At 65.2% G+C, this 109,054-nt stretch carries 110 protein-coding genes (1 of these 110 only partly in view); 55 read left to right on the top strand and 55 right to left on the bottom strand.

The genetic code is table 11. The features are described from left to right. Positions 1-160, bottom strand: the beginning of a protein-coding gene (bfrB, locus tag ACQ5BL_RS00735; protein ID WP_207885206.1) for a bacterioferritin BfrB. The gene continues 317 nt to the left of window position 1, outside the view; 160 of the gene's 477 nt are visible here — the first part of the coding sequence; its start codon is at positions 158-160; the stop codon falls past the left edge of the window. A gap of 220 nt (positions 161-380) precedes the next feature. Further along, positions 381-596: a bacterioferritin-associated ferredoxin gene (locus tag ACQ5BL_RS00740; protein ID WP_243806141.1), complete on the bottom strand. Its 216-nt coding sequence runs from the start codon at positions 594-596 to the stop codon at positions 381-383. A gap of 280 nt (positions 597-876) precedes the next feature. On the opposite strand from ACQ5BL_RS00740, the gene ACQ5BL_RS00745 reads away from it, so the two are divergent. Next, positions 877-1,479 carry a peroxiredoxin gene (locus tag ACQ5BL_RS00745; protein WP_243805960.1) on the top strand — a complete coding sequence of 201 codons (603 nt, stop codon included), beginning with the start codon at positions 877-879 and terminating at the stop codon, positions 1,477-1,479. 374 nt (positions 1,480-1,853) lie between these two features. Here the strand turns inward: ACQ5BL_RS00745 and rnt are convergent, their stop codons facing one another. Beyond that, positions 1,854-2,534 carry a ribonuclease T gene (gene rnt, locus ACQ5BL_RS00750; RefSeq protein ID WP_207885203.1) on the bottom strand — a complete coding sequence of 227 codons (681 nt, stop codon included), beginning with the start codon at positions 2,532-2,534 and terminating at the stop codon, positions 1,854-1,856. After that, positions 2,531-3,577 (bottom strand): dihydroorotase, encoded by a 1,047-nt coding sequence (gene pyrC, locus ACQ5BL_RS00755; RefSeq protein WP_430292761.1) that lies wholly within the window; start codon positions 3,575-3,577, stop codon positions 2,531-2,533. Before pyrC ends, rnt begins: the two co-directional genes overlap by 4 nt. A 139-nt stretch (positions 3,578-3,716) precedes the next feature. Between pyrC and ACQ5BL_RS00760 the strand changes: the two genes are divergently transcribed. The 4 genes from ACQ5BL_RS00760 (at position 3,717) to ppnN (ending at position 8,273) form a co-directional block, all read left to right on the top strand. Continuing rightward, positions 3,717-4,748: a flagellar protein MotY gene (locus ACQ5BL_RS00760; protein WP_243805955.1), complete on the top strand. Its 1,032-nt coding sequence runs from the start codon at positions 3,717-3,719 to the stop codon at positions 4,746-4,748. Positions 4,749-4,881: 133 nt separating this feature from the next. Next, positions 4,882-6,099, top strand: a complete 1,218-nt coding sequence (locus ACQ5BL_RS00765) for an argininosuccinate synthase (RefSeq protein ID WP_243806139.1) — start codon at positions 4,882-4,884, stop codon at positions 6,097-6,099. Between the two features lie 94 nt (positions 6,100-6,193). Beyond that, a complete protein-coding gene (gloA, locus tag ACQ5BL_RS00770; RefSeq protein ID WP_207885200.1) occupies positions 6,194-6,586 on the top strand; it encodes a lactoylglutathione lyase in 393 nt (130 codons plus the stop codon). A gap of 295 nt (positions 6,587-6,881) precedes the next feature. Beyond that, positions 6,882-8,273: a nucleotide 5'-monophosphate nucleosidase PpnN gene (gene ppnN / locus ACQ5BL_RS00775; RefSeq protein WP_207885199.1), complete on the top strand. Its 1,392-nt coding sequence runs from the start codon at positions 6,882-6,884 to the stop codon at positions 8,271-8,273. Between the two features lie 116 nt (positions 8,274-8,389). Here the strand turns inward: ppnN and ACQ5BL_RS00780 are convergent, their stop codons facing one another. From ACQ5BL_RS00780 to ACQ5BL_RS00825, 10 genes are all read right to left on the bottom strand, one after another. Continuing rightward, entirely contained in the window at positions 8,390-8,572 is a 183-nt protein-coding gene (locus ACQ5BL_RS00780; RefSeq protein WP_207885198.1) for a PA3496 family putative envelope integrity protein, read from the bottom strand. A 107-nt stretch (positions 8,573-8,679) separates the two neighbouring features. Further along, positions 8,680-9,318, bottom strand: coding sequence for an endonuclease III (nth, locus tag ACQ5BL_RS00785; protein ID WP_243805954.1), 639 nt, complete (start codon positions 9,316-9,318; stop codon positions 8,680-8,682). Then, positions 9,315-10,031, bottom strand: a complete 717-nt coding sequence (locus tag ACQ5BL_RS00790; RefSeq protein ID WP_243805952.1) for an electron transport complex subunit E — start codon at positions 10,029-10,031, stop codon at positions 9,315-9,317. Before ACQ5BL_RS00790 ends, nth begins: the two co-directional genes overlap by 4 nt. Continuing rightward, on the bottom strand, positions 10,024-10,668 hold the full coding sequence (gene rsxG / locus ACQ5BL_RS00795; RefSeq protein ID WP_243805949.1) for an electron transport complex subunit RsxG: 645 nt from the start codon (positions 10,666-10,668) through the stop codon (positions 10,024-10,026). The genes ACQ5BL_RS00790 and rsxG overlap by 8 nt, the downstream gene beginning before the upstream one ends. Then, positions 10,668-11,705, bottom strand: coding sequence for an RnfABCDGE type electron transport complex subunit D (locus tag ACQ5BL_RS00800; RefSeq protein ID WP_243805947.1), 1,038 nt, complete (start codon positions 11,703-11,705; stop codon positions 10,668-10,670). The genes rsxG and ACQ5BL_RS00800 overlap by 1 nt, the downstream gene beginning before the upstream one ends. Then, on the bottom strand, positions 11,702-14,017 hold the full coding sequence (gene rsxC, locus ACQ5BL_RS00805; protein WP_243805944.1) for an electron transport complex subunit RsxC: 2,316 nt from the start codon (positions 14,015-14,017) through the stop codon (positions 11,702-11,704). Before rsxC ends, ACQ5BL_RS00800 begins: the two co-directional genes overlap by 4 nt. Beyond that, positions 14,014-14,580: an electron transport complex subunit RsxB gene (gene rsxB / locus ACQ5BL_RS00810; RefSeq protein ID WP_243805943.1), complete on the bottom strand. Its 567-nt coding sequence runs from the start codon at positions 14,578-14,580 to the stop codon at positions 14,014-14,016. Before rsxB ends, rsxC begins: the two co-directional genes overlap by 4 nt. Beyond that, positions 14,577-15,161, bottom strand: a complete 585-nt coding sequence (gene rsxA, locus ACQ5BL_RS00815; protein WP_430292762.1) for an electron transport complex subunit RsxA — start codon at positions 15,159-15,161, stop codon at positions 14,577-14,579. The genes rsxB and rsxA overlap by 4 nt, the downstream gene beginning before the upstream one ends. Positions 15,162-15,204: 43 nt before the next feature. Continuing rightward, on the bottom strand, positions 15,205-15,516 hold the full coding sequence (locus ACQ5BL_RS00820; protein ID WP_243805939.1) for a CcdB family protein: 312 nt from the start codon (positions 15,514-15,516) through the stop codon (positions 15,205-15,207). Continuing rightward, positions 15,516-15,761: a type II toxin-antitoxin system CcdA family antitoxin gene (locus tag ACQ5BL_RS00825; protein ID WP_207885189.1), complete on the bottom strand. Its 246-nt coding sequence runs from the start codon at positions 15,759-15,761 to the stop codon at positions 15,516-15,518. Before ACQ5BL_RS00825 ends, ACQ5BL_RS00820 begins: the two co-directional genes overlap by 1 nt. Positions 15,762-15,909: 148 nt before the next feature. On the opposite strand from ACQ5BL_RS00825, the gene ACQ5BL_RS00830 reads away from it, so the two are divergent. Continuing rightward, positions 15,910-16,428, top strand: coding sequence for a hypothetical protein (locus ACQ5BL_RS00830; RefSeq protein ID WP_243805937.1), 519 nt, complete (start codon positions 15,910-15,912; stop codon positions 16,426-16,428). A 90-nt stretch (positions 16,429-16,518) separates the two neighbouring features. Here ACQ5BL_RS00830 and metG read toward each other — a convergent pair whose 3' ends face one another. After that, on the bottom strand, positions 16,519-18,552 hold the full coding sequence (gene metG / locus ACQ5BL_RS00835; RefSeq protein ID WP_243805935.1) for a methionine--tRNA ligase: 2,034 nt from the start codon (positions 18,550-18,552) through the stop codon (positions 16,519-16,521). 185 nt (positions 18,553-18,737) lie between these two features. Here metG and apbC point away from each other — a divergent pair, with 185 nt between their 5' ends. Together apbC and dcd are read left to right on the top strand one after the other, a co-directional pair. Beyond that, positions 18,738-19,832: an iron-sulfur cluster carrier protein ApbC gene (gene apbC / locus ACQ5BL_RS00840; protein WP_243805933.1), complete on the top strand. Its 1,095-nt coding sequence runs from the start codon at positions 18,738-18,740 to the stop codon at positions 19,830-19,832. A gap of 110 nt (positions 19,833-19,942) precedes the next feature. Continuing rightward, positions 19,943-20,509, top strand: coding sequence for a dCTP deaminase (dcd, locus tag ACQ5BL_RS00845; RefSeq protein WP_207885185.1), 567 nt, complete (start codon positions 19,943-19,945; stop codon positions 20,507-20,509). A gap of 243 nt (positions 20,510-20,752) precedes the next feature. Here the strand turns inward: dcd and ACQ5BL_RS00850 are convergent, their stop codons facing one another. From ACQ5BL_RS00850 to ACQ5BL_RS00880, 7 genes are all read right to left on the bottom strand, one after another. After that, positions 20,753-21,517: an ABC transporter ATP-binding protein gene (locus ACQ5BL_RS00850; protein WP_207885184.1), complete on the bottom strand. Its 765-nt coding sequence runs from the start codon at positions 21,515-21,517 to the stop codon at positions 20,753-20,755. 48 nt (positions 21,518-21,565) lie between these two features. Next, positions 21,566-22,279 carry an ABC transporter permease gene (locus ACQ5BL_RS00855; RefSeq protein WP_243805931.1) on the bottom strand — a complete coding sequence of 238 codons (714 nt, stop codon included), beginning with the start codon at positions 22,277-22,279 and terminating at the stop codon, positions 21,566-21,568. Further along, positions 22,276-22,989 (bottom strand): ABC transporter permease, encoded by a 714-nt coding sequence (locus tag ACQ5BL_RS00860; protein ID WP_243805929.1) that lies wholly within the window; start codon positions 22,987-22,989, stop codon positions 22,276-22,278. Before ACQ5BL_RS00860 ends, ACQ5BL_RS00855 begins: the two co-directional genes overlap by 4 nt. Before the next feature lie 79 nt (positions 22,990-23,068). Further along, the gene (locus tag ACQ5BL_RS00865) at positions 23,069-23,848 is read right to left on the bottom strand and encodes an ABC transporter substrate-binding protein (RefSeq protein WP_207885181.1); all 780 of its coding nucleotides are present in this window, start codon (positions 23,846-23,848) and stop codon (positions 23,069-23,071) included. A gap of 335 nt (positions 23,849-24,183) precedes the next feature. Further along, positions 24,184-26,724, bottom strand: coding sequence for a penicillin acylase family protein (locus tag ACQ5BL_RS00870; RefSeq protein ID WP_243805926.1), 2,541 nt, complete (start codon positions 26,722-26,724; stop codon positions 24,184-24,186). Between the two features lie 168 nt (positions 26,725-26,892). Next, positions 26,893-27,093 carry an SEC-C metal-binding domain-containing protein gene (locus ACQ5BL_RS00875; RefSeq protein WP_207885179.1) on the bottom strand — a complete coding sequence of 67 codons (201 nt, stop codon included), beginning with the start codon at positions 27,091-27,093 and terminating at the stop codon, positions 26,893-26,895. A gap of 8 nt (positions 27,094-27,101) precedes the next feature. Beyond that, the gene (locus ACQ5BL_RS00880) at positions 27,102-27,587 is read right to left on the bottom strand and encodes an LEA type 2 family protein (RefSeq protein ID WP_207885178.1); all 486 of its coding nucleotides are present in this window, start codon (positions 27,585-27,587) and stop codon (positions 27,102-27,104) included. Between the two features lie 123 nt (positions 27,588-27,710). Between ACQ5BL_RS00880 and ACQ5BL_RS00885 the strand changes: the two genes are divergently transcribed. Further along, positions 27,711-28,259 (top strand): hypothetical protein, encoded by a 549-nt coding sequence (locus ACQ5BL_RS00885; RefSeq protein ID WP_243805924.1) that lies wholly within the window; start codon positions 27,711-27,713, stop codon positions 28,257-28,259. Here the strand turns inward: ACQ5BL_RS00885 and ACQ5BL_RS00890 are convergent, their stop codons facing one another. The 5 genes from ACQ5BL_RS00890 to ACQ5BL_RS00910 all read right to left on the bottom strand — a co-directional run bounded on the left by ACQ5BL_RS00890 (position 28,260) and on the right by ACQ5BL_RS00910 (position 33,124). Next, positions 28,260-28,886, bottom strand: coding sequence for a trimeric intracellular cation channel family protein (locus ACQ5BL_RS00890; RefSeq protein WP_152221280.1), 627 nt, complete (start codon positions 28,884-28,886; stop codon positions 28,260-28,262). A gap of 166 nt (positions 28,887-29,052) precedes the next feature. Beyond that, a complete protein-coding gene (locus ACQ5BL_RS00895) occupies positions 29,053-29,526 on the bottom strand; it encodes a YchJ family protein (RefSeq protein ID WP_243805922.1) in 474 nt (157 codons plus the stop codon). A 353-nt stretch (positions 29,527-29,879) separates the two neighbouring features. Next, entirely contained in the window at positions 29,880-30,341 is a 462-nt protein-coding gene (locus tag ACQ5BL_RS00900) for an Lrp/AsnC family transcriptional regulator (protein WP_207885175.1), read from the bottom strand. 179 nt (positions 30,342-30,520) lie between these two features. Next, positions 30,521-32,017, bottom strand: coding sequence for an amino acid permease (locus tag ACQ5BL_RS00905; protein WP_243805920.1), 1,497 nt, complete (start codon positions 32,015-32,017; stop codon positions 30,521-30,523). A 618-nt stretch (positions 32,018-32,635) separates the two neighbouring features. Continuing rightward, positions 32,636-33,124, bottom strand: coding sequence for a DUF6231 family protein (locus ACQ5BL_RS00910; protein ID WP_207885173.1), 489 nt, complete (start codon positions 33,122-33,124; stop codon positions 32,636-32,638). A 141-nt stretch (positions 33,125-33,265) separates the two neighbouring features. On the opposite strand from ACQ5BL_RS00910, the gene ACQ5BL_RS00915 reads away from it, so the two are divergent. The 3 genes from ACQ5BL_RS00915 (at position 33,266) to ACQ5BL_RS00925 (ending at position 35,063) form a co-directional block, all read left to right on the top strand. After that, on the top strand, positions 33,266-33,898 hold the full coding sequence (locus ACQ5BL_RS00915; protein WP_207885172.1) for an OmpA family protein: 633 nt from the start codon (positions 33,266-33,268) through the stop codon (positions 33,896-33,898). 120 nt (positions 33,899-34,018) lie between these two features. Next, positions 34,019-34,306 carry a DUF1145 domain-containing protein gene (locus tag ACQ5BL_RS00920; RefSeq protein WP_243805918.1) on the top strand — a complete coding sequence of 96 codons (288 nt, stop codon included), beginning with the start codon at positions 34,019-34,021 and terminating at the stop codon, positions 34,304-34,306. Then, positions 34,299-35,063, top strand: a complete 765-nt coding sequence (locus tag ACQ5BL_RS00925) for a collagen-like protein (protein WP_243805917.1) — start codon at positions 34,299-34,301, stop codon at positions 35,061-35,063. The genes ACQ5BL_RS00920 and ACQ5BL_RS00925 overlap by 8 nt, the downstream gene beginning before the upstream one ends. 68 nt (positions 35,064-35,131) lie before the next feature. On the opposite strand, the gene ACQ5BL_RS00930 is transcribed toward ACQ5BL_RS00925, so the two are convergent. Beyond that, a complete protein-coding gene (locus ACQ5BL_RS00930; RefSeq protein ID WP_243805914.1) occupies positions 35,132-35,596 on the bottom strand; it encodes a CopD family protein in 465 nt (154 codons plus the stop codon). Positions 35,597-35,718: 122 nt separating this feature from the next. On the opposite strand from ACQ5BL_RS00930, the gene dinG reads away from it, so the two are divergent. The 6 genes from dinG (at position 35,719) to ACQ5BL_RS00960 (ending at position 44,558) form a co-directional block, all read left to right on the top strand. Beyond that, positions 35,719-37,863: an ATP-dependent DNA helicase DinG gene (dinG, locus tag ACQ5BL_RS00935; RefSeq protein WP_243805912.1), complete on the top strand. Its 2,145-nt coding sequence runs from the start codon at positions 35,719-35,721 to the stop codon at positions 37,861-37,863. 82 nt (positions 37,864-37,945) lie between these two features. Next, positions 37,946-40,222 carry a beta-galactosidase gene (locus ACQ5BL_RS00940; protein ID WP_243805910.1) on the top strand — a complete coding sequence of 759 codons (2,277 nt, stop codon included), beginning with the start codon at positions 37,946-37,948 and terminating at the stop codon, positions 40,220-40,222. 111 nt (positions 40,223-40,333) lie between these two features. After that, positions 40,334-41,479, top strand: coding sequence for a serine hydrolase domain-containing protein (locus ACQ5BL_RS00945; RefSeq protein ID WP_243805908.1), 1,146 nt, complete (start codon positions 40,334-40,336; stop codon positions 41,477-41,479). Between the two features lie 229 nt (positions 41,480-41,708). Continuing rightward, positions 41,709-42,479 (top strand): OmpA family protein, encoded by a 771-nt coding sequence (locus ACQ5BL_RS00950; RefSeq protein WP_243805906.1) that lies wholly within the window; start codon positions 41,709-41,711, stop codon positions 42,477-42,479. A 108-nt stretch (positions 42,480-42,587) separates the two neighbouring features. Beyond that, the gene (gene pdxH / locus ACQ5BL_RS00955) at positions 42,588-43,235 is read left to right on the top strand and encodes a pyridoxamine 5'-phosphate oxidase (protein ID WP_207885165.1); all 648 of its coding nucleotides are present in this window, start codon (positions 42,588-42,590) and stop codon (positions 43,233-43,235) included. A 183-nt stretch (positions 43,236-43,418) separates the two neighbouring features. Continuing rightward, positions 43,419-44,558: a glycerate kinase gene (locus tag ACQ5BL_RS00960; RefSeq protein WP_243805904.1), complete on the top strand. Its 1,140-nt coding sequence runs from the start codon at positions 43,419-43,421 to the stop codon at positions 44,556-44,558. Here ACQ5BL_RS00960 and ACQ5BL_RS00965 read toward each other — a convergent pair. After that, the gene (locus ACQ5BL_RS00965; protein ID WP_207885163.1) at positions 44,543-44,779 is read right to left on the bottom strand and encodes a hypothetical protein; all 237 of its coding nucleotides are present in this window, start codon (positions 44,777-44,779) and stop codon (positions 44,543-44,545) included. The two genes, ACQ5BL_RS00960 and ACQ5BL_RS00965, sit on opposite strands and share 16 nt — an antisense overlap. Positions 44,780-44,973: 194 nt before the next feature. Between ACQ5BL_RS00965 and ACQ5BL_RS00970 the strand changes: the two genes are divergently transcribed. The 10 genes from ACQ5BL_RS00970 to ACQ5BL_RS01015 all read left to right on the top strand — a co-directional run bounded on the left by ACQ5BL_RS00970 (position 44,974) and on the right by ACQ5BL_RS01015 (position 54,725). Beyond that, positions 44,974-45,438 (top strand): glycine zipper 2TM domain-containing protein, encoded by a 465-nt coding sequence (locus tag ACQ5BL_RS00970; protein WP_207885162.1) that lies wholly within the window; start codon positions 44,974-44,976, stop codon positions 45,436-45,438. 256 nt (positions 45,439-45,694) lie between these two features. Next, positions 45,695-48,511 (top strand): monovalent cation/H+ antiporter subunit A, encoded by a 2,817-nt coding sequence (locus ACQ5BL_RS00975; RefSeq protein ID WP_243805902.1) that lies wholly within the window; start codon positions 45,695-45,697, stop codon positions 48,509-48,511. After that, entirely contained in the window at positions 48,511-48,843 is a 333-nt protein-coding gene (locus tag ACQ5BL_RS00980; RefSeq protein ID WP_243805900.1) for a Na+/H+ antiporter subunit C, read from the top strand. Before ACQ5BL_RS00975 ends, ACQ5BL_RS00980 begins: the two co-directional genes overlap by 1 nt. After that, entirely contained in the window at positions 48,840-50,336 is a 1,497-nt protein-coding gene (locus ACQ5BL_RS00985) for a monovalent cation/H+ antiporter subunit D (protein ID WP_243805898.1), read from the top strand. Before ACQ5BL_RS00980 ends, ACQ5BL_RS00985 begins: the two co-directional genes overlap by 4 nt. Next, the gene (locus ACQ5BL_RS00990) at positions 50,333-50,833 is read left to right on the top strand and encodes a Na+/H+ antiporter subunit E (protein WP_243805896.1); all 501 of its coding nucleotides are present in this window, start codon (positions 50,333-50,335) and stop codon (positions 50,831-50,833) included. The genes ACQ5BL_RS00985 and ACQ5BL_RS00990 overlap by 4 nt, the downstream gene beginning before the upstream one ends. Beyond that, positions 50,818-51,087 (top strand): K+/H+ antiporter subunit F, encoded by a 270-nt coding sequence (locus ACQ5BL_RS00995; protein WP_243805895.1) that lies wholly within the window; start codon positions 50,818-50,820, stop codon positions 51,085-51,087. Before ACQ5BL_RS00990 ends, ACQ5BL_RS00995 begins: the two co-directional genes overlap by 16 nt. Continuing rightward, on the top strand, positions 51,084-51,413 hold the full coding sequence (locus ACQ5BL_RS01000) for a Na+/H+ antiporter subunit G (protein WP_243805894.1): 330 nt from the start codon (positions 51,084-51,086) through the stop codon (positions 51,411-51,413). The genes ACQ5BL_RS00995 and ACQ5BL_RS01000 overlap by 4 nt, the downstream gene beginning before the upstream one ends. A 584-nt stretch (positions 51,414-51,997) precedes the next feature. Then, positions 51,998-52,903, top strand: coding sequence for a DMT family transporter (locus ACQ5BL_RS01005; RefSeq protein ID WP_243805893.1), 906 nt, complete (start codon positions 51,998-52,000; stop codon positions 52,901-52,903). 27 nt (positions 52,904-52,930) lie between these two features. Then, positions 52,931-54,031 (top strand): PLP-dependent cysteine synthase family protein, encoded by a 1,101-nt coding sequence (locus tag ACQ5BL_RS01010; RefSeq protein ID WP_243805891.1) that lies wholly within the window; start codon positions 52,931-52,933, stop codon positions 54,029-54,031. Positions 54,032-54,035: 4 nt separating this feature from the next. Continuing rightward, a complete protein-coding gene (locus tag ACQ5BL_RS01015; RefSeq protein WP_243805889.1) occupies positions 54,036-54,725 on the top strand; it encodes an aspartate/glutamate racemase family protein in 690 nt (229 codons plus the stop codon). Between the two features lie 128 nt (positions 54,726-54,853). On the opposite strand, the gene ACQ5BL_RS01020 is transcribed toward ACQ5BL_RS01015, so the two are convergent. Next, on the bottom strand, positions 54,854-55,522 hold the full coding sequence (locus ACQ5BL_RS01020; RefSeq protein WP_207885152.1) for a COG3650 family protein: 669 nt from the start codon (positions 55,520-55,522) through the stop codon (positions 54,854-54,856). An 86-nt stretch (positions 55,523-55,608) separates the two neighbouring features. Here ACQ5BL_RS01020 and ACQ5BL_RS01025 point away from each other — a divergent pair, with 86 nt between their 5' ends. Further along, positions 55,609-56,007 carry a DUF488 domain-containing protein gene (locus ACQ5BL_RS01025; protein ID WP_243805887.1) on the top strand — a complete coding sequence of 133 codons (399 nt, stop codon included), beginning with the start codon at positions 55,609-55,611 and terminating at the stop codon, positions 56,005-56,007. Positions 56,008-56,133: 126 nt separating this feature from the next. Here ACQ5BL_RS01025 and ACQ5BL_RS01030 read toward each other — a convergent pair whose 3' ends face one another. Next, positions 56,134-56,733, bottom strand: a complete 600-nt coding sequence (locus ACQ5BL_RS01030) for a short chain dehydrogenase (RefSeq protein WP_243805885.1) — start codon at positions 56,731-56,733, stop codon at positions 56,134-56,136. 92 nt (positions 56,734-56,825) lie between these two features. Between ACQ5BL_RS01030 and ACQ5BL_RS01035 the strand changes: the two genes are divergently transcribed. The 3 genes from ACQ5BL_RS01035 (at position 56,826) to ACQ5BL_RS01045 (ending at position 58,821) form a co-directional block, all read left to right on the top strand. Further along, a complete protein-coding gene (locus ACQ5BL_RS01035; RefSeq protein WP_243805881.1) occupies positions 56,826-57,755 on the top strand; it encodes a LysR family transcriptional regulator in 930 nt (309 codons plus the stop codon). Positions 57,756-57,880: 125 nt separating this feature from the next. Further along, positions 57,881-58,348, top strand: coding sequence for a glycine zipper 2TM domain-containing protein (locus tag ACQ5BL_RS01040; RefSeq protein WP_243805879.1), 468 nt, complete (start codon positions 57,881-57,883; stop codon positions 58,346-58,348). 14 nt (positions 58,349-58,362) lie between these two features. Then, the gene (locus ACQ5BL_RS01045; RefSeq protein ID WP_243805877.1) at positions 58,363-58,821 is read left to right on the top strand and encodes a sn-glycerol-3-phosphate transporter; all 459 of its coding nucleotides are present in this window, start codon (positions 58,363-58,365) and stop codon (positions 58,819-58,821) included. 80 nt (positions 58,822-58,901) lie between these two features. On the opposite strand, the gene ACQ5BL_RS01050 is transcribed toward ACQ5BL_RS01045, so the two are convergent. The 3 genes from ACQ5BL_RS01050 to ACQ5BL_RS01060 all read right to left on the bottom strand — a co-directional run bounded on the left by ACQ5BL_RS01050 (position 58,902) and on the right by ACQ5BL_RS01060 (position 62,430). Beyond that, the gene (locus ACQ5BL_RS01050; protein WP_243805875.1) at positions 58,902-60,224 is read right to left on the bottom strand and encodes an aspartate aminotransferase family protein; all 1,323 of its coding nucleotides are present in this window, start codon (positions 60,222-60,224) and stop codon (positions 58,902-58,904) included. Then, complete coding sequence (locus tag ACQ5BL_RS01055; RefSeq protein ID WP_243805873.1) at positions 60,221-61,303, bottom strand: phosphotransferase; 1,083 nt, start codon at positions 61,301-61,303, stop codon at positions 60,221-60,223. Before ACQ5BL_RS01055 ends, ACQ5BL_RS01050 begins: the two co-directional genes overlap by 4 nt. A 95-nt stretch (positions 61,304-61,398) precedes the next feature. Beyond that, positions 61,399-62,430 (bottom strand): ABC transporter substrate-binding protein, encoded by a 1,032-nt coding sequence (locus tag ACQ5BL_RS01060; RefSeq protein WP_243805871.1) that lies wholly within the window; start codon positions 62,428-62,430, stop codon positions 61,399-61,401. Between the two features lie 301 nt (positions 62,431-62,731). On the opposite strand from ACQ5BL_RS01060, the gene ACQ5BL_RS01065 reads away from it, so the two are divergent. Beyond that, positions 62,732-63,466 carry an SDR family NAD(P)-dependent oxidoreductase gene (locus ACQ5BL_RS01065; RefSeq protein ID WP_243805869.1) on the top strand — a complete coding sequence of 245 codons (735 nt, stop codon included), beginning with the start codon at positions 62,732-62,734 and terminating at the stop codon, positions 63,464-63,466. An 86-nt stretch (positions 63,467-63,552) separates the two neighbouring features. Next, positions 63,553-64,227 (top strand): GntR family transcriptional regulator, encoded by a 675-nt coding sequence (locus ACQ5BL_RS01070; RefSeq protein WP_243805867.1) that lies wholly within the window; start codon positions 63,553-63,555, stop codon positions 64,225-64,227. A gap of 141 nt (positions 64,228-64,368) precedes the next feature. On the opposite strand, the gene ACQ5BL_RS01075 is transcribed toward ACQ5BL_RS01070, so the two are convergent. The 5 genes from ACQ5BL_RS01075 to ACQ5BL_RS01095 form a co-directional block, all read right to left on the bottom strand. Further along, positions 64,369-65,070 (bottom strand): ATP-binding cassette domain-containing protein, encoded by a 702-nt coding sequence (locus ACQ5BL_RS01075; protein WP_243805865.1) that lies wholly within the window; start codon positions 65,068-65,070, stop codon positions 64,369-64,371. A gap of 3 nt (positions 65,071-65,073) precedes the next feature. After that, positions 65,074-65,841 carry a high-affinity branched-chain amino acid ABC transporter ATP-binding protein LivG gene (gene livG / locus ACQ5BL_RS01080; protein ID WP_207885140.1) on the bottom strand — a complete coding sequence of 256 codons (768 nt, stop codon included), beginning with the start codon at positions 65,839-65,841 and terminating at the stop codon, positions 65,074-65,076. After that, positions 65,838-67,094, bottom strand: a complete 1,257-nt coding sequence (locus tag ACQ5BL_RS01085) for a high-affinity branched-chain amino acid ABC transporter permease LivM (protein WP_207885139.1) — start codon at positions 67,092-67,094, stop codon at positions 65,838-65,840. Before ACQ5BL_RS01085 ends, livG begins: the two co-directional genes overlap by 4 nt. Further along, complete coding sequence (livH, locus tag ACQ5BL_RS01090) at positions 67,091-68,014, bottom strand: high-affinity branched-chain amino acid ABC transporter permease LivH (protein ID WP_207885138.1); 924 nt, start codon at positions 68,012-68,014, stop codon at positions 67,091-67,093. The genes ACQ5BL_RS01085 and livH overlap by 4 nt, the downstream gene beginning before the upstream one ends. Before the next feature lie 116 nt (positions 68,015-68,130). Beyond that, positions 68,131-69,252 (bottom strand): branched-chain amino acid ABC transporter substrate-binding protein, encoded by a 1,122-nt coding sequence (locus ACQ5BL_RS01095; RefSeq protein WP_207885137.1) that lies wholly within the window; start codon positions 69,250-69,252, stop codon positions 68,131-68,133. 307 nt (positions 69,253-69,559) lie between these two features. On the opposite strand from ACQ5BL_RS01095, the gene ACQ5BL_RS01100 reads away from it, so the two are divergent. Both ACQ5BL_RS01100 and ACQ5BL_RS01105 read left to right on the top strand, forming a co-directional pair. Beyond that, the gene (locus ACQ5BL_RS01100; protein ID WP_243805863.1) at positions 69,560-69,877 is read left to right on the top strand and encodes a DUF2288 domain-containing protein; all 318 of its coding nucleotides are present in this window, start codon (positions 69,560-69,562) and stop codon (positions 69,875-69,877) included. 66 nt (positions 69,878-69,943) lie between these two features. Continuing rightward, positions 69,944-70,315, top strand: coding sequence for a DUF5064 family protein (locus ACQ5BL_RS01105; RefSeq protein ID WP_207885135.1), 372 nt, complete (start codon positions 69,944-69,946; stop codon positions 70,313-70,315). Positions 70,316-70,479: 164 nt separating this feature from the next. On the opposite strand, the gene phnE is transcribed toward ACQ5BL_RS01105, so the two are convergent. From phnE to ACQ5BL_RS01125, 4 genes are read right to left on the bottom strand one after another with little or no spacing between them, the layout of a single operon-like run. Next, positions 70,480-71,250 carry a phosphonate ABC transporter, permease protein PhnE gene (gene phnE, locus ACQ5BL_RS01110; protein ID WP_243805861.1) on the bottom strand — a complete coding sequence of 257 codons (771 nt, stop codon included), beginning with the start codon at positions 71,248-71,250 and terminating at the stop codon, positions 70,480-70,482. Further along, the gene (locus ACQ5BL_RS01115) at positions 71,247-72,089 is read right to left on the bottom strand and encodes a PhnE/PtxC family ABC transporter permease (RefSeq protein WP_243805859.1); all 843 of its coding nucleotides are present in this window, start codon (positions 72,087-72,089) and stop codon (positions 71,247-71,249) included. Before ACQ5BL_RS01115 ends, phnE begins: the two co-directional genes overlap by 4 nt. Next, the gene (locus ACQ5BL_RS01120) at positions 72,083-72,889 is read right to left on the bottom strand and encodes a phosphonate ABC transporter ATP-binding protein (RefSeq protein ID WP_243805857.1); all 807 of its coding nucleotides are present in this window, start codon (positions 72,887-72,889) and stop codon (positions 72,083-72,085) included. The genes ACQ5BL_RS01115 and ACQ5BL_RS01120 overlap by 7 nt, the downstream gene beginning before the upstream one ends. Beyond that, the gene (locus tag ACQ5BL_RS01125; protein ID WP_243805855.1) at positions 72,886-73,743 is read right to left on the bottom strand and encodes a putative selenate ABC transporter substrate-binding protein; all 858 of its coding nucleotides are present in this window, start codon (positions 73,741-73,743) and stop codon (positions 72,886-72,888) included. The genes ACQ5BL_RS01120 and ACQ5BL_RS01125 overlap by 4 nt, the downstream gene beginning before the upstream one ends. 301 nt (positions 73,744-74,044) lie before the next feature. On the opposite strand from ACQ5BL_RS01125, the gene ACQ5BL_RS01130 reads away from it, so the two are divergent. Together ACQ5BL_RS01130 and ACQ5BL_RS01135 are read left to right on the top strand one after the other, a co-directional pair. Then, positions 74,045-74,941, top strand: a complete 897-nt coding sequence (locus ACQ5BL_RS01130) for an NAD(P)-dependent oxidoreductase (RefSeq protein ID WP_243805853.1) — start codon at positions 74,045-74,047, stop codon at positions 74,939-74,941. Next, on the top strand, positions 74,938-75,726 hold the full coding sequence (locus ACQ5BL_RS01135; RefSeq protein WP_243805851.1) for a hydroxypyruvate isomerase family protein: 789 nt from the start codon (positions 74,938-74,940) through the stop codon (positions 75,724-75,726). Before ACQ5BL_RS01130 ends, ACQ5BL_RS01135 begins: the two co-directional genes overlap by 4 nt. Here the strand turns inward: ACQ5BL_RS01135 and ACQ5BL_RS01140 are convergent. Next, complete coding sequence (locus tag ACQ5BL_RS01140) at positions 75,709-77,871, bottom strand: putative bifunctional diguanylate cyclase/phosphodiesterase (protein ID WP_243805849.1); 2,163 nt, start codon at positions 77,869-77,871, stop codon at positions 75,709-75,711. The two genes, ACQ5BL_RS01135 and ACQ5BL_RS01140, sit on opposite strands and share 18 nt — an antisense overlap. 297 nt (positions 77,872-78,168) lie before the next feature. Between ACQ5BL_RS01140 and ACQ5BL_RS01145 the strand changes: the two genes are divergently transcribed. Continuing rightward, positions 78,169-79,827 carry a phosphoethanolamine transferase gene (locus tag ACQ5BL_RS01145; RefSeq protein ID WP_207885127.1) on the top strand — a complete coding sequence of 553 codons (1,659 nt, stop codon included), beginning with the start codon at positions 78,169-78,171 and terminating at the stop codon, positions 79,825-79,827. Between the two features lie 69 nt (positions 79,828-79,896). Here the strand turns inward: ACQ5BL_RS01145 and ACQ5BL_RS01150 are convergent, their stop codons facing one another. Both ACQ5BL_RS01150 and rapA read right to left on the bottom strand, forming a co-directional pair. After that, entirely contained in the window at positions 79,897-80,349 is a 453-nt protein-coding gene (locus tag ACQ5BL_RS01150; protein WP_243805846.1) for a universal stress protein, read from the bottom strand. Positions 80,350-80,669: 320 nt separating this feature from the next. Continuing rightward, a complete protein-coding gene (gene rapA, locus ACQ5BL_RS01155; protein ID WP_243805844.1) occupies positions 80,670-83,528 on the bottom strand; it encodes an RNA polymerase-associated protein RapA in 2,859 nt (952 codons plus the stop codon). Positions 83,529-83,750: 222 nt separating this feature from the next. On the opposite strand from rapA, the gene ACQ5BL_RS01160 reads away from it, so the two are divergent. From ACQ5BL_RS01160 to ACQ5BL_RS01190, 7 genes are all read left to right on the top strand, one after another. Continuing rightward, positions 83,751-84,053 carry an aspartate-semialdehyde dehydrogenase gene (locus tag ACQ5BL_RS01160; RefSeq protein ID WP_243805842.1) on the top strand — a complete coding sequence of 101 codons (303 nt, stop codon included), beginning with the start codon at positions 83,751-83,753 and terminating at the stop codon, positions 84,051-84,053. 50 nt (positions 84,054-84,103) lie between these two features. Beyond that, positions 84,104-84,703 carry an alpha-ketoglutarate-dependent dioxygenase AlkB family protein gene (locus ACQ5BL_RS01165; RefSeq protein WP_243805840.1) on the top strand — a complete coding sequence of 200 codons (600 nt, stop codon included), beginning with the start codon at positions 84,104-84,106 and terminating at the stop codon, positions 84,701-84,703. Then, positions 84,700-84,861 (top strand): hypothetical protein, encoded by a 162-nt coding sequence (locus ACQ5BL_RS01170; protein WP_207885122.1) that lies wholly within the window; start codon positions 84,700-84,702, stop codon positions 84,859-84,861. Before ACQ5BL_RS01165 ends, ACQ5BL_RS01170 begins: the two co-directional genes overlap by 4 nt. A gap of 216 nt (positions 84,862-85,077) precedes the next feature. Then, on the top strand, positions 85,078-85,188 hold the full coding sequence (ccoM, locus tag ACQ5BL_RS01175; protein ID WP_279381559.1) for a cytochrome c oxidase subunit CcoM: 111 nt from the start codon (positions 85,078-85,080) through the stop codon (positions 85,186-85,188). 182 nt (positions 85,189-85,370) lie between these two features. Then, positions 85,371-87,359: an FUSC family protein gene (locus ACQ5BL_RS01180; protein ID WP_243805838.1), complete on the top strand. Its 1,989-nt coding sequence runs from the start codon at positions 85,371-85,373 to the stop codon at positions 87,357-87,359. Next, positions 87,346-87,555: a DUF1656 domain-containing protein gene (locus ACQ5BL_RS01185; protein WP_207885120.1), complete on the top strand. Its 210-nt coding sequence runs from the start codon at positions 87,346-87,348 to the stop codon at positions 87,553-87,555. Before ACQ5BL_RS01180 ends, ACQ5BL_RS01185 begins: the two co-directional genes overlap by 14 nt. Before the next feature lie 13 nt (positions 87,556-87,568). Next, positions 87,569-88,423 carry an efflux RND transporter periplasmic adaptor subunit gene (locus ACQ5BL_RS01190; protein ID WP_207885119.1) on the top strand — a complete coding sequence of 285 codons (855 nt, stop codon included), beginning with the start codon at positions 87,569-87,571 and terminating at the stop codon, positions 88,421-88,423. Here the strand turns inward: ACQ5BL_RS01190 and ACQ5BL_RS01195 are convergent. The 3 genes from ACQ5BL_RS01195 to ACQ5BL_RS01205 all read right to left on the bottom strand — a co-directional run bounded on the left by ACQ5BL_RS01195 (position 88,407) and on the right by ACQ5BL_RS01205 (position 91,144). Further along, positions 88,407-89,582, bottom strand: coding sequence for an MFS transporter (locus ACQ5BL_RS01195; RefSeq protein ID WP_243805836.1), 1,176 nt, complete (start codon positions 89,580-89,582; stop codon positions 88,407-88,409). The two genes, ACQ5BL_RS01190 and ACQ5BL_RS01195, sit on opposite strands and share 17 nt — an antisense overlap. A gap of 141 nt (positions 89,583-89,723) precedes the next feature. Continuing rightward, complete coding sequence (locus ACQ5BL_RS01200) at positions 89,724-90,194, bottom strand: MaoC family dehydratase (protein WP_243805834.1); 471 nt, start codon at positions 90,192-90,194, stop codon at positions 89,724-89,726. Further along, positions 90,191-91,144: an alpha/beta hydrolase gene (locus ACQ5BL_RS01205; RefSeq protein WP_243805833.1), complete on the bottom strand. Its 954-nt coding sequence runs from the start codon at positions 91,142-91,144 to the stop codon at positions 90,191-90,193. Before ACQ5BL_RS01205 ends, ACQ5BL_RS01200 begins: the two co-directional genes overlap by 4 nt. 336 nt (positions 91,145-91,480) lie before the next feature. Between ACQ5BL_RS01205 and fadD2 the strand changes: the two genes are divergently transcribed. Beyond that, positions 91,481-93,169 carry a long-chain-fatty-acid--CoA ligase FadD2 gene (fadD2, locus tag ACQ5BL_RS01210; RefSeq protein ID WP_207885115.1) on the top strand — a complete coding sequence of 563 codons (1,689 nt, stop codon included), beginning with the start codon at positions 91,481-91,483 and terminating at the stop codon, positions 93,167-93,169. A gap of 75 nt (positions 93,170-93,244) precedes the next feature. On the opposite strand, the gene ACQ5BL_RS01215 is transcribed toward fadD2, so the two are convergent. Further along, positions 93,245-93,481 carry a YdcH family protein gene (locus tag ACQ5BL_RS01215; protein ID WP_207885114.1) on the bottom strand — a complete coding sequence of 79 codons (237 nt, stop codon included), beginning with the start codon at positions 93,479-93,481 and terminating at the stop codon, positions 93,245-93,247. A 458-nt stretch (positions 93,482-93,939) separates the two neighbouring features. On the opposite strand from ACQ5BL_RS01215, the gene fadD1 reads away from it, so the two are divergent. Together fadD1 and hrpA are read left to right on the top strand one after the other, a co-directional pair. Then, complete coding sequence (gene fadD1, locus ACQ5BL_RS01220; RefSeq protein WP_243805831.1) at positions 93,940-95,625, top strand: long-chain-fatty-acid--CoA ligase FadD1; 1,686 nt, start codon at positions 93,940-93,942, stop codon at positions 95,623-95,625. A gap of 196 nt (positions 95,626-95,821) precedes the next feature. Next, complete coding sequence (hrpA, locus tag ACQ5BL_RS01225; RefSeq protein WP_243805829.1) at positions 95,822-99,838, top strand: ATP-dependent RNA helicase HrpA; 4,017 nt, start codon at positions 95,822-95,824, stop codon at positions 99,836-99,838. 105 nt (positions 99,839-99,943) lie between these two features. Here the strand turns inward: hrpA and ACQ5BL_RS01230 are convergent, their stop codons facing one another. Then, entirely contained in the window at positions 99,944-100,648 is a 705-nt protein-coding gene (locus ACQ5BL_RS01230; protein ID WP_243805827.1) for a glutathione binding-like protein, read from the bottom strand. 124 nt (positions 100,649-100,772) lie between these two features. Here ACQ5BL_RS01230 and ACQ5BL_RS01235 point away from each other — a divergent pair, with 124 nt between their 5' ends. Next, positions 100,773-101,210 (top strand): HIT family protein, encoded by a 438-nt coding sequence (locus ACQ5BL_RS01235; RefSeq protein WP_243805825.1) that lies wholly within the window; start codon positions 100,773-100,775, stop codon positions 101,208-101,210. 21 nt (positions 101,211-101,231) lie between these two features. On the opposite strand, the gene ACQ5BL_RS01240 is transcribed toward ACQ5BL_RS01235, so the two are convergent. Next, positions 101,232-101,651: a 3-isopropylmalate dehydratase gene (locus tag ACQ5BL_RS01240; protein WP_243805823.1), complete on the bottom strand. Its 420-nt coding sequence runs from the start codon at positions 101,649-101,651 to the stop codon at positions 101,232-101,234. A gap of 169 nt (positions 101,652-101,820) precedes the next feature. Between ACQ5BL_RS01240 and ACQ5BL_RS01245 the strand changes: the two genes are divergently transcribed. Next, complete coding sequence (locus ACQ5BL_RS01245; RefSeq protein WP_207885108.1) at positions 101,821-102,885, top strand: GGDEF domain-containing protein; 1,065 nt, start codon at positions 101,821-101,823, stop codon at positions 102,883-102,885. A 5-nt stretch (positions 102,886-102,890) separates the two neighbouring features. On the opposite strand, the gene ACQ5BL_RS01250 is transcribed toward ACQ5BL_RS01245, so the two are convergent. Then, on the bottom strand, positions 102,891-103,403 hold the full coding sequence (locus tag ACQ5BL_RS01250) for an ankyrin repeat domain-containing protein (protein WP_243805820.1): 513 nt from the start codon (positions 103,401-103,403) through the stop codon (positions 102,891-102,893). Between the two features lie 399 nt (positions 103,404-103,802). Between ACQ5BL_RS01250 and ACQ5BL_RS01255 the strand changes: the two genes are divergently transcribed. Genes ACQ5BL_RS01255 through ACQ5BL_RS01265 form a run of 3 tightly spaced genes read left to right on the top strand, consistent with a single transcriptional unit; the run spans position 103,803 to position 105,768 of the window. Continuing rightward, entirely contained in the window at positions 103,803-104,924 is a 1,122-nt protein-coding gene (locus ACQ5BL_RS01255; RefSeq protein WP_243805819.1) for a beta-ketoacyl-ACP synthase III, read from the top strand. Next, the gene (locus tag ACQ5BL_RS01260) at positions 104,921-105,535 is read left to right on the top strand and encodes an RNA polymerase sigma factor (protein ID WP_243806137.1); all 615 of its coding nucleotides are present in this window, start codon (positions 104,921-104,923) and stop codon (positions 105,533-105,535) included. Before ACQ5BL_RS01255 ends, ACQ5BL_RS01260 begins: the two co-directional genes overlap by 4 nt. Then, positions 105,529-105,768 carry a zf-HC2 domain-containing protein gene (locus ACQ5BL_RS01265; protein WP_207885105.1) on the top strand — a complete coding sequence of 80 codons (240 nt, stop codon included), beginning with the start codon at positions 105,529-105,531 and terminating at the stop codon, positions 105,766-105,768. Before ACQ5BL_RS01260 ends, ACQ5BL_RS01265 begins: the two co-directional genes overlap by 7 nt. A gap of 91 nt (positions 105,769-105,859) precedes the next feature. On the opposite strand, the gene ACQ5BL_RS01270 is transcribed toward ACQ5BL_RS01265, so the two are convergent. Then, complete coding sequence (locus tag ACQ5BL_RS01270; RefSeq protein WP_243805817.1) at positions 105,860-106,774, bottom strand: VTT domain-containing protein; 915 nt, start codon at positions 106,772-106,774, stop codon at positions 105,860-105,862. A gap of 298 nt (positions 106,775-107,072) precedes the next feature. Here ACQ5BL_RS01270 and ACQ5BL_RS01275 point away from each other — a divergent pair, with 298 nt between their 5' ends. Further along, positions 107,073-108,389, top strand: coding sequence for an OprO/OprP family phosphate-selective porin (locus tag ACQ5BL_RS01275; RefSeq protein ID WP_207885103.1), 1,317 nt, complete (start codon positions 107,073-107,075; stop codon positions 108,387-108,389). A 195-nt stretch (positions 108,390-108,584) separates the two neighbouring features. Here ACQ5BL_RS01275 and ACQ5BL_RS01280 read toward each other — a convergent pair whose 3' ends face one another. Then, positions 108,585-109,049, bottom strand: coding sequence for a GNAT family N-acetyltransferase (locus ACQ5BL_RS01280; protein ID WP_207885102.1), 465 nt, complete (start codon positions 109,047-109,049; stop codon positions 108,585-108,587). Positions 109,050-109,054 lie beyond the last annotated feature (5 nt).

Below are 109,054 nucleotides of genomic sequence, written 5' to 3' on the forward strand. Positions count from 1 at the left end.
GTTTCATCTCATCGATGGACTCGTGGTACTCGTGCGCGCCGAGGCGCTTCAGGCCCCAGTCGTTCCACATGCGCGAGTGCAGGAAATATTGGTTGATGGCGATCAGCTCGTTACCGAGGACCTTGTTCAAGTGCTGGATGACTTTCTTGTCGCCTTTCATGCCGGGCTCCTGCCGTGTGAGTGGAAGAGAGTGAAAGTGTGGTCCTCTTATAACCGACTGTCAAACATAAGTGCTTGAATTTGCTATAAAAAGGAATATGAATGCGAATGTTTTCATTCCGCAATTCGGCGTTAAGACGCTGAAATTCAGGCATAAAAAAACCGGGCATGGCCCGGTTTTCCTTCGGAATCTCTGCTGAGTTGAGCGTAGGTCGCGTCGATCAGCCTGCCGCGTAGGCGAGGGAGTAGTTCATCGACTGCGCGCTCTGCAGTTCGCCCAAAGTCTCGCGAACGACCTGTTTGGCGAGGCAGGCGCACTTGCCGCACTGGGTGCCGACACCGGTGCTTTCACGCACTTCGCGGTAATTGCAGCAGCCTTCGTAGATCGCTTCGCGGATGTGGGTATCGGTGACACCTTGGCAGAGGCAGACGTACATGGTTGCACTACGCATCGCTATGGGGTTGTTGAAGGCGATACTAATCTTAATGAGAATGATTGTCAAAGTTTGCTGGGCAGGCATTTCCATGACCGGATAAATGGTCATTTCCTTCAATGGGTTAGCCTTGCCGGGCGGTGGGGGAAAGCGCTGGGCGGGCCGGAAAGGCGCGGTGTATCATGACCGGCCCACTGGAGTGGAAAAGCCCGCTGGTCCGGCGTTTCGAGCCGGGGCAGGGCGTCTTGCACTCCCTCATGTCCTCACCACCAGGAGATATGGAATGAGCGTACTCGTAGGTAAGAAAGCTCCCGACTTCAACGTAGCGGCCGTCCTCGGCACCGGCGAGATCGTCGACAGCTTCGTGCTGTCCGAAGCCATCAAGGGCAAGTACGGCCTGGTGTTCTTCTACCCGCTGGACTTCACCTTCGTCTGCCCGTCCGAGCTGATCGCCCTGGACCACCGCATCCCCGATTTCCAGGCGCGCAACGTCGAAGTGATCGGCGTGTCCATCGACTCCCACTTCACCCACAACGCCTGGCGTAACACCCCGGTGGACAAGGGTGGCATCGGCCCGGTCAAGTACACCCTGGCCGCCGACATCACCCACGAAATCGCCAAGGCCTATGACGTCGAGTCCGCCGACGGTGTCGCGTTCCGTGGTGCCTTCCTGATCGACCAGAACGGCGTGGTGCGCTCGCAGATCGTCAACGACCTGCCGCTGGGCCGCAACATGGACGAGCTGCTGCGTCTGGTCGATGCCCTGCAGTTCACCGAAGAGCACGGCGAAGTCTGCCCGGCCAACTGGAAGAAGGGTGACAAGGGCATGACCGCCTCGCCCGAAGGCGTTGCCGCCTACCTGGCCGAGAATGCCAGCAAGCTGTAAGGCTGCTTGCGCATGAAAGAGCCCCGCTTTGGCGGGGCTTTTTTATGCGCGCGTGGGGCTGTCCTTCGTAGGAGCGGACTCTGTCCGCGATGATCCCCGTCGCGAGGCAGATCGCGGACGAAGTCCTACATTGTTTTTGGATCCCCGCGTTCGCGGGGAAGACGATTGCGGAGCACGGTGCATGACATCGCCACTCCCGCGAACGCGGGAGCCTAGAAGACAGTTGCTCCTACATTGTCTTCTGGGGCCCCGCGATGATTGGGACGACGGTTCGCGAGCAAGCTCGCTCCTACAAGGTAACGTGCGAGTTCGGTGCAAGGTGGTAAGAAAAAGCCCCGCAAGTGCGGGGCTTTTTCATGGGGCGGAGACGACGATCAGTCCTCGTCGTCCATCCAGCCGCCGAATTCCTTCCAGCGGTTGACGATGCCGCAGAACAGCTCGGCGGTCTTCTCGGTGTCGTAGCGCGCCGAGTGCGCCTCGCGGTTGTCGAACTCGATGCCGGCGGTCTGGCAGGCCTTGGCCAGTACGGTCTGGCCGTAGGCGAGGCCGGCGAGGGTGGCGGTGTCGAAGCTGGAGAAGGGATGGAACGGGTTGCGCTTCATGCCGGTGCGGTTCACCGCGGCATTGAGGAAGCCCAGGTCGAAGCTGCTGTTGTGGCCGACCAGGATCGCCCGCTTGCAGCCGTTGGACTTAAGCGACTTGCGCACGCCGCGGAAGATCTCGGTCAGCGCCTGTTCTTCCGGCACGGCCATGCGCAGCGGATGGTCCAGCTTGATGCCGGTGAACTCCAGGGCGGCCTGCTCGATGTTGGCGCCTTCGAAGGGCTCCACACGGAAGAAGTAGGTGTGTTCCGGGAACAGGTACCCGCTCTCGTCCATGCCGATGGTGACGGCGGCGATTTCCAGCAGGGCATCGGTGCCAGCGTTGAAGCCGCCGGTCTCGACGTCCACGACCACCGGCAGGTAGCCACGGAAGCGGCGCGCCATCGGCTGGCGCGGGCCGGGTGGGAAGGAACCGTCGAGTTCTTCTTCGAAGATTTCGTTCTCGTCACTCATGCCTGGGTCTCCAGCAGGCGCCAGCGCAGTTTCTCGCCGGCACGCAGCGGGACCACTTCGAAATCGCCGAACGGCAGCGCTGTCGGGGCTTCCCATTCGTCACGGACCAGGGTGATGCGGTCGCTGTTGCGCGGCAGGCCGTAGAAGTCAGGGCCATGGAAGCTGGCGAAGGCTTCCAGCTTGTCCAGCGCGTTGCGCTGCTCGAAGGCCTCGGCGTACATCTCGATGGCCGCATAGGCGGTGTAGCAGCCGGCGCAGCCGCAGGCGGCTTCCTTGGCGTGGCGCGCGTGGGGAGCCGAGTCGGTGCCGAGGAAGAACTTCGGGTCGCCGCTGGTGGCCGCATCCAGCAGGGCTTCCTGGTGGGTGTTGCGCTTGAGGATCGGCAGGCAATAGAAGTGCGGGCGAATGCCGCCAACCAGCATGTGGTTGCGGTTGTACAGCAGGTGATGCGCGGTGATGGTGGCGCCGACGTTGGCCGGTGCGGCCTTGACGAAAGCAGCGGCATCGCCGGTGGTGATGTGTTCGAGGACCACTTTCAGCGTCGGGAAACGCTCGACCACGCGGGTCAGGTGCTCGTCGATGAAACGCTTCTCGCGGTCGAACACGTCGACTTCGGAACGGGTCACCTCGCCATGGACCAGCAGCGGCAGGCCGACTTCGGCCATGGCTTCGAGCACGTGGAAGATGTTGTCGACGCTGGTCACGCCGGAATCGGAATTGGTGGTGGCGCCGGCCGGGTACAGCTTGGCGGCATGCACATAGCCCGAGGCCTTGGCCGCGCGTACGTCTTCGACGCTGGTGCGGTCGGTGAGGTAGAGCACCATCAGCGGCTCGAAGCGGCTGCCGGCCGGACGAGCGGCCAGGATGCGCTGGCGGTAGGCGTCGGCTTCGACGGCGTTGCGCACCGGCGGAACCAGGTTCGGCATGATGATGGCGCGGCCGAAGGTACGGGCGGCGTCGCCGACGGTTTGCGCGAGCGCGGCGCCGTCGCGCAGGTGGATGTGCCAGTCGTCGGGGCGCAGGAGTGTCAGGCGGTCGGACATGCGGATTCCAGGAAGGCGGTTGCAGCGGAAAGAGTGGGGAAATGCTACCGGAAAAGGCCGTCGGCGGCACTCGCTATCAAGTTTTGCCGTGGCCGACCGATAGATTCGGAGACCCGAATCCGATTGTGTGGAACGCACCGTGCGCCAGCCATCTCTTCTCCTGCTCGTCCTTTGCGCGAGCCTTCCGGCCTGGGGGCTGACCTTCCAGTCGCGCCTGGAAAGCGCCCAATGGACGGTGGCGGGCGACCAGTTCGAGTGCCGGCTGACGCAGAGCGTGGCGGGTTTCGGCCAGGGCGAATTCGTCTGGCGCGCCGGCGAGCAGCCGACCTTCCGTCTCAGGCAGCAGCAGGATTGGCTCGGGCGTGGCTCGGCAACGCTGCTGGCGGCGGCGCCACCGTGGCGGCCGGGGCAGGGCGACGTGAACCTGGGATCGGTGCCGGTTGGCGACGGCGACGTGCCTTTCAACAGCAGCCAGCAACAGGCTGGGCGCTTGCTCGGTGGCCTGCTGGAAGGCCGCACACCGGAAGTGCGGCACCGCACCCGGGACGGCGAGCGTTTGCTGGTGCGCCTGCTGCCGACACGTTTCGCGGCCGGCTACGCACAGTTCCAGGACTGTTCGGCGAAGATGCTGCCGGTCAATTTCGACCAGGTGCGGCAGAGCCAGATCGGTTTCCCCAATGGTACCGAACTCGATGCGCTGGGCCGCGCCAAGCTGGACATCATCCTGCAGTACATGAAGGCCGATCCGAGCGTGAACCGCATCGAGCTCGACGGTCACTCCGACAACAGCGGCAACCGCCTGGTCAACCGCGATACCTCGCGTCGTCGCGCTGTCGCGGTGATGGAGTACCTCAAGGCCAATGGCGTGCCGGAGTCAGAGATCACCGTGCGCTTCTATGGCGAGCGCTATCCGCTGGTGAAGAACAACTCCGAGGCCAACCGCGCGCGCAATCGCCGGGTGACGGTGAACCTGTCCCGCGAGGCGGTGGTCGAGGAAGCGCCGGCCGAAGCCCCGGCGGCGCCACCCGTCTCGGCTCCAGGCGAGCCGGCGCCCAGCGCCAGCGCCAGCGCTCCGGCGAACGCGGCCGCGCCCGCGCCCGCAGCCCCCGTGGCGCCTGCCGCCAAGGCTGCCACTCCGCCCTCGGCACCTACGGCGGCGCCCAAGGGCTGAGCCTGCGGCAGCGAGTCGCACCGACGATAGATTTTGTCGCTTTGTCATCTAAAGCTGTCGCGCCTCTGTAAATTATGCTGGGCGGGCAGTAGAATCGATCCCTTTCGTGACAACCCCCGTGGAGTTGAGTGGCATGGCGGACGTGAAGAAGGTAGTCCTGGCGTATTCCGGTGGCCTGGATACCTCCGTAATTCTGAAGTGGCTGCAGGATACCTATAACTGTGAAGTGGTGACCTTCACCGCTGACCTGGGTCAGGGCGAGGAGGTCGAGCCGGCCCGCGCCAAGGCCAAGCAGCTGGGCGTGAAAGAGGTCTTCATCGAGGACCTGCGCGAAGAGTTCGTCCGTGACTTCGTCTACCCGATGTTCCGTGCCAACACCATCTACGAAGGCGAGTACCTGCTGGGTACTTCCATCGCGCGTCCGCTGATCGCCAAGCGCCTGATCGAGATCGCCAACGCCACTGGCGCTGACGCCATCTCCCACGGCGCCACCGGCAAGGGCAACGACCAGGTTCGCTTCGAGCTGGGCGCCTACGCGCTCAAGCCGGGCGTGAAGGTGATCGCTCCCTGGCGCGAGTGGGACCTGCTGTCCCGCGAGAAGCTGATGGACTACGCCGAAGCCCACAACATCCCGATCGAGCGCCACGGCAAGAAGAAGTCGCCGTACTCCATGGATGCCAACCTGCTGCACATCTCCTATGAAGGCGGCGTGCTGGAAGACACCTGGACCGAGCACGAAGAAGACATGTGGAAGTGGACCGTCTCCCCGGAGAAGGCCCCTGACGCCCCGACCTACATCGAGCTGACCTACCGCAAGGGCGACATCGTCGCCATCGACGGCAAGGACATGACTCCGGCCCAGGTGCTGACCGAGCTGAACCGCATCGGCGGCGCCAACGGCATCGGCCGTCTGGACATCGTCGAGAACCGCTACGTCGGCATGAAGTCCCGCGGCTGCTACGAGACCCCCGGCGGCACCATCATGCTCAAGGCGCACCGCGCCATCGAGTCGATCACCCTGGACCGCGAAGTCGCTCACCTGAAGGACGAGCTGATGCCGCGCTACGCCAAGCTGATCTACACCGGCTACTGGTGGAGCCCGGAGCGCGAGATGCTCCAGCAGATGATCGATGCCTCCCAGGAGTACGTGAACGGCGTCGTGCGCCTGAAGCTGTACAAGGGCAACGTCATCGTGGTTGGCCGCAAGTCCGACGACTCGCTGTTCGATGCCAACATCGCGACCTTCGAGGAAGACGGCGGTGCCTACAACCAGGCCGATGCCGCTGGCTTCATCAAGCTCAACGCGCTGCGCATGCGCATCGCCGCGAACAAGGGCCGCAAGCTGTTCTGATAAGCTGGTGACCCCGTGACAAGCAAACCCCGGCCACGAGCCGGGGTTTGCGTTTATAGGCCCCGCATCCGGGGCGCCTGATGAGGAAGAATCGATGAGACTGCTGCATACCATGCTGCGCGTCGGCGACCTGGACAAATCCATCGCCTTCTACACCGAAGTCCTGGGCATGACCCTGCTGCGCCGCAAGGATTATCCGGACGGCCAGTTCACCCTGGCGTTCGTGGGTTACGGCAACGAAGACGACAACAGCGTCATCGAGCTGACCTACAACTGGGGCGTCGACCAGTACGAGCTGGGCACCGGCTATGGCCACATCGCCCTGGAAGTGGCCGATGTCTACAAGGCCTGCGAGGACATCCGCTCCCGCGGCGGCAAGATCACCCGCGAGCCGGGCCCGATGAAGCACGGCACCAGCATCCTGGCCTTCGTCGAGGACCCGGACGGCTACAAGATCGAGCTGCTCTCGCCGCAGCGCAAGGACTGAGCCTCCGCTTCGCGCGAGATGTCTCTGGGAAACCCCGCCTGCCCGGCGGGGTTTTTCTTTGCCGGTTGTCATCAGAAAGACACCGGAGCGGTCATACTCAAGGTGCATCGACGTCGGATGCGTCGATTGCGGAAGCAGTTTCCGCCATTTGCTTGTCAGAGACAGAGGAGCATCGCGCACGGGCCGGAGAATCCCCGCTGCGCTCCCTCCGATAATGACGACCGATGGACGGCCGCACCGATTTTTCCGGGTGCCCGGCGCTCTGCGTCCGGCAGCCTAAGTCAAGGAATACAGCATGTCCCCAAGACCGGTAAACAATGCTTCGGTCAGCCCCAAGGGCAGCCTCGAAACCCTCTCCCAACGTGAAGTGCACCAGCTCAGCGAAGCAGGCACGGGCAGCAGCTACAAACTCTTCCGCCAGTGTGCCCTGGCCATCCTCAACACCGGCACGCAGATCGACAACGCCAAGCACATCCTCGACGCCTACCGCGACTTCGAGTTGGAAATCCACCAGCAGGAGCGTGGCGTGCGCCTGGAACTGTTCAACGCGCCGGCCGACGCCTTCGTCGATGGCGAGATGATCGCCAGCACCCGCGAGATGCTGTTCAGCGCCCTGCGCGACATCGTCTACACCCAGAACGAACTGAACAGCCAGCGTTTCGACCTGGACAGCTCGGCGGGCATCACCGACTACGTCTTCCACCTGCTGCGCAATGCCCGCGCGCTGCATGCCGGGGTGGAGCCGAAGATCGTCGTGTGCTGGGGCGGCCACTCCATCAGCACCAATGAATACAAGTACACCAAGAAGGTCGGCCACGAACTGGGCCTGCGCAGTCTGGACGTCTGCACCGGCTGCGGCCCGGGCGTGATGAAGGGCCCGATGAAGGGCGCCACCATCGGCCACGCCAAGCAGCGCAACACCAAGGGCCGCTACCTGGGGCTGACCGAGCCGGGGATCATCGCCGCCGAGGCGCCAAACCCCATCGTCAACGAACTGGTGATCCTGCCGGATATCGAAAAGCGCCTGGAGGCCTTCGTCCGCGTCGGCCACGGCATCATCGTGTTCCCCGGCGGCGTCGGTACCGCGGAGGAGTTCCTCTACCTGCTGGGCATCCTGATGCACCCGGACAACCAGGACATGCCGTTCCCGGTGGTGCTCACCGGTCCGCGCAGCGCGGCGGCCTACATCGAGCAGTTGCATGCCTTCGTCGGCGCCACCCTGGGTGAAGCGGCGCAGCAGCGCTACAAGATCGTCATCGACGATCCGGTAGAGGTCGCGCGGGAAATGAGCGAGGGGCTGCGGCAGGTCAAGCAGTTCCGCCGCGAGCGCAACGATGCCTACCACTTCAACTGGCTGCTGAAGATCGAGGAAGGCTTCCAGCGGCCGTTCGAGCCGACCCACGAGAACATGGCGAGCCTGGACCTCAGCCGCGAGGTGCCGCCCCATGAGCTGGCGGCGAACCTGCGCCGGGCCTTCTCCGGCATCGTCGCCGGCAACGTGAAGGACAAGGGCATCCGCATGATCGAGGAGTTCGGTCCGTACGAGATCCACGGCGACGCGGCCATCATGGAGCCGCTGGATGCGCTGCTGCAGGCCTTCGTCGAGCAGCACCGGATGAAGCTGCCGGGTGGCGCGGCGTATGAGCCGTGCTATCGGGTGGTGCAGCGCGAGGGTGTCGCGGTGTGATCCTGTAGGAGCGGGCCATGCCCGCGATCGCGCGCATGGCGCGCTCCTACGCAACCAACAAAAAGCCCCGCCAGGATGCGGGGCTTTTTCATGCGGGTATTACATTCAGGAGCAGGCTACAGGTCGAAATCGTAGTCGGACAGCTGACGCTGCAGGCGACGCTCTTCGAGGTAGTTGTCGATGATGCGGCGCTTGGTCAGGTTGGTCTTGGCGACCTCTGCCGCGGCTTCGGCGCCATCATCGCTGTCGTCTGTGCTGACATCGTCCTCGAGTTCGAGGTCTTCTTTGTCGTTTGCCATTCGGTGCACTCCACAACACGGGGTGTGTTGGCGCCCCTTATATCGACAAAGGACCGGACCGTAAAAAAGATTTTTTCAATCAGACTGAAGGAATTTTCCCATAACGCTCAATCGTCCGAAGTCTTGTGCTTGTACTCGCACAGGTCTTCGATCCGGCAACTGCCGCACTGTGGCTTGCGCGCCTTGCAGACGTAGCGCCCGTGCAGGATCAGCCAGTGGTGGGCATCGAGCAGGTACTCCTTGGGTACGAACTTCAGCAGCTTCCTCTCGACCTCCAGCACATTCTTGCCCGGCGCTATCCCCGTACGGTTGGCGACGCGGAAGATGTGCGTGTCCACGGCCATCGCCGGCTGTCGGAATGCCGTGTTGAGCACCACGTTGGCGGTCTTGCGGCCCACGCCCGGCAGGGCTTCGAGGTCCTCGCGGTTCTCCGGAACCTGGCCGCCGTGTTTCTCGATGAGGATACGGCAGGTCTCGATGGTGTTCTTCGCCTTGCTGTTGTACAGGCCGATGGTCTTGATGTACTCCGACAGGCCTTCCACGCCGAGGGCATAGATCGCCTCCGGGGTATTGGCCACCGGGTAGAGCTTGGCGGTGGCCTTGTTCACTCCCACGTCGGTGGCCTGGGCGGAGAGCAGTACCGCGATCAGGAGCTCGAAAGGCGTGCTGTAGGCCAGTTCGGTTTCGGGGTTGGGATTGTCTTCTTTGAGTCGGCGGAAAATCTCCGCGCGCTTGGCGGCATTCATTCAATCACTCCGGTCACGCGGACACGTTGGCGCTCGGTCGCGGGTACGTCGCCCGCCTGCGCCTTGGCACGTTCCGCCAGGCTTTCATCGATACGGTTCTTGAGGGCGATCAGCAGGCCCAGCACCAGGAAGGCACCCGGCGGCAGGATGGCCAGTAGGAAGCCCGGGTAGTCGGCGAACAGCTGGATTTTCCAGCTTGCCGCCGCCGGGCCGAACAGCAGGTTCATGCCGGCCAGCAGGGTGCCGTGGCCGAGCAGTTCGCGGACTGTGCCCACCACCAGCAGCACCAGGGCGAATCCAGTGCCCATCATCAGCCCGTCGAAGGCCGAGCGCGCCACACTGTGGCGCGAGGCGAAGGCTTCGGCGCGGCCGAGGATCACGCAGTTGGTGGTAATCAGCGGGATGAAGATGCCGAGGATCTGGTACAGCTCGTAGGTCCAGGCCTGCATCAGCAGTTCGATGCAGGTGGTCAGCGCGGCGATGATCAGGACGAAGGCCGGCAGGCGCACGGCTTCGGTGACCGAGCCACGGATCAGCGCCACCGCCGCGTTGGAGCAGGCCAGGACGAAGATGGTCGCAAGGCCGAGGCCGAGGGCGTTGACCATGGAGTTGCTGGTGCCCAGCAGCGGGCACAGGCCGAGCAGCTGCACCAGCCCCGGGTTGTTCTTCCACAGGCCCTGCAGGGCCAGCTCGCGGTAGCCGGGATCACTCATGACTGTCTCCTGCGGCCGGTTGCGCGGCGGGGGCGAGCAGCTCGGCCTTGTGCGCGTCGAAGTATTGCAGCGCCTTGTGCGTGGCCTTCACCACCGCGCGCGGGGTGACGGTGGCGCCGGCGAACTGGTCGAACTGGCCGCCATCCTTCTTCACCTTCCAGCCGGCTTCGGCCGGATCGGTCAGCGAGTGGCCGTCGAAGCCGTGCAGCCAGTCGCTCTTGCCCAACTCGATCTTGTCGCCCAGGCCTGGGGTTTCCTTGTGCGCCACGACGCGCACGCCAAGCAGCCGGCCTTCGGCGGTGACGCCCACCAGCAGTTGGATCGAGCCGCTGTAGCCGTCCGGTGCGGTGGCCTGGAGGATCACCGCGGTGGCCTGGCCCTGACGGCGGGCGACGAAGGCCGGCGCCGGCTCGTTGCGGCCGAGCAGCTTGGGATCGAAGGCTTCGACCTGGCTGTCCAGCGGGTGGTTGTCGTAACTGCCTGCCGGCAGCAGCTCCAGCAGGGCGCGGCCGCGCGCCTCGCGCTGGGCGTTGTCGATACGCTGCGCGGTGAACTGGTGGACCAGCGCCACCACGCCCACCGTGACCACGGCGAACAGGCCGAGCACCAGGGCGTTCTTCAGCATCGAGCGGGTCATCAGTCACCCACCTTGAAGCCGCGCTCGGGCTTCTTGTGCCCGTAGGTGCGCGGGCGGGTGTAGTAGTCGATGGTCGGCGCGGCGAGGTTCATCAGCAGCACGGCGAAGGCCACGCCGTCCGGGTAGCCGCCCCAGGCGCGGATCACGTAGGTGAGCACGCCGACGCCGATGCCGAACACCAGGCGGCCACGGTTGCTGGTGGCGCCGGACACCGGGTCGGTGACGATGAAGAAGGCGCCGAGCATGGTCGCGCCGCTGAACAGGTGCAGCAGCGGCGAGCCATGGGAGTCGGAGCCCGAGCCGTTCCAGAACAGCAGGCCCATGACGAACAGCGCGCCGAGCATGCCCACCGGCGCGTGCCAGGTGAACAGCTTGCGCCAGAGCAGGAACAGCCCGCCGGCCAGGAACGCCAGGTTGACCAGCTCGACGCCGCGCCCGCCGATGTGGCCGAAGGCGCTGGATTGTGTCGTCAGTTCGTCCATGGTCAGGCTGTTGTTGTTGCGTACCACGTCCAGCACGGTGGCGCCGACCCAGGCGTCCGGCGCCTGGCTGGCAAGGCCGAAGATATGCCGCAACCCTTCGCCGAATCCCGGTGCGCTGTCCGGCGCCGGCCACTGGCTCATCTGCAGCGGGAAGGACACCAGCACCACCACGTAGCCGACCATCGCCGGGTTGAACGGGTTCTGCCCCAGCCCGCCATACAGGTGCTTGCCGAACACCAGGGCGAACACCGTGGCGATCAGGCTCAGCCACCAGGGCGCATAGGGTGGCAGGGCGAGGGCGAGCAACACGGCGGTGACCAGGGCACTGCCGTCGCGGAGGAAGAACTCGATCGGGCGCTTGCGCAGCCGGAGCATCGCCGCCTCGGTGGCCAGCGCGATCAGGCTGCACCAGAGCAGGTTGAACAGCGTGCCGACGCCGTACAGGCCGATCAGCACCAGGGCGCCGGGGGCGCAGGCGGCCAGCAGAGTCAGCATGACCTTCTGCGTGCGGTTGCTGCCGGTGGCGTGGGGCGAGGTGATTCGGGGCAGCTTCATCGGGGTTCCTCACCGCTGGCATCGGCCACGGCGCGTTCGGCCGCTAGCAGACGGGCGCGGGCGGTGGTCAGGGCATCGTCGCCGGCGCCTTCGCGTTCGAGTTTCTTCAGGTCGGCGCGGGCGTAGGCCAGTTCGGTCTTGGCGGCGCGCAGGGCAGGGCTGACCGGGCGCTTGTCGGTACGTACCAGTTCCGGCGGCGCCTTGCCGCTGGCGTCTTCCGCAGCATGCAGGGCCTGTTCGGCGGCGGCCAGTGTCTGGCGCACCGAGGCCAGTTCCTCGTCCGAGGCGCCGTCGCGCTCGGCATTACGCAGGGCATCGCGCTGGGCCACGTAATGCTGCTTGGCGTGGCGCAAGGCGAGTACGCCGTCAGTGGGCTCGCTGGCTTGCGGGGCCGGTGCGGCGGCGGATTGCAGCCCGCTCAGGCGTTGCTCGATGCGCTCGACGTCCTCGCGCAGGGCGGCGAGGGTGGCGCGCTGTTCGTCCGTGGGCGACTCGCCGAAGGCCTTCTCGGATTTCTTCAGCTGGGCACGGGCCATGGCAGCGTCGATCTTGGCTTTCTTCAGCGCGGCTTCGTTATCGACTGCTGCCGGAGCGGGGGCCGGTGCGGCACTTGCTTCAGCGGCAGCCAGTGCTGCCTTGGCCTGCTCGGCGGCGCTGCGCAGTTCGGTGACCTGGGCGCGCAGTTGTTCGGTGTCGTGGGCAGCCAGTTGCTTCTCGGCCTTCTTCAGCGCGACCTGGGCCATGCTCGCCTCGATCTTCAGCCGCTTGAGCTGGTCCGGCGCATTGCCCACGGCCTTCTCGGATTTCACCCGCTCGATGATCGATTGCGCGGCGGGGGCGGGCGGCTCGGGACTGGCCTCATCTTCCTGTACGCGCGCGGCGCGCTCCTGGCGGGCCAGGCGTTCGGCGGCGCGCTGTTCTTCCTCGCGGCGCAGGCGGTCCTGGCGCTGTTCGAAGCGCAGGCGCGATTGTTCGGCCTTCAGCTGGCGTTGCTGCAGCTCACGGATATCGGCCTTGGCCGCGCGGTAGTACTGCACCAGCGGGATGCTCGACGGACAGACGTAGGCGCAGGCGCCGCACTCGATGCAGTCGAACAGGTTATGCGCCTGCAACTGCTCGTGCTCCGCGCCGAGGGCGAAGTAGTGCAGCTGCTGCGGCAGCAGGCTGGCAGGGCAGACCTGCGCGCAGTCGCCGCAACGGATGCAGGGCATGGCCGGCGGTGCGGGCGGCAGTTCCTCGCTGCTGGCGGCCAGCAGGCAGTTGCCGGTCTTGATCAGCGGCACGTCCAGCGACGGCAGGCTGACGCCCATCAGCGGCCCGCCGAGGATCAGGCGGTCCAGCTTCGATCGGTCGAGGCCGGCGAAATCCAGCAGCTCGCCCACCGGCGTGCCGAGCAGCGCCTCGACGTTGCACGGTCGCGCCAGGGCCGCGCCGGTCAGCGTGGTGATGCGCGAGATCAGCGGCCGTCCGCGCAGCACGGCATTGGCCACGGCCACGGCGGTGCCGACGTTCACGCAGAGCATGCCGATATCCGCCGGCAGCCCGCCGGCGGGCACTTCGCGGCCGGTGAGAATCTGGATCAGCTGGCGCTCGCCGCCGGAAGGGTACTTGGTCGGGATTGCCCGTAGCGTGATGGTCCGTTCGCCAATCGCGGCCTGCACGGCAGCTAGCGCCTCGGGTTTGTTGTCCTCGATGCCGATCAGCACCTGCTCCGGCTGCAGGATGTGCAGGAGGATGTCGATGCCCTGCACCAGCTCCGCTGCGCGTTCGCGCATCAGCAGGTCGTCGGCGCTGATGTAGGGCTCGCACTCGGCGCCGTTGATGACCAGGGTGTGCAGGTCATCCTGCGGGCGCGTGGCCAGCTTGGCAGCGGTGGGGAAGCCGGCGCCGCCGAGCCCGGCAATGCCGGCGTGGCGGATGCGTTCCAGCAGTTCGACCGCGGAGCGGGACGCATAGTCGGAACAGGCATCGAGTGTTGCCCATTCCTCCTGGCCGTCGCTGTCGATGACGATGGCTGGCGCCGTCAGCCCGGAGGCGTGGGGGTAGGGTTGTTCACCCAGCGCCACCACGGTGCCGGACGTCGGCGCGTGCAGCGCGGCGCTGATGGCGCTGCCCGGCTCGGCGATGCGTTGCCCCTTGAGCACCCGCTGGCCGACTTCGACGCAAGGCAGGGCGGGCTCGCCGATGTGTTGCTGCAACGGCAGCACCAGCCGGCGCGGCAGCGGCGGCTGCTGGATCGGCGTTGCCGTGGACTGCTGCTTGTTCTCCGGCGGATGGATGCCGCCGGGGAAGCTCCAGACCTGCGCCGTCATGCCGCCCGCTCCCGGTCGCTGGCGATCAGCCGGGTGTCCGGCAGCGGCCATTTCCAGTCGCTGACGCGCACCGGCAGCTCGCGCATCTCGATGCAGTCCACCGGGCAGGGTTCCAGGCACAGGTCGCAGCCGGTGCATTCGTCGACGATCACCGTGTGCATCAGCTTGGCCGCGCCGACGATGGCGTCCACCGGGCAGGCGCGGATGCACTTGGTGCAGCCGATGCACTCGGCCTCGCGGATGTAGGCCACGCGCGGCGGGGTTTCCGCAGCGGCGTCCAGCGGTTGCGGCTCGATGTCCAGCAGGTCGGCGAGGGCGGCGATGGTGGCGGCGCCGCCGGGCGGACACTTGTTGATCGCGTCGCCATCGGCGATGGCCTGGGCGTAGGGTTTGCAGCCGGCGTAGCCGCACTGGCCGCACTGGGTCTGTGGCAGCAGGGCATTGATCTGTTCGGCCACCGGGTCGCCTTCCACCTGCAGGCGCACGGCGGCATAGCCCAGCAGCGCCCCGCTGGCGAGGCAGAGCAGGGCGACGACGGCAACGGCGAGCAGCACCGCGCTCATGGCTTGAGCAATCCGGTGAAGCCCATGAAGGCCAGGGACATCAGCCCGGCGGTGATCATGCCGATGGCGGCGCCCTGGAACGGCTTGGGCACATCGGCGATGGCGATGCGCTCGCGCAGGGCGGCGAACAGCACCAGCACCAGGGAGAAGCCGAGCCCCGCGCCGAAGCCTTGGAAGGTGGATTGCAGGAAGCCGTATTCGGGCTTGTTGGCGTTGAGCAGCGCGACGCCCAGGACGATGCAGTTGGTGGTGATCAGCGGCAGGAAGATGCCCAGCACGCGGTACAGCAGCGGACTGCTCTTCTTCACCAGCAACTCGGTGAACTGCACCACCACGGCGATCACCAGAATGAAGCCGATGGTGCGCAGGAATTCCAGGTCCAGCGGCTGCAGCACGTAGCGTTGCAGGATGTAGCTGCACACCGAGGCGAGGGTAAGGACGAAGGTGGTGGCCAGGGACAGTCCGATGGCGGTCTCGATCTTGCGCGACACGCCCATGAAGGGGCACAGGCCGAGGAACTGCACCAGCACGAAGTTGTTGACCAGGATGGCGCTGACCAGGATCAGGGCGAGTTCGGTCATGACAAGGCTCCGGTGGTCCGGCGTAGGCGGCGGTGGTTCATGCTCAGATTCCGCTGATCAGCAGGTCGATGGCGGCGATGATGTCTTTGCTGTGGTGTGCCAGGCTGCCCACCGGCTCGCCCAGTTCGCGGCGGGCAATGCCGGCCATCTGCGGGGTGAGCAGCAGGAGCGTCTCATCGCCGACCGTGACTTCCGGCATCAGCCGGTTGATGCCGGCCAGCCCTTTGCCACGGCTCAGCGGGATCACCATGCGCGTATTCAGCGAGGTCAGCAGGTCGCTCTGCACGTCCAGCAGCAGCGGAATCTCCGCCTGGGTGCGCGGGTTGGCATTGCGGTACAGGTCGAACTGCTTCATCAGAAGCTCCGCAGGCCATCGCTGAACACGCCGGCTTCCTCGACATGTTGATTGTAGGCTTCGATCGCCGCGCGGTTCTGTTCCAGCCAGCGTTGGCTCAGGCGTTCCTTGACCACATCGGCCAGTGCTTCCTCCAGCACCGCCGAGAGGTTCACGTCCAGCTCGCGGGCCTGTTTCAGCAGGTCGCTGTTGAGGCTCAGGTTGGTGGCTTTCTTCGGTGCTTGAGGATCGTAGGTCGTGTGCATGGGCACCTCCACGGCGGATGCGCATAGATTATGCGCATGGGGTTGGAGGAGCAATCGCCATGCTCCGCAAACCGGTTGCGGTGCCGGGGCCGGCGGGAGGAATATCTGCGGTTGCCGAATCCTGTTGGTGCCTCTTACGGAAGTCCGCATGCCCAGACGCTTCATCGCCCTCTGCCTGTTGCTCTCCAGCGGCCTCGTTGCGGCCGCTCCCTTCACCACCTCCGACCTGGTCAGTTGGCCACGCATGAGCGTCGCCGACTTCGCCTGCCAACTGGAGCAGCGCACCGGCCACGTCGATGCGCAATTCAGCTGCGCGACCAGCAAGACGCTGAGCAACTGGGGCGACGCCTGCCATGACACGGACCTCAGCTACGCCGGCCCGCAGTTGCCCGAAGCGCTGGTGCGCCAGCTCAATCCGAGCATCGCGGCGGTGGATCTGGACTGGGAGTACGGTCGCCTGCAATCGGTCAACGTCACCTTCGACAGGATCATGACCGCGGATGAGGTGGCCGATATCTTCCCGGAGGTGAACCTGGAGGAACCCACCTCGCGGGAAAACCTGAGCAACGCTTCGCTGCAGGACTGTGCCGAGGACAGCTCCTGCCTCTATCTGGAAGGCTTCGAGCACATGGGCGGCGGAGACGGGGACTGCGAAGACGCCCAGTAGGCCATGCCGGCGGCGTTGAGCCGCCCCCTGTGATGCTGTCGCAGATGAAAACGCCGGCAATTTGCCGGCGTTTTCATGGAGGCTCTGGCGTTACTTGACGCGCTGGCCCGGCTTGGCGCCGCTGTCGGGGCTGAGCAGGTAGATCTCTTCACCGCCGGGGCCTGCGGCCAGGACCATGCCTTCGGAGATGCCGAACTTCATCTTGCGCGGGGCCAGGTTGGCCACGTACAGGGTCAGGCGGCCTTCGAGCTTGCTCGGGTCCGGGTAGGCGCTCTTGATGCCGGAGAACACGTTGCGTTTCTCGTCGCCGATGTCCAGGGACAGGCGCAGCAGCTTGTCGGCTCCCTCGACGAATTCGCACTTCTCGATCAGCGCGATGCGCAGGTCGACGGCGGCGAACGCGTCGAAGTTGATCTCCGCGGCCAGCGGGTCCTTGGTCAGTTCGCCATTGCCCTTGGGCTGGTTGGCGGCGGCGAGGTCTTCCTTGGAGGCTTCGATCATGGCTTCGATTTTCGCGGGCTCGATACGGGTCATCAGCGGGTTGAACGGGTTCAGCGGGTGGTTGGCCAGCAGTTGCTCGTGGTCGGCCCACTTCAGCGGGGCGACGTTGAGGAAGGCTTCGGCGGCTTCGGCCAGCTTCGGCAGCACGGGCTTCAGGAAGATCACCAGCTGGCGGAACAGGTTCACGCCCAGGGCGCAAATGGCCTGCACTTCGTCCTGCTTGCCTTCCTGCTTGTTCAGCGACCAGGGCGCCTTGTCGGCGATCCAGGCGTTGGCCTGGTCGGCCAGGGCCATGATTTCGCGCATGGCGCGGCCGAAGTCGCGGGCTTCATAGGCGGCGGCGATGCTCGGCGCGGCGCTGCGGAAGGCTTCGACCAGCTCCGGTGCCGGGTTGGCGTCCACCAGCAGGCCGTTGTTGCCCTTGTGGATGAAGCCGGCGCAACGGCTGGCGATGTTGACCACCTTGCCGACCAGGTCGGAGTTGACCTTCTGCACGAAGTCTTCGAGGTTCAGGTCGAGGTCGTCCACGCCGCGGCCCAGCTTGGAGGCGTAGTAGTAGCGCAGGTATTCCGGGTCCAGGTGGTCCAGGTAGGTGCGCGCCTTGACGAAGGTGCCGCGCGACTTGGACATCTTCTGGCCGTTGACGGTCAGGTAGCCGTGCACGTTCACCGCGGTCGGCTTGCGGTAGCCGGCGCCTTCGAGCATGGCGGGCCAGAACAGCGCGTGGAAGTTGACGATGTCCTTGCCGATGAAGTGGTACAGCTCGGCGTCGGAGCCCTGCTGCCAGTAGGCGTCGAAGTCCAGTTCCGGGCGACGTGCGCAGAGGTTCTTGAAGCTGGCCATGTAGCCGATCGGCGCGTCCAGCCAGACGTAGAAGTACTTGCCCGGTGCGTCGGGAATCTCGAAGCCGAAGTAGGGCGCATCGCGGGAGATGTCCCACTCCTGCAGGCCGGAATCCAGCCATTCGGCGATCTTGTTGGCCACCGAGTCCTGCAGGGTGCCGCTGCGGGTCCATTCCTGCAGCATGGCCTGGAAGTCAGGCAGCTTGAAGAAGTAGTGCAGCGATTCCTTGAGCACCGGGGTGGCGCCGGAGATGGCCGACTTCGGGTCTTTCAGCTCGGTGGGCGAGTAGGTCGCGCCGCAGGCTTCGCAGTTGTCGCCGTACTGGTCGGCGGTGCCGCACTTCGGGCAGGTGCCCTTGATGAAGCGGTCGGCCAGGAACATCTGCTTTTCCGGGTCGAAGTACTGGGTCACCGGGCGGGTGGCGATGTGGCCGGCTTCGCGCAGCTTGACGTAGATGGCCGAGGACAGCTCGCGGTTCTCTTCCGAGTGGGTCGAGTGGTAGTTGTCGAAGTCCACCAGGAACTCGGCGAAGTCGGCCATGTGCTCGGCGCGCACGCCGTCGATCAGCTGCTCGGAGGTGATGCCTTCGCGCTCGGCGCGCAGCATGATCGCCGAGCCGTGGGCGTCGTCCGCGCACACGTACACCGCCTGGTTGCCACGCATCTTCTGGAAGCGCACCCAGATGTCGGTCTGGATGTACTCCAGCATGTGACCCAGGTGGATCGAGCCGTTGGCGTAGGGCAGGGCGCTGGTGACGAGAATCTTGCGGGCTTCGGACATGATGATCGGCCGTGACGGAAAAACGAGGGAAGTCGGCAACTATATAGGGACGTGGCTGATTTTTCACCCGTGTGCCGCCTGGGAGTAAGCCCGAGGCGTTCATGCGACCGATGATCGCGAGCAAGGGCGCCACGAGAGGCGTAATATGCCCGCCTATTCTGCTCAGTCTTTCATCGGGAGTACCCATGAGCTCCGTTACCCGTGCCACGGTGGAGAGCGTTCTCCGCCAGATCAACGACCCCCACACCGGCCAGAACCTGCTGGACGCCGGCTACCTGCGCGAGCTGGACATCCAGGGCGGGCGCATCGCGCTGACCCTGGAGCTGGGCTACGCGGCGGGCCTGTTCAAGAACGGCCTGGCGCAGACCGTGCAACTGGCCCTGGAAGCCCTGGACGGCGTCGATTCCGCACAGGTGAAGGTGGAAACCCACATCGCCGCGCACAAGGCCCAGGCCCAGGTACCGGGCATGAGCAACGTGAAGAACATCATCGCCGTGGCCTCCGGCAAGGGCGGCGTGGGCAAGTCCACCACCGCCGCCAACCTCGCGCTGGCGCTGGCCCGCGAAGGCGCCAAGGTCGGCATCCTCGACGCCGACATCTATGGCCCGAGCCAGGGCATCATGTTCGGCATTCCCGAGGGCACCCGGCCGAAGATCCGCGACCAGAAGTGGTTCATTCCGCTGGAATCCCACGGTGTGGAAGTCATGTCCATGGCCTTCCTCACCGACGACAACACTCCGGTGGTCTGGCGCGGCCCGATGGTTTCCGGCGCGCTGATCCAGCTGATCACCCAGACTGCCTGGAACGACCTGGACTACCTGGTCATCGACATGCCGCCGGGTACCGGCGACATCCAGCTGACCCTGGCGCAGAAGGTGCCGGTGGCCGGTTCGGTAATCGTCACCACGCCGCAGGACCTGGCCCTGCTCGACGCGAAGAAGGGCGTGGAGATGTTCCGCAAGGTCAACATCCCGGTGCTGGGCGTGGTCGAGAACATGGCCGTGCACATCTGCTCCAACTGCGGCCATGCCGAGCACCTGTTCGGCGAAGGCGGCGGCGAGAAGCTGGCGGCGCAGTATGGCGTCGAGTTGCTGGCGTCGCTGCCGCTGTCCATGGCCATCCGCATGCAGGCCGACGGTGGCAAGCCCACGGTGATCGCCGATCCGGAAAGCCAACTGGCGATGATCTACCAGGAAATGGCCCGCTGCGTCGGCGCCCGCATCGCCCTGAGCGAGAAGGCCGCGCCGGACATGCCGAGCATCTCGATCAGCGACGACTGACCGGCGTTTTCGGGAGCGACACCCCACCGCCCGGCGCGCCCCTTTGCCGGGCGGCGCGCCTGCCGGTAAGATTCGCGTTTCTTTTTTTCAGCAGCTACGGGACGCCCGCCATGAGCATCAAATCGGACAAGTGGATTCGCCGCATGGCTCTGGAGCACGGCATGATCGAGCCGTTCGTCGAGCGCCAGATCCGTGGTGCCGACGACAGCCGGGTCATCTCCTATGGTGTCTCCAGCTACGGCTACGACGTGCGCTGCGCCGCCGAATTCAAGGTGTTCACCAACATCCACTCGGCCGTGGTCGATCCGAAGAACTTCGACGAGAAGAGCTTCGTGGACATCAACAGCGACGTCTGCATCATCCCGCCGAACTCCTTCGCCCTGGCCCGCACCGTCGAGTACTTCCGCATCCCGCGCGACGTGCTGACCATCTGCCTGGGCAAGAGCACCTACGCGCGCTGCGGCATCATCGTCAACGTGACCCCGCTGGAACCCGAGTGGGAAGGCCACGTGACCCTGGAATTCTCCAACACCACCAACCTGCCGGCGAAGATCTACGCCCACGAAGGCGTGGCGCAGATGCTGTTCCTGCAGTCGGACGAGGCGTGCGAAGTGTCGTACAAGGACCGTGGCGGCAAGTACCAGGGCCAGATGGGCGTGACCCTGCCGAAGGCCTGATCTTTCCGCTATGAACGAAAAACCGGGCATTGGCCCGGTTTTTTATTGCCGGTCGAAACCGCAGGAGTTGGACCGGCAGGCGCAAGCTCGTACTGCTCCGCTGTGATGGGTATCGCTTCGCTCCACGCCATCCTACGGACCTGAGCATTTGTAGGAGCGAGCTTGCTCGCGAACGGCTTCGCAGCGGGCCTTGTTCGCGAGCAAGCTCGCTCCTACGAAAAGCCGCCCAGCGGAAGAGGGTGGTTATTTCAGGTTGCCACTGAGGAACTGCCGCAGCCGCTCGCTCTTCGGCTTGCCCAGCACTTCCTGCGGCGGGCCCTGTTCCTCGACGCGGCCCTGGTGGAGGAACAGCACCTGGCTGGATACCTCGCGGGCGAAGGCCATCTCGTGAGTCACCAGGATCATGGTGCGGCCTTCTTCGGCCAACGCCTTGATGACCTTGAGCACCTCGCCGACCAGTTCCGGGTCGAGCGCCGAGGTGGGCTCGTCGAACAGCATGATTTCCGGCTCCATCGCCAGCGCGCGGGCGATGGCCACGCGCTGCTGCTGGCCGCCGGAGAGGAAGGCCGGGTACTTGTCGATGACCTGCGCCGGCAGGCCGACCTTGCTCAGGTAGCTGCGGGCGCGGTCCTCGGCTTCCGCACGCTCCACGCCCAGCACTCGGCGCGGCGCCAGGGTGACGTTCTCCAGCACGGTCATGTGGCTCCACAGGTTGAAGTGCTGGAACACCATCGCCAGGCGCGTGCGGATGCGCTGCAGTTGCGCCGGGTCGGCCACGCGCATGCCGCCGGGACCCGGCAGCATCTTCACTTCCTCGCCGTCGAGGATCATCCGGCCCTCGTCGGGCTGTTCGAGGAAGTTGATGCAGCGCAGGAAGGTGCTTTTGCCCGAGCCGCTGGCGCCGATCATGCTCACCACGTCGCCGGTCCTGGTCTCCAGGGATACGCCCTTGAGCACCTCGTTGTCGCCGTAGCGCTTGTGCAGGGACTCGATCTTCAGTGTGGTCATGCGGGCCTCAGGAATGCATTACGGGAGTGGCGTAGGGCAGGGTGCGATTCAGCCATGGCTGGGGCCGAGGAAGGCCAGCCAGCGTCGCTCGGCCAGGCGGAACAGCCCGACCAGGGTGAAGGAGGTCACCAGGTAGAGCATCGCGGCGATGCCGAAGGACTGGAAGGACAGGAAGGTCGCGGCGTTGGCGTCGCGGGCGATCTTCATCAGGTCCGGCACGGTGGCGGTGAAGGCCACGGTGGTGGAGTGCAGCATGAGGATCACTTCGTTGCTGTAGTACGGCAGCGCGCGGCGCAGCGCCGAGGGCATGATCACGTAGCGGTACAGTCGCCAGCCGCTCAGGCCGTAAGCGTGCGCGGCCTCGACTTCGCCGTGGGCGATGTTGCGGATGGCGCCGGCGAAGATCTCCGTGGTGTAGGCGCAGGTGTTCAGGGCGAAGGCCAGCAGGGTGCAGTTCAGGCCGTTGCGGAAGAAGGCGTCGAGTATCGGTTGCTCGCGGACCGCCGCCAGGCTGTAGATGCCGGTGTAGCAGACCAGCAACTGGATATACAGCGGCGTGCCGCGGAATATGTAGGTGTAGAACTGCACCGGCCAGCGCACCAGCGGCTTGCGTGAGACGCGGGCGATGGACAGGGGAATGGCGAAGGTGAAGCCGAACGCGATGGAGACCACCAGCAGCCAGAGCGTCATGGCCAGGCCGGTGATGTGGTAGCCGTCGGTCCAGAGGAAGGCTTTTCCGTACTGCTGCAGCAATTCGATCATCGCAGGGCCTCGCGCACGCCGATGGCATAACGGCGCTCAAGGGCGTTGAGCACGAAGTTGGAGAGGGTGGTGAAGACCAGGTAGATCAGTGCGGCCACGATCAGGAAGAAGAACAGCCGGTAGCTGCTCTTGCCGGCATCCTGCGCGGCGCGGACCACGTCGGACAGGCCGATGATGGAGACCAGCGCGGTGGACTTGATCAGCACCATCCAGTTGTTGCCCAGCCCCGGCAGGGCGAAGCGCATCAGCTGCGGGAAGAGCACGAAACGGAAGCGCTGCGCCCGGCTCAGGCCATAGGCGCTGGCCGCTTCCAGCTGGCCGCGCGGCACCGCGAGGATGGCGCCACGGAAGGTTTCGGTGAAGTAGGCGCCGTAGATGAAGCCGAGGGTGATCACCCCGGCGCTGAACGGGTCGATCTCGATGTATTCCCATTCCATGTAGTCGGTGAGGTCGGCCAGCCAGGTCTGCAGGCTGTAGAAGATCAGCAGCATCAGCACCAGGTCGGGGACGCCGCGGATCAGCGTGGTGTAGAGGGTCGCCGGGAAACGCAGGAGTCTGGAGCCGGAGAGCTTGGCGCTGGCGCCGATCAGGCCGAGCAGGACGGACAGCAGCAGTGAGCAGATCGACAACTTGATGGTCATCCAGGTGCCGTCCAGCAGGATGGCCCCGTAGCCCTTGAGGCTGATGCTTTCGAGGAATGCCTGGAGCATGCGCTGAGCGCTCCCGTGATGCCGCCGCTGCCGTGACGGGCCCGCCCCGGTCGGCGGGGGCGGGCGCGCTCAGGGCCGATCAGTCGTTGTAGATGTCGAGGTCGCCGAAGTATTTCTTCTGCAACTTGTCGTAGGTGCCGTCGGCGTGGATGGCCTTGATGCCCTTGTTGAGCATCTCGCGCAGTTCGTTGTTGCCCTTGCGCACGCCGATGGCGATGTCCGCCGGCATCAGCGGGTCATGCACCGGCTTGCTGATCTCGAAGCCCTTGCCCTGGTCGGTCTTGAGGAAGCCCTGCTCGGCCTGCAGCAGGTCCTGCAGCGAGGCGTCCAGGCGGCCGGACACCAGGTCGGAGTAGACCTGATCCTGGTTCTGGTAGCTCTGCACGTTGACCCCGGCCGGCTCCAGCTTGGTCTTGGCGAAGGTTTCCTGGATGGTGCCCTGCTCGACGCCCACGGTCTTGCCCTTGAGCGAGTCGGCGGTGGCTTCGAGCCCCGAACCTTTCTTGCTGATCATCGCCGAAGGGCCGGTGAAAAGTTTCTCGGTGAAGTCGATTTCCTTCTTGCGCGCTTCGGTGACGGTCATCGAGGAGATCACGCCGTCGAACTTGCGTGCTTTCAGGCCCGGAATCATCCCGTCGAAGTCGTTGGGCATCCACACGCACTTGACTTTCAGGTGCTCGCAGATGGCGTTGCCCAGGTCGATGTCGAAGCCGACCAGGCTACCGTCCGGGGCCTTGGACTCGAAGGGGGCATAGGAAGGGTCGGTGGCGAAGCGGATTTCTTTCCACTCCTTGGCTTGCAGGGCGCCGGCGCTGGCCATCAGGACCAGGGCGGAGAGTGTCAACCAGGCTTTTTTCATCGAAGGGAATCCTTAGAGGTTGGTCAAGCAGGTGGAAATAACGGGAACACCTGTGCAACAGCGCAAGGACAGCAATTTTCGAACCAGGCACGGAGCGGCGGACGCCAGCGACAGGAAAAGGATGACGGACGCGGTCCTGCAAAAGGTATAGCAGCGGCAACTCCGGCGTGCGCACCCGGTTGGGGCGCGGGAGTGAGGCGTCGGGTAACGGGATGGTGCGCGGCAGAAAAAAGAAAGGCACCCGAAGGTGCCTGAAAATGATCATGGAGTAAGTCGACTGTTCTGATTCCGGGGCGGGACACAAGTTCCCGTCCCCGGAGAAATTTCTCAGTCGATCACTTGCCCGGCACCAGCGTCAGGCGCTTCGTGCCGTAGACCTTGTCCAGGTTCTGCGACTGGAAGGGGAAGCTCATGTAGTTGCCCTTCAACCAGGCATCGATGCCGTCGGCATAGTGGGGGCTGGCCGGGTTGCCGGACTGGCCGCTGCTGTTGACACCCATCATCGGCTCGCTCTGGCCGAAGTCGACGACGATGCGCATGGCCGGGATCAGCCAGGTGTCGAAGTCCTGGCCCCAGTGGTAGGCCGAGACGTTCAGCGTGGTGTGGTCGCCGCCGGCCGGGTAGGGGCCGCGGTCCAGGTAGCCCTTGATCGCGCCGAGGCTGGCGCGCTCGCTGGCGCTCAGGTTGGGCGCCATCTTGGTGCTGTCGCTGACCCACTCGTAGGTGTGCAGCTTGCCCCACTGCCAGGCGCGGCGGTCACTGCCCAGCTTCTGCTCGCAGAAGGCGGTGGCGGCGGCCAGGCTGCGGGCGAGGATTGCCGGCTTGTCTTCCTTCTGCGGAGTGCGGGTGTCATCCCAGAACGGACTGTCGTCGCGCCCCAGCAGGTGGTCGGCCTGGGCCGAGTAGGAGAGGTTGGCGTTCTCCACGAAGGCTTTCCAGGACGGGCTGTCTTCCGGGCCGAGTTCGTCGAGGAATATCTGCCTGGTGCTTTCCTGCAGGAAGGCTTCGTACAGCGCAGCGTCGCCCGAGGTGGCCGAGAGCTTGCCGTCGAACGCCATGATCCGGTCCAGCGCTTCGCGGGCGCGGGCGCGCTGGTCGGCGGGCAGGGCGTCGATGGCTTTCTTCAGCGGCTGCGTCATGCCAGGTGCGTCGAGCATGGATTGCAGCTTGCCGGCGAAGGGCGTGGTCTGGTCGTACTGCATGGCGATCATGCTGCGGTAATCGTGACTCTTGCTGGCGCCGGCCAGTTGCGCGATGCGCTCGTAACGCTCCGGGTAGTACCAGGAGCTGGACAGCTGCGCGCCGTAGCCGGGCTGCACGGTGCGATGGTTGGCGGTGCCCAGCCAGCCCTGCGACGGGTCCTGGTCGGACGGATGCAGGATCGGGTCGGCGTAGCCGTCCCAGTCGTAGCGGCCGTCCCAGCCGGGGGAGGGCAGCAGGCCGCGGCCTTCCTTGCGGTTGGGGAAGCGCCCGGTGACCTGCCAGCCGATGTGCTTCTCATCGGCGAACAGGATGTTCAGCGCCATCGCACGGACGTCGCGGGTGGCGTCGAACGCCTGCTCGACGCTCTTGGCGCGGGACAGGTCGAAGAAGGCGTCGAGGGTGCGGTCGGTCTCGCCCTGGATGCTCTGGTAGGCGATGCCGTAGCCGCTGGTCAGCGGCAGCGGCTGCAGGTCGTGCTTGCGCTCGCCCAGCGCGCTGTTGAGCAGCGGGCCGTGGCGGGTCTCGTAGATGACTTCGCGGACCGGGCTCTGGCCCTTGATGAAGAAGGTCTCGTTGCGCTCGACCGCCGGCTTCCACTGGCCATCGGCGAGGTAGTAGAGCTTGCTGCCCTGGCGCTTCACCTGTTCCAGGAACAGGTCCTGGTTGTCGCCCATGACCATGGTCATGCCCCAGGCCAGCTTGCCGTTGAAGCCGGCCACCACGCCCGGCACGCCGGCAATGGAAACGCCGGCGGCGCTGAATTTCGGCGAACGGATCTGCACGTAGTTCCACACCGAGGGCATGGACAGCGGCAGGTGGGTGTCGTTGGCCAGGAGGCTCTTGCCGCTGCGGCTGCGCTGCGGGGCGATGGCCCAGTTGTTGGAGGCGGCGACGCCCATCATCTGCAGCGCGGCGACCTGGCCGGCGGCGCGGTCCAGCGCGTCGAGGCCGGCGATCTTCCCTTCCAGGCGCAGGCCCTTGAGCTTGTCTGCCTCGTCGAAGGGCAGCGCCTCGTCCGGGTAGATCGGCGTCAGCCAGGGCAGCTTGTCGGCGCCGACTTTCTGCGCGATGACCAGGGAGGCGATCTCTTCCTGCAGGTTCACCGCCAGGCCGAAGTTCAGCAGGCTGAAGACCAGCGCGGAGTCTTCCGGCTTCCAGTACTCGGGGTGGTAGCCGGACTCGGCCAGGTCCATCGGCAGCTTGTCGCGGTAGCGGAACAGGTAGGCGTTGACGCCGCGCGCGTAGGTCTCGAAGAAGTGCTTGAGGCGCGGCGAGGAGCCGGAATAGAGGGCGTCAGCGGCCTTCTTCAGGTTCACCGTGCGCATGAAGCGGTCGGTCTCCAGCGCGCCGGGGCCGACCATTTCCGACAGGCGCCCCTGGGCCATCAGGCGCAGGCCGACCATCTGGCTGATACGGTCGCTGGCGTGCACGTAGCCCAGGGTGAACAGCGCATCGTGGAAGCTGCTGCTCTCGATCAGCGGCATTCCCAGGCTGTTGCGGCGGATCGACACGTTGTCCGCCAGGCCCTTGATCGGCTGCACGCCGGAGGTCGGTGTCAGGCTGTCGGCATAGTGGTCGTTCAGCCAGCTCTGGCAGCCGGCGAGGCTGACGGCGGCGCTGAGGGTGGCGGCAAGGCCGAAGCTGGGAAGCCGGCGGAAGGCTCGCGGGGCCATGAAGGTGTGCTCCTGCACAAGGGATCGCGGGAAAGGCGCTACGTTAGTGAGCCGGGAAGAGCCGCGCAAGCCACGCACGGCGGGATTTTCGGCCATCGGCAAAGACGTGGGGCGGACAGCAGAAGGCCCGCGCTGGGCGGGCCTTCTACGGGGTGCTCGGCGTCGTTGTCAGGCGCCGTGGCACTTCTTGAACTTGTTGCCGCTGCCGCAGGGGCAAGGGTCGTTGCGACCGACATCCTTGAGCGGGTTGCGCACCGGCTCGTGGCTGTGGTTGCAGTGCGGGCCGTGCACGTGGCCGTGGTCATGGTGGTGGTCATGATCATGGTCGTGGTTGCAGTTCGGACCGTGTACGTGGGGTTCCTGGCTCATGGTGACGCTCACTCGGGGATGAAATCGCCGGGAATTATCTCGCCATTGCGGGCGATGTGCACGCTCTGGCCGAACAGCAGGCCGGTTTTCACTTCACCGGTGAGGCTGTAGTGGATCGGCTTGTCGGGATTTTCCAGCAGCTTGACGATGTACTTCATGTGCCGCCAGAGGTTGGTGGTCACCGGTACCTCGAAGGTTTCGTGGCCATTGGCGGGGACTGTGAACCAATTATTCGACTCGCCTTCGGCCAGGTCGACATCATTGAGCTTGACCTTGTAGGCCAGGCCGCGGACTGGAAGGCTGAAGTCGTTCGGATTGTCGATGCGGAAGTGCAGGACGAATTCCTGCTCCAGCAAGCGGGCCTTGACGACGTCGACCTTCTGCAGCTTCACGTCGGGTTGCTGGAAATCGCCCGCGATCCAACTGCAACCTGACACGAGGCTGAACAGCCAGAACAGGCTGAGAATTCTTATCATTTGCGCCTGATAATTCATGTCTATCCCCTAAGGCGCCCCCAGTGTACCAAGCACCTGCTCGGCTGCAAGTTGTTGTTACGTTAAAAAAAGCTGCACCATACTGGTCGAATGTAACCGGCGGGTTAACACAGGAGAGTGACGATGAGCCGCTATGAGATCGCCTTTTCGGGCCGGACCGTACCGGGCGCCCAGCTCGACAGCGTGAAGGCCAACCTGGCCAGGCTGTTCCAGGCCGATGCGCAGCGTATCGAACTGCTGTTCTCCGGCCGGCGCATGGTGATCAAGAACAACCTGGATGAGGCGGCGGCAGAGAAGTACCGCAGCGTGATCGAGCGTGCCGGCGCCATCGTCGAGGTGGTGGACATGGATGCGCCGATCGAGGAGATCGAGCTGGCGCCGCCGCCGGCCGCCGATCCCGAACAAGCCCAGGCCGGCGCGACGGCGGCTCCGGGGCGCCTGCAGGTTGCGCCACGTGACGGCTACATGGCCGCCTTCGCCGATGTCGAGGCGCTGGACTTCGGCCTCGCGCCGGTGGGCGCCGATCTGCAGGACGACAAGCCCGACGCCCAGGCGCCGAGCGTGGACCTCAGCCAGTTCAGCCTGGCGCCGGTCGGCAGCGACATGGGTCAGGCCAAGGCCGCGCCCGCAGGCCCGGCGCCGGACACCAGCCACCTGAAGCTGGCGGACTGATCAGTCGCCCTGCTGCGGGTCGTCCTTGTAGACGAACTTGGGCATTTCCCAGCGGAAACGGATCGCCAGCATGCGGAACAGGAAGCCGGCGAACAGGGTGATCAGCATGGCCTGCTCCTTGGGCAGGTCGATCTGCAGGCAGATCAGGTAGCACCAGGCGCTGGCGAAGGAGACGCTGGCGTACAGCTCGCGGCGGAAGATCAGCGGCACGTCGTTGCAGAAGATGTCCCGCAGGATGCCGCCGAAGACCCCGGTGATAACCCCGCTGACCGCGGCGATCAGCAGGCTGTGGCCCATCTCCAGGCTGACCTGGCAGCCGATCAGGGTGAAGGCCACCAGGCCCACGGCGTCCAGCGCCAGGAACAGCGAGCGCAGGTGGCGCATCAGCGGAGCGATGAACACGGTGACCAGCGCAGCGGCGGCGGTGAGCGCCAGGTATTCCGGATGGCGCACCCAGGTCAGCGGGTAGTGGCCCAGCAGCATGTCGCGCACCGAGCCGCCACCCAGGGCGGTGACGCAGGCCACCAGCACCACGCCGAACAGGTCCATGCTGCGGCGGCCGGCGGACAATGCGCCGGTCATGGCTTCGGCGGTGATGGCGATGATGTAGAGAACGGTGAGCAGCATGGCGAGGTCCGACTGGGGGAATCGGTGCGGCGAAGGACCGCCGCCCCGAAAAAGGCGCGGATTCTAGCCGAGACGCCTGCCGGCCCCAAGTGGGGCGCCTTCACACCTTAGTCGGGTCCGGAGCCTTGGGCGCACAACCACGAATGGCCAGTCGTCCCTGGCCTCGTCACTCTATCCAGGGGCCGCAGCACTTTTTCAGCTTGCCGCCGGCGCCGCAGGGGCAGGGATCGTTGCGCCCCAGCTTCATCGGCACGGTCGGATCGAGGAAGTACCAGCGGCCTTCGCGCTGGACGAACCCCGAGCATTCGCGGTGGCTGTGTTCGCCGTTGCTGTCGTGCCAGCGGGCGACGAAGGTGACCCGCGCATGTTCCGGCTGGCCACCGAGCACCTCGTGGCTCTCCACCTCCAGGCCCAGCCAGGTGCTGCCCAGGCTCCAGGCGCGGATGGCGTCCAGGTCCAGGCCCTGCTGCTGGGCGGGCAGGGTGGTGTCCTGCAGGTAGTCCACCAGGCCCAGCGCATAGGCGCTGTAGCGCGAACGCATCAGGGCTTCGGCGGTAGGCGCCGCTGTGCCTGCATGGAAGCGTCCGCAGCACTCGGGCAGCGGACGGCCGCTGCCGCAGGGGCAGGTCGGTTCGGTCATGGTCACCGCCAGTACTTTCCGAAGTTTTCCGGTTTGGCCCAGAACCGGGACGTAGGTGGCTGCAGGCCAAGCGTAGCGGGCTTCATGGCGGTCCTCAAAGTGTTCTGGTGACACGAAGGTTACACCATTGGTGACGGTTCGCGAGGAGCTCGAGGGACCCGTAGGGCCGTGCGAGGGAACTCAGCCCGTGTGAGCTTTCGAAATCGCTTTGGCGATCTTCGCGATGGGAGCGCTGTAACCAGAAGTGTCGATGGAACTGGTCTGCGAGGCATGACCGGAAGAATATGGCCAGAAGCAGTTTTATTGGTAAGGAGGCGGTTTTGTAAAGCTATTTACAATTCCGAAGAAACAGATCAAAGAGGATGCCCGCGATCAATTTTACTGCTGAGGATAATGGACGTGGTGGTCTTTGCAACGCCTTCTAGACTTCCAATCTGATCTAAAATTTTATCAAGGCACTCAGGCGAGTTTGAACGTAACCAGGCAACGTAGTCGAACTCGCCGCTAACAGCACACAGTTGTTCTACCTCTGACATTGCACTTAGTCGCTTTACGACATCCTTCCCTGATCGTGAGTGGACGGTGATCCCGACGTAAGCTTGCAAACCACCATCAAGCAGCTGCTGTCCCAGGCGAACTCCATATCCAGTGATGATTTTGGCACTTTCAAGCTTGGATAGTCGCGAGTTCACAGTTGTGCGGGCGATGCCTAGAGTTCGGGCAAGGACAGCCACGGTTTCACGGGCGTTTATCTTCAGGGCTGCAATGAGTTGAAGGTCAATCTCATCAAGGGTGGCCGGACGCAATTCGGACATGGGCGGTCAGTCTCATGTTTGAAAATACACAGGTATGTATTGTTTTTGCCGGTTACGTTTGATTGTTGAATGTATGAAAATATTAGTGTGCTGCGCCGCGGATGTTGAAATACTGTCTGGGCGCTGCGTGATCACGTAACACAACGCCCAGATTTTCGTCAGTATTAGCGCTTGGCAATCTAGCGATGGCTTAGCTGTAGATGTGCTTGTAAAGGTAGGGGTTCGTCTACCCGATTTCCTTCTACATCCATTTCATTATAATTTACCAGTCGAGTGCCGTGCTTGATTCGATAACCAAGCCAGACTGCAAGGAATAGTGGCAGACTAATATAGGTGGCTACGAGACCGCTCCAGTCGATATGCTCACCGATGAATGCGCTATAGTTCTGGCCAAGAACAATTATCATGCAGAGGCTAAAGGCAAACAGCGGGCCAAATGGGAAGAGAGTGGCTCGATAAGGCAGTTCTTCCAAACGTCCTCCTTGAGCAAGGAAGCCTTTTCGAAAGCGATAATGAGAGACGGCAATCCCCAGCCATGCAATGAATCCGCACATGCCCGAAGTGTTGAGTAGTGCATTGTATATGAATTTATCGCCAAATACGGACGTCAGGAAGCAAAGTGCGCCGATCAATGTGGTTGCATAAAGTGCATTGCGTGGCACCCCATTGCGCGAGATTTTAGCGAAAATCTTGGGCGCTTTACCCTGCTCGGCAAGACTATGGAGCATGCGGGTAGATGCATACATTCCTGAGTTACCTGCCGAGAGAATGGCGGTTAGGATGACGGCGTTCATTAGCGCAGCCGCTGATGCAAAACCGGCACGTTCGAAAAGCAAGGTGAATGGGGAGACGCTAATGTCCGTCGTTTCGTTGCGTAATAGACTTGGATCAGTGTATGGAATCAGTGCTCCAATCACGAAGATTGCAAGAATATAGAATAGCGTGATGCGCCAGAATACTTGGCGAACAGCAATAGGTACGTTTTTACTGGGATTTTGGGATTCTGCTGCCGCAACGCCTACGATTTCCGTGCCTTGAAACGAGAAGCCGGCAATCATTACAACTCCAACCAGGGCTTGGAAGCCGCCTGCGAACGGTGCGTCGCCAGTTGTGAAGTTTTTAAATCCAGGTGATTCTATTCCGTGCATCAATCCAAAAATAGTGGCTAATCCTATAATGATGAATACGATTACCACCAGGACTTTAATTAGTGCGAACCAGAATTCGCTTTCACCAAAGCAGCGTACTGATACGAAATTCAGCAAGAATATTATTGCCAGGAAAGCGCCGCTCCAATAAATTCCAGGAGTGTCTGGGAACCAGAACTTCATAACTAGCTGGGCGGCTACAAGTTCCGCGGCGATGGTCACGGCCCAGTTGAACCAATAGTTCCAGCCTAGTGCAAATCCGAAGCCGCTCTCAACAAATTTACTTCCGTAAGTGCTGAATGAGCCGGCGACAGGCATGTACGCGGCCATTTCGCCAAGACTGGTCATCAGGAAGTAAACCATTACCCCGATCAATGCGTACGCCAGGAGGGTTCCCCCGGGACCCGAACTGGCAATAGAAGCACCTGTTGCTACAAATAGCCCCGTGCCAATTGAGCCACCTATGGCGATCATATTCAGGTGGCGTGTTGATAGTGTTCGTTTCAGGGTGTTTTTTGGCTTGCTCATTTTCCCGTCTCCTGCTTCAGGTAGTCAGGATCGGGTTTTGGTTGAATACTTGAATTTGGTGTGGTCATTATTAAAAGTCATTATTGGATTTATTATAATTCCGCCTGCGCCGGGAGGGCGGCGGGTGCATGTAAGGCAATGAGCTATTAGGCGACCGCTGGCATGGAGTACGCCATCAAATTGGGCTCACCTAATGAATTCTAAAATTGGTAGGGTTCATAAAGAAGACGCAATATGCAGCGTTTTGATGCGATTTTCGTCATTTTGATGATGGTGTTGATCATAATGACGAGGCTCCCCTGGTCGCATAGCCATCTCCAAGCCCCACAATGAGGCCCATCACGAGGTGCCATGAGCAGTCCGTGTTACTCCGAAGATGACCTTGGAGAACGGCACTGCGGTCGGCCTATTAGTGGAGCGGAGGGAGAGCGTGAAGCTACGCGAGGAGCGGCCCGAGGGCGGCCCTCAGGTAGTAGATTCCTGAGCGGCGGAAGTGCCAGACCGACAGTCTTTGCCGGAGCTAGTGACAGTGTTGGCTACAGGCAGGTGACGCCTGGCCCTGTTCGGGCATGGCGTTGAGGTCGGTCAATGTGAGGTCAGCCCTTGATGTTCATGGGTTTACCACCAGTACTTCCCGAAATTCTCTGGGTTGGCCCAGAACTTGGCGTTGAGCCAGTCCGGTACCTGCTTGTATTCGTGCAGATCGTAGGTGAACAGGGTGAGCACCTGCGAATCGCGTTGGAAGCGTTCGCTGGCCTGCATGGCCAGCGCATAGAAATCGGTGTCCTGCGCCTGCGCAGCGTCGAGGTCGACCAGCACGGCGACCTTGCTGCTGTTGAGATTGCGGATACCCCCCACCAGTTGCTGCGCCTCGCGCCGCGGCAGGTGTTCCAGGCAGTCGGCGAGCAGCGCCAGGTCGTAGCGGTGCGCGGCGATGTCCGCCGGCAGGCTGCCGGCGGGAGCGTGAAACAGTTCGCAATCCGGATGCGCCGCGCAGAATGCATCCACCGCGGGAATCTGGCTGGCGCCCACCAGCAGCAGGCGCTGCGGTGCATAGCGGTCGAGCAGGGCGGCAAGGGCTTGTTGCGGTGTGCGTGTCGAAATCATGGGGTTTCGTCGAAGGCGAGGATGAATGGGCGAAGACTAGCGTGTGACACCCTCGTGGCCTAGTGCTGGCGCATTTTGTGAGTGCCGTCTTTACTCCGTAAGTGTCGGTCAAGACCCGATCATTAGAGGAGAGATGAATTTATGAGCATTACAAGGACCGCTTTACCCCTGCTGCTGGTCAGCACGTTGCTTACCGGCTGCGCAGGGTTGCAGAAGTCCGATTGGCCGACGTGCGCCGTGGTAGGCGGTGTCGGCGGCGCTGGTCTGGGTGCCATTGAAAACAGCACCTGGGCCGGTTGGGGCGCCTTGATTGGTGGTGTACTGGGGGCATCCTATTGCTGGGTGCATGGTGCTGAAGAACAAGTGGCGGAGGTCCCGCCGCCCGCTCCGGCTCCGGAACCCGCTCCGGCTCCGTTGCCCAAGGAAGAGACCATCGTCGTGCGCGATCTGCACTTCGCCTTCGATTCGTCGAAGGTCGATGCGCAGGACAAGGACAAGCTCAACGAAATCGCCGGCCGCCTGAAAGGCGAGGCAGCGACCACCGAGCTGAATATCGCCGGTCATACCGACAGCGTCGGCAGCGACGCCTACAACCAGAAACTGTCCGAACGCCGTGCTCATGCGGTGGCGAACTATCTGGTGGATCAGGGCGTTCCGGCCAGCAGCATCAAGTCGGTCGAAGGCTACGGCGAGAGCCAGCCGGTCGCCGACAACAAGACCAAGGAAGGCCGCGCCGAGAACCGTCGCGTGGAAATCAAGATCACGCGTCAATGATCCAGGCGTGACGGAGTATGCAAAGGGGGCCATCTGGCCCCCTTTGTCATAGTGGCCTGCCACTGGCATCGCTTCGGGCGGCAGGGTATGTTCCCGGCAAAGAAGAAACGGGGGCATTTCATGAAAGCGTTGTTGGGCCTGGGCAAGTTGATTGCCCTGTTGTTCTGGCTGGCGGTGCTGGCCAATCTGATCCAGCCCTTCGCACATCCCTTCAGTACGCTGCTCAATGTAGCCGGTGCGCTGATTCTGCTGATCCACATCATCGAGGTCGTGGCACTGCGCAGTCGCCTGAACGGCCGTCCTCATCCGGGGATGGATCGTCTGCAGATACTGCTGTTCGGTGTGTTCCATTTCGCCACCCTGCCGCAGCCGGCATCCGCAAAAGTAGAAGGAGATACCCATGCGTAAGTCGTTGCTGGGACTGGCGCTGTTCGCGCCGCTGGTGTGTTCGGCTGCCGGAAACGTTTCGGTCCAGCCCAACACCGTGCTGCGTCTGCCGGTTAAGGGCGACAGCCTGAGCCTGGATCGCATCAGCGTTGGCGCGGAAGGCGCGCTGCTGATCCCATCGCAGGTGAAGGTACTGAAGATCGGCGAACTGGACCTGGCGAAGAACGCGCGCCTGGGCGTATTTCCCGGCGGCGAGACGCTGCAGATCGAGGTCCGGCACGGCAACCTGGCCGATGGCAGCGTGATCGCCGCCCAAGGCAGTTCAGGCAGCTTCGAGAAGCCGGCCAGCGCTGGCCGTAACCTGGTGCTGCGTCTGCAGGACGTGCAGGTGGCGAACCTGCTGATCGATGTTCGCGGCGGTGTCGGTGCGCCGGGTTATGACGGCCTGGACGGCGGCAGCGCGCAGACCTCCGGGTGCCTGTGGGGCAGCGGCAGGCCCGCCGGCGACGGGCAGAATGGTGCCGATGGTCGTTCCGGTGCGGCCGGCGGCGTGGTGCGTCTGGAGGTGCCGGAGCAGTTCGACGTCAAGCGGGTGAAGGTGCGGCTCGAAGGCGGTGCCGGCGGGGCCGGCGGCAAGCCTGGCAAGGCCGGCCCGCGCAGTAGCGAGAAGGGTTGCTGGTTCTACTCGGTAGCCGGCGAGGGACCGGGTTCGGAAGGCAAGGGCGGAGTTGAAGGTGCCAAGGGCGGCGAAGGTCGCCTGGAAGTGCAGCGCTTCTGATCCATCCCCCTTGAACAGCGGCCCGCCCGGCAATCGGGCGGGCTTTCTTGTTTTTGGCGGTGCGGGCTTTACCAGTGTGGGCGTGCGGCGACGAAGGCCACCAGCGCCATGCCGATCAGCAGGTTCAGGCCCACGGTCTTGCGGATCTTGCCCAGCGCGGCGCCGCCGGCCGGCCAGTCCTCGGCGCCCACCGCGCGGCGCAGCTCCGGCAGTTGCAGGGCCTGGATGCGCAGGAACAGCGCGAGCATCGCCACGTACAGCCCCATCATCACCTGCACGTAGCGCGGCGCACCGGCCATGCCGTTGAAGCTCAGGTGCAGCATGCCCACGCCGGTCACCGGCAGCAGGATCACCGCCGCCCACACCCAGCGGAAAAAGCGCGGGAACACTTCCAGCCATAGCTTCAGCCGGGGCGGGGCTTCCAGCGCGGCGACGGCGGCCGGGCGCAGCACCATCCAGGCGAAGAACATGCCGCCGACCCAGACCAGGGCGGCCAGGACGTGCAGGGCATAGACGGGGGCAAAGGGTGTCATTCGGACGATCTCCGCTGGCGGTTGTGGTCAGTCGCGCTATCATAGCCGCCCCATCGAACCACTGAAAATTTATCCAGCATCCGGATGTGTCTGCAAAGGCCTGTCCGGGGCCCGGGAAGTCCATGCTCAGCACCGAACTCAAGGCCACGATCCAGGGCGCCTACTCGCGCTTCCTCGAGGCCAAGGAACTCAAGCCGCGCTACGGCCAGCGCCTGATGATCGCCGAAGTCGCCAAGGTCCTGGGGACCATTGCCAGCGACGAGGAAGGCCATCGCCTGGGCGATGCCGCCGTGGTCGCCGTGGAAGCCGGCACCGGCACCGGCAAGACCGTCGCCTATAGTCTGGCCGCCATCGCCTGCGCCAAGGCCGCCGGCAAGCGCCTGGTCGTCGCCACCGCCACCGTCGCCCTGCAGGAGCAGATCGTCCACAAGGACCTGCCCGACCTGCTGCGCAACTCCGGCCTGTCGTTCAGCTTCGCCCTGGCCAAGGGGCGCGGGCGCTACATGTGCCTGTCCAAGCTCGACCACCTGCTGCAGGAAGGCCAGGCGCAGAGCGCCACCGCCCAGCTGTTCGAGGAGGAAGGCTTCCGCATCGACGTGGACGAGACCTCCAGCAAGCTGTTCAACCAGATGATCGAACGCCTGGCGGGCAACCGCTGGGACGGCGACCGCGACTCCTGGCCCGAGGCCATCGAGGATGCACAGTGGGCGCAGGTCACCACCGACCACAGCCAGTGCACCAACCGTCATTGCCCGAACTTCCAGCAGTGCGCCTTCTACAAGGCGCGCGAAGGCATGACCAAGGTCGACGTGATCGTCACCAACCATGACCTGGTGCTGGCCGACCTGGCCCTGGGCGGCGGGGCGATCCTGCCGGACCCGCGCGACACCCTTTACGTGTTCGACGAAGGCCACCACCTGCCGGACAAGGCCATCGGCCATTTCGCCCACTTCACCCGCCTGCGCGCCACCGCCGACTGGCTGGGCCAGGTGGAGAAGAACCTGACCAAGCTGCTGGCGCAGAACCCGCTGCCGGGCGACCTCGGGCGCCTGATCGAACAGGTGCCGGAGCTGGCCCGCGAACTGCGCACCCACCAGCAGTTCATGTTCACCGCCTGCGAGGAGATCGGCGATTTCCGCGCCGGCGAGGACATGGAAGGCCGCGAGCGGCCGCGCCATCGCTTCGAGGGCGGGGTGATCCCCGAGCACATCCGCGAGATGGGCATCGAGTTGAAGAAGGGCTTCTCCAAGCTCACCGATGTTTTCACCCGTCTCACCGAGTTGCTGAAAGAGGCGATGGACGGGGAGGGCAGCATCGGCATCGCCAGCTACCAGGCCGAAGAGTGGTATCCGCTGTTCGGCAGCCTGCTGTCCCGCGCCCAGGGCAACTGGGAGCTGTGGACCGCCTTCACCAGCGAGGATCCGGAAGACAGCCCGCCCATGGCGCGCTGGCTGACCCTCGCCGAGAGCGGCACCTTCTACGACATCGAGGCCAACGCCAGCCCGATCCTCGCCGCCGAGACCCTGCGCCGCAACCTGTGGAACGTGGCCTACGGCGTGCTGGTGACCTCCGCGACCCTCACCGCGCTGGGCACCTTCGACCGCTATCGGATGCGCGCCGGCCTGCCGCGTTCGGCGGTCACCGCCGTGGTGCCGAGCCCGTTCCACCACGCCGATGCCGGCGTGCTGCGGGTGCCGGACCTCAAGGCCGACCCGCGTGATGCCGCCGCCCACACCGCCGCGATCATCCGCGAGTTGCCGGCGATGGTCGAAGGCTCGCGCGGGTCGCTGATTCTTTTCGCCTCGCGCAAGCAGATGCAGGAAGTCTTCGACGGCCTGGACCGCGACTGGCGCAAGCGCGTGCTGATCCAGGGCAACCTGTCCAAGCAGGAAACCCTGAACAAGCACCGCTCCCGGGTCGACGATGGCGAGCCGAGCGTGCTGTTCGGCCTGGCCAGCTTCGCCGAGGGCGTGGACCTGCCGGGTGCCTACTGTGAACACGTGGTGATCGCCAAGATCCCCTTCGCGGTGCCGGACGACCCGGTGGAAGCGGCGCTGTCGGAATGGATCGAAGCGCGCGGCGGTAATCCCTTCATGGAAATCGCCGTGCCAGACGCCTCGCTGCGCCTGGTCCAGGCCTGCGGCCGCCTGCTGCGTACCGAGCAGGACCGCGGCACCATCACGCTGCTCGACCGCCGCGTGGTGACGCAGCGCTACGGCAAGGCCATTCTTAACGCACTGCCCCCGTTCCGCCGCGAAATCGCCTGAGTCGTGTGCGGGAGCGTATTCCCGCACTTGCTGTCAAACGTGCGCCCGCCAGCCGGCGGGCGTGTATCCAGGACAAGTACAGATGACATCGATGCGTTGGCACCTGCCATTGCTGCTCAGTCTGGCGATCGCCAGCGCCCCGGCCTGGGCGGCCGGTGGCAATGAAACCCTGTTCAATTTCGTCAAGCCCATGGCTGTGGTCTCGATCACCACGCAGAATGCCGACCTGCCCAGTTCGACTGCCGAGGCCACCCCCGAAGGCGAAATCCTGCGTCGGGTGAACTTCAGTCCGGCGCCGCAGCCGACCCTGAGCCTGGCACCGTCAAGCGGCAGCTGGGACTGGTCCCAGGCCGACAGCGTGAGCCTGCGCATCCAGAACGCCATGGACTGGGCCATCACCCTGGAAGTGGCGATCGAAGGTGTCGGCGGCGCGCCGGGCCTGCACGCCAGCATCGCGCTGCCGCCGGGGCCTGCGCAGACGCTGCTGATCCCCTTGCGGGCCACCGCGCCGGAAGACTTCGGCATGCGCGCCGGTGTGCCCATGCCCGTCACCCAGGACGGCCAGCGCCTGCTGCTGGCCAGCAAGGTGACCGGTGAGCTGAACCGCAGCCAGGTTGGCGCGGTGAAGCTCTACCTGAATGCACCCAAGGCGGCCCAGGACATCCTGCTCGGCCGCTTCGGCACTTATGCCGACGGCGACCAGTGGCGCAAGGCCTATACCGGCATCGTCGACGGTTTCGGCCAGGCCAGTCGTGGCGACTGGCCGGAGAAGGTGAAGAGTTCCGAGCAGCTCGCCAACGCCTGGAAGGCCGAGGGCGAGCAACTGAAGAAATGGCAACCGGCGGCCGGGCGCGATGCCTTTGGTGGCCTGCTGGACGGTCCGGCCTTCGAAGGCACCGGCTTCTTCCGTACCGAAAAGCGCAACGGCCGCTGGTGGCTGGTCACCCCTGAGGGTCATTCCTTCTGGTCGCTGGGTGTCAATGCGGTGAACGCCGACAGCAGCCAGACCTACGTCGAAGGCCGCGAATACATGTTCGCCAGCCTGCCCAAGGAGGGCGACCCGCTGGCTGCCTTCTACGGTCAGAGCGACGATCGCAGCGGTGTCGGCGCCCAGCAGGGGCGTGCCTTCGGCAATGGCCGCTGGTACGACTTCTATGCCGCCAATCGCTTCCGCGCCGATGGTGGCCTGACCGGTGATGCCGCCGCGGCCGCCTGGCGCGAACGCACCCTGCAGCGCCTCGGCGCCTGGGGCTTCAACTCTCTGGGCGACTGGAGCGATCCGGCCTTCGCCGCGGAGCCGCGGATGCCGTACAGCGTGCCGCTGTCGATCAGCGGCGATTACGCCACGGTCAGCACCGGCTACGACTGGTGGGGCGCCATGCCCGACCCCTTCGATCCGCGCTTCGCCATGGCTGCCGAGCGCGCCATCGCCATCGCCGCCCGCGACCACCGCGAGGACGCCTGGCTGCTCGGTTACTACGCCGACAACGAGCTGGCCTGGGCCGGTCGCGGCGACGATGCGCAGTCCCATTACGCGCTGGCCTTCGGCGCGCTGAAGCTGTCGACCGACAGCCCGGCAAAGCGCGCCTTCATCAAGCAGTTGAAGGACAAGTACAAGGAGCACGAGGCGCTCGCCGAGGCCTGGGGCATTCCCATTGCCGCCTGGGAGGACCTCGACGCGCCGGGCTTCCAGGCGCCGCTGCCGAGCGCCGCGCACCTGGCCATTGCCCAGGACTACAGTGCCTTCCTGCGCCTGTATGCCGACCAGTACTTCAAGACCCTCAAGGACGCGCTGCAGTGGCACGCGCCGAACCATCTGCTGCTGGGCCCGCGTTTCGCCGTCAGCACGCCGGAGGCGCTGGCGTCCTGCGCACAGTACTGCGACCTGCTGAGCTTCAACCTCTACGTGCCGCTGCCGCACCAGGGGTATGACGCGGCCTACCTGAACAGTCTGGACAAGCCGGTGCTGATCACCGAGTTCCACTTCGGCTCCCGCGACCGTGGGCCGTTCTGGGGCGGCGTGGCCGAGGTGTATAACGAGCAGCAGCGTGGCGAGGCCTACCAGCGTTTCCTCGCCGAGGCGGTGAAGGCCCCGAATGTCGTCGGCGCGCACTGGTTCCAGTACCTCGACCAGCCGGTGACCGGCCGCCTGCTCGATGGCGAGAATGGCCATATCGGCCTGGTCGGCATCACCGATCTGCCCTTCACCGGCTTCGTCGACGCGGTGCGCAAGGCCAACCAGCAGGCGCTCAAGGCCATCGACGAGCAGGCCCGCGCGGCGGCGAAAGCCGCACCGGAGCCCAAGCCGGTTCCGGTGAACGACGGCGGCGCCGAAGAGGAGCAGGCCGACAGTCAATGACTGGGCATTCGTAGGGCCGATACCCGTCTTTAGCGGGGTTCACAGGGGCGGGGAGCGCTGGAAGAATAGCGCCTCCGCCCCTTCGTTCTAGCCTGTCCACTGGAGACTCCGATGACCCTGCATGGCCATTGCGACCCCCGCTTCACTCCCGTTGCCGATGCCTTCAGCGCGCTGTTCGAGGACCCGCAGGAGCGCGGCGCGGCGCTGTGCATCCAGGTCGGTGGGCAGACGCTGGTCGATCTGTGGGCGGGCAGCGCGGGCAAGGAGCCGGGCCAGGACTGGCAGGCCGATACGCTGCTCAATCTGTTCTCCTGCACCAAGACTTTTGCTGCTGTCGCCGCCCTGCAGCTGGTCGGGGAGGGCAAGCTGGAACTCGACGCCCCGGTGGCGCGCTACTGGCCGGAGTTCGCCCAGGCGGGCAAGCAGGCCATCACCGTGCGCCAACTGCTCTGCCACCGTGCCGGCCTGCCGGCGATCCGCGAGGCGCTGGCGCCGGAAGCGCTCTACGATTGGTCGACCATGACCGCCGCGCTGGCGGCCGAGACGCCCTGGTGGACGCCAGGCGCCGAGCACGGTTACGCACCCATCACCTACGGCTGGCTGGTGGGCGAAGTGATCCGCCGTGTCGATGGCCGCGAGCCGGGCACCGCCATCGTCGCGCGCACGGCCGAACCGCTGGGGCTGGACTTCCATATCGGCCTGGATGACGCCGAGTTCCACCGGGTGGCGCATATCGCCCGCGCCAAGGGCAACCTGGGGGATGCCGCTGCCCAGCGCCTGCTCAAGACCATGATGACCGAGCCGATGGCGCTCTCCACTCGCGCCTTCACCAATCCGCCGTCGGTGCTGACCAGCACCAACAAGCCCGAGTGGAGACGCATGTCGCAGCCGGCGGCCAACGGTCATGGCAATGCCCGCTCGCTGGCCGGTTTCTACAGTGGGCTTCTGCGCGGGACGTTGCTGGACGAAGCACTGCTGGCCGAGCTCACCCGCGAGCATGCCGTCGGGGAGGATCGAACTTTGTTGACTTGCACCCGCTTCGGCCTCGGCACCATGCTTGACCAGCCGGATGTGGCCAACGCCACCTATGGCCTCGGCCCGCGTGCCTTCGGTCATCCGGGGGCGGGCGGCTCCATCGGTTTCGCCGACCCCGAGCGGGAGCTGGCTTTCGGCTTCGTCACCAACACCCTCGGCCCCTACGTGCTGATGGACCCGCGCGCACAGCGTCTGGCGCGCATCGTCGGCGAGTGCCTGTAGCGACGGGCGGGAGGAACCTTCCTCCCGCTGCGCCTTCGAAGGAGCGTCCGCATTCGTGAGGGACTCCTCACTTGTGCGGACATGCACCGCTCGTCAGTTGGCGATTAAAATCTCGTGCCAACTGAGTAAGTTATGATCAACTTCTAATCTGATTGTTGAAGTCAGGGCGCTGCCGCATGCGTGCCGCGCTCCAGCCTTCCTTCGTGTTCCAACCGATGGTACCGCTCCCATGAAAGTGCTGAAGATCTCCACGCTCGCCCTCTGCATCGGCCTCTCGGCTTGCAGTCAATTCCAGGCCAAGGACAAGGAGAGCAGCGCTGCTGCGCCCGCTGCAGGCAGCAGCCATCACTGGTGGCCCTTCGGTGCCGAGAGCGAGGCGACTGTTGCCGCTCCGGCGGTAGAGAAAAAAGCCGTCGAGGCGCCCAAGGTGGCCGATGCAGGTAGCAAGCAGCCTGGCGGCCACTGGTGGTGGCCGTTCGCTGCGGGTTCTGGACAGGCTACCGGGGACACCGGCGCGAAACTGCAGGACCAGGTCAGCAAGGAGTGGCTCGACCAGCATGAGCAGGCCCTGCGCACAGCGGTGGCCGGCAGCAAGTTCACCGTCGAACGTCGCGAGAATGCGCTGGTGCTGATCGCGCCGGTGGATACTTCCTTCAACCCCAAGCGCCCGGAACTGCTGCTGCCCATCACCCTCGGCCCGCTGGGCAACGTGGCGAAGATGTTGCAGAACGACCCGGAGAGCGGCGTGCTGGTGCTGGGCCACAGCGACAGTTCGGGCGACAAGGCGCTCAACGACAAGGTCAGCCTGCAACGTGCCCAGGCGGTGTCGTCGATCTTCCGCCTCAGCGGCCTGGGTGCCGATCGCCTGCGCCTGAAGGGCGTCGGTTCGAGCCTGCCGCGCGCCGACAACGGCAGCGCCGAAGGCCGCGCGCAGAACCGCCGCGTCGAAGTGCTGGTGACCCAGCGCAGCAGCCTGCTGGCGCTGGCGCAGAAGAACTGATCCCACCTCGCGAAAGCGGCATTCCGGACGGAATGTCGCTTGTCGTGGATCAAGCGCGAAGGCGCAACTCTGGATATGCTTGGGGCCTTCGTTCCTAGGAGAATTCCGATGGCTCAGACCCTGGCCGATATGCGCCGCGAATACACCCGTGACGGACTGAACGAGTCCCAGGCTCCCGACGAGCCCTTCAGCCTGTTCCACCAGTGGTTCGAGGAGGCCGTGAAGACCGAGCAACTTCCAGTCGAACCCAACGCGATGATGCTCGCCACCGTGGACGCCCAGGGCCAGCCGCATTGTCGCGTGCTCCTGCTCAAGGGCCTGGATGAGCGCGGCTTCACCTTCTTCAGCAACTACCAAAGCGCCAAGGGGCAGCAGCTGGGTGAGAACCCGCGCGCGGCCATGACCTTCTTCTGGCCGGCGCTGGAGCGCCAGGTGCGTATCGAGGGCCAGGTCGAGAAGGTGTCCGTGGAAGAGTCCGCCGCCTATTACCGGGTGCGCCCGCTGGGCAGCCGGCTCGGCGCCTGGGCCTCGCCGCAGAGCCGGGTGATCGACGGACGCGGCGAGCTGGAGCAGTTGCTCGCGGAAACCGAACGACGCTTCGCCGATTCCGCGCCAACCTGCCCGGAGTTCTGGGGGGGGTATCGCCTGGTGCCGAGCCGCATCGAGTTCTGGCAGGGCCGCCCGAGCCGCCTGCACGATCGCCTCAATTTCCGCGTCGAGAACGGCGCCTGGGTCCGAGAGCGTCTCGCGCCCTGACCCGCTACGGCGTTTGACTGTTTGCGGTCGTACACCTTGATCGCCATTTCCGTAGGAGCGGATGCTGTTCGCGATGCTCTTCGCAACGTGCAGATCGCGGACGGAGTCCGCTCCTACGGCTCCGTGGATGTCCGTGTTGCGGTGTAGGATGCCTGCATCCCTCCGCACAACGGACCTGCCTGCATGAAAGTCGTCATCGCCCCGGATTCCTTCAAGGAAAGCCTTTCCGCACCCGAGGTCGCCCAGGCCATCGCCCGTGGCTGGCTGCGTGCGCGGCCGGCCGACGAGATGCTGCTGCGGCCGATGGCGGATGGCGGGGAGGGCACCGTGGATGCCGTGCTCGCCGCCAAGCCGGGCGAACGGCGCGAATGCCGGGTCTGCGGTCCGCTCGGTCAGCCGGTGACGGCGCATTGGGGATGGCTGGACGACGGCACCGCGGTGATCGAAATGGCCGCCGCCAGCGGCCTGCACTGGGTGCCGGAGCGCAAGCGTGATGCGACCCGTACCACCAGTCGCGGCACCGGAGAGCTGATGCGCGAGGCGCTCGACGCCGGTGCGCGCAAGATCATCCTCGGGCTGGGCGGCAGCGCTACCAACGATGCGGGGCTGGGCTTGCTGCAGGCGCTGGGCGCGCGATTCCACGACGCACAGGGCGCCGAGCTCGGTGCCGGCGGTGCGGTGTTGGGCACCTTGATGGAGATCGACCTGTCCGGCCTCGATCCGCGTCTGCAGCAGGTGGAAATCGAAGTCGCCGCCGATGTGAACAATCCCCTGTGTGGGCCACATGGCGCCTCTGCGGTATTCGGGCCGCAGAAGGGCGCAAGCCCTGCGCAGGTCGAGGAGCTCGATGCGGCGCTACGGCATTTCGCCGAAGTCGCCGCGCGCACACTGGGCGAGGATCACAGCCTGTTTTCCGGTGTCGGAGCGGCAGGGGGCCTGGGCTTTGCCAGCCGGGCCTTCCTCAAGGCGCGATTCCGTCCGGGCATAGAACTGGTTGCCGAGTTGTCGGGGCTGGAGCAGGCGCTGCAGGGAGCCGGGCTGGTGATCACCGGCGAAGGCCGCCTGGATGGCCAGAGCCTGCATGGCAAGACGCCCGTCGGAGTGGCGCGGCTGGCGCGTCGCGCCGGGGTGCCGGTGGTTGCGCTGGCCGGCAGCCTGGGCGAGGGCTTGGCCGAGTTGCGCGGGGAAGGAATCGAGGCGGCCTTCAGCCTGGTGCCGGGGCCGATGAGTCTGGCCCAGGCCTGTTCGCAGGCCGCAACGGAGTTGGAGAGTCGCGCCGAGGCGCTGGCGCGATTCTGGTCGCTGGCTCAGGCGGCGCGGTAATCGTCGGCGGCTTGCTGCAGCCACTGCGGCAGGTCGCGGCGCTTGACGCGCTGGCGCTTGGCCTCTTGCAGGCGCTCCAGCAGATAGCTGCGCTTGGCCGGATCGTCGCCCGCCAGCGACAGTGCCAGGTCGCGGTCCATCCAGCGGCGGATGCGCCAGTAGATCCACCAGTGGAAGTACAGACCGGCCGCGGTGGTGACGACGATAATGAAGTAATCCATGGGCACTCCTCGTTCGGGCGCCTACCCTAGCCGAACCATCAACCCACATAAAGCCTGGCGGAAACAGGCATTTTCGCGGGTCTTGGCACAGACTGTACGAAAGCTGAACCGAACGAGATTGTTGCAAGCCCTGGCGTGACAGGAGGGCTGTCGTCGGAGTCTAATATTCGTAGCCCTATCCGGAGGTTTCATACATGCGTAAATCTGCCCTGTTCGCCGTGACGTTCGCTGCACTGGCCCTGACCCTCGGTGGTTGCCAGTCCAGCCTGACTGGCGACACCTACACCCGCGAAGAGGCACGTACCGTGCAGAACGTTCGCATGGGTACCATCCAGGCCTTGCGTCCGGTGAAGATCGAGGGCACCAAGACCCCGATCGGCTCGGTTGCCGGCGCCGCCGTTGGCGGTATCGGCGGCAGCTCCATCGGCGGTGGCAAGGGTAGCTATGTCACCGCCATCATCGGCGCCGTGGCCGGCGGCCTGCTCGGTGCGGCCACCGAAGAAGGCCTGACCCGTACCCAGGGTGTGGAAATCACCGTTCGCGAAGACGACGGTAGCACCCGCGCCTACGTCCAGGAAGTCGACGAAGGCGCCGTGTTCCGTGTTGGTGAGCGCGTACGCATCCTGACCGTCAACGGCACCAGCCGCGTCAGCCACTGACCGGTACCGGTTGCCGTTAGCGGCAGCCAGCGAAACCCAGCGCGCGACAGTCATCTCGACTGTCGCGCGCTATCGTTTGGGGGATCGGAAATTTCGCCGCAGCGCACGGCGGGCGCGGTTGAAACATTCATTTTCGTAATAATTCAATCCATGACGTGAAATCGATAGATATGGATAATCGTCGTTTTCCTACACCGGCCGCTCGGGCACGGGGTGGTTTGCTGGGTTGCCATTCGGCGGTGAAAAGGAGTGGGTCATGACGTTGGCGCTGATCATTGCGCTGCCTTTCTTCGGGGTATTGCTGCCGCTGCTGGCCGAGCGTTTCGGGCGCACTGCCTGCGCCGCCGCCACCGGCCTGGTGCCGCTCGCCGGGTTGATCCTGCTGATGGGCCAGCGCTCGGTACTGGGCGCTGCTCCCCAGGTACAGCGCGTGGAGTGGCTGCCGGAACTGGGCCTGAACCTCAGCCTGCGCCTGGACGGCCTGGGCTTCCTGTTCGCGCTGCTGATCCTCGGCATCGGCCTGCTGGTCATTCTCTACGCCCGCTACTACCTGTCGGAGAAGGAGCCCGCCGGGCGCTTCTTCGCCTTCCTGCTGCTGTTCATGGGCGCCATGCTCGGCGTCGTGCTGAGCGAAAACCTGTTGCTGATGCTGGTGTTCTGGGAACTGACCAGCCTGTCGTCGTTCCTGCTGATCGGCTTCTGGGGCCATCGCTCGGACGCGCGCAAGGGCGCGCGCATGTCCCTGGCGGTCACCGGCGGCGGCGGGCTGGCGTTGCTCGCCGGCATCCTGCTGATCGGTCACGTGGTCGGCAGCTTCGAGCTTTCTACGGTGCTCGGCGCGCGCGAGGTGCTGCAGGCCAGCCCGCTGTTCCCGCTGGCGCTGTGCCTGGTGCTGCTGGGCGTGTTCACCAAGTCCGCACAGTTCCCGTTCCATTTCTGGCTGCCCCATGCGATGGCGGCGCCGACGCCGGTGTCGGCCTATCTGCATTCGGCGACCATGGTGAAGGCCGGCGTTTTCCTGCTGGCGCGCCTGTACCCGCTGCTGTCGGGCAATGACCTGTGGTTCTACCTGGTCAGCCTGAGCGGACTTGCGACCCTGCTGATGGGCGCCTTCATGGCGCTGTTCCAGAACGACCTCAAGGGACTGCTGGCCTACTCGACCATCAGCCACCTGGGCCTGATCACCCTGCTGTTCGGCCTGGATTCGCCCATGGCCAACGTCGCGGCGATCTTCCACATCATCAACCATGCCACCTTCAAGGCCTCGCTATTCATGGCCGCCGGGATCATCGACCACGAGACCGGCAGCCGCGACATGCGCCGCATCAACGGCATGTGGAAGTACATGCCGCACACCGCCGTGCTGGCGATGGTGGCCTCGGCGTCCATGGCCGGCGTGCCGCTGCTCAATGGCTTCCTCAGCAAGGAGATGTTCTTCGGCGAGACCCTGGCGCAGAACATGATGGGCAGCTTCAACTGGGTGATTCCGGCGCTGGCCACCCTGGGCGCGCTGTTCTCGGTGAGCTACTCGGTGCGCTTCATCCACGACGTGTTCTTCAACGGCGAGCCGATCAACCTGCCCAACCCGCATCCCCACGAGCCGCCGCGTTACATGAAGGTGCCGGTGGAAGTCCTCGTGCTGATCTGCCTGCTGGTGGGCATCATGCCGGGCGTTATCGTCGGCCCACTGCTGGCCGGCGCCGCCGCCTCGAGCCTGAACGGCGCGCTGCCGGAATACAGCCTGGCGATCTGGCACGGCTTCAACGCGCCACTGGCGATGAGCTTCGCCGCCACCGCCGGCGGCGTGCTGCTCTACGTATTGCGCAAGCCGCTGTTCGACTGGTACGGCGGGCTGCCGGCGATGGACGCCAAGCTGGTGTTCGAGCAGCAGGTTCAGCGCGTGGTGCGCTTTGCCACGCGCGTGACCGGCTACCTGGAGAACGGCTCGCTGCAACGCTATGCCATGCTGCTGGTGCTGGCCGCCGTGGTGGTTGTGTTCGCCGGTCTCGCGCCCTTGCCCGCCATCGAAGGTGAGCGTGCGCAGACGCCGCTGGACGGTATCACCGCCCTGGGCCTGGTCCTGCTGGCCATCGCCGGGCCGCTCACCGTCTGGTTCCATCGCCAGCGCCTGACCGCGCTGGTGATCCTCAGCATCGCCGGGTTGCTAGTGGCGCTGGCCTTCGCCCGCTTCGCCGCGCCGGACCTCGCACTGACGCAACTGTCGGTGGAAGTGGTGACCATGGTCCTGCTGATGCTGGCGCTCTACTACCTGCCGGCGCATACGCCGAAGGCCTCCAGCAGCCTGCGCCGCCTGCGCGATTTCGTGATCGCCATCGGCGCCGGGGTGATGGTCACGCTGCTGACCTACGCCGTGCTCACGCGCCCCTACGACAGCATTGCCGGCTACTACCTGGAGAACAGCGTCTCCGGTGGCGGCGGGCACAATGTGGTGAACGTGATCCTGGTGGACTTCCGCGGCTTCGATACCCTCGGCGAGATCACTGTGCTGGCGATCGCCGCGGTCGGCATCTTCGCGCTGCTCGACGGCCTGCGCCTGCTGCGCCGCGAGACGGACGACGAGGGCCGCGCCTGGGCGAAGGACCGCTTCCCGCCGATCCTCGCCACGCTGTCGCGCCTGCTGCTGCCGCTGGCGCTGCTGGTCTCGGTGTTCATCTTCCTGCGCGGGCACAACCTGCCGGGCGGCGGCTTCATTGCCGGGTTGATCACCTCGGTGGCGCTGATCCTCCAGTACATCGCCTGCGGCAGCCGCTGGGTGAGCACGCGCCTGCCGCTGGACTACAGCCGCCTCGCCGGCCTCGGCGTGCTGATCGCCGGGCTGACCGGCCTGGGCGCCTGGTTCTTCGGCTTCCCGTTCCTCACCTCGGCTTTCGGTCACTTCCACATTCCGCTGGTGGGCGACATCGAACTGGCCACGGCCATGCTCTTCGACCTGGGCGTGTACTTCACCGTGGTCGGCGCGACGCTGTTGATCCTCTCGGGCCTCGGTTCGGTCACTGCACCGCCCCCCTCGTTAGAGCCAAGAGAGCCGCTGCTGTCCAAGGAGGCGCACTGATGGAAGCGCTGTTCGCCATCGCTCTCGGCCTGCTGACCGCCAGCGGTGTCTACCTGCTGTTGCGCGCGCGCACCTTCCCGGTGGTGCTGGGGCTGACCCTGCTGTCCTACGCGGTCAACCTGTTCCTCTTCGCCATGGGCCGGCTGGCCGGCGACCCGGCTGTGATCGGCCAGGTCGCCAACGCCGGTGACCCGATTCCCCAGGCGCTGGTGCTGACCGCCATCGTCATCGGTTTCGCCATGACGGCCTTCGTCATCGTGCTGGCCCTGCGCGGGTTGGCGGAAACCGGCGGCGACCATGTGGACGGTGGCAACGGGGAGGAGGGTCGATGAACCACTGGTTGATCCTGCCCGTCCTGCTGCCGCTGTTCGCCGGTTGCGCGCTGCTGCTCGTGGGCGAGCGCCTGCAGCGCGGCCTGTCGCTGCTCGTGACCCTGGCGTTGCTGCCGCTGTCGGCCGTGCTCCTGCAACAGGCCGACAGCGGCGTGGTGCAGTTCTACGCGCTGGGCAACTGGCAGCCGCCGTTCGGCATCATCCTGGTGCTGGACCGCCTCAGCGCGCTGCTGATCGCCGCGACCGCACTGCTCGCCAGCCTGTCGTTGATCTACGCGGTGCGCGGCGATGACCGGCGCGGCAAGCGCTTCCACGCGCTGTTCCAGTTCCAACTGCTCGGCCTGAACGGGGCCTTCCTCACCGGCGACCTGTTCAACCTCTTCGTGTTCTTCGAGATCCTGCTGATCGCCTCCTACGCGCTGCTGCTGCATGGCGGCGGGGCAGGGCGGGTGCGCGCGGGCGTGCATTACGTGGTACTCAACCTCGTCGGCTCGGCGTTCTTCCTCATCGCGGTGGGCACGCTCTACGGCATCACCGGCACCCTGAACATGGCGCACATGGCCGAGCGGGTGGCCCAGCTGAGCACCGAACAGGCGCCGCTGGTGCGTGCGGCGGCGCTGTTGCTGCTGGTGGTGTTCGGCCTGAAGGCCGCGCTGCTGCCGCTGTATTTCTGGCTGCCTCGCGCTTACGCGGAGGCCAGCGCGCCGGTGGCAGCACTGTTCTCCATCATGACCAAGGTCGGCATCTATTCGATCCTGCGGGTCTACACGCTGATCTTCGGCGAGCAGGCCGGCGAGCTGGCGAACCTTGCGCAAGCCTGGCTGTGGCCGCTGGCGCTGGCGGGGATAGTCGCCGGGGCGCTGGGCGCGCTGGCGGCGACCACGCTGCAAGGCCTGCTGTCGTATCTGGTCGTCGTCTCCGCCGGCACGCTGCTGGCGGCCGTCGCCCTGGGCACGCCGGAGGCGCTGTCCGCCGCGCTCTACTACCTGTTGCACAGCATCTGGGTGGCCGGTGGCCTGTTCCTGCTGGCCGACCTGATCGCCCGCCAGCGTGGCGACAAAGGCGGCCGCCTGGTGCAAGGCCCGGCGCTGCTGCAACCGCACCTGCTCGGTGGCGCGTTCTTCTTCGGCGCCATCGCGGTTGCCGGGCTGCCTCCGTTGTCGGGCTTCCTGGGCAAGCTGATGCTGCTGCGCTCGGTGAGCGGTGGCAGCGAGGCCATTGCGCTGTGGAGCGTGGTGCTGGTCAGCGGACTGGTGACCATCGTCGCCCTGAGCCGTGCCGGCAGCACCCTGTTCTGGCGCACCGGGCTCACCGTGCTGGGCAGCGCCGAGCGCGAGCCGGTGAAGCTGCTGGCAACCTTCGGCCTGCTGGCGAGCGCGCCGCTGATGGTGGTCGCCGCGCGGCCGCTGCTCACTTATGCCCAGGCCACGGCGGTGCAGTTGCTCGACGCCGGGCTCTATCGCCAGGCGATCCTGCTGGGAGGTGGCGCATGATCCGGCGCATCCTTCCGCACCCGTTGCTCAGCGGCGTACTGCTGCTGAGCTGGCTGTTGCTGGTCAACGATTTCTCCCTCGGCCACTGGCTGCTCGGCGCGTTCCTCGGCCTGGCGATCCCGTTGCTGTGCCGCAACCTGCTGCTGGCTGCGCCGCGTATTCAGCGGCCGGGCCTGCTGCTGCGCTTCCTCGGCCTGGTGCTCTACGACATTGTCGTGGCCAACCTGCAGGTGGCGAAACTGGTGCTGGGGCCGAAGTCCAGGCTGCAGCCGGGCTTCGTGGAAATTCCCCTGGAACTGACCGACGATCTGGCGATCACCCTTCTCGCCAGCGTGATCACCCTGACGCCGGGCACCGTGTCCGCCGACCTCAGCGATGACCGCCGCACCCTGCTGGTCCATGGCCTCGACGTGCCGGACCCGCAGGCCCTGGCGTCAGACATCAAGGCCCGCTACGAAGCGCCGCTCAAGGAGGTGTTCGAATGCTCGGCATCGTGATCCCGATCTGCCTGGCGTTGCTCGGTGCGGCGTTGCTGCTCACGGTGGCGCGGCTGATTCGCGGGCCGTCGACGGCGGACCGCATCCTCGCGCTGGATACCCTGTCCATCGAGGCCATCGCGCTGATCGTGCTGTTCGGCATCTGGAAGGGCAGCGGCCTGTACTTCGAGGCGGCGCTGCTGATCGCGGTGATGGGCTTCGTCAGCACCGTGGCGTTGTCGAAGTTCCTGCTGCGCGGAGACATCATCGAATGAGTGTCCTGATTGAAGCGCTGGTCTGCCTGCTGCTGCTGGCCGGTAGCCTGTTTGCATTGCTCGGTGCCATCGGCCTGTACCGGTTGCCGGACTTCTACACGCGCCTGCACGCGCCGACCAAGGCCTCGACCCTGGGTGTTGGCGGGGTGATCCTCGCCTCGATGCTGTACTTCAGCACCCGTGGCGAGGGCGTCAGCCTGCACGAGCTGCTGATCACTGCGTTCCTCTTCATCACCGCGCCGATCAGCGCGCACCTGCTGGCCAAGGCGGCGATGCAGCAGCGCGTGCCGGTGGAGCGGGGGACCAAGGGCAGGCCCTGGGAGTGATTTTGGACCTTGTCCGCGAAATCCCCCACGGCGGAATCTGATCCCACCAGGGAACACCGGAGGCTGCACGCCATTGTAGGAGCGGGCCATGCCCGCGATCCGGCGGCAGGACCGGCGCACTGTTCGTGCTCGAATGTTTATCCTGTTTGACTGCTCTGACTTGGGTGTTCCCGCGCCGCTTCGGCGTACGCCCCCGGCTTCTTGTTTCGCCCCCTCGGGCGACCTTCTTTGGCAAACGCCCCAAAGAAGGCAAAAGTCTTGCCCCGGACATCCGGTTTTTCGCTTAGGGGAAAATACCCTCGTTGAACGGGGCACTCGGAGTGTGCGGATATTTCTCTGGAAACCTTCAGAGCCAAAGCCAGAGCCAAAGCCAGGGAAAGGCGGGGATCTTCGTAGGACCGAGGGGGGCGCCTAGCCCTTGCTCGCGAACCGCCCCAGCGATGGAACTGCCGGCGAATCCGTTCGCGAGCAAGCTCGCTCCTACACAAAAGCCACAAGCCCATACAGTTTCCCCTGCGTTCTGTACCTGTCGGCCCGCCCCGGGCGCCTCCTATACTCCGGAAACCTTTTGACTGGAGCGTCCCGTGCAGCAATCCCGGCCGTTCGCCCTCGCGTGCCTGGTGTTGGCCATGGCGCTCTGGGGCAGTTCCTTCATCGCCCTGAAATTCGCTTTCCAGGAAATGCCGGCGATGTGGGTGATCTTCGCCCGTATGGCCCTTGGCAGCCTGATCTTCCTGGCCGCCTGGCGCTGGCGTGGACGTATCGACTACCAGCCCGGCGACTGGAAATGGCTGCTCGGGCTCGCGGCCTGCGAGCCCTGCCTGTACTTCATCTTCGAGTCCCTGGCGTTGCAGCACACCAGCGCCGCCCAGGCCGGGATGATCACCGCGCTGCTGCCGTTGCTGGTGGCGGTGGGAGCGTTCTTCCTGCTGCACGAGAAGATCGCCCGCAACACCTGGCTGGGCTTCGCCCTGGCGGTGCTCGGCGCGCTCTGGCTGACCCTGGCCAGCGAGTCGGACGGCCATGCGCCGCAGCCGTTGCTGGGCAATTTCTATGAGCTGCTGGCGATGCTCTGCGCCACCGGCTACACCTTGCTGCTCAAGCACCTGTCGGCGCGCTACTCGCCCTTCATCCTGACCGCCATGCAAGCCTTCATCGGCTCGTTGTTCTTCCTGCCGCTGGCACTGGTCAGTTCCGGGGTGCCGACCGCGCCCGGCCCGACCGGCTGGTTCGCGCTGATCTACCTGGGCAGCGTGGTCACCGTCGGCGCCTACGGCCTGTACAACTTCGGCGTCAGCCGCCTGCCGGCGAGCCAGGCGACCGGCTTCATCAACCTGATCCCGGTGTTCACCCTGATCTTCGCCGCCGTGTTCCTGGGCGAGGTGCTCAGCGGCCAGCAGGCGCTGGCAGCAGGGCTGGTGTTCATCGGGGTCGCTTTCAGCCAGTGGCGCAGCGCGCCGCCTACGCCGCCCGCCGGTGTGCTGGACTGACTTTCTGCCATTCGACGAGGAAACAGCATGTCCGCCCAAGACCGTAACTGGACCCGCGAAGCGATCCGCATCATCGAGGCGGATTTCCAGCGCAGCGCCGATACCCACCTGATTCCCCTGGAGATGCCCGGCATGCCGGGCATCGACCTGTATTTCAAGGACGAGTCCAGCCATCCCACCGGCAGCCTCAAGCACCGCCTGGCACGCTCGCTGTTCCTCTATGCGCTGTGCAACGGCTGGCTGCGCCCCGGCGCGCCGGTGATCGAGGCGTCCAGCGGCTCCACGGCGATCTCCGAAGCCTATTTCGCCCGGCTGCTTCGCCTGCCGTTCATCGCCGTGGTGCCGGCCAGCACCTCGAAGGAGAAGATCGCGCAGATCGCCTTCTATGGCGGCCAGGCCCACCTGGTGGAGGACCCGACGCAGATTTATGCCGAGTCCGAGCGGCTGGCGCAGGAAACCGGCGGGCACTTCATGGACCAGTTCACCTACGCCGAGCGCGCTACCGACTGGCGGGCGAACAACAACATCGCCGAGTCGATCTTCCAGCAGATGCGCCACGAGCGCTTCCCCGAGCCGTCCTGGCTGGTCTCCAGTCCGGGCACCGGCGGTACCCTGGCGACACTGGGCCGTTTCGCCCGCTACCGCCGCCACGAGACCCGTGTGCTCTGCGCCGATGCCGAGCGCTCGGTGTTCTTCGAGTCTTACCGCACCGGTAATCGCGACCTGACCCTGAGCTACGGCTCGCGCATCGAGGGTATCGGCCGCCCGCGCGTCGAGGCGTCCTTCCTGCCGGCTGTCATCGATGCCTGCTGCCAGGTGCCGGATGACCTGTCGCTGGCGGCCATGCATTACCTCGCCCAGCGCCTGGGCCGGCACGTCGGCGGTTCCAGCGGCACCAACCTGATCGGCGCGCTGCTGGTGGCGCGGCAGATGGCCGAACGTGGCGAGAGTGGTTCGATCGTGGCGATCCTCTGCGACAGCGGCGAGCGCTACGAAACCACCTACTACAACCCGTTGTGGCTGCTGTCCCAGGGCTTCGACCTCGATCCGCTGATCGAAGCGTTGCGCCAATGCGTCGAGTACGGCGCGCCGTTGCCGGGCAGCGTCCCCCACTGCGGGCTGGAGTGAGGCGATGAAGACCATCGGCCTGATCGGCGGCATGAGCTGGGAGTCGACCATTCCCTACTACCGGCAGATCAACCAGACCATCAAGGAGCGCCTGGGCGGCCTGCACTCGGCGAAGATCGTGCTGTACAGCGTGGACTTCCACGAGATCGAACGCTTGCAGCATGCCGGCGACTGGGACGCCGCCGGGCGCCTGCTGGCCGAGGCGGCGCGCTCGCTGCGGGCGGCCGGCGCGGACTTCCTGGTGCTCTGCACCAACACCATGCACAAGGTGGCGCCGGCCATCGATGCGGCGGTGGACATCCCGCTGCTGCACATTGCCGACCCGACCGCCGAGGCGATCCGCGCGGTGGGGCTGACGAGGGTCGGTCTGCTCGGCACCCGCTTCACCATGGAGCAGGCGTTCTACAAGGACCGACTGCAGGAGAAGTACGACCTGCAGGTGCTCACGCCCTCGGACGAGGAGCGCCAGGTGGTGCACCGGATCATCTACGAGGAGCTGTGCCTGGGGCAGTTTCTCGACGAGTCGCGCGATGCTTACCGGCGTATCATCGCCTCGCTGGTCGCACGCGGTGCGCAGGCGGTGATCCTCGGCTGCACCGAGATTTCCCTGCTGGTCGGCCCGCAGGATGCCTCGGTGCCGCTGTTCGATACCACCGCCATCCACGCGCTGCAGGCGGCCGAATGGGCGCTCTGAGGCTGCAGGTTACGTAGGAGCGGACTCCGTCCGCGATGGTATCCGGCGCGATTGGAAGCTATCGCGGACGGAGTCCGCTCCTATGTTGAATGGACGCGCGGAGCGCCCGGCGGAATTTGCCCCGGCAGTCAGTCGTTGCTGGCGCCGCCCGGGTAGGCGCAACCGCGCATGACCTGGTTGTTGACGCGCAGCTCGGCGGACAGATTGCTCAGCGCGCCGCTCATGCCGTCCTGGCAGCGGGCCGGGGCGACCCACAGTTCCAGCTTCTCGCCGTTGGCTTCACTGGAGTAACTGGTGCTGCCATTGGGCAGGTCCTCGGCGATGTAGGGCACCACCAGCGACTCCTTGCCGGGCTGTTCGAGCAGCAGCCCCTGGTTGTTGACCAGCACGCTCCAGCCCGGTTCGTTGCCGTGGGCGCGGACGATGCTGCGCTTGAAGTTCGGGTCGTCGCAGCCGGGGCCTTCGTTCTGCAGGCGCAGGACCTTGGTCACTTCCAGCTTGCCGTCGGTGCCGGCGGCGGTGCTGCCGCTGAAGTTGCCGCGCAGGTCGACGAACAGCGTCCTGGCGCCGTCCTCGAACAGGCTTTTGGCATCACGTGGCAGACCGGTACTGGCGCTGTCCTCGACGCTGAAGCGGCGCTGCTCGGTGCAGCCGCGGAACATCAGCTTGCCATCCTGCTGGCTGAGTTCGCCTTGCAGACGGGTAGAGGCGTTAAGATCGGTCTTGTTTGGCGTCCACACCTGGCAGGCGGCGAACAGGGGCAGCAGGCTGAACAGAATGAAACGGCTGGATCGCATGGAACGGGCTCCCTCGAAAGTGGGCCCACGTTACCCAGCGAAGCCGGCTATCTCAAGGGCAATGCCAGGCTCCGGGAGGAAATCGGATGATTCGTTGCAAGCGTGCTTACGAGCCGGCGGCCGGGGACGATGGCCAGCGGGTGCTGGTGGACCGCCTGTGGCCGCGCGGGATTCGCAAGGAGGACCTGCACATGGCGCAGTGGGCCAAGGACGCCTCGCCGTCCAACGAACTGCGCCAGCGCTTCCATCACGATCCGAGTCTGTTCGAGGAGTTCCGCAAGGCCTACCACAGCGAGCTGAACGCCCACCCGGAGCACTGGATGGGGCTGCTCGACCTGGCGCGCAAGGGCACGCTGACGCTGCTCTACGGAGCCAGGGACGAGGAGCACAACAATGCGCGGGTGCTGGCGGAGTTCCTTGAAGATGAACTGGAGAAGCAGGGGGAGGGTAGCTCGCCGGTCTGTTACGCGGGGAAGACCGAGTAGGGGGCTGTTCGCGAGCAAGCTCGCTCCTACGAAGAGCACCGCATTCAACGTCGGTACCTGTAGGAGCGAGCTTGCTCGCGAACCGAGGTGAACGGATCACGTCAATGCGTCATCCGTGCCGTGTCATCACCAGATCTTGTACACCTGCCCGGTCTGCGCGCCTTCCACGCTGCGGGCGAAGCCCAGGGCGGCGTCGGCGGCGAGCACCGGCTTGAAGCCACGGAAGAACGGTGCATAGCCCTCCATCGATTCCACCAGCACGTTCGGGCTCACCGCGTTGATCCGCTGGCCGCGCGGCAGTTCCAGGGCGGCGCTGCGCACGAAGCCCTCCACCGCGCCGTTGACCAGGCTGGCCGAGCTGCCCAGCACGATGGGTTGTTCGCTGAGGATGCCGGTGGTGAGCGTGAACGAGGCGCCGTCGTTGGCGTACTGGCTGCCGATCAGCACCAGGTTCACCTGGCCCATCAGCTTGTCCTTCAGGCCGACCGCCATCTCCGCCTCGCCCATTTCCGCAAGCGCGCCGAAGTGCACCTTGCCGGCGGCGCTGACCAGGGCGTCGAAACCACCGGTCTGTTGGAACAGGTCGCGGATCGAGGCGTTGTCGGTGATGTCCACGCGCAGGTCGCCACTGGTGCGGCCGACGCGGATGATTTCATGGCGTTGGCCCAGTTCGTTGGCGACGGCCTGGCCGAGGGTGCCGCTGGCACCGATCAGGATGATTTTCATGGGGCTCCGAAGGGATTTGGTGGAAGACGGCTTCAGAGTAAAGTGGCTGCTTGTTGTGATAATCCGGTTAATCGACAACCTTTGGTTTTCATATGGAAACAATCGCCAGCGATCTGGAAGACCTCTCCGCCTTCGCCGTATTGCTCGAATGCGGCAGCTTCACTCGTGCGGCGGAGCGCCTGGGCTGCAGCAAGGGGCAGTTGTCCAAGCGCATCTCCGCGCTGGAGCAGGCGCTGGGTACGACCCTGCTGCACCGCACCACCCGGCGACTGTCGCTGACCGCCGCCGGTGCCGCGTTGCTGCCCGAGGCCCAGGCGCTCAATGCCCAGGCGGCGCGTGCGCGGCAAGCGGTGCGGGCGCTGCAGGACGAGGCGCGGGGCACGGTGCGCCTGAGCTTGCCGGTTTCCCTGGGGGAGACCTTCTTCGATGCCTGGTTGATGGAGTTCTCTCGCGAGTATCCCGACATCCGCCTGGAGCTGGACCTGTCCAACGCCCTGCGTGACCTGGTGGCGGACGGCTTCGACCTGGCTATCCGCTCCGGCAGCCTGGCGGTGGACGAGCGCCTGGTGGCAAGGCCCTTGTTCGCGCTGCAGGAGCTGACCTGCGCCACGCCGGACTACCTGGCGCGCCACGGGGTGCCGCAGTCGCCGGCGGAGCTGGCCGGGCATTCCTGCCTGCAGAACACCCACTACCAGGACAGCGGCACCTGGCTCTACCAGCGCCATCACGAACTGTTCCGCGTGGAGGTCAGCGGCCTGATGGCGAGCAATCACTACACCCTGTTGAAGAAGGCGGCCTTGGCCGGCGCGGGTATCAGCCGATTGCCTTCCTACATGATTCAGCAGGAATTGGCCGACGGCAGCCTGGTCTGGCTGTTGCGCGAGTACCAGACCCGTACCCAGCCGGTGTACCTCATCCATCCGTACCAAGGGCGCTTGCCTCGCCGCACGCAGCTGTTGGCCGACTACCTGCTGCGCTGGTTCGAGCAGAGCCGGCGGCAGTTGGTCGCCCTGGAAGGCTGAAGGACATTTCGTTCAGGTTCGTTCAGGTTCGTTCAGCATTGGTTCAGAGAGGGTTCAGGGGGAGTTCAGGGTGGCGGCCGTAGGCTTTGCCCCATCCTTTTTGAACGCCTCTCGAGGTAGCCATCATGAACCGCTCCATGCTGTTGCTGACCGCGCTCTTCACCAGTGCCACCCTGGCCCTGACCGGTTGCGCCTCCAATCTGTCGGGCTCGTCCTATTCCCGCGATGACGCCCGCGCGGTGCAGAACGTGCGCATGGGCACTATCGAATCCCTGCGTCTGGTACAGATCGAAGGCACCAAGACGCCAATCGGTACCCTGGCGGGCGCCGCTGTCGGTGGTATCGCTGGCAGTTCCATCGGCGGCGGACGCGGCAAGACCATCACCACCATCCTCGGCGGGGTGGCGGGCGGTGCGGCGGGCTCGGCAGTGGAGGAGGGGATCACCCGCTCCCAGGGCGTGGAGATCGTGGTGCTTGAGGACAGCGGCGCTACCCGCGCCTATGTCCAGGCGGTGGACCCGGCCCAGCAGTTCCGTGTGGGTGATCGCGTACGCATCCTGACGGTCAATGGCGCCAGCCGAGTCGCCATCTGAGCGGGGGACATGCCATGCGCCGCCTGTCGATCGCACTGCTGCTGATGCTCGGCTGTGCCGCCGCCCAGGCTGGGGATGGGGATTTCTGGTACTTGCAGACCAGCGTCTATACAACCCACTGGGACCACGATCCGGACCACAACAACCACCAGGACCTGATTGGCCTGGAGCGCAATCGCGCCGACGGCATGGTGTTCGGTGGCGCGACCTTCCGTAACTCCTTCAGCCAGCGTTCCAACTACCTGTACGCCGGCAAACGCTTCGACTGGGAAGGCACGCCGTTCTACGCCAAGGTCACCGGTGGTGCACTGCAGGGCTATCACGGCAAGTACCGCGACAAGATCCCGCTGAACCACTACGGTGTGGCGCCGGCGATCATTCCCTCCTTCGGCGCACGTCTGGGGCCGGTCGGCACCGAGCTGGTGGTGCTGGGGAATTCCGCCGCGATGGTCAACGTCGGCGTAGGTTTCTGACGATCACCGAGCTGAAAACGGGCTTGGCCTGCGACGGGTAATCTCCGCAGGCCACGCCCGTTTCTGCTTGCGCCGTCGACTCAGCCGGCCACGTCCTGCAACGCCTTGTCCAGGCAGTCGATGAACAGTTCGGCGTGTTCCTGCTCGAAGGCCAGCAACGGGCGAATCTTCAGGATGTTCTCCATCGGGCCGGCGGCGCTGATCAGCACGCCGCGCTCGCGCATGGCGTTGACCACCCGGCGGGTCTGGCCGGCGGCCGGGGTCTTCCCGGCGCGCTCGGCCACCAGTTCGACGCCGAGGAACAGCCCCGCGCCGCGCACGTCGCCGATCAGTTCATGGCGCTCGGCCAACTGGCGGATGCCTTCCAGCATGAAGCCGCCGATGCGCTGGGAGCGCTCCTGCAGCTTCTCGTCGCGGATCACATCGAGCACCGCCTGGGCCGCCGCGCAGGACACCGGGTTGCCGCCGAAGGTGTTGAAGTAGCGCACGTTGCGCCCGAAGCTTTCGAGGATGTCCGCCCGCGCCACCACGCCGGCGATGGGCTGGCCATTGCCCATGGGTTTGCCGAGGGTGACCAGGTCCGGCTGCACGCCGTGGCGCTGGAAACCCCACATGGCGTCGCCGGTGCGGGCGAAGCCGCTTTGCACTTCGTCGGCGATGTAGAGCAGGCCTTCGTCCTGGGTGACTTTCACCGCTTCGGCGAGGAAGCCGGCGGGGACGGGCAGCACGCCATCGCTGGCGAAGATGCCGTCGAGCAGCAGCGCGGCGGGCTTGATGCCATGGGCGCGCAGATCGGCGATGGCGGCGCGTACGTCATCGGCCAGGGTCTTGGCGACGTTCTCCGCGCCCAGTCGATAGGCGTCCGGCGCACGCACGGTGCGCGCGTGAGCCGGCAGGGTGATGCCGCTGCCCAGGGCCGGCGAGAGTTCGGAGATATCGCCGGTGACGCCGTGGTAGGCGAAGCGGGTGATGATCACCCCGGTGCCGCCGGTGTAGTGGCGGGCGATGCGCAGGGCGAGGTCGTTGGCCTCGCTGCCGGTGCAGGTGAACATCACCTGGTCGAGGCCGGCGGGGAAGGTGGAGAGCAGGTCCTCGGCATAGTCGAGGATGCCTTCCTGCAGGTAGCGGGTGTGGGTGTTCAGCACTGCCGCCTGGCTGGCGATCGCCTGCACCACGCGGGGGTGGCAGTGACCGATGGAGGCGACGTTGTTGTAAGCGTCGAGGTAGCGATTGCCCTGTTTGTCGTAGAGCCAGACCCCTTCGCCACGCACGGTGTGCAGCGGGCGTTCATAGAACAGCCGGTAGGCCGGGCCGAGCAGGCGCTCGCGGCGCTCGATCAGGCGACGTTCCTCGTCGCTCAGGCGGTCGGCGTCCGCCGGACTGAATCCGTTGGGCATGGTCATTGAAGCGGCTCCTCGTGGTTAACGGAGACCTGGCAGGCGGCGAAGATCTGCTCCTGCGCCTGTCCCCGGCTCAGGCGGGCCAGGCCTTGCAGGCTCTGCCAGGCGTGATGGGCGTTGCGCAGGATGTAGTCGCGGTTCTCGGGGTGCAGGCTGGCGCGCCAGGCGGTGATGCTCAGGGTCATGATCAGGCGGGTGGCGATCAGGTCTGCGAGGATTTCCTGCTCGGCTTCCAGCAGCGGGCGGCGGCGATGGTAGGCGGCGATCATCTCGCAGGCGGTGGCCAGCGGTGCGTCCGGCGCGCCCACCTGGTAGGCGGCGGCGACGCCGAGGTCGTTGATCAGCGGCGCGTGGACCATGTCGCCGAAGTCGAGGATGTTGCGCAGTTGGTCGGGGTGCGCGGCATCGACGATCACGTTGTGCGGGTTCAGGTCGTTGTGGATCACTTGGGCGCGCAGGCTGGCCTGGCGGGGCAGGGCGTGGCGCTCGAAGCTGTCGAGGAAGCGTTCGACCAGCGCGCGCTGCTCGCGGTCTTCGATGTAGGTCAGCAGGCGGCGCAGGCGCGAGGCGTGCTTCATGTCCCACAGCAGTTCGTGGCCGGAGGCCGGATGCTCGAAGCCGTCGAGGGCGATGCCCAGGCGGGCCAGGGCATCGCCGAGGCCTTCGCGCAGGACGCGGCTGCGTTGCGGCACGCGGTGCAGCGGTAGGCCGTCGACGAAGGAGAACAGGCGGGCGAGCATCGGCTGGCCGTCGATGACCACCGGAATCTGGTATTCGCCGTTCAGCGAGGGGTAGACACGCTGCACCGGCAGGCTCGGATCGGCGGCCTCGACGCGCAGCAGGGCGCGGGTCTGGAAGTCCACCACCTGCGGGTCTTCCAGCGGGTGGGAGAGTTTCAGCAGGCGGTCGTCGCCGTGGCCGTGGCTGATGTGGAAGTTCAGGTCGCGTTCGCCGGCGAGGCGGTTCAGGGTGCCGCGCTGGCCGAAATACTCCTCGGCGATGGCGGCGGCCTGGGCGTCGCTCACCTGGGCGGCGGCCGCTTCCAGCAGGTGGTCTTGAATAGGGGCGGTGTTGAGGGGCACGGGTACTTCTCCAGCGGGTCCAGCAGGTCAATCGTGCAGCGGCCCGGCGAGTCGCGGAGCACCGCCCGACGCAAGGTCGGGCGGTACTTTTGCGGTTACTTGCTCGCCCAGGCGTTGAAGCGTTGTTCCAGTTCCTCGCCGTGATCGATCCAGAACTCGGTGTCCATGGCGCGCGCGTTTTCCAGGTTCTGCGGCGCAGTGGGCAGCTTGCCGGCGATGGCCGGATCGATCAGCGGGATGGTGTTCTTGTTGGTCGGGCCGTAGGGGATGTTCTCGGCGAACACTTTCTGGTGCTCGGGCTTGTTGGCCAGGGCGATGAACTGTTCGGAGAGCTCCTTCTTCGGGCTGCCCTTGACGATGGCCCAGTGGTCCAGGTCGTAGATGCTGCCGTTCCACTGGATGGCGAAGTCGCGGCCTTCCTTCTGCGCGGTGGCGACGCGGCCGTTGTAGGCGCTGGTCATCACCACGTCGCCGGCGGCCAGCCATTGCAGCGGTTGCGCGCCGGCTTCCCACCACTGGATGTAGGGCTTGAGTTCGTCGAGCTTCTTGAAGGCGCGGTCGACGCCTTCTTTCGTGCCCAGCACCTTGTACAGATCGGCCTGTTTCACGCCGTCGGCTTCCAGGGCGAATTCCAGGGTGAACTTGGCGCCACGGCGCAGCCCGCGCTTGCCCGGGTACTTCTTCACGTCCCAGAAGTCGGCCCAGCTGGTCGGCGCGCTGGCGAGCTTCCTGGCGTCGTAGGTGAGCACCGTGGACCAGATGAAGATGCCCACGCCGCAGTCGCTCACGGCGGCGTCGAGGAAGTCCTCGCGCTTGCCCAGCTTCGACCAGTCGAGCTGCTCGAACAGGCCTTCGCTGCAACCGCGCATCAGCTCCGGAGATTCCACCTCGACCACGTCCCAGCTGGTCTGGCCGGTGTCGGCCATGACCTTGATCTTGGCCATCTCGCCGTTGTACTCGGCGCCCTGGACGGTGACCTTGGCCTGCTGCTCGAAGGGTTTGTAGAAGGCCTTTTCCTGGGCCACCTTGTTGTCGCCGCCGAAGGACACCACGGTGAGGGTTTCGGCGTGGAGCTGGCCGGCGGCGCCGCCGGCGAGCAACATCAGTGCTGCAGCTTTCTTGAACATGCGATTACTCCTGGTCGGGCCAATCCGGCCCATCGAAAAGAGGGCAGCTTCAAGAGAGGGCTGGGACGGCCCGAGCTGGGAGGCCGACCGGTCGCCCGTTGGCTCAGGGGGAAGAGCGCGCGGTACAGGTGCGGTCGAGCATGGGATGTCCTCCAGTTTCTTGTTGTTCGGAATCGGATGACGCGGGGAAGGATTTAAACATCTTCCAAAACATGATGCATCATGTTTTTATTTGACCCATCGTGCACGGCGACACTCGCCATGCCACCACGGACATTTGCCTTACGCAGGGGGATGCACCATGAACCAGACCAGGACCTTGCTGCTCACCGGTGCCAGCCGCGGCATCGGCCATGCCACAGTCAAGCACTTCAACGCCGCCGGCTGGCGCGTGTTCACCGCCTCGCGCCAGGACTGGAGTGCCGAATGCCCCTGGGCCGAAGGGCTGATCAACCACATCCACCTGGACCTTGAGGACATCGACAGCGTGCAGGCCAGCCTGCCGCAGATCCGCGAGAAGCTCGGCGGCCAGCTGCATGCGCTGGTGAACAATGCCGGCATCTCGCCGAAAGGGCCGGAAGGGGAGCGCCTGGGCGTGCCGGAGAGCGACTACGCCACCTGGCTCAAGGTGTTCAACGTCAACCTATTCTCCACCGCGCTGCTGGCGCGCGGGTTGTTCGACGAGCTGAAGGCGGCCAAGGGCTCGGTGATCAACGTCACTTCCATTGCCGGGTCGCGGGTACATCCCTTCGCCGGTGTTGCCTACGCCTGCTCCAAGGCAGCGCTGGCGGCGCTCACCCGCGAGATGGCCCACGACTTCGGCCCGCATGGCGTGCGGGTCAATGCCATTGCGCCCGGGGAGATCGACACCGCGATCCTCTCCTCGGGCACCGAGCTGATCGTCGAGCGCGACATTCCCATGCACCGCCTGGGCAAGCCGGAGGAGGTCGCTTCGCTGATCCACTTCCTCTGTACCAGCGGCGCGTCCTACGTGAATGGCGCTGAAATCCACGTCAATGGCGGCCAGCATGTCTGATCCCGCTGGTATCCTCGGCGCGCAGTCCGCATCATGCGCGCCGGATACCTGACTGGCCCGCAGCCGAACCACGCGATGAGAGAGCGATGAACTACCCGATCGAAGGGCTGAACCATTCCTACCTGGGCAGCGGCGTCTACGCGCTGCTGCGCGAGGCGCTGATCACCGGCCGCTTCAAGCCGGACGATCGACTGCGCATCCGCGACCTGGCCCAGCAGTTGGGCACCAGCGTGACCCCGGTACGCGATGCGATCCTGCAGCTGGCCAAGGAGCAGGCGCTGGTGCTCAAGACGCCGCGCGACATCCGCGTGCCGCTGCTTACCCGCGAGCAGTACCTGGAGATTCGCAGCATCCGCATCGCCCTCGAAGGGCTGGCCGCGGAGACGGCCGCCGCCAGGGCCAGCGTCGAGCAACTGGAAGAGCTGGAAGCCAACATTCGCGCGAACCTCGATGCGATCCACGCCGAGGACATGGTCCAGGCGCTCAAGCTCAACCAGGCCTTCCACTTCGCCCTGGCCGACATCGCCGGGATGCCGCTGCTGCGCGCCTTCCTCGACAGCCTGTGGATGCGCACCGGCCCGCTGATCGCCCAGGCCTACGCCGACTTCAACGAGCGCATGGCGGTGGAGCACCACTGGGAAGTGCTGCGGGCGCTGCGCGAAGGCGACAGCGCCGCCGCGCGCGCGGCCATTCACGCCGACCTGGTCGACGGCAGCGAGAAGATGCTGGAGTTCATTGCCCAGTCCGAGGCGCAGAACTGAGGCTTTGTAGGAGCGAGCTTGCTCGCACGCAGAACTCACCGGCGAGCTTGTTCGCGAGCAAGCTCGCTCCTACCAAGAGCTGCATGGCGCGAACCAATAAAAAACGGCCCCGAAGGGCCGTTTTTCGTTGCAGCGCGGACGTCAGCCGCCGAGATACGCGTCGCGCACCTTGGGGTTCACCAGCAGGTTGGCGCCGGTGTCCTGCATGACGATGCGACCGTTCTCCAGCACGTAGCCGCGGTCGGCGAGCTTCAGCGCCTGGTTGGCGTTCTGCTCGACGAGGAAGACGGTCACGCCTTCCTGGCGCAGCTGTTCGACGATGTCGAAGATCTGCTGGATGATAATCGGCGCAAGGCCCAGGGACGGCTCGTCGAGCAGCAGCAGCTTGGGCTTGCTCATCAGCGCACGGCCGATGGCGAGCATCTGCTGTTCACCGCCGGACATGGTGCCGCCGCGTTGGTTGAAGCGTTCCTTCAGGCGCGGGAAGAGCGACAGGACCTTGTCCATCTGCTCCTGGTAATCGCCCTTGTTGGTGAAGAAACCGCCCATGGCCAGGTTCTCCTCCACTGTCAGGCGGGCGAACACGCGACGGCCTTCCGGCACGACGGCGATGCTCTTGCGCATGATCACGGAGGATTCCTTGCCGACCAGTTCCTCGCCCAGGTAGGTGATGCTGCCCGAGGAGGCGCGCGGCGAGCCGCACAGGGTCATCAGCAGGGTCGACTTGCCGGCCCCGTTGGCGCCGATCAGGGTGACGATCTCACCCTGCTGGACTTCCATGCTGACCTCGTGCAGCGCCTGGATCTTGCCGTAGAAGGTGGAAACCTTGTCGAACTTCAGCATGACTCAGGCCTCCCCCAGATAGGCTTTGATCACATCCGGGTTGCCGCGGATTTCTTCCGGGGTGCCGTCGGCCAGGGGCGTGCCCTGGTTGATCACGTAGATATGGTCGGAAATGCTCATCACCAGCTTCATGTCGTGCTCGATGAGCAGGACGGTGACGCCGTGCTCGGAGCGCAGCATGGCGATCAGTGCCTTCAGGTCCTCGGTTTCCCGCGGGTTCAGGCCGGCCGCCGGTTCGTCCAGCATCAACAGCTGCGGACGGGTCATCATGCAGCGGGCAATCTCCAGGCGACGCTGCTGGCCGTAGGCGAGGGTGCCCGCCGGACGGTTGGCGACTTCCTTGAGGTTGACGATCTCCAGCCAGTGCGCGGCGTAGTCCAGCGCCTCCGCCTCGCTGCGGCGGAAGGACGGCAGTTTCAGCAGGCCGGCGAAGAAGTTGGTGTTGAGGTGGCGGTGCTGGGCGACCAGCAGGTTCTCCACCGCGGTCATTTCCTTGAACAGGCGAACGTTCTGGAAAGTCCGCACCACGCCCTTGTGGGCGATCTTGTGGCCGGGCAGGTCCTGAACGGCTTCGCCACGCAGGAGGATCTGACCGCCAGTGGGCTGGTAGAAACCGGTCAGGCAGTTGAACACGGTGGTCTTGCCGGCGCCGTTCGGGCCGATCATCGAGACCACCTGCTTTTCCTTAACGTTCAGGGCCACCCCGTTCACGGCCAGCAGGCCGCCGAAGCGCATGGTCAGGCCGCTTACTTCAAGAATGGTCTGGCTCATTTGCGCAACTCCAGATGCGGACGCTGCATGGGCAGCAGGCCCTGCGGACGCCAGATCATCATCAGCACCATGATGGCGCCGAACATCAGCATGCGGTACTCGCTGAACTCACGCATGAGTTCGGGCAGCAGGATCATCACCACGGCGGCGAGGATCACGCCCAGCTGCGAACCCAGGCCACCCAGCACGACGATGGCGAGGATGGTCGCCGACTCGATGAAGGTGAAGGATTCCGGCGTCACCAGGCCCTGGCGCGCGGCGAAGAAGCTGCCGGCGAAACCGGCGAAGCAGGCACCGAGGGTGAAGGCGGAGAGCTTGATGATGGTCGGGTTCAGGCCGAGGGCGCGGCAGGCGATCTCGTCTTCGCGCAGGGCTTCCCAGGCACGGCCCAGGGGCATGCGCAGCAGGCGGTTGATCACGAACAGCACCAGCAGCACCAGCAGCAGCGCGACCAGGTAGAGGAACACGACCTTGTAGTTCGAGTTGTAGGCGATGCCGAAGAACTCGTGGAAGGTCTGCATCCCCTCGGGGGCGCGGCGCTCGAAGGAGAGGCCGAACAGGCTCGGCTTCTCGATGTTGCTGATGCCGTTGGGGCCACCGGTCAGCCAGGTCAGGTTACGCAGCAGGATGCGGATGATCTCGCCGAAGCCCAGGGTCACGATCGCCAGGTAGTCGCCGCGCAAGCGCAGCACCGGGAAGCCGAGGATGAAGCCGAAGAAGGCTGCCATCAGGCCGGCGATCGGTAGGCAGGTCCAGAAGCCCAGCCCGTAGTAGTGCGAGAGCAGCGCGTAGCTGTAGGCGCCCACGGCGTAGAAGCCGACGTAACCCAGGTCGAGCAGGCCGGCCAGGCCCACCACGATGTTCAGGCCGAGGCCCAGCAGCACGTAGATCAGGATCAGCGTGGCGATGTCCACCGCGCCGCGCGAGCCGAAGAACGGCCAGGCGAGGGCGATGACGATCAGGCCGAGGATGATCTTGCGCTGCACCGAGGAGTGGGTCAGGCGTTCGGCGAGCTTGGTGTGCGGCCGGGACAGGAACTGGCGGGTGCTGGTCACGAAGTGGAATTTGTCGCGCACCAGTTGCCAGACGAACATCGCCACGGCACACGCGGCAATGACCCACAGCGTGGTGGGGCTGACGCCTTCCAGCTGCAGGCCGATGCCGATCACGCTGAGCTTCACGCCGAGTACCGGGTAGGCGACGGCCATCACCAGCAGGGCACTGAAGAATGCGGTCTTGAGTTTCTGGCTCATACCTTTTCCACCTCCGGGCGGCCGAGGATGCCGGTGGGGCGGAAGAGCAGGACGAGCACCAGCAGGGTGAACGCCACCACGTCCTTGTACTGGTCACCGAACACGTCGGCGCCAAAGGCTTCGGCAACGCCGAGCACCAGCCCGCCGAGCATGGCGCCCGGAATGCTGCCGATGCCGCCCAGCACCGCGGCGGTGAACGCCTTGATGCCGGCCAGGAAGCCGATGTGCGGGTTGATCACGCCATACTGCAGACCCAGCAGCACCGCGGCCACGGCGGCCAGGGTGGCGCCGATGACGAAGGTCAGGGCGATGATGTTGTTGGTGTTGATGCCCAGCAGGTTGGCCATCTTCAGGTCCTCGGCACAGGCGCGGCAGGCGCGGCCCAGGCGGGAACGGGAGATGAACATGGACAGGCCATACATGGTCAGCAGGGTGATGATGAAGATCAGCACCTGCATGTACGAGATGGTCACGCCGCTCATTTCGTCCGGGCCGATGATGAAGTTGCCCGGCAGCAGGTTGGGGATGGCCTTGTCCTTGGAGTCCTGGGCGAGCAGGACCTCGTTCTGCAGGAAGATCGACATGCCGATCGCGGAGATCAGCGGAATCAGTCGGTTGCTTCCGCGCAGCGGGCGGTAGGCGATTCGTTCGATACCGTAGCCGTACGCACTGGTGACGATGATGCTGGCGGCGAAGGTGCAGATGATGACGACAGGAAGACTTACGATTCCCATCATCGCCAGCCCCGTGATCACGATGAAGGCTACGTACGAGCCAATCATGTAAACCTCGCCATGGGCGAAGTTGATCATGCCGATGATGCCGTAGACCATGGTGTAGCCGATGGCGATCAGGGCATAGGTGCTGCCGACGGTGAGGCCGTTGATCAGCTGTTGCAGATAGTGATAGAGATCAGGCATTACCTAACTCCTCGGGCGTCGCGTGAAGCGGCGCTTGTGGCGCGACGGACCCCCGGAATACTCGGATAAACAAAGCCCACTGCGGGTGCAGTGGGCTCTGGGTGTCGGCCAGCGGCTTACTTGGCTTCGGTCTTGGTGCCGTCCTTGTGCCACTGGTAGACCACGAAGTTGAAGTTCTTCAGGTCGCCCTTCTCGTCGAAGGCCAGGTCACCGGTCGGGGTCGCGAAGGTGTTGGCGCGCAGAGCCGCGGCTACCTTGTCGGTTTCCTCGCTGCCGGCTTTCTTGATGCCTTCGGCGATGACTTCGACAGCGGCGTAAGCCGGGAACACGAACGGACCGCTCGGGTCTTCGTTCTTGGCCTTGAACGCGTCAACCAGGCCCTTGTTCTTCGGATCCTGGTCGAAGGACTTCGGCAGGGTCACGTACAGGCCTTCGGAAGCCGGGCCGGCGATAGCGGAGATTTCCTTGTTGCCGACGCCTTCCGGACCCATGAAGCCGACTTTCAGGCCCTTCTCGGAGGCCTGGCGCAGCAGCAGGCCCAGTTCCGGGTGGTAGCCGCCGTAGTAGACGAAGTCCACCTTGGCCTGCTTGAGCTTGGCGATCATCGCGGAGAAGTCCTTGTCGCCGGCGTTGATGCCTTCGAACAGCGGAACCTTGATGCCGTCGGCTTCCAGGGTCTTCTTCACGGCAGTGGCGATGCCTTCGCCGTACTGCTGCTTGTCGTGGATCACGGCCACGGACTTGGGCTTGATGTGCTCGGCGATGAACTTGCCGGCGGTCGGGCCCTGCAGGCTGTCCAGGCCGATGGTGCGGAAGATCAGCTTGTAGCCGCGGGAGGTGATGTCCGGGCTGGTGGACGCCGGGGTGATCATGATCACGCCTTCGTCTTCGTAGATGTCGGATGCCGGCTGAGTGGAGCTGGAGCAGAGGTGGCCAACCACGAACTTGATGCCGTCGTTGACGACTTTGTTGGCAACGGCCACGGCTTGTTTCGGATCGCACGCGTCGTCGTAGACCACGCCTTCCAGTTGCTTGCCGTCTACGCCGCCCGCCTTGTTGATCTGCTCAATGGCCATTTTCGCGCCAACGAACTGCATCTCCCCATACTGGGCGACGGCGCCGGTCACCGGGCCGGCCAGAGCGATCTTGATGGTGTCGGCGGCCATGGAGTAGCTGGCAACGCCGGCGAGTGCCATGGCGGTGAACAGCTGGGAAAGACGCTGAGTACCCTTTTTCATAGTGCTCCACTCTTCTTGTGTTATTCGTTTTTGTAGTCCTGGTAGCCGAAGGCTGCAGAACCGGGATTGCCCCGGACAAGCCCACCGGCAACTGTACCGGTACAGTGTAGAGTGCCGCTTTACCGCTTGAAAAGCGGGGGGCGGCGGGCTGGCCGAGCGCATGTCGCAACCTTGACACAAACGTACAGAAAAACGGCGTCTCTCCGATTTTTCCCTGAGGGTTCCGTCATCCGGAAAGCGCCGTCCGAACCTTGCCTGGCGCGGCCTCGGCGCTATCATGGCGCCGATCGTTTACCAGGTGAGATCCATGACTGAACAAGCTAGCACCCTCTATGCCAAGTTGCTTGGCGAAACCGCGAAGATTTCCTGGCAGGAGCTCGCGCCGTTCTTCGCCCGTGGCAACCTGCTCAAGGTTGCGGGTTCCGCCGATCTGGTGGAGGTCGCGGTGGGCGTTGCCGAGGACGACAAGGCGAAGGTCGCCGCCTGGCTTGCCAGCGGCGAGCTTGGCAAGGTCGACGAAATCCAGGCGGAGGATTTCCTCGCCCGTGACCCGGAGCTCTGGGCGGTGGTAATTGCGCCCTGGGTATTGGTTCAAGAAAGAATTCGAAAAGACGTCCTGCACTGACACAGAACGATTTCCAATTCACAAAGGCGCGCTAGACTGTGCGGATTCCATAGAAGGAGATTCGCCATGTTCGAACCGGGCCATCTGCACCTCCAGGCCATGCCGGGGCTGGACCAGCAGGAAATTGACGCTCACATCTACTACGAAGTGCGCAGGGATGCGGAGAAGGGCACTTACGTGCACTTCACCATGAAAGGCGAAATCGACCGTAATGCTTTCAGCGAAGAATGGGACATGCCCAAGGAGCAGGCCTTCAATTTTGCCAGCGATGCCACCCGCATTGCCCAGAAGCATGGCCTGCACCCGCGCTTTGGCGCCGTGGTGCGCAATCACAAGGAGTATGACGCGATGTTCGAGGACATCCGCCAGAAACTCGGCACCCACTACGGCGACCCGGTGGACCTCGAGGACGTCATTCGCCACGGCGAGTCCGACTGATACGCTGCGAATGAAAAAGCCCGGCCATGTGCCGGGCTTTTTGTTGCGTGCTGTTTCCGATGCTTGTAAGAGCTCTTTGTAGGAGCGAGCTTGCTCGCGAACCGCCTGACACCGAGTGGGCTGACGCCTGGTTCGCGAGCAAGCTCGCTCCTACAAGGTGAATCTCAATGACTCACCCAGCGCTGCCGTGCCCAGGCGCTCAGCGTATCGACGCCCAGCACCAGCAGCAGCATGGCGAGAATCACCGTGGCCGCCTGCGCCTGCTGGAACAGGCTCAGGCTGAAGTAGAGCATCTGCCCCAGGCCACCGGCGCCGACGAAGCCGAGCACGCTGGCCATGCGGATGTTGTTCTCCCAGCGGTACAGCACGTAGGCCACCAGTTGCGGCCAGACCGCCGGCAGGGTGCCGTAGGCGAAGGCGGCGACGCGACCGCCGCCGGCCAGGCGAACGGCCTCGGCGGGAGCGGTCGGGGTGTTTTCCAGCGCCTCGGCGAACAGTCGGCCGAGCACCCCGCCGGTATGCAGCGCCAGGGCCAGGGTGCCGGCGTTCGGTCCTAGTCCTGCGGCCAGCACCATCAGTGCGCCCCACACCAGTTCCGGTACCGCGCGCAGGGCATTGAGCAGCAGCCGCGACAGGCTCTGGGCGACACGGCCGAAACGCCCGGCCGCCGGCAGTGCCAGCAGCACGCCGAGCAGTGCCGCGAGGAGGGTGCCGATGGCCGACATGGCCAGGGTTTCCAGTGCGCCCCGGCCGATGGCCTGCAAGTGCGCGACGGAAAGGTCCGGGGACAGGAAGTCGCGCGCGTAGGCGAGCATCTGGCCAAGGCCCTTGGTGCTGAAGAGTCCGCCGGTGTCCATCTGCAGGTAGACGAAGGAGGCGATCACCGCGGCCAGGACGACCAGCAGCCAGGCCAGGCTGCGCAACAGCCCGCTCATTCGAGCCTCCCGCGCAGGAAGCGGCTGAGCAGGTCGGCGCCGAGCACCAGCAGCAGGAAGGTCAGCAGGATGCTCGCCACCTCGCCGCCGGCGAACATGCGCAGCGACAGATCGATCTGCTGGCCGAGGCCGCCGGCGCCGACGAAGCCCATCACCACCGAGGCACGGATAGCGCACTCCCAGCGGTAGACGGTGTAGGAAATCAGTTCCGGCGCCGCCGAGGGCAGCACGCCGTAGGCGAAGGCCTGCAGGCGCGAGCCGCCGCCGAGCAGCACCGCGCGGGTCGGACGCGGGTCCACCGATTCGAAGATTTCCGCGTAGACCTTGCCGAGCATGCCGCCGTAGGTGATGGCGATGGCCAGCACGCCGGCGGTCGGTCCCAGGCCCACGGCGCGGACGAACAGCAGCGCCCAGACGATTTCCGGCACGCTGCGCAGCAGGATCAGCAGGCCACGCACCGGCCAGCGCAAGGCGCGCGCCCACCAGGCCGGCAAGCCGCCGCGGGCCAGAGCGGAGATCGATAGCGCACGGGTCGCCAGCAGCGCGGCGGGGAAGGCGATCAGCCAGGCCAGCGCCATGCCGGCGGTGGCAATGGCCAGGGTTTCTAGGGTGGCGCGGCCGAGCAGGCCGAGGAATTCGTCGTCATGGGCCGGCGGCCAGAAACCGCCAAGAAAATTGGCCATGGTCCGCGCATTTTCGCCGCTGAACAGGCCGCTGATGTCCAGCTCGGAGAGGCGCAGGCCCGGCCACAACAGGGCCAGGGCGAGCAGGGTGAGCAGCAGGCGTGGCAGCGCGGCGGGGTCGCGGGGCGGGCTCTTCGAGAGCGCAGGCTTCAGCATCGCGGAATCTGCACCACCACAGGTTTGCCCGCTGGCGGGGAGTCGGCCTGCTGACCGAGTTGCTCGTTGGCGTAGAGGGCGCGCAGGTCGTCCGGAGTGACTTGTTCCGCCGGCTTGTCGAAGGCGATGCGGCCATCGCGGATGCCGACGATGCGCGGGAAGTGTTCCAGTGCCAGGTCCACCGCATGCAGGCTGGCCAGCAGCGTCACGCCGCGGCTCCGCGCTTCGCGGCTGAGCACCGCCAGGGTGTGGCCGGCGAGCACCGGGTCCATGGCCGAGACGGGTTCGTCTGCCAGCAGCACTTCGGCCTGCTGGTACAGCGCCCGGGCGATGCCGACCCGTTGCAGTTGGCCACCGGAAAGCTGGTCGCAGCGTTCGAACAGCTTGTCGGAGAGGTCCAGGCGTTGCAGCTCGGCGCGGGCGCCGGCGCTGTCGAGGGGATAGAGCAGGCTGGCCAGGCTCCTGCCCAGCGACCACTGGCCGAGGCGGCCGGCGAGTACGGCGGTGACCACCCGCTGGCGCGGCGGCAGCGGAGGGGCCTGGTGCACCAGCGCAATGCGTGCGCGCAGGCGCTGGCGCGCGGCGCCACTCAGCGCCCAGGGCTGGGCGCCGAGCAGTTCGTAGTTGCCCGCCGAGGGTTTCAGGGCGGTGGCCAGGATGCGCAGCAGGGTGGTCTTGCCGGCGCCCGAAGGACCGATGATCGCCACCCGTTCGCCGGCTTCGACCGCAAGGTCGATGCCGGCGAGCGAACGCTGGCCGTTGGCGTGGACGTGCTCCACGCCGGTCAGTTTCAGGGTCACTTCAGGAGGCCGGCGGCGCGAGCCGACTCCTCGATGCCCTTGTAGTTCTCAGGCTTGGTCTCGATGAAGCGGCTGGCCGCCTGCAGGTCGAGGATTTCCTTGTCGCGCGGGTTGTTCGGGTCGAGGGCGAGGAAGGCCTTCTTGATCTTCTCGGCCAAGGCCGGATCGAGGTTGCCGCGCACGGTCCAGTTGTAGTCGTAGTAGGTCGGGGTGGTGGCGAAGACCTTCACCTTGCTGGTGTCGACCTTGCCGCTGTCCACCAGCTTCTGCCAGACGGAGGCGTTCAGCACGCCGGCGTCGACCTTGCCGGCCTGGACCCAGGCGACGGTAGCATCGTGGGCGCCGGAGTAGGCCACGCGGGAGAAGAACTGCTCGGGCACCACGCCGTCCTTCTGCATGAAGTAGCGCGGCATCAGACTGCCGGAGGTGGAGGACACGGAGCCGAAGGCGAAGGTCTTGCCCTTCAGGTCCTGGATCGACTTCACGCTCGGGTCGGCGGTGATGAATTTGCTGGTGAACTGCTGGTCCTGCTCGCGCTGTACCAGCGGGATGGCATTGCCGGTCTTCAGGCGCGCCTGGACGAAGGTGAAGCCGCCCAGCCAGGCCATGTCCAGGCGATCGGAGGCCAGGGCCTCGACCACGCCGGCATAGTCGGATACCGGGATGAACTTAACGGGCATGCCCAGTTGCTCCTCCAGGTAGGCGCCCAGCGGCTTGAACTTGCGCAGCAGTTCGGTGGGGGCTTCATCGGGAATGGCCGAGACCTTCAGCTCTTTCAGGGCTTCGGCATGGGTAACGGACGCAGCAAAGGACAGCGCAAAGCAGGCGGCGAGCGCCAGGGTGCGTTTCAGCATGGAGCAGTCTCCGGTTCAATAGCGGAAAAAGCCTGGGAAGTTTAGCGGCTGTCTGCCCGCGTATTCCCCGACCCAGGGAGCACGCACTGCCGGCAGGCTCGGCCTTCGAGCCGGCTGATGATCTGCTACGCGTCGGCAGAACGGCGTTGAGAAGGGCCTCGGATGCTCATTTACGCTCCGCTCCTCGTCCCTTCTCGCCTTGTTCTGCGCTAGCTCGCGAGATCCTCAGCAGGCTCTTTGCCTTCGCGGGGGTTAAGATGGCCGCCCCCGTGCCCGCTATTTTGCCTCACAGGAGTTACAGATGTCTGCCCTGCCTTCCATTGCCTTTGCCGGCCTCGGCCTGATGGGCGTGCCCATGTCCCGTCGCCTGCTCGCCGCCGGCTACCCGCTGACCGTGTGGAACCGATCCGCCGGCAAGCGCGAACTGCTCGCCGGGGAGGGCGCCCGCGCCGTGGAGACGCCGGCACAGCTGTGCGCCGATGCCGAGGTGGTGATGCTCTGCCTGGCCGATACCGCCGCCGTGCACGAGGTGGTGTTCGGTGCCGGCGGTATCGTCGAGAGCGCCCGCGCCGGGCAGGTACTGGTGGACTTCTCCAGCCTGGAGCCAGCCGCCACCCGCGAAATGGCCGCTGAGCTGGAAGCGCGTACGGGCATGCGCTGGGTCGACGCTCCGGTATCAGGCGGCACGCCGGGCGCCGAGGCCGGCACCCTGGCGATCATGGCCGGCGGCCGTGTCGAAGACATCGAGCGCGTCCGGCCGATCCTGGCCAACCTCGGCCAACGCCTGACGCGCATGGGGGATGTCGGCGCCGGACAGGTGACCAAGGTGTGCAACCAGATGATCGTCGCCTGCAACGCGCTGGTGATCGCCGAGGTGGTGGCGTTGGCGGAAAAGTCCGGCGTCGATGCCAGCCTGATCGCCCCGGCGCTGGCCGGTGGCTTCGCCGATTCCAAACCCCTGCAGATCCTTGCTCCGCAGATGGCCGAAAGCCGCTTCGAGCCGGTGAAGTGGCACGTGCGCACGCTGCTCAAGGATCTGGACACCGCCGTAAAGCTTTCCCGCGAGGAAGGCTCGGCCACGCCCATGAGCGGCCTCGCCGCGCAACTGATGCGCCTGCACGGCAGCCAGGGCAATCTCGAACGCGACCCGGCTACCCTGGTCGAGCAATACCGCCAGTCGAAGGAATTACCTGAATGAAACTCTGCGCCAACCTGTCCCTGCTGTTCACCGAAGTCCCGTTGCTGCAGCGTATCGACGCTGCCGCCAAGGCCGGCTTCGATGGCGTGGAAATCCAGTTCCCCTACGACGTCCCGGCCGAGCAACTGAAGGCCGCACTGGATGACGCCGGCCTGCCGCTGGTGCTGATCAACCTGCCGGCCGGCGACCTGATGCAGGGCGGCCCGGGTATCGCCGCGGTGCCTGCGCGTGCGGCGGAGTTCGACGCCGCGCTGGCCAAGGCGCTGGACTATGCGCGCATCGTCAAGCCGCAGCACGTGAACGTGCTGGCTGGCCGTCTGGTCGAGGGCCTGGAGCGCGAGGTCGCCCTGCAGACCCTGGCCGAGCGCCTGCGCGTCACCTGCGACGCCTTCGCCGGCAGCGGCACCGACGTGCTGATGGAAGCCATCAATTGCCACGACATGAAGGACTTCCTGCTCAATACCCCGGAACACCTGCAGGACATGCTCGAGCGCGTGGCACGGGAAAACCTGCGCGCCCAGCTGGACCTCTACCACATGGCGCGCATGGGCCTGGAACTGGTGGATTGCATCTATGCGCTGATGGGCCAGATCGGCCACGTGCAGTTCGCCGACTTCCCCGAGCGCGGCGAGCCGGGCTCCGGCGAGATGGACTTCGAAGTGCCGCTGCAGGTGCTCGATGACGTCGGCTACGACGGCTGGCTGGGAGCGGAATACCGACCGACCGGCACCACCGCCGACTCTTTGCGCTGGCTGCCGCGCTGGCGTTCAGGCCTGATTGCGTAACAGCGTCGACTCGCTGCCTTCGTGGTAGGCGTCGAGGAACTCCACCAGCGCGGAGAGGGGCAGGGGGCGGCTGAACAGGTAGCCCTGCGCCAGTTCGCAGTTGTTTTCGCGCAGGAAGGCCAGCTGCTGCGGGTGCTCGACACCTTCGGCGATCACCTTCAGGTGCAGTTTCTGCGCCATGGCGATGATCGCCTGGGCGATCTCGCCGTCACGCTGGGACTGGGGCACGTCGCAAATGAAGGAGCGGTCCACCTTCAGGGCATCCAGCGGTAGCTGGCGCAAGTACGACAGCGACGAATAGCCGGTGCCGAAGTCGTCTATCGACAGGCTCACGCCCAGTTCCCGCAGGCGATTGAGCAGTGGAATGGCCTGGTCGATGTTGGCCACCACCGCATTTTCGGTGACCTCCAGCTCCAGGTAGCGGGCCGGCAGACCGGCCTCGTCCAGGGTGCGTTGCACTTCTTCCACCAGGCTGGCGCGGCCCAGGTTGCTGGCACAGCAGTTCACCGCCACCCGCAGCTCGGTAAAGCCCAGGTCATGCAGGCGGCGCAGATCCTGGCAGGCCTGGCGGAGCACCCAGGCATCCAGCGCGCCGATCAGGCCGTTGGCGATCGCCAGGTTGATGAAACGGTCCGGTGACAGCAGGCCGTGGACCGGGTGCTTCCAGCGCACCAGCGCCTCCAGTTGCTCCACCCCGCCGTTGCCGATACGCAGGATCGGCTGGTAATAGAGCACCAGCTCGTCGTCCCACAGCGCCTTGCGCAGTTCCTCTTCCAGCTGCAGCTCCTGGGTGGCCTTGGTCTTCAGGTGCGGGCTGAAGAAGTGGGTGGCGTTGCGACCGTTGCCCTTGGATTGGTACAGGGCCAGGTCGGCGTGCTTGAGCAGCTCCTCTGCCTGGTCGCCGTCATTGGGAAACAGGCTGATACCGACGCTCAGGGTCATCACCAGGCTGCGCCCGGCGGTGGTGATGGGCTCCTTCATGCGTTGCATCAGGCGCTGGGAGAGGATGCGCGCTTCGTGATCCTCGCCCAGGTCGGCAAGGATGCAGAACTCGTCGCCGCCGAAGCGGGCCAGCAGGTCGGAGCCGCGCAGGGCGCTGCGAATGCGCCCGGAAACGATGCACAGCAGTTCGTCGCCGGCGGCGTGGCCGAGGGAGTCGTTGACCCGCTTGAAGTGGTCCAGGTCCAGCAGGATCACCGCCATGCCCTGGCCTTTCTTGCGGTTGCGCTCCAGGCGCAGGGCGAACTCCTCGTTCAGCGCCGTGCGGTTGTGCAGGCCGGTCAGGCCGTCGACGCGCGCCAGTTGCTGCAGGGAGGCATTGGCGTGGTCGAGCTGGCTGAGCAGGGTGTTGACCCGGTTCAGTTCGCTTTCCTTGCTTGCCAGGCTCTCGTCGATCCAGGCGGCCCAGAGCCCGGCGAGTACCACCGCCAGGGCCAGCAGTCCGACCATCACGCCGAGCTGAATGGCGTTGCCCTGGGCGGCGTCGGCAACCGGCACCACCCAACTGGGCAGCGTCAGGGTCAGCGCCGCCATGCCGGTGAAATGCATGCCGGCAATGGCGCTGCCGAGCAGCAGGCTGGCGAGGATCTGGTAGAGCCACTGGCGATCCGCAGGCTGCCGGTTGAGGACCGGGGTGAGCACTAGCGCGACATAGGCCACCAGGATCGCTATCAGTACCGACAGCGCCACCAGCGACGGGTCGTAATGCTGCATCGGCGGCGCCTGGATGGCTGCCATCCCGGTGTAGTGCATGCCGGCGATGCTCACGCCGATGCAGCCGGCGGCCAGCAGGTGTTGCAACGGGCTTAGTCCTGCGCGGATGAGCAGGCGCATGGCGACGACCGAGGTGCCGATGGCGATGAGCAGTGACAGCAGGGTCAGGCCGCTGCTGAAGTGCACCGGCACCGCGGGGCGGAAGGCGAGCATGGCGACGAAGTGCATCGACCAGATGCCGCTGCCCAGGCAGATGCCGCCTACCCACTGCCAGCGCCATGCCTGCCGGGGCGAACGGAGCATCAGGCCGGCGATGCTCAGCGCGACGTAGCTGGCGGCACAGGCGATGAGGATGGATAGCAGCACCAGACCGGGGTTGTGGGTGCACTCCAACAGCACAGCGTCGGGTACGGCGTCCTTCTGCCATTCCATAGCCGGGAGCTCCAGATGTCGGGATGTGGTCGAGGCACGGGGGAGATATCACTTTGATGTCAGTCTAGGGTGTGGTCATTGCCCTGCAAGCCGGGATCGTCGTTTCCGACGGAGTGGCGAAGTGCCTCCGACGTACGGTCGTGCCAGACCGAATGGGCATCCGGCTTCCGATGTGCCGGATGACGTCTTCGAATTGACACACTTTTGACCAACTTGCCGCTAAAGTACCGCCGCTGGCCGGCAGGCCTTCCCATTCACGTTTCCAATCCGACTTTTGCAGTTCAAGGAGTGCACTCGATGGCTGAGGGTAAACGCCACCTCATCCCGCAGATCAGTTCCACGCGGCTGGTCCTGCTGTTTTCCCTGGCCCTGGTGCTCTTCTACAACGTCGCGACCTGGAAGGCGCTGAACAACCTGGTGCCGCTGGAAGGTGTGAAAGGTGCCGGCTTCTTCCTCTCGTTCGCCTTCTTCCTCTGGGCGGCCTTCACCCTGTTGCTGACGCTGGTGTCGTTCCGTCCGCTGCTCAAGCCGGCGCTGACCCTGGTGGCGCTGGTGTCCGCCGGCGCGGCCTACTTCATGAACACCTATGGCGTGGTCATCGACACGGTGATGGTGCAGAACGTGTTCGAGACCAACCCCGGCGAAGCCGCGGCCCTGTTCAGTGCGCGGATGGTCGGCTACCTGCTGGTGCTGGGCGTTCTGCCGGCGGCCATCATCTGGCGGACCCCGGTGACTTATCGCCCGTTCTTCCGCGGTCTGCTCAACAAGGTCCTGGTGATAGTCGCCTGCGTGGCGGTGGTGGCGGTCTCCGTGGGCAGCTTCTATTCCACCTATGCGCCGGTGTTCCGCCAGGAAGACAAGCTGACCCACTTCATCAACCCGACCAACTACATCTATGCGGTGAGCAAGTACGCCAAGCAGCGCCTGGGGATCAAGGAGAACCTGGTGGTGCAACCGATCGGCGAGGATGCCGTGGCGACCCAGCGCGTGCGCGCCGACGGCAAGAAGTCGCTGATGATCTTCGTGGTCGGTGAAACCGCCCGCGCCGACCACTTCTCCCTGAACGGCTATGCCCGCGAGACCAACCCGGAGCTGGCCAAGCTCGACATCATCAACTTCGCCAACGTCAGCTCCTGCGGCACCTCCACTGCTGTGTCGGTGCCCTGCATGTTCTCCAAGTTCCCCCGCGAGGACTACAGCGACAAGAAGGGCAAGACCTACCAGGGGCTGCTCGACGTGCTGCAGCGGGTAGGCGTGTCCGTGCTCTGGCTGGACAACAACAGCGACTGCAAGGGCACCTGCCTGCGCGTGCCGAACCGCGACATCCCCAAGACCCAGCCCGGCCCCTTCTGCGACGGCAAGAACTGCCTGGACGAAGCCCTGCTGCAGGACCTGCAGGCCTACATCGACGGCCTGAAGGACAACGCCATCATCGTCCTGCACGCCGACGGCAGCCACGGCCCGGAGTACTACGACCGCTATCCGAAGAGCCTGGAACGCTTCAAGCCGGTATGCCACACCAACCAGCTGGGCAGTTGCAGCAGCGAGGAGCTGGTGAACGTCTACGACAACACCATCCTCTACACCGACTTCTTCCTGTCCAAGGTGGTGGAACTGCTCAAGCGCAACGAAGGCCGCTTCGACACCTCGATGCTCTACGTCTCCGACCACGGCGAGTCGCTGGGCGAGAACGGCGTCTACCTGCACGCCGCGCCCTACGCCATCGCGCCCAAGGCGCAGACCCATGTGCCGATGGTGATGTGGTTCGGCAACGGCGCGTTGGGCGACCTGGGCATCGATCGCGGCTGCCTGGAGACCAAGGCCAAGGCCGACGAGTTGAGCCACGACAACCTGTTCCACTCGGTGCTCGGCCTGTACGACGTACGCACCAGCCTCTACCAGCCGGACCTGGACATCTTCCATTCCTGCCGGCGCAACATGACCGCCGCCCAGTAAGCAGACGGCAGCAAAAAGAAAGGCCCTGCGGCATACACCGCAGGGCCTTTGCGTTTTCAGGGGCTGGACTTACTTGTCGCGTACCAGCAGCACCGGGCGGTTGCTGACGCGGATCAGGCCTTCGGCCACGCTGCCCAGCATCAGGCGGCGCACGCCACGGCGGCCATGGGTACCCATGACGATTACATCCGCCTTGGAGGCGTCGGCCTCGATTTCGATACGTTCGGCGATCTCCTCGCTGGCGCGTTCCTGGCAGACCCGCTCGAACACGGCCTTGACCGGGAAATCGGCGACCTGCTCCCTGGCCTTGGCCAGGATGTCATCGGCAGCCTTCAGCGCGGCTTCGCGCAGCGGCTCGGGGTTGTAGTACACGGCGTAGTCGGGCAGGTGCCGCAGGGGGCTGTCGACGATGGTGATGACCCGCAGCTCGCCGCCGCTCAGCTTGGCCAGCTTGGCCGCCTCGACCAAGGCGCGGTCGGAAACCGGACTGCCGTCCACCGCTACCAGAATGCGCTCGTACATGATGTGTTCCTCAATCAGTGGGCTTGGTAAGAAAACTCTATCCCTCCGAGGGCGAGATTCCCTTGCGCAGCGTCAATGGTAGTCGGTGTGTCTGAAAATTCCGGGAATAGAGCGGCTTGTTCCACTGATCGGCCGTCTGTCTGGGCGTAGGAGCGGACTCTGTCCGCGATCATGTCAGCCACGCGCCGGCCTTGCTCGTGGAGCCGCCGATGCGACATCGCGGACGGAGTCCGCTCCTACGCAGCCGGGTGGAACGGCGCCCATGAAAAAAGCCGCCACAGGTCACCCTGTGGCGGCTTCTTCATTGAACTGTCTCTGGATCAGCCCGCCACCAGCACGCGGATCGCCTCCAGGCGCAGCGAGGCCTTGTCCAGCATCGCCAGGCTGTCGTCGCGCTGCTTGCGCAGGGCATCCAGTTCGCTGTCGCGCACGCTGGGGTTGACGGCCTTGAGCGCGGTCAGGCGCGCCAGCTCCTCGTCCAGGGTGGCGGTCAGCTGCTGGCGGGCCGCTTCCACACGCTCGGCATGGCGCGGGGCGATCTTGGTCTCGGCCAGTGCGAACTGCTTGGCCAGCACGTCGCGCTGGGCCTGCACGAACTTGTTGGCGCTGGCGCGCGGCACGCTTTCCAGCTGGTCGTTGAGGGTTTCGAAGGACACGCGAGCGGACAGGTCGTTGCCGTTGGCATCCATCAGGCAGCGCAGCGCCACCGGCGGCAGGAAGCGGCCGAGCTGCAGCTTGCGCGGCGCCACGGCCTCGCTGACGAACAGCAGCTCCAGCAGCACGGTGCCGGGCTTGAGCGCCTTGTTCTTGATCAGTGCCACCGAGGTGTTGCCCAGCGAGCCGGACAGCACCAGGTCCATGCCGCCCTGCACCATGGGATGTTCCCAGGTGAGGAACTGCATGTCCTCGCGGGCCAGGGCCTGGGCGCGGTCGTAGGTGATGGTCACGCCTTCGTCGTCGCCCAGCGGGAAGCTGGCGTCGAGCATCTTCTCGCTCGGGCGCAGGATCAGCGCGTTCTCCGAGTGATCCTCGCTGTGGATGCCGTAGGTGTCGAACAGGCGCTCCATGTAGATCGGCAGGGCGAACTGGTCGTCCTGCTCCTCGATCTCCTCCACCAGCGCCTCGCCTTCACCGCTGCCGCCGGAGTTCAGCTCCAGCAGGCGGTCACGGCCGCTGTGCATCTCGGCTTCCAGGGCTTCGCGGGCGGCCTTGCCTTCGGCGAGCAGGGCGGCGAAGGCGTCGTCGTCGCCGCCATCGAGCAGTTCCACCAGGCGCGGGCCGAAGCGGTGCTGCAGGGCGTTGCCGGTGGGGCAGGTGTTGAGGAAGGCGTTCAGCGCCTGGTGGTACCACTGGAACAGGCGTTCCTGCGGGCTGTTCTCCAGGTGCGGCACGTGGATCTGGATGGTGTGCTTCTGGCCGATCCGGTCGAGGCGGCCGATGCGCTGTTCCAGCTGGTCCGGGTGAGCCGGCAGGTCGAACAGCACCAGATGATGGGCGAACTGGAAGTTGCGGCCCTCGCTGCCGATTTCCGAGCAGATCAGCACCTGGGCGCCGAACTCTTCGTCGGCGAAGTAGGCGGCGGCGCGGTCGCGTTCGAGGATGCTCATGCCTTCATGGAACACGGTGGCCGGGATGCCGGACTTCAGGCGCAGGGCATCTTCCAGGTCCAGCGCGGTCTCGGCGTGGGCGCAGATCACCAGCACCTTGTACTGCTTGAGCATCTTCAGGGTGTCGATCAGCCAGTCGACGCGCGGGTCGAAGCGCCACCAGCGGGTGTTCTCGTCGCCGTCCTCGGCCTGGGCCTGGGCCTGGAAGCTGACTTCCGGGTAGAGGTCCGGGTGCTCGCCGATCGGCAGCTCCATGTATTCCACCGGGTTGGTCAGCGCGTACGGATGCAGCTGGCGCTCAGGGAAGCCTTGCACGGCGGCGCGGGTGTTGCGGAACAGCACGCGGCCGGTGCCGTGGCGGTCGAGCAGCTCGCGCACCAGGCGGGCGCGGGCATCTTCATTACCGCCCTCGACGCTGGCCAGCAGCTCGTCGCCCTCGCTGCCGAGGAAGCCGTGGATGGCCTCGCGGGCGGTGGGGGAGAGACGTCCATGGTCGATCAGTTCCTGCACCGCCTCGGCGACCGGGCGGTACTGGCTGCTTTCCGCGCGGAAGGCTTCCAGGTCGTGGAAGCGGTCCGGGTCGAGCAGGCGCAGGCGGGCGAAGTGGCTGTCCAGGCCCAGTTGTTCCGGGGTCGCGGTGAGCAGCAGCACGCCGGGGATGACTTGCGAGAGTTGCTCCACCAACTGGTATTCGGGGCTCGCCTGTTCCGGGTGCCACACGAGGTGGTGGGCTTCGTCGACGACCAGCAGGTCCCAACCGGCGGCGAAGGCGGCGTCCTGGGCGCGCTCGTCCTCGCGCAGCCACTCCAGCGCCACCAGGGCCAGCTGGGTGTCTTCGAAGGGGTTGCTGGCATCGCTCTCGACGAAACGCTCACGGTCGAACAGGGCGACTTCCAGGTTGAAGCGCCGGCGCATTTCCACCAGCCACTGGTGCTGCAGGTTTTCCGGCACCAGGATCAGCACGCGGCTGGCGCGGCCGGAGAGCAGCTGGCGGTGGATCACCAGGCCTGCTTCGATGGTCTTGCCCAGACCCACTTCGTCGGCCAGCAGGACGCGCGGCGCCATGCGGTCGGCAACTTCGCGGGCAATGTGCAGCTGGTGGGCGATGGGTTGCGCGCGGGCGCCGCCCAGGCCCCAGAGGGAGGATTGCAGCAGGCGGGTGCGGTGTTCCAGGGTGTGGTAGCGCAGGCCGAACCAGGACATCGGGTCGATCTGTCCGGCGAACAGGCGGTCGCTGGCCAGGCGGAACTGGATGAAGTTCGACAGCTGGGTCTCTGGCACGGTGCGCTGGTCGTTCTGCGCGGTGATGCCGTGGTAGATCAGCAGGCCGTCGACCTCGTCCACTTCGCGGACGGTCATCTTCCAGCCTTCGAAATGGGTGATCTCGTCGCCCGGGGCGAAGCGCACGCGGGTCAGCGGTGCGTTGCGCTCGGCGTACTGGCGGGTATCACCGGTGGCCGGATAGAGCACCGTGAGCAGGCGTCCGTCGAGCGCCAGGATGGTTCCCAGCCCAAGTTCCGCTTCACTGTCGCTGATCCAGCGTTGACCGGGTTGATACTGCGCCATGGACACCTCCCAAAAAAAGCCGGCTATGGTACCGGAACGCGCGGCATTCAGCGATGGCCGATGACGGTTCCGGTCGTCCGGAGGGTCGGGCCTGCCGGGAGGAGGGCGCTGGGCGTCGAGGCTCCCGCTGGAGTTGCCGCAAATGACGAAAGTGTAGCGAGCCGGATTCAAGTCTGCGGCGGGCCGGCCGATAGCCTGACCAGAGGAGTTCCGACAGGACCTTTCCACATGTTGCTGCCCATTCCCCATAGTGTTTCGCCGGTCACTGCGCAGCAGGACGTGCCCAAGTCGCGACCGGATGTCGCCCCGGTGAGCCCGCCTGCGTCCAGTGCGGGCAATGCCGGCGTGGGCCTGGAGCGCCGTCCGGACGAAACGGTGCTGCAGGAGGAGTACCAGCGCCGCCGCAAGCGCCGCCCGGTCAGCGACGGCACGCCGGAGGGGGAAGCCCTGGAGGAATTGGAGCAGATCGAGGAGCTCGGCGACCCGCAGGACGCCCAGAGCAAGGGCCGCTGGATCGATATCGAGATCTGACGGTCGGCTCGGAGTAAGCTGGAGCACTACCCGATTACACCGAGCCCCGAATGCTGTTCGACGACGCCCCCATCCTGTTGCCCGATGCCGAACTGCGCCTGTTGCCCGACTGGTGTCCGCCGCAGGTGGCGGCGCAGTGGTTCGAGCAACTGGTCGCCGAAACGCCCTGGGAACAGCCCAGCGTGCACCTGCACGGGCGCGACTATCCGGTGCCGCGCCTGGTCAATTGGTACGGCGATCCCGAGGCGTTCTATACCTATTCCGGCCTGACCCACGCACCGTTGCCCTGGACGCCGCTGCTGGCGGAGATTCGTGCGCGGGTCGAGGCGGAAGCCGGGCAGCGCTTCAATGGTGTGCTGCTCAACTACTACCGCGACGGCCAGGACTCCATGGGCTGGCACAGCGACAACGAGCCGGAACTGGGACGCAATCCGGTGGTGGCCTCGCTGAACCTCGGCGGCTCGCGGCGTTTCGACCTGCGGCGCAAGGGCCGCAACACAATCGAACATTCCATCGAGCTATCCGGCGGTTCGCTGCTGGTCATGTCCGGCGCTACGCAGCATTATTGGCAACATCAGGTCGCCAAGACGCGCCTTGCGGTCGCGCCGCGCCTGAATCTGACTTTCCGCCTGGTGCATGCCCTGCCATGAGCAACGACGACAAACTGATCGACTTCGCCTCCGAGCGCGACAAGCGCATCCACGACGTGCATGAAAAGCGTCTGCAGGACGTGCGCCAGGCCTTCGAGAACGCGCTGCCGCTGGGCAAGGCGCGCAAGAAAGGCAAGAGCAAGCCGAAGAAGCGCTGATTTTTCCTGCCGCCGACTGCTCTCTTTCCCGCAAAAGTGCCGCCCTGCGCGGCTTCCCGCCGCACCCCATCCCCTCTCAAAGTTGACCTGCGTCAGTGCTCCGGCCCTCGCCGGAAAGCGCCTTGTCGACCATTGATCCAGGTCAATTTGTCCCGCCCGGCTGCCGGTAATCTGCACACATCCCCAGACGATGTCGGCAAACAGGAGGCCAGCATCATGTTCATCGACGAAGTGGTTCTCGCAGGCATCGTTACCGTAGGCCTCATGGTCGTTTTCTTCGGTGGGATCGGAATTTTCATCTGGAAGGACAGCCACAAGAAGAGCTGATCCTTACGGATACACAGAGCACGCAAGGCACTTCGGGCGACTTAGGTCGCCCGTTTTTTTGCCTGCCCGAAAGTCAGGATGACATATTGTTAGCAGGCTAATAATATGTTCGGCAACGATGTTGCCATCCCCGTAGCCGACTATCTTTAAGCGATAGATTCCGGAGCCTTTCGAGAGACCGCGTGCGACCAACGCTACAGGCATTCCTCGCGCCGGATACGCTGGCGCTGAAGTTCGCGATCAAGACCCTCCTGGCCGGCGGCCTGGCGCTCTGGTGCGCCTTCCGTTTCGACCTCGCCCAGCCGCAGTGGGCGCTGATGACGGTGTTCATCGTGTCCCAGCCGCTGTCGGGCATGGTGGTGGCCAAGGGGCTGTTCCGATTGATCGGTACGCTCGCCGGTACCGCCATGTCGGTGGTGATCATGGCGTTGTTCGCCCAGACGCCCTGGCTGTTCCTGCTGGCCGTATCGGTGTGGCTCGGCCTGTGTACTGCCGCTTCGACCACGCTGCGCAATCACGTCTCCTACGCCTTTGTGCTTTCGGGCTACACAGTGGCTATCATCGGGCTGCCTGCGATCAGCCATCCGCTGGATGTCTTCGATCAGGCGGTGGCGCGCTCCACCGAGATCTGCCTGGGCATCCTCTGCGCGTCGGCGGTGAGCGCGATTCTCTGGCCGCGTCGGGTCGAGGCCAACCTGGACAAGCAGGCGCGGGCCACCTGGCTTACCGGAATGCAGGCGGCGCGCAGCGAGATCGACGCCGATGCGCGGGAGATCAAGGGCCTGCTGCAGGCGCTGGGCAAGATCGTCGAGGTGGACGTGCAGCGCGACCACGCCTGGTTCGAGGGGTATCGCGGGCGCATGCGTTCGCGGGCCCTGCGCATTCTTTCCCGCGACCTGCTCAGCCTGTTGCGCACCGCGCGCGGCGTGGCCCGCCAGCGCAGCGTGCTGGACGAGGGCGACAAGGCGCGGTTGCAGCCGTGGATCGATGAATTGCAGGCGGTGCTGCAGGACCCCGGGGTCGAGTCGATGAAGTCGCTGGGCGATCGGCTGGAGGCGGCGGGCACCGACGACACCCAGTCCAATGACCTGCGCTACTGCCTGACCCGTTGTGCGCTGTTGCTGCGCAAGGCGGTGGAGGCCGAACGCACCATGCGGTCGGTGGCCTCGGGGGCGGTGGACGAGCGGGTGACCGGCACGCTGTCCTGGCACCGTGACTGGTTGATGGCGCTGTTCTACGGGCTGCGCAGCGCCGTTGCCTTGCTCGGCATGTCGGCCTTCTGGATGGCCACCGCCTGGCCTGCCGCCACCGGGGGGATGCTGCTGGCGGCGGTGATCTGCAGCCTGTTCGCCAACCGCGACAACGCCGTCGCCATCGGTCTGGGATTCCTGCGCGGCATCCTCTATGCGGTACCCGCCGCGGCGGTGGTCACCCAATGGCTGCTGCCGCAATGGAACGGCTTCCCATTGTTGTGCATGGCGCTCGGGGTTCCGCTGTTCTTCGCCCTGCTGGCCATGGCGACGCCGGCGCTGGCCGGCACCGCCACCTCCTTTGCGATCCACTTCATCACCCTGGTGGCACCGAGCAATGTGATGCGTTATGACCTGGCATCCCTGCTCAATGCCGCCCAGGGCGTGGTCATCGGCGTGGGCTTCGCGGTGGTGGTGTTCCGCTTGCTCACCCTGCCGGCGGACTGGCTCAACCGGCGCCTGATCCAGGCCACCTGCGACGATCTCGGGCGCCTGACCCGACGGCCGATCGATGAGGCGGAGAACTGGTTCGGCGGGCGCATGGCCGACCGCCTGATCCGCCTCGCCCGGCACTACACCCTGCTGCCGGCGGAGGAGCAGCGGCGCTGGCACGATGGCCTGCTGGCGCTGGACCTGGGCAACGAGCTGATCCATATGCGCGCCTGCCTCAATAACGCCCACGGCGCGTTGCGCAAGGCGCGCGACCAGTTCCTCGGTTCGCTCGCCAGCGTGCTGGAGCAGGGGCCGGGTGGCGGTCGGGAGCAGCGCCTGGAGTCGCTCTGCGAGCCGCTGGAAGATGCCCTGGCTCGCGACCTGCACGGCGAGAGCGAGCCCAATCGTCTGGCTCGCGCCGCCCTGGCGCAATTGCGCCACACTTGGCGGCAATGGTGCCGACTGGAGGACCAGCATGGGGCTGCATGAGGTCGGCTGGGGCGGTGTCTACCTCAGTCCGTTGTTCATCTACGCGGTGCTGGCCCTGGGCCTGACCGTGGTGTTGCGCCTGCTGCTGCAGGCTACGCCCTTCGGCCGCCTGATCTGGCACGAGGCGTTGTTCGATTGCTCGCTGTTCGTGCTGATTCTCTGTGGTGTCACCTGGGCGCTGAGCGCAGCCCCTTGAAAGGAGAAGTTGAATGCGCGGATTCCTTCGCGTAGCCATCACCCTGATCCTGGTCGCCGCCGCCGTACTGGCCGGCACCTGGCTGTGGCGTTATTACATGCTCTCGCCCTGGACCCGCGATGCGCGGGTGCGCGCCGACGTGGTGGTGATCGCCCCGGACGTCTCCGGCTGGGTCACCGACCTGGCGGTTCAGGACAACCAGCAGGTGAAGGCCGGTGACCTGATCATGCGCATCGACCGCGAGCGCTACGCCGCCAACCTCGAACAGGCCAAGGCACTTGCCGAAACCCGCCACCAGCAGTACCTGCTGCGCCAGAGCGAGGCCTCGCGGCGCAACCGCCTGGGCATCGCGGCAATCAGCGCCGAAGACAAGGAAACCGCGCAGATCAACGCGGCCATCGCCAAGAGCGAGTATGACCAGGCACTGGCCCAGCTGCGTCTGGCCGAGCTGAACCTGACCCGCAGCGAGATGCGCGCCCCGCGCGACGGCCAGGTGACCAACCTGCGCCTGGCCCAGGGCAACTACGCCCAGGCGGGCCAGGCGATGATGGCGCTGGTGGACCAGAAGTCCTTCTACGTCACCGCCTACTTCGAGGAAACCAAGTTGCCCGGCATCCGCATCGGCCAACCGGCGCGGGTGGTGCTGATGAGTGGCGACGTCGCCATCGATGGCACGGTGGAAAGCATCAGCAGTGGCATTACCGACCGCAACGCGATTCCCGACAGCCAGTTGCTGGCCAACGTCGAACCGACCTTCAACTGGGTGCGCCTGGCCCAGCGCATCCCGGTGCGCATCCGCCTGGACAAGGTGCCTGACGGCGTGCACCTGAGCGCCGGGATGACCGCCAGCGTTACCGTAAGGCAGTGAGCGCGGCTTCGTCGCGCTCGCGCTGCAGCCAGCAGGACAGTGCCGCGCAGATGACCGATGTCGCCACCAGGCCGATGCCGACCCAGGGCGTCCAGGCGATGCCGGCCAGGCTGATCACCGCGCCGCCCAGCGCTGCGCCGAGGGCCACGCCCAGGTGCATGGCCGAGGTGTTCAGCGCCACCCCGGCGCTGCCGCTGGCCGGGTCGCTGGCCAGCAGGTAGCTCTGTACCGCCGGCGAGATCATCCAGCTGATGGTGCTCCAGACCATCAGGGCGCAGAGCAGCATCCACGGATGCCCGAGGCTCAGCGGGATCGCCAGCATCGCCGCGGCGAACAGCACCGGCACCACGATCAATGCACGGCGATGGCCGAGGCGGTCGCTCAGCCAGCCGCCCAGGTAGCCGCCGCCGATGGCGGCCAGGCCGATCAGCAGCAGGGTCAGGGCAATGCCCTGGCTGTCGGTGATGTCCGCCACCTGCTGGAACCAGGGCGTGATGTAGGCGAACAGGGTGAAGTGCCCGCCCAGCAGGAGGATCGACACCAGTTGCGCCAGGTTCAGCGAAGGGTTGCGCAGCTGGCGACGGTACGCCGCGCCATTGGCCGGGCTGCCGAGGGTTCGGCGGGGCAGGGCGAGGCGCAGCAGGACTGCCAGCGGCAGGGAATACAGGGCGATGGCGGCGAAGATCCAGCGCCAGCCGAACCATTCGTTCACCAGTACGCCGGCCGGCACGCCGAATACCAGCGAGCCGCTGATGCCCATGAAGATCAGGCCGATGGCGCGCCCGCGCTGGGCCGGCGGCGCCAGTTCCACCGCCAGCAGGCTGGCCTGCATGATCAGCAGCCCGCAACAGGCGGCCATGCCGATGCGCATCAGCAGCAGCGGGACGTAGCCGGGGCTCAGTGCCGCGCCGGCGTTGAATATGGCGAACACCAGCAGGGTGACGACCAGCAGACGGCGGCATTCGACACCACGGGTCAGCCAGCCGAGCAGCGGCGCGGCAATGGCGAAGCTCAGGGAGAACAGGGTAGTGAGCTGGCCGGCAAGGCTGAGCGAGACATGAAGGTCATCGGCCAGCGAGGGCAGGATGCCGGTGAGGATGGCCTCGGCAACGCCGGCGGCGAAGGTGCAGAGGGAGAGCAACAGCAGTCGAAGGTCCATGGCGGCTCCGATTCCCGGTGAGGGGTTTCGGGCACGAAGCCTTCGGTTATCCCGGATGGATGTGAGGTGACGGAGGCAGGGTAGTCGAGCGAGGAACTGTATACAAGTTTCCGGGGCCGGTGGCCGGCCCCGGAGCGAGCGTCAGCCGACGGTGATCGGCGGCAGGACGGGCAGCTCGATATTGAGCTTCTCGGTCGGTGCCATGACTTCGGCCTCGCCTTTGACCACGGCCTTGCCGTCCTGGTTGAGCACGGTGGTGCTGATGCGCACGCGGTTCTTCGGCAGCTTTTCCAGCACTTCCAGCTCTACTGTCAATTCATCGCCGAGCTTCACCGGGCGGGTGAAGGTCAGGTTCTGGCCGAGGTAGATGGTGCCCGGGCCGGGCAGGGTGGTGGCGATCGCTGCACTGATCAGCGCGCCGCTGAGCATGCCGTGGGCGATGCGCTCCTTGAATTGAGTAGTGGCGGCGTATTCGGCATCCAGGTGCACCGGGTTGCGGTCACCGGAGACCTCGGCGAAGAGCTGGATGTCGCGCTCGGTGACGCTGCTCTGGAAGTTGGCCTTCTGGCCGACTTCGAGTTCTTCGTAGGGGACGTTTTGCACGGAAGTCATAGGGGCTCCTCAAGGGGCTCGGACTGGCAGACGGGGCAGTGCGCACCCAACCAGTCGATCAGGTTGCGGGTGACCTCGTCGCGGTTGCTCTCGTTGAACAGCTCGTGACGGGCGTCGGGATAAATCTTCAGTTGGACGTCGCGAACCCCGGCCCGGGTCATCGCCTGGGCGAGATCGCGCAAACGCTTGCCCTGGCTGACCGGGTCGCGTTCGCCGCCGATCACCAGCACTGGCAGGTCGCTGCGGATGCGCGACAAGTGCTCCAGCGGGGTGATGTCGGCCAGGCCGCCGAGCAGGTCGAGCCACAGCTGGTTGCTGCAGCGGAAGCCGCAGAGCGGGTCGGCGACGTACTTGTCGACCTCGACGGGATCGCGGCTGAGCCAGTCGAAGGCGGTGCGGTTCGGCTTGAAGGCCTTGTTGAAGGAGCCGAACGAGAGGAAGTCGATCAGCGCGCTGCGCCCCAGCGGCCCCTGCCGCCAGTGCTCGAAGCGGGCGATGGCGCGGGCGCTCCGGTACAGCGCCACCGGCTGGTAGTTGGAGCCGGACAGTACCGCCGCCTTCAGGCTGGCGCTGTGCTGCATCAGGTAGGCGCTGCCGATGTAGCTGCCCATGCTGTGGCCGAGCAGGACGATGGGCAGGTCGGGGTGTTCTTCGCGGATGTGCCGGTTCAGCGTATGCAGGTCGCCGATCACCTTGCCCCAGCCGCCATGGTCGGCGTAATGGCCGAGCTCGCCATGTTCGGCGGTGCGGCCGTGGCCGCGCTGGTCGATGGCGTAGAGGTGATAACCGGCGGCGTTCAGCGCAAGGCCCAGGCGTTCGTAGCGGCCGGCGTGTTCGGCCATGCCGTGGGACAGCATCAGGGCGCCGCGGGACGGGCCTTCCGGCGCCCAGTGGCGGGCGTACAACGGTGTCTCGTCGCTGGCGGTCAGCCAGTAGGCAGCGTAGGGCATGGGTCCTTCCCGATCTGTTGTACGAATTATCGAGCGCAGAGGAGACACGGCGATCATCGCCGACGCTGCGCAGTGTACAGCGCAGCGCGCATCTGCCCAGGCGATTTTTGCGCAGCTCCGCGGGCAGACATTTCCTGTATGGATTGCGTCGGCTGGCCTAGGCTTCCCGCGACGCCAGGCGTTGGGGCCATTGCGCCTGGCAAGGCGGCGGTGGCGTGAGATTCACGCAGTCAATGACGCTTGCGGGAGTCTTTGCGCTGACCGGGGGAACTGCTAGCTTCCGTCAAATGACCGCAACGGCGGTTTTGTTTCGCTCAGGTATGAGGATAAGAATAAATGCAACCTGATTTCTGGAACGACAAACGCCCGGCAGGAGTGCCCAGCGACATCGATCTGACGGCCTACAAGTCCGTGGTGGAAGTCTTCGAGCGCTCCTGCAAGAAATTCGCCGACCGTCCGGCGTTCAGTAACCTGGGTGTGACCCTGACCTACGCCGAGCTGGACCGCCTGTCCGCTGCCTTCGGCGCGTACCTGCAGAAGAACACCGACCTGAAGCCCGGCGACCGCATCGCCGTGCAGATGCCCAACATCCTGCAATACCCCATTGCCGTGTTCGGCGCCCTGCGCGCCGGCCTCATCGTGGTCAACACCAACCCGCTCTACACCGCTCGCGAGATGCGCCACCAGTTCAAGGATTCCGGCGCCCGCGCGCTGGTGTATGTGAACCTGTTCGGCAAGCTGGTGCAGGAAGTGCTGCCCGATACCGGCATCGAATACCTGATCGAGGCGCGCATGGGCGACCTGCTGCCGACGCTCAAGGGCATGCTGGTCAATACCGTGGTCAAGCATGTGAAGAAGATGGTGCCGGAGTACAGCCTGCCCCAGGCCGTCTCCTTCAAGGATGCCCTGCGCCAGGGTCGTGGCCACGGCCTGCAGCCGGTCAAGGTTGGCCTGGAAGACATCGCGGTGCTGCAGTACACCGGCGGCACCACTGGCGTGGCCAAGGGCGCCATGCTCACCCACGGTAACCTGGTGGCGAACATGCAGCAGGTGCATGCCTGCCTGCAGCAGCACGGCCCGGACGGCAAGCCGCTGATGCAGGTGGGCAACGAGGTGATGATCGCGCCGCTGCCGCTGTACCACATCTATGCCTTCACCGCGAATTGCATGTGCATGATGGTCAACGGCAACCACAACGTGCTGATCACCAACCCGCGCGACATCCCCGGCTTCATCAAGGAGCTGAAACAGTGGCGCTTCTCCGCGCTGCTGGGACTCAACACCCTGTTCGTCGCCCTGATGGATCGCCCGGAATTCAAGGAACTGGACTTCTCCAACCTCAAGGTCACCAACTCCGGCGGCACCGCGCTGGTCACCGCCACCGCCGAGCGCTGGAAGGCCTTGACCGGTTGCTCGGTGGTGGAGGGCTACGGCCTCACCGAAACCTCGCCGGTGGTGACTACCAACCCGTACGGCGACAAGGCGCGCCTGGGCACGGTCGGCATCCCGGTGGCAGGCACCGCGCTGAAGGTCATCGACGACGACGGCAATGATGTCGGCCTGGGCGAGCGTGGTGAGCTGTGCGTGAAGGGCCCGCAGGTGATGAAGGGCTACTGGCAGCGTCCGGAAGCCACCGCCGAGGTGCTGGACGCCGAAGGCTGGCTGCGCACCGGCGACATCGCGGTGATCGACCCGGACGGCTTCGTCCGCATCGTCGACCGCAAGAAGGACCTGATCATCGTTTCCGGCTTCAACGTCTACCCCAACGAGATCGAAGACGTGGTCATGGCCCACCCGAAAGTCGCCAACTGCGCGGCGGTCGGCGTGCCGGACGAAAAGTCCGGCGAGGCGGTGAAGCTGTTCGTCGTACCGCGCGAGGGCGGGGTGACGGTGGAAGAGCTCAAGGCCTACTGCAAGGAGAATTTCACCGGTTACAAGGTGCCCAAGCAGATCGTCATCAAGGACGCCCTGCCGATGACGCCGGTGGGCAAGATTTTGCGACGGGAGCTGCGCGAAACGGCTTGAGGTGAGCGTGAATGAAAAAGGGGGCTGATCCAGAATCAGCCCCCTTTTTTATGGCGGGTTGTCGGCCAGAGTCGGTCAACCACCACAGCCGCCACAGCAGCCGTCCTTCTTGCGCAGGATCTCGTAGAGATCGTCCTTGAGCTGGAGCTTCTGCTTCTTCAGCGCCTCGATGGCGTCGTGGGTTGCGGGGGTGATGCCGGCTTCCATGTTCTTGATCTGCTGGTCGAGATCGTTGTGGCTATGGAAGAGCTTTGCAAAGTGCGGGTCCTCGGCTTTGAGGCGAGTAATCTTTTCACGGAATTCGGGAAACATGAGGGTTCTCCAGGAGAGTGCAAAAGCACTTTGCGGGATCCGGACCCCGATAGTGTTGAGGTAGATCACTGAAGTCTTCGCGACGATTGGGGCATATGGGCCTGCGCGAAATCGCCTGATCCGACTCCGAATATTCCCCCCTGCAACGGGGGGCAGTCTGATCGCCAGTCCCATCCTTTTTTCCGGTTTCATTTCCCTGAAATCGACTTTGTCAGACAATCCAACAAGGCTGCAGCCCTTCTGGCACGGGCTTTTCCGACGAGCGGGAGGAGGGTGACCGAAATAGCTGCTTCTGGTCATTTTTCTGACTGGCAAGGCTGTGTTTGGTGCTGGTCGCTGTTTCTCAAAGCTGCTAATCTCGGCCCGCTTTTCGCTCCCTGCCTCCAGGGAAAGCGACATAAACACAACAACGAACCGCACTGCGGTAAAGATGAGCTGTTGCTTAGGAGTGGGCTTCCATGACCGACAATTTCTGGAAGGACAAATACCCAGTGGGGATCGCTGCCGAGATCAACGCTGACCAGTACCCGAACATCCTCGCGGTACTCAAAGAGTCCTGCCAACGCTTTGCAAGCAAGCCTGCCTTCAGCAACCTGGGCAAGACCCTGACCTACGGCGAGATGTACAAGCTCTCCGGGGACTTCGCGGCCTATCTGCAACAGAACACCGATCTCAAGCCCGGCGACCGCATCGCCGTGCAACTGCCCAACGTGCTCCAGTACCCGGTCGTGGTGTTCGGCGCCATGCGTGCCGGCCTCATCGTGGTCAACACCAACCCGCTGTACACCGCGCGGGAGATGGAGCACCAGTTCAACGACTCCGGCGCCAAGGCGCTGGTGTGCCTGGCGAACATGGCCCACCTGGCCGAGGAAGTGCTGCCGAAAACCGGCATCCGCAACGTCATCGTCACCGAAGTGGGTGACATGCTGCCGCCGCTCAAGCGCTTCATCGTCAACTTCGCGGTCAAGCACATCAAGAAGATGGTGCCGGCCTACAACCTGCCCAATGCGCAGAAACTGACCGACGCCCTGGCCAAGGGCCGTGGCAAGGCGGTGGCGGAAGTCTCGCCCAAGAGCGACGACGTGGCCGTGCTGCAGTACACCGGTGGCACCACCGGCGTAGCCAAGGGCGCGATGCTGACCCACCGCAACCTGGTCGCCAACATGCTGCAGTGCAAGGCACTGATGGGCGCCAATCTCAACGAAGGCTGCGAGATCCTCATCGCGCCGCTGCCGCTGTACCACATCTACGCCTTCACCTTCCATTGCATGGCGATGATGCTCACCGGCAACCACAACATCCTGGTGACCAACCCGCGCGACCTGTCGAGCATGGTCAAGGAACTGTCGCAGTGGAAGTTCACCGGCTTCGTCGGCCTGAACACCCTGTTCGTCGGCCTGTGCAACAACGAGGGCTTCCGCAAGCTGGACTTCTCCGCGCTGAAGCTGACCCTGTCTGGCGGCATGGCCCTGCAGCAGGCCAGCGCCGAGCGCTGGAAGGACGTCACCGGCTGCGCCATCTGCGAAGGCTACGGCATGACCGAGACCAGCCCGGTGGTGTCGGTGAACCCGTTCCAGAACATCCAGATCGGCACCATCGGCATCCCGGTTCCGTCCACCCTGTGCAAGGTCATCAGCGATGACGGCCAGGACCTGCCGCTGGGCGAGCGGGGCGAGCTGTGCGTGAAGGGCCCGCAGGTGATGAAGGGCTACTGGCAGCGCCAGGAAGCCACCGACGAGATCCTCGACAAGGACGGCTGGCTGCGCACCGGTGACATCGCAATCATCCAGGACGACGGCTACATGCGTATCGTCGACCGCAAGAAGGACATGATCCTGGTGTCGGGCTTCAACGTGTACCCCAACGAACTGGAAGACGTGCTTGCCACCCTGCCGGGCGTGCTGCAGTGCGCCGCCATCGGCATCCCGGACGAGAAGTCCGGCGAGTCGATCAAGGTCTTCGTGGTGTCCAAGCCGGGCGTCACCCTGACCAAGGAGCAGGTCATGCAGCACATGCACGACAACCTCACCGGCTACAAGCGTCCCAAGTCCGTGGAGTTCCGCGACAGCCTGCCGACCACCAACGTCGGCAAGATCCTGCGCCGCGAACTGCGCGACCAGGAGCTCAAGAAGGCCAAGGCCTGAGCTGAGCGTTGAAGAAACCCGCCGCAAGGCGGGTTTTTTATGCCTGGATGCGCAGGCGTGTAGGGCCGCCAAGCAATCGGCGTGGCGGCCCTTGCCGGTCTTTTGCGACAATTCGCGGATTGTCGCCATGACAGCCCATTCCAGGGACCGGCTCCGCACCTGCTCGCGCCGCTCCCGCCTGATGCACGCGAAGCCGATGACCACAGACAGCACGCCGACTCCCGAACAGCTCCTGCAGCGCATGGATCACGCGATGATCCGCGACCGCCATCGCCTGCGCCGGCAACTCCACGAACTGCGCAAGCACCCCGACGACGCCAAGCTGGCCCAGTGGGCCGAGCGCTTCCAGGCGTCCTGCGTCAAGGTCGAGGCGCGCCGCGCGAGCATCCCGAGGATCCGCTACGACGACAGCCTGCCGATTGCCGCCAAGCGCGACGAGATCAAGGCCGCGCTGGAAAAGAGCCAGGTGGTGGTGATCGCCGGCGAGACCGGTTCGGGCAAGACCACCCAGTTGCCGAAGATATGCCTGGAGCTGGGGCGCGGCACCCACGGCCTGATCGGCCACACTCAGCCGCGCCGTTTGGCCGCGCGCAGCGTGGCGACCCGCGTTGCCGAGGAAATCGGCACACCGCTGGGTTCTTTGGTGGGTTATCAGGTGCGCTTCGAGGACCAGAGCGACGACAGCACCCTGATCAAGCTGATGACCGACGGCATCCTGCTGGCCGAGACCCAGCACGACCGCTATCTGGAACGCTACGACACGATCATCGTCGACGAAGCCCATGAGCGCAGCCTGAACATCGACTTCCTGCTCGGCTTCCTCAAGACCCTGCTGCCGCGCCGGCCTGACCTCAAGCTGATCATCACCTCGGCGACCATCGACCTGGAGCGCTTCTCCAAGCATTTCGGCGATGCGCCCATTGTCGAAGTCTCGGGGCGTACCTACCCGGTGGAAACCTGGTACCGCCCGCTGGCGGCGGAAGTGGACGAGGACGGCGAAGCGCTGTTCGATGACCTCTCCGTGGACCAGGGCATCCTCCGCGCGCTGGACGAGATCGCCGCCCACGAGCGAGAAGTCGGCAAGCGCCCCGGCGACGTGCTGGTGTTCCTCCCCGGCGAGCGCGAAATCCGCGACGCCGCCGACATGCTGCGCAAGGCCAACCTGCGCCACACCGAGGTGCTGCCGCTTTATGCGCGCCTGACGCCAGCCGAGCAGCAGAAGATCTTCGCGCCCATGCCGGGACGCAAGATCGTGCTCGCCACCAACGTCGCGGAAACCTCGCTGACCGTGCCGGGTATCCGCTACGTGATCGACAGCGGCACCGCGCGCATCAGCCGCTACAGCTACCGCGCCAAGGTCCAGCGCCTGCCCATCGAGGCCATCTCGCAAGCCAGCGCCAACCAGCGCAAGGGCCGTTGCGGCCGGGTCGAGCCGGGCATCTGCGTGCGTCTGTACAGCGAGGAAGATTTCAACGGCCGCCCGGCCTTCACCGATCCGGAAATCCTGCGCACCAACCTCGCGGCGGTGATCCTGCAGATGCTCCACCTGCGCCTGGGCGACATCGAGGCCTTCCCCTTCATCGAGCCGCCGGACGGCAAGGCGATCAACGACGGCTTCACCTTGCTGCAGGAACTCTCGGCGGTGAACCGCGAGGGCCAGCTGACGCCGCTGGGCCGCCAGCTGGCGCGCCTGCCCATCGACCCGCGCCTGGGCCGCATGCTGCTGGAAGCGGCGCAACTGGGCAGCCTGCCGGAAGTGCTCACCGTGGCCAGCGCGTTGTCCGTGCAGGACCCGCGCGAGCGGCCGATGGACCGCCAGCAGGCCGCCGACCAGGCCCACGCGCAGTGGAAGGACCCGGACTCGGACTTCGCCGCGCTGATCAACCTCTGGCGCGGCTTCGAGGAACAGCGCCAGGCGCTGGGCTCCAACCCGCTGCGCAACTGGTGCCGGAAGAACTTCCTGAACTATTTGCGTCTTCGTGAGTGGAGGGACGCGCACCGCCAGCTGACGCTGATCTGCCGCGAGCTGCAGCTGCCCTTCAGCAAAGGCGAGGGCAGTTCGCGCAAGAGCGAGCCTGCCCGCGAACAGGCCAAGCCACACGACAATCGTGGTCGCCAGCCAGTCGCCAAAGCGGATGAGCCTAATGCCCGCGATATCGACTACGCCGCCGTGCACAAGGCGATCCTCTCCGGCCTGCTCAGCCAGATCGGCCAGAAGGCGGAGGAGGGCGACTACCTCGGCGCGCGCCAGCGACGCTTCTGGATTCACCCCTCCAGCGTGATCGGCCGCAAAAAGCCACAGTGGATCATGGCCGCCGAGCTGGTGGAGACCACCAAGCTGTTCGCCCGCATGGTCGCCAAGATCGAGCCGGACTGGCTGGAGCCTCTGGCCGGGCACCTGGTGAAGAAAAATTACCTGGAGCCGCACTGGGAAAAACGCCGTGGCCAGGTGGTGGCCTACGAGCAGATCACCCTTTACGGCCTGATCATCGTTGGCCGCCGCGCCGTGCATTACGGCCCGATCGATGCGCCGGTGTCCCGCGAGATGTTCATCCGCGAGGCGCTGGTGCGCGGCGAGATCAACAGCCGCGCCAAGTGCCTGGCGGCCAACCGTCAGCTGCTGGAAAAGCTCGACGAGCTGGAAGCCAAGGCGCGCCGGCGCGACATCCTCGCCGACGAGGAAACCCTGTTCGGCTACTACGACGCGCGCCTGCCGGCGGATATCTACCAGTCCGCCAGCTTCGAGAAGTGGTACGAGCGCGAGCACAAGCAGCAGCCGGACCTGCTGATCATGCGCGAGGAAGACGTCCTCGCCCGCGATGCCAGCGAAGTGACCGCCGGCCTCTACCCGGACCGCCTGCGCCTGGGTGACCTGCAACTGCCGCTCACCTATCACTTCGAGCCGGGCCACGTGCGCGACGGCGTGACTGTGCGCGTACCCGCGCCGCTACTGCCGCAACTGCCTGCCGAACGCCTGGAGTGGCTGGTGCCGGGCCTGCTGGAGGCCAAGTGCATCGAGCTGGTGCGCAGCCTGCCCAAGGCGATCCGCAAGAACTTCGTGCCGGTGCCGGACTTTGTCCGCGCTGCGCTGGGCAAGATGGTCTTCGCCGAGGGCGCGCTGTCCGAGTCTCTCGGCCGCGAACTGCAGCGCATGACCGGCAGCCGCGTGTCGGAAGAGGCCTGGGCGGAAGCCGAGACCCAGGTGGAAAGCCACCTGCGGATGAACATCGAAGTGGTCGACGCCCGTGGCAAGTTCCTCGGCGAAGGCCGCGACCTGGCCGAGCTCACCGCGCGCTTCGCCGAGGCCAGCCAGGCCGCGCTGGCGATCCCGCAGGCGGACAAGCCGCAGAAACCGGTGGAAGCCAAGGGCTTCGGCGAAGTGGCGGAGAAGGTCCAGCAGAAGGTCGCCGGGCTGTCGATGACGGTCTACCCGGCGCTGGTGGAAGAGGCTGGCGTAGTGAAGGAAAACCGCTTCCCGACCCAGGCCGAGGCCGACTACCAGCACCGCCGCGCCCTGCAGCGCCTGCTCCTGCAACAGCTGGCCGAGCCGGCGAAGTTCTTGCGCAGCAAGCTGCCGGGGCAGACCGACATGGGCCTGCTCTACCGCGAGCTGGGCCGCGTCGAGGCGCTGGTGGAAGACATCCTGCTGGCCAGTCTGGACAGCGCCATTCTCGACGGCGAGAGCAACCTGCCGCGCGATGGCGCCGGGCTTGCGTCACTGGCCGAGAAGAAACGCGGCGCCTGGACCGAGCACGCCGAGCGCATCGCCCGCCTGACCCTGGAAATCCTCAAGCTCTGGCACGGCCTGCAGAAGCGCTTCAAGGGCAAGGTCGACCTCGCCATGACGGTGCCGCTGAACGACGTGAAGGGGCAGTTGGCCAAGCTGGTCTACCCCGGCTTCGTGCGCGACACGCCGCTGGAATGGCTGAAGGAATACCCGCGCTACCTTAAGGCGGTCGAGCAGCGCCTGGACAAGGTTGCCGGGCAGGTCCAGCGCGACCGTGTGTGGAGCGGCGAGATGGCCGGTTACTGGGAACAGTATTCGGCGCGCCTGGCCAAGCACGCCCAGGAAGGCAAGCGTGACCCGGAGCTGGCGCTGTACCGCTGGATGCTGGAGGAGTACCGCGTCTCGCTGTTCGCCCAGCAGTTGGGGACCAAGGTGCCGGTGTCGGACAAGCGCCTGTCGAAGCAGTGGAGCCAGGTCGAGGCCTGACCGCGATTGATCTTGTAGGAGCGAGCTTGCTCGCGAACCCGCCCAGCTCCTGAGCTGCCGGGGAATCTATTCGCGAGCAAGCTCGCTCCGACAGGGTGTGAATCCTCAATCCCGCTTCGGGATATTCAGCCCACGCTGCACCGCCGGCCGTGCGAGGAATCGCTCCAGCACGCGCTTCACATTGTGGAAGTTCTCAAAGCCCACCAACTCTCCCGCCTCGTAGAAACCGATCAGGTTGCGAATCCACGGGAAGGTGGCGATGTCCGCGATGGTGTAGCGCTCGCCCATGATCCAGTCGCGGCCTTCCAGGCGCTGGTCGAGCACGGCCAGCAGGCGCCTGGCCTCGTCCACGTAGCGCTGCAGCGGGCGCTTGTCCTCGTAGTCCTTGCCGGCGAACTTGTTGAAGAAGCCCACCTGGCCGAACATCGGTCCGATCCCGCCCATCTGGAACATCACCCACTGCAGCGTCTCGTAGCGGCCAGTGGCGCCGGGGACGATCAGCGAGTCGGTCTTGTCGGCGAGGTAGACCAGGATCGCGCCGGACTCGAACAGTGCCAGCGGCTTACCGTCCGGACCGTTGGGGTCGATGATCGCGGGGATCTTGTTGTTCGGGTTGAGCGAGAGGAACTCCGGGGACATCTGGTCGTTGCGCTCGAAGCTGACCAGGTGCGGCTCGTAGGGCAGGCCGAGCTCTTCCAGCATGATCGACACCTTCACGCCGTTGGGCGTGGGCAGCGAGTACAGCTGCAGGCGGTCAGGGTGTTCGGCGGGCCATTTGCGGGTGATGGGGAACGCGGAAAGGTCTGACATGCATGCTCCGGTCAGGCAACTGAAGAAAAGGTCTCAGAATAGACCTCCGCGCGCTGCCGGTCATGACCCGCGCGCGACAAACCGGTATGGTGCGGCCCCATAGTCACTGGAGATGGAGCCCACCATGAGCCTGCAAGGCACCTACGATCCGCAGAACATCTTCGCCCAGATCATTCGTGGCGAAGCTCCCTGCTACAAGCTGTACGAGGACGACGACGTGCTCGCCTTCCTCGACCTGTTCCCGCAGTCCTACGGCCATACCCTGGTGATTCCGAAGAACTCCCCGGCGCGCAACATCCTCGACGTCGACCCCGATGCGCTGGCCAAGGTAATGCGCGTGGTGCAGCGCCTGACCGGCGTCATCGTCGCGGAACTCAACCCCGATGGCGTACAGGTCGCTCAGTTCAACGGCGCGCCGGCGGGCCAGACGGTGTTCCACATCCACATGCACATCGTTCCGCGCTATGCCGGCGAGGGCCTGGGGATCCACGCCGCAAACAGGGCGGACGCGGGAGAGCTGGAGAAGCTGCAGGCGCGCCTCGTGGCTCGCCTGAACGGCTGAGGAGTACCCGGGCGGTCGGGCTTACTCGACCGCCGGCTTGATATCGAAACCGGTGCGGTTGTCGCTGACGATGCGGAAGGCGTTGTTGCCGCCCGGTTCCAACGGCACCAGCAGTTCGCGGCGCAGCATGGCCTTGCTGCAGAGGCCTTCGCCGTCCTTGTCGCCGATGATGCCGACCACATGCTTGCCCGCCGGCACCTGGAAGCTGGCCGACTCGCCCTTGCCGATGCGCGCGGCTACTTCGTGATCGATGGTGACGGCGACGTAGCAGCCACCACCCAGGTACCCCTCATCGCGGGTCACGTCGACCTGGACGCTGTCCTTGCCCGGTTGCTGATAGGCCAACAGGCGATCGGAAGGAACGGGATGGACTTCATCGCCCTGGTACGAGGCACAACCGGACAGCACCAGCAACGGCAGGACGGCAAGGATCGAACGCATAGATTTCCTCCACGGATGATGCAGCGAAGGCTAGCCCAGAGCGGCCGATCCTGCCGTGAATCGGCCGGCGTACAGAATGAATCGGTCGGATGGCTACTCACTGTAGGAAATTGGAGTAGTCTTTTTGGGGCGGTCGACCCGCTGACGGCCAAGCCAAGGAGCCAGGCTGATGTACCGCAACAGCGATCCCGAACAACTGTACGAACCCAGCACCGGGCCGACAGGGCTGGAAGAGGCCGATCACCGCCTGTTGATGCGGCTGATCTTCGCCTGCACCGGAGCGACCCTGGGGGTGTTCTGCATCCTCCAGAGCCTGGCCGGCAACTACTGGCTGGCCGGCGCCGAGGCGGCAGCCTGTGGTGTGCTGCTGTGGGCCTCGCACCGGCTCAAGCGGGTACGCCGCCTGGTGCCTTGGATCTTCGCCTACCTGCTCCCGACCTTCTGCTTCATCCTCTATATCATCGTCATGCCCAAGGCCTCGGCCACGGCGTTCGTCTGGGTCTACCTGATGCCGGTCATGGCCTACCTGCTGCTGGGCCAGTGGCGCGGCTTCCTGCTGAGCGTGCCGTTCATGCTGCTGGCGACCCTGATGTACCTCTACGTGAACCACCTGCGCCTGGATGCGCCGGGGCTGATCGACATCGGCAACGGCATCTTCTGCGGCGTGCTGGTGCTCGCCTTCATGCACCTCTACGAGGGGCGGCGCGCCGAGGCCTATAAGCAGCTGCGGCACCTGGCGCTCACCGATGCGCTGACCGGCGTGGCCAGCCGCAAGAGCTTCCAGCGCGCGTTGCATCGTTGCATTCAGGAGTCAGCCCGTTACGACGCGCGGCTGGTGCTGGTGGTGCTGGACGTCGATCACTTCAAGCTGATCAACGACCAGTGGGGACACGATGCGGGCGACAAGGCCCTGCAGCACCTGTGCAGGTGCTTGCGCCATCGCTTGCGCGCCACCGACCTGATCGGCCGCCTGGGCGGGGAGGAGTTCGGCATCCTGCTGCCGTTCACCGACCGCTTCGACGCCCAGCCGCTGGTGGAAGCGTTATGCGAGGAAGTCGCCCGGCGACCGCTGGAGTATTCCGGCCAGCAGATTCCGTTGTCCGCCACCTTCGGTCTGGCGGAGTGGCCCACCGACGGCCTGGATGCCGACGAACTTTACCGCTGCACCGATCGCCGCCTGTATCGGGGCAAGGCGGAAGGGCGCAACCGACTGGTCCACAGCGACCCGGTCTGAGCGGCTCAGGCCGCTTCGAGCAGGGCGAGGGTATCGGCGGCGTTCATCATCCGCGCGGCGGCCAGGGGCGTCAGGCCGCTGGCATCCTGGGCCGCAGGGTCGGCGCCGTGTTCCAGGAGGCAACTGACGATCTCCGGACGATTGAACATCGCCGCCATCATCAGGGCGGTCTTGCCATCGGGCGAGACGCCTTCGACGTCGGCACCGTGGCCCAGCAACAGGCGCACCATCTGCAGATCGCCCTTGAAGGCGGCGCCGGCCAGCGGCGTCTGCCCGGCGTTGTTGCGCAGGTCCGGGTCGGCGCCGTGCTCCAGCAGCACCTGCACCGTGGCGTGATGGCCGTAGTAGCTGGCCAGCATCAGCAGGCTGTCGCCCTTGTGGTTGCGCAGATTGGCCGGCAGGCCCTGTCGCAGCAACTGGGCAAGGCGCTCGGTATCGCCCTGGCGGGCTAGATCGATCACCTGGTTGGCGAATTCCACGGTCTGTTCGTCCATTTCCGGGCGGGGCATGTCACTCATCCTTTCGGTTTCCCTGGGCAATGGCGTGAAGCATACGAGCCGTCGCCGGCTATAGCGCGCCAGCGGTGACTATGAGGCCCTTGCAGAAATTCAATCGACGCGCCATGCAGTACGAGGCTTTATTACGGAAAGTGGCGGGATAACCACGCTTTTCCGGCGACTTTTTGCCGAAAATTGCAGCATAATCAGCACCCCCGTGGTTGTACCAAGGTACCACTGCGAACCGCCGGGCGGCGGAAGATGCCGCCTGCAGACGGGGATGGCAGACTGCCTTGCTACATTTTCCGGTATCCGCGCCGTCTCGCGGACCCAGACTATCCAGTGCCGGCCTGCGTGCGGGCACCTTGATGCCTAACCTTGCCGCCTGGTCCGGCGGCCCGATACAGAAGAGGATTGACCGTGCATAAAGTCGTGATCAGCGGAACAGGCCTGTATACCCCGCCGTTCAGCATTTCCAACGATGAACTGGTGGAATCCTTCAACAGCTACGTCCGCATTCACAACGAAGAACACGCCGAGGCGATCGCCAAGGGCGAGATGGAGCCGCTGGCCGAATCCAGCTCCGCCTTCATCGAGAAAGCCTCCGGCATCAAGAGCCGCTTCGTGGTGAACAAGGAAGGCATCCTCGATCCCCATCGCATGGCTCCGCGCATTCCGGAGCGCTCCAACGAAGACTGGGGCATCCTCTGTGAAATGGCCGTACACGCCGCCAGGGAAGCCCTGCAGCGCGCCGGCCGTACTGCGGAAGACATCGACGGCGTGATCGTCGCCTGTTCCAACCTGCAGCGCGCCTACCCGGCGGTGGCCATCGAAGTGCAGGCGGCCCTCGGCATCCAGGGTTTCGGCTTCGACATGAACGTCGCCTGCTCCTCGGCCACCTTCGGCCTGCAGGCCGCGGTGAACAGCGTTCAGCTCGGCCAGGCCCGCGCCATCCTGATGGTCAACCCGGAAATCTGCACCGGCCACCTGAACTTCCGCGACCGCGACAGCCACTTCATCTTCGGCGATGCCGCCACTGCGGTAATCGTCGAGCGCGCCGACCAGGCCACCTCCAAGCACCAGTTCGACGTGGTGAGCACCAAGCTGCTGACCCAGTTCTCCAACAACATCCGCAACAACTTCGGCTTCCTCAACCGCGCTGCGGAAGAGGGCATTGGCGCGCGCGACAAGCTGTTCGTGCAGGAAGGCCGCAAGGTGTTCAAGGACGTCTGCCCGATGGTGGCCGAGCTGATCGGCGAGCACCTGGCGCAGAACGATATCCCGGTCAGCGACGTGAAGCGCTTCTGGTTGCACCAGGCCAACCTGAACATGAACCTGCTGATCACCCGCAAGCTGCTCGGCCGCGACGCCGAGGCCCACGAGGCGCCGGTAATCCTCGACACCTACGCCAACACCAGCTCGGCCGGTTCGGTGATCGCCCTGCACAAGTACCAGGACGACCTGCCCGCCGGCTCCATCGGCGTGCTGAGCTCCTTCGGCGCCGGCTACTCCATCGGCAGCGTGATCCTGCGCAAGCGCTGATCGTGCCCACAAACGACAGCGAACTGTTGTCGCGCCTGCTGGCCGGTGACCAGCAGGCTTTCCGCACCCTGGTAGCCGCCTACCAGGGTGCGATGCGTGCCGTTGCCATCGCCATCGTCGGCGGTGCCCAGGCCGACGAAGTGGTGCAGGATGCCTGGCTTGCTGCCGTGCGCAATCTCGACGGCTTCCAGGGCCGTTCCAGCCTCAAGACCTGGTTGCTGACCATCACCGCCAATACCGCCAAATCCCGACTGCGCAAGGTTCGCCGCGATATCTCGCTGGACGATCTGCCCGTACCCCACGGCAGCATCGACGATGCCCGTTTCGCCGCCGACGGTCACTGGAGCCCGGCACCGCTGGCCTGGCACGAAGATTCCCCGGAAGCCCTGCTGGCCGAGGATGAACTGCGCGAATGCCTGGAAAATACCCTCGCCAGCCTGTCCGAGCTGCAGCGCAGTGTCCTGCTGCTGCGCGAACGGCAGGGACTGGAGCTGGACGAGATCTGTAATCTTCTGGACGTTTCGCTCTCCAATGTCAGGGTGCTGCTGCATCGTGCGCGGCTGAAGGTGTTCGCCACGCTGGAGCACTTCGAGGAGACCGGGGAATGCTGACCTGCAAGGAACTGGTGGCACGCTCCAGCGACCTGCTGGACGAACAACTGGGCTTTCGCGAGAAGCTGGCGCTACGGCGGCACCTGCTGCTGTGCCGCAACTGCCGGCGCTACCTGCGGCAGATGAGGTTGGCCCAGGCGACCCTGCGTGCGCTGCCGGAGAAGACCAGCGCGGACACCGAGCTGCTCGCCGCGCACCTTGCGGAACTGCGCCGGGACCATTCGCGACGCTGAGCCCGCGCAAGGCTCTTCGTAGGAGCGGATCTTATCCGTGAACCCTCCCGGCACTCCGACTATCGCGGACGGCTACCGATCGCTTCGCGGATTAATCCGGCCCCTGCGCATGCCATGCATCCAACCCACCCGACAGCGCCCATGCGCGCGGATGCCCGGACGCCTGCAGCCGTTCGGCGAGCATGGCGGCGGAGAGTTCGTGGGGGCAGGCGCAGTAGATCACCACATCCTTGCCCTCCAGGCTGCCACTCAATTGGTCCAGCGGCGCGTCGAGACCGAAGGGAATGGAGCCGGGGATCGCTTCGCTGTCGAACTGCGCACGCACGTCGAGGACCAGCGGCGGCTGTTCGGCGTTCAGGCGGGCGCGCAGTTCGTCGACGCTGATGCGCGGAATCCGCGAGGTGCGCCGCAGCAGGCTGTAGCGCTGCCAGAGCTTCCAGGCGATGAACAGGGCGAAGGCGCCGAAAAGCAGTGCGGCGCCGAGGCTGGCGTATTGGCTGAGCCAGCCGAGCACATAATCCACTGCATCGCTGAAGATGCTGCCGATCATCAACGCCGAACCGGCCCAGAGCGCGGCCCCGGCGCAGTCATAGCCGAGGAAGCGAGGCAGACGGGTGCCGGTCATGCCGGCCATGGTGGTGGTCAGCGCGCTGGCGCCGGGGAGAAAGCGCGAGATCAGCAGCGCGCGTGGGCCAATGCGCAGATACAGGCTCTGGCTCTGGCGGATGCAGCTGTCCGGTGACAGCGAGACCTTGCACACGCTGCGCAGCATGAAGCCGCCGTAGTGCCGGCCGGCGAAGTACCAGATGCAGTCGGCGATCAGGCAGGCGATGACCGCTACTGCCAGCGCTTCGCCCAGCGGCACGCCGCTGCCTTGCAGGGCCAGGGCGCCAGCGACGATCAGGGCCGGGTAGGCGGGAATCGGCAAACCGAGCTGTTCCAGCAGGACGTTGAGGAACAGCAGGGAAAGGCCGTGCTGCTGGATCAGGGGTTGCAGTTCGTGCATGGGGGCGCCTGAAGGCAAGGTCTTTCAGATGAAGGAGGAAGCATACCGCCAAAGTGGCTGCCGGAAAGCGTCCGCAGCCCGGTCGGACAAGGGTTGGGAGCTATATGACTCAAAGAAATCAAAAGTTCCTTTGTAATAAAAGTTTTATCTACGAGCAACTGATCTGAAATAACCCCTCGCCAAGATTCCCAGCAACACAAACGGGGGCCGCCAGACGGCCTGTGCGTGACCTTGGGGGCCGCGCAGCAGCCAGGCACTCGGCGTGTTCAACGCTAAATACCATTAAGGGGAATCTTCGATGATCCGTAAGCACTTCGCCGGTTACGCCGCCACTGCCCTGGCACTGGCCGTTTCCGCCCAGGCTTTCGCAGGCACAGTCACCACCGATGGCGCCGATATCGTTATCAAGACCAAGGGCGGCCTTGAGGTCGGCACCACCGACAAAGAGTTCAGCTTCAAGCTGGGTGGCCGTCTGCAAGCGGATTACAGCCGTTTCGATGGTTTCTACACCAAGAACGGCAACGAGGCTGACGCCGCGTACTTCCGTCGTGCCTACCTGGAACTGGGCGGCACCATGTACCGCGACTGGAAATACCAGATCAACTACGACATGTCCCACAACTCGGGTAACGCTGACAACGGTTACTTCGACGAAGCTTCCTTCAGCTACATCGGCTTCGCTCCGGTCACTCTGAAGTTCGGTCGTTTCGACCCCGACTTCGGCCTGGAAAAAGCCACCAGCTCCAAGTGGGTTACCGCCACCGAGCGTACTTCCGCTTACGAAATTGCTGACTGGATCAACACCCACCAGGACGGTATGGGTGCCCAGGTGGGCGGTGTGATTGCCAACATGGCCTACGTCGATGCCGGCGTGTTCGCCAAGGACGCCGACGACACCGACGGCGACAGCGTCAAGCAGTTCAACTTCCGTGGCGTGTTCGCTCCGATGAACACCGACGGCAATGTCCTGCACGTCGGTCTGGACTACGCCTACCGCGACCTGAACGACACCGCCTTCGACTCCCGCATCCGTCCGCGTCTGGGCATGCGTGGCGTGGCCACCAACGGCGGTAACGATGCCGGCGACAACGGCAACCGCGCGACCTTCGGCGGCGCTACCCTGAGCCCGGCTGGTTCCTACAAGGACGACTCCACCTGGGGTGCTGAACTGGCCTACGCCTTCGGCCCGTTCTCCGCTCAGGCCGAATACGTCGACCGCAAGTTGAAAGCCGATGCCAATGCCTACCAGGACATCAAGGCTGACGGTTACTACGGCCAACTGGCGTACACCATCACCGGCGAATCCCGCGGATACAAGCTCGATGGCGCCAAGTTCGACACCATCAAGCCGGCTGACAAGCAGCTCGGTGCCTGGGAAGTCTTCTACCGTTACGACCACATCAAGGTCGATGACCCGAACGTGGTCGTGGCCACCGCTACCCGCGACGTGGGCGATACCAAGGCCAGCACCAACACCGTTGGTGTGAACTGGTACGCCAACGAAGCGGTGAAGGTCTCCCTCGACTACGTTCACGTCACCACCGACGGCATCCGCAACGCCAACGGCGACGATGACGGCAACGGCGTCGTGACCCGTCTGCAATACGTGTTCTAAGCACTACGCAGTACCGTTGACTCCTTTGTGTGAACCCCCGCCTCGGCGGGGGTTTTTTTATGGGAACCAGGAAGTTGCTTCCGTATGAACGCCAAACCGCCGACTGTTGTAGGAGCGGATTTATCCGCGATTGGCTCGCCTCACGTAGAAGGTGAAATCATCGCGGACGGAGTCCGCTCCTACGCCCTTGCTGGATCAGCGGAGCAAAGGTCCCGCTGGTCGTCGGCAGAATTCGAACTCAAGCAGCTCATCGAACGGATTGCCCATTTCCAGCCGCGTCCAGCCCAGCTTGAGGAGGAATGCCAGCGCTGCCGGATTGTCCGGCTTCACGCTGGCCCGCCACAGGGGACTGCCCTGCAGTTCCGGCCGGCTCATCACCAGCGTCATTACCGCGCGCCCGATGCCTGAGCCGCGTAATGCCGGGCGCACGGCGAGGTCGGTGACGAAGTAGTACGGACGCGCCGGGGTGGGCAGGCAAACCCCCACCACCGCGACCAGCAGGCCGCCACGCAGAATGCTGTATTGAGCCTTGTCCGCATCGGCGAGTACCTGTTCCAGCCAGTACCGATCCATCGGGCCCAATTGTGCGTCGAGCAGCGGGTCGTCGAACCAGCTTTCGTACAGTGGGATGTCCTCCGGCTGGAAAGGGCGAATCTGCATGCGGG

The organism is Pseudomonas sp. B1-22 (assembly GCF_050474425.1).
Classification (GTDB): Bacteria; Pseudomonadota; Gammaproteobacteria; order Pseudomonadales; family Pseudomonadaceae; genus Pseudomonas.

Coding starts and splice junctions, on each gene's coding strand:
- ACQ5BL_RS00740 (WP_243806141.1), bottom strand. CDS start 596: ATGTACGTCTGCCTCTGCCAAGGTGTCACCGATACCCACATCCGCGAA.
- ACQ5BL_RS00745 (WP_243805960.1), top strand. CDS start 877: ATGAGCGTACTCGTAGGTAAGAAAGCTCCCGACTTCAACGTAGCGGCC.
- rnt (WP_207885203.1), bottom strand. CDS start 2,534: ATGAGTGACGAGAACGAAATCTTCGAAGAAGAACTCGACGGTTCCTTC.
- pyrC (WP_430292761.1), bottom strand. CDS start 3,577: ATGTCCGACCGCCTGACACTCCTGCGCCCCGACGACTGGCACATCCAC.
- ACQ5BL_RS00765 (WP_243806139.1), top strand. CDS start 4,882: ATGGCGGACGTGAAGAAGGTAGTCCTGGCGTATTCCGGTGGCCTGGAT.
- gloA (WP_207885200.1), top strand. CDS start 6,194: ATGAGACTGCTGCATACCATGCTGCGCGTCGGCGACCTGGACAAATCC.
- ppnN (WP_207885199.1), top strand. CDS start 6,882: ATGTCCCCAAGACCGGTAAACAATGCTTCGGTCAGCCCCAAGGGCAGC.
- ACQ5BL_RS00780 (WP_207885198.1), bottom strand. CDS start 8,572: ATGGCAAACGACAAAGAAGACCTCGAACTCGAGGACGATGTCAGCACA.
- nth (WP_243805954.1), bottom strand. CDS start 9,318: ATGAATGCCGCCAAGCGCGCGGAGATTTTCCGCCGACTCAAAGAAGAC.
- ACQ5BL_RS00790 (WP_243805952.1), bottom strand. CDS start 10,031: ATGAGTGATCCCGGCTACCGCGAGCTGGCCCTGCAGGGCCTGTGGAAG.
- rsxG (WP_243805949.1), bottom strand. CDS start 10,668: ATGACCCGCTCGATGCTGAAGAACGCCCTGGTGCTCGGCCTGTTCGCC.
- ACQ5BL_RS00800 (WP_243805947.1), bottom strand. CDS start 11,705: ATGAAGCTGCCCCGAATCACCTCGCCCCACGCCACCGGCAGCAACCGC.
- rsxC (WP_243805944.1), bottom strand. CDS start 14,017: ATGACGGCGCAGGTCTGGAGCTTCCCCGGCGGCATCCATCCGCCGGAG.
- rsxB (WP_243805943.1), bottom strand. CDS start 14,580: ATGAGCGCGGTGCTGCTCGCCGTTGCCGTCGTCGCCCTGCTCTGCCTC.
- rsxA (WP_430292762.1), bottom strand. CDS start 15,161: ATGACCGAACTCGCCCTGATCCTGGTCAGCGCCATCCTGGTCAACAAC.
- ACQ5BL_RS00820 (WP_243805939.1), bottom strand. CDS start 15,516: ATGAAGCAGTTCGACCTGTACCGCAATGCCAACCCGCGCACCCAGGCG.
- ACQ5BL_RS00825 (WP_207885189.1), bottom strand. CDS start 15,761: ATGCACACGACCTACGATCCTCAAGCACCGAAGAAAGCCACCAACCTG.
- ACQ5BL_RS00830 (WP_243805937.1), top strand. CDS start 15,910: ATGCCCAGACGCTTCATCGCCCTCTGCCTGTTGCTCTCCAGCGGCCTC.
- metG (WP_243805935.1), bottom strand. CDS start 18,552: ATGTCCGAAGCCCGCAAGATTCTCGTCACCAGCGCCCTGCCCTACGCC.
- apbC (WP_243805933.1), top strand. CDS start 18,738: ATGAGCTCCGTTACCCGTGCCACGGTGGAGAGCGTTCTCCGCCAGATC.
- dcd (WP_207885185.1), top strand. CDS start 19,943: ATGAGCATCAAATCGGACAAGTGGATTCGCCGCATGGCTCTGGAGCAC.
- ACQ5BL_RS00850 (WP_207885184.1), bottom strand. CDS start 21,517: ATGACCACACTGAAGATCGAGTCCCTGCACAAGCGCTACGGCGACAAC.
- ACQ5BL_RS00855 (WP_243805931.1), bottom strand. CDS start 22,279: ATGATCGAATTGCTGCAGCAGTACGGAAAAGCCTTCCTCTGGACCGAC.
- ACQ5BL_RS00860 (WP_243805929.1), bottom strand. CDS start 22,989: ATGCTCCAGGCATTCCTCGAAAGCATCAGCCTCAAGGGCTACGGGGCC.
- ACQ5BL_RS00865 (WP_207885181.1), bottom strand. CDS start 23,848: ATGAAAAAAGCCTGGTTGACACTCTCCGCCCTGGTCCTGATGGCCAGC.
- ACQ5BL_RS00870 (WP_243805926.1), bottom strand. CDS start 26,724: ATGGCCCCGCGAGCCTTCCGCCGGCTTCCCAGCTTCGGCCTTGCCGCC.
- ACQ5BL_RS00875 (WP_207885179.1), bottom strand. CDS start 27,093: ATGAGCCAGGAACCCCACGTACACGGTCCGAACTGCAACCACGACCAT.
- ACQ5BL_RS00880 (WP_207885178.1), bottom strand. CDS start 27,587: ATGAATTATCAGGCGCAAATGATAAGAATTCTCAGCCTGTTCTGGCTG.
- ACQ5BL_RS00885 (WP_243805924.1), top strand. CDS start 27,711: ATGAGCCGCTATGAGATCGCCTTTTCGGGCCGGACCGTACCGGGCGCC.
- ACQ5BL_RS00890 (WP_152221280.1), bottom strand. CDS start 28,886: ATGCTGCTCACCGTTCTCTACATCATCGCCATCACCGCCGAAGCCATG.
- ACQ5BL_RS00895 (WP_243805922.1), bottom strand. CDS start 29,526: ATGACCGAACCGACCTGCCCCTGCGGCAGCGGCCGTCCGCTGCCCGAG.
- ACQ5BL_RS00900 (WP_207885175.1), bottom strand. CDS start 30,341: ATGTCCGAATTGCGTCCGGCCACCCTTGATGAGATTGACCTTCAACTC.
- ACQ5BL_RS00905 (WP_243805920.1), bottom strand. CDS start 32,017: ATGAGCAAGCCAAAAAACACCCTGAAACGAACACTATCAACACGCCAC.
- ACQ5BL_RS00910 (WP_207885173.1), bottom strand. CDS start 33,124: ATGATTTCGACACGCACACCGCAACAAGCCCTTGCCGCCCTGCTCGAC.
- ACQ5BL_RS00915 (WP_207885172.1), top strand. CDS start 33,266: ATGAGCATTACAAGGACCGCTTTACCCCTGCTGCTGGTCAGCACGTTG.
- ACQ5BL_RS00920 (WP_243805918.1), top strand. CDS start 34,019: ATGAAAGCGTTGTTGGGCCTGGGCAAGTTGATTGCCCTGTTGTTCTGG.
- ACQ5BL_RS00925 (WP_243805917.1), top strand. CDS start 34,299: ATGCGTAAGTCGTTGCTGGGACTGGCGCTGTTCGCGCCGCTGGTGTGT.
- ACQ5BL_RS00930 (WP_243805914.1), bottom strand. CDS start 35,596: ATGACACCCTTTGCCCCCGTCTATGCCCTGCACGTCCTGGCCGCCCTG.
- dinG (WP_243805912.1), top strand. CDS start 35,719: ATGCTCAGCACCGAACTCAAGGCCACGATCCAGGGCGCCTACTCGCGC.
- ACQ5BL_RS00940 (WP_243805910.1), top strand. CDS start 37,946: ATGACATCGATGCGTTGGCACCTGCCATTGCTGCTCAGTCTGGCGATC.
- ACQ5BL_RS00945 (WP_243805908.1), top strand. CDS start 40,334: ATGACCCTGCATGGCCATTGCGACCCCCGCTTCACTCCCGTTGCCGAT.
- ACQ5BL_RS00950 (WP_243805906.1), top strand. CDS start 41,709: ATGAAAGTGCTGAAGATCTCCACGCTCGCCCTCTGCATCGGCCTCTCG.
- pdxH (WP_207885165.1), top strand. CDS start 42,588: ATGGCTCAGACCCTGGCCGATATGCGCCGCGAATACACCCGTGACGGA.
- ACQ5BL_RS00960 (WP_243805904.1), top strand. CDS start 43,419: ATGAAAGTCGTCATCGCCCCGGATTCCTTCAAGGAAAGCCTTTCCGCA.
- ACQ5BL_RS00965 (WP_207885163.1), bottom strand. CDS start 44,779: ATGGATTACTTCATTATCGTCGTCACCACCGCGGCCGGTCTGTACTTC.
- ACQ5BL_RS00970 (WP_207885162.1), top strand. CDS start 44,974: ATGCGTAAATCTGCCCTGTTCGCCGTGACGTTCGCTGCACTGGCCCTG.
- ACQ5BL_RS00975 (WP_243805902.1), top strand. CDS start 45,695: ATGACGTTGGCGCTGATCATTGCGCTGCCTTTCTTCGGGGTATTGCTG.
- ACQ5BL_RS00980 (WP_243805900.1), top strand. CDS start 48,511: ATGGAAGCGCTGTTCGCCATCGCTCTCGGCCTGCTGACCGCCAGCGGT.
- ACQ5BL_RS00985 (WP_243805898.1), top strand. CDS start 48,840: ATGAACCACTGGTTGATCCTGCCCGTCCTGCTGCCGCTGTTCGCCGGT.
- ACQ5BL_RS00990 (WP_243805896.1), top strand. CDS start 50,333: ATGATCCGGCGCATCCTTCCGCACCCGTTGCTCAGCGGCGTACTGCTG.
- ACQ5BL_RS00995 (WP_243805895.1), top strand. CDS start 50,818: ATGCTCGGCATCGTGATCCCGATCTGCCTGGCGTTGCTCGGTGCGGCG.
- ACQ5BL_RS01000 (WP_243805894.1), top strand. CDS start 51,084: ATGAGTGTCCTGATTGAAGCGCTGGTCTGCCTGCTGCTGCTGGCCGGT.
- ACQ5BL_RS01010 (WP_243805891.1), top strand. CDS start 52,931: ATGTCCGCCCAAGACCGTAACTGGACCCGCGAAGCGATCCGCATCATC.
- ACQ5BL_RS01015 (WP_243805889.1), top strand. CDS start 54,036: ATGAAGACCATCGGCCTGATCGGCGGCATGAGCTGGGAGTCGACCATT.
- ACQ5BL_RS01020 (WP_207885152.1), bottom strand. CDS start 55,522: ATGCGATCCAGCCGTTTCATTCTGTTCAGCCTGCTGCCCCTGTTCGCC.
- ACQ5BL_RS01025 (WP_243805887.1), top strand. CDS start 55,609: ATGATTCGTTGCAAGCGTGCTTACGAGCCGGCGGCCGGGGACGATGGC.
- ACQ5BL_RS01030 (WP_243805885.1), bottom strand. CDS start 56,733: ATGAAAATCATCCTGATCGGTGCCAGCGGCACCCTCGGCCAGGCCGTC.
- ACQ5BL_RS01035 (WP_243805881.1), top strand. CDS start 56,826: ATGGAAACAATCGCCAGCGATCTGGAAGACCTCTCCGCCTTCGCCGTA.
- ACQ5BL_RS01040 (WP_243805879.1), top strand. CDS start 57,881: ATGAACCGCTCCATGCTGTTGCTGACCGCGCTCTTCACCAGTGCCACC.
- ACQ5BL_RS01045 (WP_243805877.1), top strand. CDS start 58,363: ATGCGCCGCCTGTCGATCGCACTGCTGCTGATGCTCGGCTGTGCCGCC.
- ACQ5BL_RS01050 (WP_243805875.1), bottom strand. CDS start 60,224: ATGACCATGCCCAACGGATTCAGTCCGGCGGACGCCGACCGCCTGAGC.
- ACQ5BL_RS01060 (WP_243805871.1), bottom strand. CDS start 62,430: ATGTTCAAGAAAGCTGCAGCACTGATGTTGCTCGCCGGCGGCGCCGCC.
- ACQ5BL_RS01065 (WP_243805869.1), top strand. CDS start 62,732: ATGAACCAGACCAGGACCTTGCTGCTCACCGGTGCCAGCCGCGGCATC.
- ACQ5BL_RS01070 (WP_243805867.1), top strand. CDS start 63,553: ATGAACTACCCGATCGAAGGGCTGAACCATTCCTACCTGGGCAGCGGC.
- ACQ5BL_RS01075 (WP_243805865.1), bottom strand. CDS start 65,070: ATGCTGAAGTTCGACAAGGTTTCCACCTTCTACGGCAAGATCCAGGCG.
- livG (WP_207885140.1), bottom strand. CDS start 65,841: ATGAGCCAGACCATTCTTGAAGTAAGCGGCCTGACCATGCGCTTCGGC.
- ACQ5BL_RS01085 (WP_207885139.1), bottom strand. CDS start 67,094: ATGAGCCAGAAACTCAAGACCGCATTCTTCAGTGCCCTGCTGGTGATG.
- livH (WP_207885138.1), bottom strand. CDS start 68,014: ATGCCTGATCTCTATCACTATCTGCAACAGCTGATCAACGGCCTCACC.
- ACQ5BL_RS01095 (WP_207885137.1), bottom strand. CDS start 69,252: ATGAAAAAGGGTACTCAGCGTCTTTCCCAGCTGTTCACCGCCATGGCA.
- ACQ5BL_RS01100 (WP_243805863.1), top strand. CDS start 69,560: ATGACTGAACAAGCTAGCACCCTCTATGCCAAGTTGCTTGGCGAAACC.
- ACQ5BL_RS01105 (WP_207885135.1), top strand. CDS start 69,944: ATGTTCGAACCGGGCCATCTGCACCTCCAGGCCATGCCGGGGCTGGAC.
- phnE (WP_243805861.1), bottom strand. CDS start 71,250: ATGAGCGGGCTGTTGCGCAGCCTGGCCTGGCTGCTGGTCGTCCTGGCC.
- ACQ5BL_RS01115 (WP_243805859.1), bottom strand. CDS start 72,089: ATGCTGAAGCCTGCGCTCTCGAAGAGCCCGCCCCGCGACCCCGCCGCG.
- ACQ5BL_RS01125 (WP_243805855.1), bottom strand. CDS start 73,743: ATGCTGAAACGCACCCTGGCGCTCGCCGCCTGCTTTGCGCTGTCCTTT.
- ACQ5BL_RS01130 (WP_243805853.1), top strand. CDS start 74,045: ATGTCTGCCCTGCCTTCCATTGCCTTTGCCGGCCTCGGCCTGATGGGC.
- ACQ5BL_RS01135 (WP_243805851.1), top strand. CDS start 74,938: ATGAAACTCTGCGCCAACCTGTCCCTGCTGTTCACCGAAGTCCCGTTG.
- ACQ5BL_RS01140 (WP_243805849.1), bottom strand. CDS start 77,871: ATGGAATGGCAGAAGGACGCCGTACCCGACGCTGTGCTGTTGGAGTGC.
- ACQ5BL_RS01145 (WP_207885127.1), top strand. CDS start 78,169: ATGGCTGAGGGTAAACGCCACCTCATCCCGCAGATCAGTTCCACGCGG.
- ACQ5BL_RS01150 (WP_243805846.1), bottom strand. CDS start 80,349: ATGTACGAGCGCATTCTGGTAGCGGTGGACGGCAGTCCGGTTTCCGAC.
- ACQ5BL_RS01160 (WP_243805842.1), top strand. CDS start 83,751: ATGTTGCTGCCCATTCCCCATAGTGTTTCGCCGGTCACTGCGCAGCAG.
- ACQ5BL_RS01165 (WP_243805840.1), top strand. CDS start 84,104: ATGCTGTTCGACGACGCCCCCATCCTGTTGCCCGATGCCGAACTGCGC.
- ACQ5BL_RS01170 (WP_207885122.1), top strand. CDS start 84,700: ATGAGCAACGACGACAAACTGATCGACTTCGCCTCCGAGCGCGACAAG.
- ccoM (WP_279381559.1), top strand. CDS start 85,078: ATGTTCATCGACGAAGTGGTTCTCGCAGGCATCGTTACCGTAGGCCTC.
- ACQ5BL_RS01185 (WP_207885120.1), top strand. CDS start 87,346: ATGGGGCTGCATGAGGTCGGCTGGGGCGGTGTCTACCTCAGTCCGTTG.
- ACQ5BL_RS01190 (WP_207885119.1), top strand. CDS start 87,569: ATGCGCGGATTCCTTCGCGTAGCCATCACCCTGATCCTGGTCGCCGCC.
- ACQ5BL_RS01195 (WP_243805836.1), bottom strand. CDS start 89,582: ATGGACCTTCGACTGCTGTTGCTCTCCCTCTGCACCTTCGCCGCCGGC.
- ACQ5BL_RS01200 (WP_243805834.1), bottom strand. CDS start 90,194: ATGACTTCCGTGCAAAACGTCCCCTACGAAGAACTCGAAGTCGGCCAG.
- ACQ5BL_RS01205 (WP_243805833.1), bottom strand. CDS start 91,144: ATGCCCTACGCTGCCTACTGGCTGACCGCCAGCGACGAGACACCGTTG.
- fadD2 (WP_207885115.1), top strand. CDS start 91,481: ATGCAACCTGATTTCTGGAACGACAAACGCCCGGCAGGAGTGCCCAGC.
- ACQ5BL_RS01215 (WP_207885114.1), bottom strand. CDS start 93,481: ATGTTTCCCGAATTCCGTGAAAAGATTACTCGCCTCAAAGCCGAGGAC.
- fadD1 (WP_243805831.1), top strand. CDS start 93,940: ATGACCGACAATTTCTGGAAGGACAAATACCCAGTGGGGATCGCTGCC.
- hrpA (WP_243805829.1), top strand. CDS start 95,822: ATGACCACAGACAGCACGCCGACTCCCGAACAGCTCCTGCAGCGCATG.
- ACQ5BL_RS01230 (WP_243805827.1), bottom strand. CDS start 100,648: ATGTCAGACCTTTCCGCGTTCCCCATCACCCGCAAATGGCCCGCCGAA.
- ACQ5BL_RS01235 (WP_243805825.1), top strand. CDS start 100,773: ATGAGCCTGCAAGGCACCTACGATCCGCAGAACATCTTCGCCCAGATC.
- ACQ5BL_RS01240 (WP_243805823.1), bottom strand. CDS start 101,651: ATGCGTTCGATCCTTGCCGTCCTGCCGTTGCTGGTGCTGTCCGGTTGT.
- ACQ5BL_RS01245 (WP_207885108.1), top strand. CDS start 101,821: ATGTACCGCAACAGCGATCCCGAACAACTGTACGAACCCAGCACCGGG.
- ACQ5BL_RS01250 (WP_243805820.1), bottom strand. CDS start 103,403: ATGAGTGACATGCCCCGCCCGGAAATGGACGAACAGACCGTGGAATTC.
- ACQ5BL_RS01265 (WP_207885105.1), top strand. CDS start 105,529: ATGCTGACCTGCAAGGAACTGGTGGCACGCTCCAGCGACCTGCTGGAC.
- ACQ5BL_RS01270 (WP_243805817.1), bottom strand. CDS start 106,774: ATGCACGAACTGCAACCCCTGATCCAGCAGCACGGCCTTTCCCTGCTG.
- ACQ5BL_RS01275 (WP_207885103.1), top strand. CDS start 107,073: ATGATCCGTAAGCACTTCGCCGGTTACGCCGCCACTGCCCTGGCACTG.
- ACQ5BL_RS01280 (WP_207885102.1), bottom strand. CDS start 109,049: ATGCAGATTCGCCCTTTCCAGCCGGAGGACATCCCACTGTACGAAAGC.